Genomic DNA, 115,343 nt, shown 5'->3' with positions numbered 1-115,343 from the left:
CTCGGACTTCACGATGCTGCTGGTGCAGGCGCTGCACGACCAGTTCAGCAAAGTGCGGGCGTTCGCCTTCGTCAACCGGCTCGACGAGGTGACCCGGCTCCTCGAGCACGGTGCGGCCGACCCGGAGGGGCTGGGCGCCCGTATCCGGGCGGAGGCGACGCTCACGGGCTGGCACGGCAGCAGCGACTACGGCGTCGCACTGGGTGAGTTCGCGGAGCGGTACGGCGACGCGGTGGGCCCGCGCACGACGGTGTTCGTGCTGGGCGACGCCCGTACGAACATGAGCGACCCGAACCTGGCGGCGGTGCGGCAGGTGGCCGAACGGGCCCGCCGGGTCTACTGGTTGAACCCCGAGCCGCACACCCAGTGGGGCACGGGCGACTCCGCCGCACCCGAGTACGCCGAGTTGGTGGAGATGCACGAGTGCCGTAACGCCCGGCAGCTGGGCGCGCTCATCGCGCGCCTGCTGCCGGTGTGAAACTCAACCCTTCGACTTGGCGTACTCCGTTGCCATCTGGCCCGCGAAGTCGTACACGACGCACGCCTCGTCGCTGACCACCCAGGCGTCGTGCCCCGGCGATATCACGAACACGTCGCCCGGTCCGACCTCCTGCTCCGCGCCGTCGTCCATGCGTACCCGCATGCGTCCCTGGACGCAGTAGCCGTTGTGATGGACCTGGCAGGTGTCCGTTCCGGCGATCGGTGCCACCGACTCCGACCACTTCCAGCCCGGTTCGAATGTCCCCACGGCGAAGTCGAGTCCGGTCATATGTACGGCTTCGAGGTGTCCGCGCGGGAAATCGCGCCGCTCGTCGGGCTTCTCGACGGCCTTGATCTCAAGCATGACGGCTCCCTTCCTTGCGAGCCCCGCCCACCACACCATCGTCCGCCGGTCCAGCCGGGACCGCCATCCGGGATGCGGAGAAAACATCGATGAGCGGACAACTCGGTCGAACGAGCGGAGAATGGTGCGAGGCCGCTTTCGCCGAACCACCAGAAAGGTGGCGATCACCGTGGCTGAACACCCTCACGCCCAACTTGTCCGCAAGGGCTATGAAGCCTTCTCTCGCGGCGACATGGACACCCTGCGCTCGCTGACGGCGAGCGATGCCACACACCACGTGCCCGGAAACCACCCGCTGTCGGGCGACTTCAAGGGAGTCGACACGATCCTCGACTACTACCGCCGGATGTTCGAGGAGACGAACGGGTCCATGCAGGTCGAACTGCGCAACGTCTTCGTGGACGGCCGGGGCCATGCCATCTCCGTGCATCACTTCACCGCCGAGCGTGGCGGCAAGCGCCTCGAAGAGGACGGGGGCATCGTCTTCCGGATCGTCGGGGACAAGGCCACCGACCTCGACGAGTGCGTCGAGGACATCGACAAGAGCAACGAGTTCTGGTCCTGACGCCGTTCAGCCCTGCTGAACGGCGTCCCTGCCGCACAGCAGGGCGAAGCGGTCTGCGTCCACATTGCCGCCGGAGACGACGACACCGATTCTGCGCGGCAGAGAACCCATCCGCCCGGTGAGCAGCGCGGCCAGCGGAGTGGCCCCGCTCGGCTCGACGACGATCTTCAACCGTTCGAACGCGAACCGCATCGCCTCGCGGATCTCGTCGTCGGACACCAGGACGATCCCGTCGACCAGCCGCTGGTTGACGGAGAACGTCAGCTCGCCGGGCGTCTCCAGTGCCTGCCCGTCGGCGATGGTGTGCGGCACGGGGATGCTGATACGTCGGCCCGCCTCCAGGGACCGCTTGGTGTCGTCCCCGGCCTCCGGTTCGACGCCGAGCACCCGGATCGCGGGGTGCAGGCCCTTGGCCGCGGTGGCGGACCCGGCGATCAGCCCGCCGCCGCCGACGGGCACGATCAGTGCGTCCAACTCCCCTGTTTCCTCCAGGAGTTCGAGCGCGGCGGTGCCCTGCCCGGCCATGACATGCGGGTGCTCGTAGGGCGGGATGAGGGCGAGGCCCCGCTCGACGGCCAGGGACTCGCCGACGGCGACGCGGTCCTCGGTGTAGCGGTCGTACGTCACGATCTCGGCGCCGTAGCCGATGGTCGCGTCCACCTTCGAGCGTGGGGCGTCCTCGGGCATGACGATGACGGCGGTGGTGCCCAGTTCGCGGGCGGCGAGGGCGACGGCCTGGGCGTGGTTGCCGGAGGAGTAGGCGGCGATGCCGCGGGTCAGCTGCTCGGGGGTGAGTCGGGAGGCGGCGTTGTAGGCGCCGCGGAACTTGAAGGCGCCGACGCGCTGGAAGTTCTCGCACTTGAGGAAGACCTCGGCGCCGACGAGTGCGTCGAGCGTGCGTGAGCGCATAACGGGGGTGCGGTGCGCGACGCCCTTGAGCCGGTCGGCGGCGTCGCGGACGGTGTCGATGGTGACCGGCGGGGTGGTGGTCGTCACGCGTGTCCTCCAGCGGGGGTCGGGTCGGTGGCGGCTCGGGCCTGGGCGAGGTAGCTGTAGGCGGAGGCGCGGGAGATGCCGAGCCGGGCGGCGACCTGCTCGATCGCGCGGCGCACGGCGAACACGCCGTGTTCGTCGAGCCTGCGGAACAGGTCGAGGCGCTCGGCCCGGTCGAGTGCGGCCCAGCTCTGGTTCCGCCCGAGCCGGTGGGCGTCGAGGATGGCGTCCACGACGGAGTCGATGTCGTTGCCGAAGGCGGTGACCGGCGGCTCGGCGGGCCCGGAGGCGAGGCCGGCGAGTGCGCCGAGCAGGGCGTGGGCCTCGTTCACCGCGCTGATGTCCACGTTGACGCACAGGGCACCGAACACCGCTCCCGTGGAGTCGCGCAGCACCATGGTGGACGACTTGACCAGCTTTCCGGTCCCGGTGCGGGTGACGTAGTTCAGGTCGTCGGCCGCCTCGTCGCCGCGCGCGAGCACCTTCATGCCGATCTCACTCATCGCGCCGCCCACGGCCCGTCCGGTCACCTCGCCTGCGACGGCGACGACCGACTTCTCCGGCTGCCGGTAGTCGTGCAGGACCACCTCGCACACCGGGCCGAACGTCGCCGCGATCCCGTCGACGACGGGGCACAGGGCCGCGAGGATCGCATCCCGCTCGGCGTCGTGGACGTGCTCATCAGCCATGCCTTTTAGACTACTGGTCCAGCCCCTGGACGGAAAGTCCAGGATGCTGTGTCGTGGGTCGCGGCATGGGTGAGCGCCTCCCGTGCGGCATGCCGGTCGCCTACCGTCTCCCACCAGGGGTGCGTGTGCATTTCCTCGGCGAGGCGTCGGCAGCGCTCCCGCGCGTCCGCGAGGCGCCCCCGCTGCTCTGCGGTGATCTCGGCCCGCCCGGCCGCGATGTCCGTGCCGCTGGGCAGGCGGGCTGCGATGTCCGCACAGTGCTCCAGCGCCCGGGTGAAGGTCCGCCGGGCTGCGACGAGATCGCCGGGTATGACGAATTCGCCCACGGTGAAGGGCCGCGAGAATTCGGACGATCCCGGCTCGGTGTGCCACAGCGAGGCGTCGATGGGCCGTTCGTCGTCACGCGCCCGGGTGAGCTCACTGCGAAGACCCGCCTCCAGGTGGTCGCCGGCCTCCCACGCGCCGGTCCGAGGCGCGGGCACGAGACCCACCCCGCCCGGGCGGGGCACCGCCGACTGGCCGGGCAGGGGTTCGGGGCGGCCTTCGAGGAACTCGTCCTTGTCCGTCGGGGTGACCCACATGTGCCAGCCGCGCCGGCCCGCCGGGTGGGGCAGGTAGAGCGAGACGAGTTCGCCCGCGGCCGTGCGTCGGATGACGTCGTCGTAGTAGAGGCCGCGCACGGGCTCCCAGAGCGCGTGCCGACCGCCGCACCGGCCGGCGCCCTGCTGTGGGCAGGGGACCGGATTGCTCCAGTCGCAGCGGGACATGTGCAGTTGTTTGATGCCGCCGCGCACCGGCAGGGCCGCGCGGTCGGTCACGTCCCGCCAGCTCTGTACGTTCAGCCGGGCCCAGGGCGCACGGTCGATGGGGATCGCGTTCTCGTTGTTGACGAGCCACAGCGGGGTGAGCCCGTCCCGGAATGCGCTGCGGGTGCGCTCGTCGACGGAACCGCCGGCTATGGCCGCCAGCTGTATTTCGTACGCGAGCCGGCGCCTGCCGCCGCCTTCGACGGTCACGTCCGTGCGGTGCTTTCCGCGCTCGGCCCCCTCCGTTCCCGTGACCCGGAATCCCTCCCCCGAGGCGACCTTGACGGTGTATTCCCTGAGCGCCTTGTGGAGATCGCTTTCGGCCTTCGTCTCGGGGCGTTCCCCTTTGGCCACGTGCATGGCGTGCGGCCGGCCGTTGACCTTGCGGATGGCCAGGAAGCCGGGGCAGATGAAGCCCTCGTCCTCATGGGCTTCCAGGCAGTACAGAAGATCCGGCTGGTAATTGCCGTAGATCTCGTCGAGCAGCCGCGGGTATTCGGGGTGCCCGAGGTCCGCCTCGGTCAGGTCGAGCGTGATGCCGAGGCCCCTGTGCCAGACGCTGTAGGTCATATGGCGAGAGTAGGACGCACCACTGACAATCGGCCTAAGTCATGATCGGTAACAGAGGCCGAGCCGCCGGACATGCCGCTGCCGGTGGCATTCACATCTCCCCGTGCACGAAATCTTGCGGCGATCTCGGCGGCACACCTAAGATACTTTCGTTACTCCTCGTGACTGACGAAACATCTCCTGTTCGCGTCTATCGAGAGTAGGTGCCCCCATGACGGTTGCTGCTGCGTCGACGATCCACCCGGGCGAGGTGCACGAAAGACTCGGCCGTCATGTGCTGACCGACGGTTTCAAGCTGGTGCTCGACCCCCTCGCCAGTCGGGGTTCATGGATTGTCGACGCACGCACCAGCGAGAAGTTCCTCGACCTCTACTCGTTCTTCGCGTCCGCTCCGCTGGGGCTCAACGCGCCGGGCATCGTCGACGATCCGGAGTTCATGACCCTGCTTGCGCAGGTGGCGGCCAACAAGCCCGCCAACCCCGACATGTACACCACTCACTACGCCGAGTTCGTCGAGACCTTCGCCCGGGTGCTGGGCGATCCGGAGCTGCCGCGACTGTTCTTCGTCGAGGGCGGGGCACTCGCCGTCGAGAACGCGCTGAAGACGGCGTTCGACTGGAAGAGCCGCCGCAACGAGGCCGCGGGCCGCTCCCCCGAACTCGGCACCAAGGTGCTCCACCTGCGCCACGCCTTCCACGGCCGCAGCGGCTACACCCTTTCGCTGACCAACACCGAGCCCAACAAGACGGCCCGCTTCCCGCAGTTCGACTGGCCCCGCATCGACGTCCCCGCGATGCGGTTCCCCCTCGAGCGCCACCTTGCCGAGGTGGAGGAGGCCGAGCGCGGGGCCCTCGGACAGGCGCGGCGGGCCTTCGAGGCCAACCCGCACGACGTCGCCTGCTTCATCGCCGAGCCGATCCAGGGCGAGGGCGGCGACAACCACATGCGCCCGGAGTTCCTGCAGGCGATGCAGGCGCTCTGCCACGAGTACGACGCGCTGTTCGTGCTCGACGAGGTGCAGACCGGTGTGGGGATCACCGGCACCACCTGGGCCTACCAGCAATTCGGCCTCGAGCCGGACATCGTGGCCTTCGCCAAGAAGGTCCAGCTCGGCGGTATCATGGCCGGCCGCCGGGTGGACCAGGTGCCCGACAACGTCCTTCGGGTCTCCGGGCGGATCAACTCGACCTGGGGCGGCGGGCTGGTCGACATGGTCCGGGCCCGGCGCATCATGGAGATCATCGAACGGGACGACCTGGTGGCCCATGCCGCCGCCGTGGGATCGTGGTTCCTGGCCGAACTGCGTGATCTGGAAGCCCGGCACGCGGCGGTGGCGTCCAACGCGCGGGGGCGCGGGCTGATGAGCGCCGTCGACCTGCCGGACAGCGGCGTCCGTGACGAGGCGGTACGCCGGTTGCGCACCGAGGAGCAGGTGATCGCATTGCCGTGCGGGGAGCGTTCGGTGCGCTTCCGTCCCGCCCTGTCCATCACCCAGGACGAGCTCACAGTCGCCCTGCGGGCTCTCGACCGGGTCCTTGCCGGCCTGCACTGACCCTCCCGGCGGACACCGCCCCCTCCCAGCGGACAAGGAGCAATGTCATGGCCCGTTCCGTCGCCTCGATCGTTGCCGGCCAACCGGTCGCCGGCGCTCCCGGCGGGACTCTTCAGCGCCCCAATCCCGGCCGTACCGCCGAGCTGGTCACCGACATCTCGCTCGGGAACGCCTCGACGTTCGTCCAGGCCGCCCAGGCCGCGAAGGCGGCGCAGCGGTCCTGGGCCGACGTCCCGGCGCCGGTGCGCGGATCCGCGATCGGAAAGATCGGGCGGCTCGTCGAGGCCAACAAGGACCGGCTCGCCCGCATCGTGACCGAAGAGATCGGCAAACCGCTCGCGGAGGCGCTCGGCGAGGTGCAGGAAATCATCGACACCTGCGACTTCTTCCTGGGCGAGGGCCGCCGGCTGCACGGGCAGACGGTGCCCTCGGAGATGCCCGACAAGCAGCTGTTCACCTTCCGCAACCCCGTCGGCGCGGTCGCGGTGATCACCGCGGGCAACTTCCCGGTGGCCGTGCCGGCCTGGTATCTCGTACCGGCGCTCGTCACCGGCAACACCGTGGTGTGGAAACCCGCCGAGTACGCCGCCGCGAGCGCCAAGGCGCTCTTCGAGCTGTTCGTGCACGGCGGCGGCCTGCCCGACGGCGTACTCAACCTCGTACTCGCCGACGGGGAGCAGACATACGCCGGCCTGGAGGCCTCCCTCGACGCCGGCCTGGTCGACAAGGTCGGCTTCACCGGGTCCACGCTCGTCGGCCAGAAGATCGGCGCCCTGTGCGGAAGCCACCTTCAAACCCCCTGCCTGGAACTGGGCGGCAAGAACCCCCAGGTGGTCACACCGAGCGCGAACCTCGATCTGGCGGTGGAGGGGGCGTTGTTCTCCGGATTCGGCACCGCGGGACAGCGCTGCACCTCCCTCGGGACGCTCCTCGTCCACGAGTCCGTGCACGAGGACTTCCTCGCCCGCTTCGACACCGCGAGCCGCGCGGCCCGGATCGGCGACGCGTTCGAGGACGTCCTCTACGGCCCGATGCTCGACGAGCGCTTCGCGCAGCGCTACGAGACCTTCCTCGGCTGGATCAAGGACCACCACCGCACCTACGGCTCCGACGGCATCGGGCGGATCACGGCCGACAACCCGCGCAAGGGCTTCGTCGGCGACCCCGACGCGGGCATGTTCTACCACCCGGTGATCGTCGACGGAGTGCGCCGCGACGACGACCTGTTCCTCAGCGAGACCTTCGGCCCCATCGTCTCAGTGGCCACGTACCGGGACTTCGACGAGGCCCTCGACCTGGCCAACGCTCACGGCTACGGGCTGTCCGCCGCCATCTACACCAGCGATCCGCACGAGGTGTGGACGTTCCGGCGGGGTATCTCCGCGGGCATGGTCAGCGTCAACAACACCACCTCCGGAGCCGAGGCGCACCTGCCGTTCGGCGGCAACGGCAAGTCGGGCAACGGCTCCCGCCAGTCGGGGCAGTGGGTGCTCGACCAGTTCACCCGCTGGCAGTCGATGAACTGGGACCACTCCGGCCGGCTCCAGAAGGCGCAGATGGACGTGGCCACGCTCGAACCCGACATGGCCTTCCGCCTGTGAGCGGCGTCGAGGACCTGGACCGGCACTTCCGCGAGGCGGTGGCCGGTCTCCGGTCTGCCGCCCAGGCTGCGGGCCCACTGGACACCCGTACCGCACTGGACCTGTTCGACGCCCAGCTGGAGAGCCGGCACACCGACGCCGCCGCGCGCTGGATGCAGCAGCAGGGCCGCGGCTACTACACCATCGGATCGAGCGGTCACGAGGGCAACGCCGCACTCGCCCTCGCGCTGCGCCCCACCGACCCGGCGCTGCTGCACTACCGCTCCGGCGCCTTCTACTGCGCCCGCGCCCGGCAGGCCGGCGGCGTCGACGCGGTCAGGGACATGCTGCTGGGGGTGGCCGCCGGGGCCGAGGAGCCGATTGCCGGCGGGCGGCACAAGGTGTACGGGCGCCGCGAACTGGCCGTCGTCCCACAGACGTCGACCATCGCCTCCCATCTGCCGCGGGCGGTCGGGGTGGCGTGGAGCATCGCCCGCGCCAAGCGGCTCGGGACCGACTGCGCCTGGCCCGGGGACGCCGTCGTGTGCTGTTCCTTCGGTGACGCCTCGGTCAATCACTCCACGGCGGCGGGCGCCATCAACAGCGCCTGCCACGCGGCCTACCAGGGGCTGCCGATGCCGATCCTGTTCGTCTGCGAGGACAACGGCCTGGGCATCAGCGTGCCGACCCCGCCCGACTGGGTGCGGCGCGCCTACGGCAACCGGCCCGCTCTCACCTACTTCGCCGCGGACGGCTGTGATCCGCAGGCCGCCTACGACACCGCGCGCGAGGCCGTGGCCCACGTTCGCAAGCACCGCCAGCCTGCGTTCCTGCACCTGTCGATGGTGCGTTTCCTCGGCCATGCGGGCTCGGACGCCGAAGCCGCCTACCGGATGCCCTCCGACGTCGCCGCGGATCTGCGGCGCGACCCGCTGCTGGCCACTGCCCGCCTGCTCACGGCGGCAGGCGTCCTCAGTCCCCAGCAGGTTCTCGACCGCTACGACGAGGTGGGCGCGCGGGTGTTCGGTGTCGCCAAGGAGGCGCTCGAGAGCGAGCCCCTGACCACAGCGACACAGATCGCCACCCCCATCGCACCCCGCCGCACCGACCTCGTGGCGGCTGCAGCACGCCGTACGAGCGAAGCATCCGCGGCGCCCGTGGGCGAGCCCGTCACCGTCGCCCAGGCCATCACCCACACACTCGCCGACCTGCTCGGCAGCCATCCGGAGATGGTGGTGTTCGGCGAGGACGTCGGCCGCAAGGGCGGGGTCTACGGACTGACCAGGGGCCTGCAGCGGCGCTTCGGCACCGCCCGGGTCTTCGACACCCTGCTCGACGAACAGGCCATCCTCGGCCTCGCGCTGGGAGCGGGCCTGTCCGGGCTGCTGCCGGTGGCGGAGATCCAATACCTCGCGTATCTGCACAACGCCGAGGACCAACTGCGCGGCGAGGCCGCCACGCTGCAGTTCTTCTCCCAGGGTCAGTACCGCAACCCCCTCGTGGTGCGCATCGCCGGCTACGGCTACCAGCGCGGCTTCGGCGGTCACTTCCACAACGACAACGCGGTCGGCGTCCTGCGTGACATTCCCGGCCTGGTCATCGCGTCCCCGTCCCGCCCCGACGACGCCGCCGCGATGCTGCGCACGTGCGTGGCGGCGGCGAAGGTGGACGGCACCGTCAGCGCCTTCCTGGAGCCGATCGCGCTCTACCACACCCGAGACCTCCACTCGGACGGGGACAACGCCTGGCTCACCGCCTACTCTCCCGCCGCACAGCACGTACCGATCGGCCGGGCACGCACCTACGGCACCGGCACGGACCTGACCCTCGTGACCTTCGGCAACGGTCTGCGCATCTCGCTTCGGGCCGCACGCCGACTGGAGCAACAGGGCATCGCCTGCCGGGTCGTCGACCTGCGCTGGCTGGCCCCGCTGCCGGTCGACGACCTGCTGCGGGAAGCCCATGCGACGGGCCGCGTCCTGGTGGTCGACGAGACCCGCCGCACGGGAGGCGTCTCGGAGGGAGTCGTCACCGCCCTGATCGACGCCGGATTCACCGGCGCCGTCCGACGGGTCACCAGCGTCGACAGCTTCGTCCCACTGGGACAGGCGGCGCAGTTGGTGCTCGTGTCGGAGGACGACGTGGAACGGGCCGCGGGCGAGCTGCTCTCAGGGGGCCGTTGAGACGCTGCCGATCGAGGTCCAGGTGAACGGTGTCCTGCGCTGATCAGGTGCCGGATCGCGCGGCGTCGCCGATTGATGGTGCTGGTGGAGGGGACGGGCCGTACCGATGCCGTCGGGGTGGCGGTCCGATGCCGGCCGTGCTCGGGGCGATGCGGGAAGGCCCGTCGGCCGTACGGGAGTTGTCCGGACTCCAGTGGGCGGCTGGGGATCGCGGTGGTGGTCGACGGCTTGGACGGCGGCCTGCGGCCACGAGCTGTTCCCGCCGCCCGTGGCATGACGGGTTTCGACCGCGCGGCCACGGCAGAGCCGCCGTCCGCCTCGTCACGTCCTCCGACGGCACCTGCGCCGCGCGGCCGGAACCTGACGGCAGCGCACCTCTTTGCGTGCGCCGATGCGTTTCTTGGGCAGGACCCGGCACGTACGTCCGCTCCCGTAAACGTTGTGCCCTTCCCATGTCGTTGCACGGTTCGCCGCCCCCCGCGCCGTACAACCGAGGAGCACCGTTGTTCCGACGTCCAGTCCGTTCCGCCCGTACCGTCACCGCGGCCGCCGCCGCGCTTGCCGCCGCGGGCGCCCTGACCGCCACGGCCACCGCAGCCGCCGCGCCAAGCGCGCCTGCGCAGGCACACGCTCGCGCCCGGCACGTCCTGCTGCTGTCCGTCGACGGCCTGCACCAGTCCGACCTGGCCTGGTACGTCGACCGCCACCCCGACTCGGCGCTCGCCCGACTCGCCGGCAGCGGTGTGGAGTACACCCACGCGAGAACCACCGTCCCGTCCGACTCGTTCCCCGGCATGGTCGGCCAGCTCACCGGCGGCGACCCGGGCACCACCGGCGTCTACTACGACGACACCTACGACACCGCGCTCCTCCCGGCCGGCACGACCTCCTGCGCGGGCGCCGAGCGGGGTGCCGAAGTCGACCTCACCGAGGACCTCGACAAGAACAAGGACTCCCTCGACGCCGGCCAGGGCCTCGCGGGACTGCCCGGCAGCATTCTCAGGATGACCGGAGACGCCGCGAGCCTCATCGACCCGTCGAAGCTGCCGGTCGACCCGAAGACGTGCACGCCGCTCCACCCACACAGCTACCTGAAGGTGAACACGGTCTTCGACGTGGCCCGCAAGGCCGGGCTGCGCACCGCGTGGTCCGACAAGCACGTCGCGTACGAGATCCTCAACGGCCCGGCCGGCAACGGCATCCAGGACCTGTTCGCCCCCGAGATCAACAGCCAGGCCATCGGCTACCCCGCCGGGAAGGACTGGACGAAGGACAACGCGGCGACCGAACAGTACGACGGCTACAAGGTGCAGGCCGTGCTGAACGAGATCGACGGATACGACCACGGCCGCACCCACCGGGTCGGAACCCCGGCGGTCTTCGGCATGAACTTCCAGTCGGTGTCGACCGCCCAGAAGCTCCCCTCCTCCGACGGGCTGACGGGCGGCTACCAGGCCAAGGGCGTTCCGGGGCCGCTGCTGGCGAAGAACCTCGACTTCGTCGACCAGCAGGTCGGGGCGTTCCTCGCCGAACTCCACAAGCAGCACCTGGACCGCAGCACGACGGTCGTCCTCTCGGCCAAGCACGGCCAGTCGCCGACCGACCCGAAGGCGCTGACCCGCATCGACGACGGTGCCCTCCTGGACGGGCTCAACGCCGCGTGGAAGGCCGCCCACCCGGGCGCAGGCGACCTGGTCGCGCACGCCGTCGACGACGACGCGATGCTCCTCTGGCTCACCGACCGCTCAAAGGCCGCCACCGACTTCACCAAGACGTACCTGCTCGCCCAGTCCGGCACCGGCAACGGCCTCGACGGCACGGCCAAGCCCTTCACGGCCGGCGGCCTCAAGACCCTCTACGCGGGCGCCGAGGCCGCCCGCTACTTCCACGCCCGGCCGGGCGACTCCCGCGTTCCCGACCTGTTCGGCATCACCCAGTACGGCGTCGTCTACACCGGTGGCAAGAGCAAGATCGCCGAACACGGGGGCGCCCACGCCGACGACCTCGACGTGCCGCTGGTCGTCTCCGGCGCCGCCACCCCGCAGGGAGTACGGGTGGGCGAGTCGGTGCGGACCACGCAGATCGCCCCGACGATCCTGCGGCTCCTGGGCCTCAACTCCCAGTCCCTGGACGCCGTACGCATCGAACACACACGGGCGCTCCCCCTGCGCTGACGGGTAGCTGAGCGCCTGGCCCCATGGACGCACGGGGCAGGCGCTCAGCTCAGGAGCCGGCGGTGAAGCGCCGGTTGGGATGGCGCAGGTTCTCGATCTCGTCGTCGGGAGCGGCTGCGTAGTCCCCGTAGGAGATGCAGGCCTGTCCGTCGTTCCCGGCGACGGGAGTGTCCAGTCCGGTGCGACAGCGATCCCGTGCGCTTCGGCGTCCTCGGCCAGCGCGTTCACCGTCTGCGGATCGGTGACGTCACCGGACACCGCCCTTACCCCGCCGGGGAGTTGATCGAGTCGGGTCCTCCCCGGCCGTGAACCGCCAGGCCGGGGGCCGAGATCGTCGATGATCCGGCCTGCGGCGACCCGGCAGGCCCGACGCGGTGAACTCGGACTGACCGGCACCCTCGGACGGGTTCTCACCGCCACAAGACCGCCGTCCCGCTGCCGCGTGAGCCTCCAGTGCCGCTCGGGCAGCGGTCGCCCGAGAAGTGCGCGTATCCGGCGCCTGTGTGCGCCGGATACACGTTTCTTCCGGTCCTCTGTCAGGAGGGGATGATCTGCCACTGCTGCTGGGGGATGGCCGTGTAGGTCCACTGGTTGATGGCGGCTCCGTCGGCGGTGGAGCCGCTGTCGACGTTGAGGGACAGGCCGCTGAGCCGGTTGGTGAGGAGGTAGTGGCCGTCGCCGGTGGGGGTGATGGCCCAGTGCTGCTGGGGCGCGTTGGCGTCGCCCCAGATATCGGCGCCTGCGCCGTCCACGCGGGAGAGTCCGCCGATTTCCATGAGCGTACCGCTGTTGACGTTGCGGATCTTGTAGTAGCCGCTGTCGGCCCGGGCGATGGTCCACTTCTGGTTGGCGTGGTTCTGCCAGGACCACTGCAGAATGGCGGTGTTGTTGGCGGTTTTGGCACCCGAGACGTCGGCGACCTTCCTGCTGTGGCGGGCGACGAGGCGGTACACGGTGCTGTCGCCGGGGAAGAGGGTGGAGACCAGGACGGGTGTCGCGGTGCGGCCGCCGATGCGCAGGTTGCCGATGTTGGCGTAGCCGCCGGTGCCGGCGGTGACCTGGATACGGACGAAGCCGGCGTTGCGGCCCGGCCATTCGACGAGTTTCGGGGTGCGGTCGCCGGCCCAGCGGGCGGTGGCGACCTGGGTGAAGGCGGTGCCGTCGGTGCTGGTGGAGATGGTGCAGGCGGTGATGTCACCGTCGGTGGTGTTGGTGCGGCTCCACTGCTTGGGCAGGTACTCGAGGGTGGAGATGTTGCTCCATACGCCGCCGAGGTCGATGGTGATGGTCTGGGGCAGCGGGAGGTTCCAGGTGGACCAGCAGGTCTCGAAGTTCTTGTCGCTGAGGCCGTCGACGGCGTTCAGCGGGCCTTCGCCCGTGTTGTATGCGGTGGCGTAGGCGGCCACGGGGGTGACCGGGTGTTCGGCGCGGAGCATCTGTGCGGGCAGGGGCGGCCGGGAGGTGTTGGGGCCGCTCCAGGCGGCGCCGGCCTCGGCGAGCCGGTTGACGATGTTGGTGTCCAGCACACCGTTGCGGTTGGGCGGGCAGTTGAGGATGAACGAGGTGTACTTGGGCTCCAGGTCCGTCAGATGGGAGAGGATGGCGTCCCTGCTCATCGGATCGGTCGTGGGCGTCGTCGGATGCCAGAACCACCCGTTGCTGATCGTCTGGCCCTGCAGCGAGGCGTAGGTGTTGCCTGCCGGTGAGGTGATGCCGAGGGGCTCCTCGAAGTAGATCGCGTCGCCGAGGTAGGGCACCGACAGCCCGCCGTGGTCGATCATCACGATGTCGGGCTGCAGGGACTTCACATGTTCCCTGACGCGCTGGTAGGGGACGGCCTGCTGGCCCATCTGCCAGGCGTAGCCGTCGGTGACGAACATGTCGATGTCGCCGTAGTTGGTGAGCAGTTCGGTGATCTGGTTGAGGATGTAGGTGATGTCGCCGGGCTGGACGGCCTGGTCGGAGGCGACTTTGTGGCGGGTGTCGTAGGCCTGCACGTTGTAGGTGCGGTCCCAGATGGAGAAGTACAGGCCGACCTTGAGGCCCTGGGCCCGGAAGGCGGTCACGTACTGCGCGACGACGTCGTGCTGGTAAGAACTGTGGGCGACGTTGTAGGTGTTGTAGGCACTGGGCCACAGGCAGAAGCCGTCGTGGTGCTTCGTGGTCAGGACGCCGTAGCTCATCTTCGCCGCCGCCGCGGCCGCCGCCCACTGGGCGCAGTCGACCGCCGTGGGTGCGAACAGAGCCGGGTTCTGGTTCGGGGCGGCCCACTCCTGGTTGGTGAACGTGCCCATGTTGAAGTGATTGAACATGCCGAACCGCATGTTCACCAGGTTGCTGAGATTGGTCTGCATGTCCGCGGCGGCCGCCTGAGGGAGCAGGCCGGAGAAGCCGGGAACCACGGGCAGCGCGCTCGCGGCCGCAGCAGCGCCCGCGGCGCCCAGCAGGGTACGACGGGACAGTCTTCTATCTGACGGCATAGGTGTACTCCCGGGTGAGTTACGCATGAAGTTCGATGACGTCACTGCTCCGTGTCAACAGGTAAGTGGATGAAAGTACTTGGAGTGAGAGCAGATGAGACCGTTTTATCCAGCTACTCGACGTTACGTTCCGTCGAGACATGCCATGTTTCACGGAGGCGCAGGAGCGTGATAACCCATAGACCCCGCTGAGGTTCAGGCACGGCGTATACGGTCACGACGGCGCTCAGGAGCTTGACGGCGACTTGGACCCCACAAAATGAGTACTACTCATTTCAGGGCTCGGCTATTTCGCTGGAATAGGCCGGGTGGGACGCAGCCGGCGGTCGATTGCCAGTACCAATACTGCTGCCACCTGGGGTTATTACCTACCGTAGATGGCGCGCACTGTGCCGATCCCGATGCCTCCACATGTCATCCGTGTTGCGCCAGTGAAAAAATAGGCATGCCTATCGTCTTGACTGCGCCGCTTCCTTGCATTGATAAATGCAACTCATAGGAGCAGGGGTTCGGAGGAGGGACACCACAGATGAGACCCCCACGCATCGGAGCCGGGACAGTCAAGGCGCTCGCAGCGGCGGCTGTCGTCTTCGCGGCCGTACTGCCCGCTCAACCCGCCTACGCGGCCACGACGAACTTCTACGTCGACCCTGTCAACGGCAGTGACAGCAACTCGGGAACCAGCACCGCCGCAGCCTTCAAGACCATCCAGGCCGCCAAGGCCGCGGTCCGAGCCGTCAACGCGAACATGTCCGACGACATCGCCGTGAACCTGCGCGGAGGCACCTACCCCCTCACCAGCCCGATCACCTTCGGCACCGGCGACTCGGGCACGAACGGCCACACGGTCGTCTATCAGGCGTACAACGGTGAGACGCCCGTCATCACCGGCGGCAAGGCGATCACCGGCTGGACCACGGCTGCGGGCGGCGAGTACAAGGCACCTGTAGGCACCCTCGACTTCCGGCAGTTGTACGTCAACGGGGTCCGCGCCACCCGGGCCCGCTTCCCCGACCTCGGCTCGGACTTCCAGCTGCAGGGCAGCGACAAGACCAACAAGCTGCTGAAGGTGCTCAGTTCACAGGTCTCCAACTGGGGCCACCTCAACCAGGTCGAGATGATGCTGGAAACGCAGTGGGGCGAGAGCTACCTGCGGCTGAAGTCGATCAGTTCCAGCAACGGCACCGCCGACGTGTCGATCCAGGACCGCGAGGCGGGCATCCTCTTCCCGCGCCCCTTCCCGGTCCTCTCCAACGGCTCTCCCCTGCACTTCGAGAACGCCCACGAGTTCCTCAACGAACCGGGCGAGTTCTACGTCGATACGGCCGCCCAGACCGTCTACTACAAGCCCCGCCCCGGCGAGGACATGTCCACGGCCACCGTGCAGGCGCCGACGCTGCAGACCCTCTTCGACATCAAGGGCACGAATCTCGACAGTCCGGCCCACGACCTGCGCTTCTCCGGGCTCACCTTCACCGGGACCACCTGGATGGAAGCGACGAACAACGGCTACCTCAACGGCCAGGGCGGCAACTACAACCTCTCGGCCGACACCTCCAACAACCAGTACGTCGGCCGTCCGCCGGCCGGGGTCCAGGCGTCGAACGCCGACCGCCTCTCCTTCACCGGCAACACCTTCACCCAGATGGGCGCCACCGCCCTCGACCTGCACCACGGCGTGCACGACAGCACCGTGACCGGCAACCTGGTCCACGACATCGCCGGCAACGGAATCATGGTCGGCAAGTTCTCCGACCCGACCGTGGAGTTCCACACCGTCTACAACCCGCCCACCTCACCTGCCGGTGAGGACGCCAGGGAGGTGGTCAAGAACGTCACCGTCAAGAACAACCTGATCACCCGGGTCGGTGAGGACTACCTGGGCACGGCGGGCATCAACGCGGGCTTCGTCAACAGCACCACCATCGACCACAACGACATCTCCGACACTCCGTGGGCCGGCATCTCGCTCGGCTGGGGCTGGCAGTCGGCGGCCAACGCCGAAGGCAACAACAGCGTCAGCTACAACCGGATCGGCAACGTGATGAACCGGCTCTGCGACTCCGCCGGTATCTACCACCTCTCGAACGACCCGGGCACGGTCTTCAACGGCAACTACATCCACGACGTGATACGCATGCCGTCCGCCTGCGGCTCGGCCGTGTCCGGCATGTACCTGGACGAGGGGTCGAACAACATGACCCTTTCGAACAACGTGCTGTCGCACACCGACGGATTCATCAACCAGAACCGCAACGGCTCCAACGTCACGCTCACCAACAACACGACGTCCGGCGACGCGGTGATCAAGGCGTCCGGTCTCGAGTCCGCCTACCGTGGGCTGGCGGCGAAGCTCAACCTCGCCTACAACAAGCCGGCGTCCTCTTCCTCTGTGAACGGCTCCGCCTGGGGCGCGGCCAAGGCCAACGACAACGACGGTGCCACCGGCTGGTCGCCAACCGGGAGCGACACCTCGGCGTGGTGGCAGGTCGACCTGGGGCAGGCCTACCAACTCGGACAGTTCTCCCTGACGACCCGTCAGGACCTGGACCAGTCGGAGACGCGCGGCCACTTCGAAATCCGGGCCTCCAACGACCCGTCGTTCGCCACGTACACCGTCGTGGGACGCCAGACGGACACGCTGCCGCTCGCCTCGACGCTCACGGGCAACATCGACGTCCGCCAGAAGTTCCGCTATGTGCGGGTCGCCAAGACTGACGGCGCGTACTTCTTCATCGCGGACTTCAGTGTGCAGCAGGCCGACGGTGCGCTGGAGGACGCGACCGGTACGCCGAACGTCAACGCGTCGACGTACTACACGTTCAAGAACGTCAACAGCGGCCAACTGATGGACGTGTACCAGAACTCCACCGCCGACGGCGCGAGCGTCATCCAGTGGCCGAGCAATGGTGGGGCCAACCAGCAGTGGAACATCGTTCCGGTCAGCGGTCAGCTTTACAGGATCGTGAACCGGAACAGCGGCAAGGCCCTCGACATCAACGCCTCCAGTCACCGGACGGGGACCGCGCTGCAGCAGTACACCTACAACGGCGGCAACAACCAGTTGTGGTACTTCGAGCCGACCAGCGGTGGATACGTCATCCGCAACTTCGAGAGCAGGCAGGTCCTGGAGGTCGGTGGTGGATCGACGGCCAACGGAGCCGCCGTCAGTCAGTGGATGCCGCTGAACCAGTCCAACCAGGCTTGGACGATCCAGTGACAGGGTGACCAGACGCGGTCGGCGGATTCACCCGCCCGGACGCGTCCGTCCGCCCTCAGCCCCCATCAGCCCGCCCCCACCTCCACGGCAAACCCGGTTGGGGGCGCGGCTTGCTGTCCCCGTAACGATGAACAAGGGAGTACATGGTGCCTGCGCTGCTCATATTCGGAAAACTGGGCCGGGGGGTGGTTGTCTGCCTGACCGCCGTGGCGCTCGCCTTCACCGGCCTCATCGCCTTCAGCGGCGCCTCGCAGGCGGCTGCACAAGGGCCGTGCGACATTTACGCGGCGGGCGGCACGCCGTGCGTCGCGGCGCACAGCACCACCCGCGCGTTGTTCGCCTCCTACAACGGCCCGCTCTACCAGGTGCAGCGGACGTCGGACAGTACGTTGCACGACATCGGCGTACTGTCGGCCGGAGGCGTCGCCAACGCCGCGGCACAGGACTCGTTCTGCGCCGGCACCACCTGCACCATCACCCGCGTCTACGACCAGACCGGCAGCGGCAACACCCTGGTCTATCAGGGACCCGGCGGTACGGGCGGCGCCGACACGGCGGCCAACGCGACCACCGAAGCGCTCAGCGTGGGCGGCCAGAAGGCTTACGCGCTCTACATCAACCCCGGCAACAGCTACTTCGCCTACAACTCCTCCGGGGGTGTGCCGACCGGCAGCTCACCCGAGGGCGAGTACATGGTCACCAGCGGCACCCACGTCAACAACGGCTGCTGCTTCGATTACGGCAACACGGAGATCGACCACAAGGCCGACGGCAACGGCGCCATGGACGCGATCAACTTCGGTACGGAATGCTGGTTCGGCGGCTGCAGCGGAACCGGACCGTGGGTGCAGGCGGACCTGGAGAACGGCCTGTTCTCCGGCGGCAGCAAGACGTGGAACCCCAACCAGGTCTCCCAGACCAGCCGCTTCGTCACGGCAATGCTCAAGAACAACGGCACCACCCAGATGGCGCTCAAGGGCGCAGGCGCCCAGTCCGGGAGCCTGACCCAGCTCTACAGCGGCGCACTGCCCGGCGGATGGAACCCGATGCACAAGCAGGGTGCTGTCATCCTCGGCAGCGGCGGCGACTGCTGCCAGACCAACCGCAACGCGAGCGCGGGCACCTTCTACGAGGGCGCCATGGTCAAGGGCTACCCCTCCGACGCCACCGACGCCGCGGTCCAGGCCAACATCGCCGCGGCCGGCTACAGCACCAACACCGCCAGCCCCTTCACCCCGGGCGCGAAGGTGTCGCTGCAGGCCACCACCTCCTGCTGCACCAGCGACTACCTGCAGCACGACACCGGCGACGACAAGGTCGTGATCGCGCCGGTGACCTCCAGCAGCTCGACCACCGACAAGGGCAACGCCACCTGGGTCGTCCGTGCCGGCCTGGCCGACAGCAGCTGCGTCTCCTTCGAGTCGGCCAACACACCCGGCAGCTACCTCAGGCACTACGCGTTCCAGCTCCACCTCCAGCCCAATGCCGGCACCAGCCAGTTCGCCGCCGACGCCACCTTCTGCTCCAAGCCGGGAAACAGCGGCACGGGCTACTCCCTGCAGTCCTTCAACTACCCGGCCAAGTACATCCGCCACTACCGCTTCACCGGCTACATCGCGAGCAACGGCGGTACCAACGCCTGGGACACCACGTCGTCGTGGGCCCAGGACACCAGCTGGCTCGCCGCCGCCCCCTGGAGCTGACGCTCCCCTCGCAACGCCCTGGAGAACGGCCTGTTCTCCGACGTGAACCGCGGGTTCAACGCGGGCGACCCCAGCGTCAACAACCGGTTCCAGACCGCCATGCTCAAGGGCGGCCCTAACCAGTGGGCCATCCGCGGCGGCGACGCCCAGTCGGGCGGCCTGTCCACCTTCTACAACGGCGTACGCCCCAACGTCTCCGGCTACAACCCGATGAAGAAGCAGGGCGCGATCATCCTCGGCATCGGCGGCGACAACAGCAACACCGGCCAAGGCACCTTCTACGAAGGCGTGATGACCCAGGGCTATCCCTCGGACGCCACCGAGAACGCCGTCCAGGCCAACATCACCGCCGCCGGGTACAACAGCGGCTCGACCAGCACCGGAACCCTCACCCCCGGCTCCCGGATCTCACTGAAGGCCACCACCTCGCCCTGCTGCACTTCGGACTACCTGCGCCACGACGACGCCGACACCAAGGTCGTCATCTCCAGCATCACCTCCGCCAGCTCGGCCACCGACAAGGCCGACGCCACCTGGATCGTCCGGGCCGGACTGGCCAACACCTCCTGCCTGTCCTTCGAGTCGGCCGACAAGCCCGGCCAGTTCCTGCGCCACTCCAACTACCAGCTCTACCTGGACACGGACAACGGCGGCAGCTCGTTCGCGAAGGACGCCACCTTCTGCCCCACCGCGGGCAACAGCGGGATCGGCCACTCCTTCCAGTCCGTCAACTTCCCGACGAAGTACCTCCGCCACTACAACTTCACGGCCTACATAGCCGGCAACGGCGGCTCCAACGCCTGGGACTCCACGTCGTCGTGGGCGCAGGACACCAGTTGGCTCACCGCATCTCCCTGGAGCTGACAACCTGGAGGTCGCGGGCCGGAGCACCTTGGCGCTGACATCGTGCACGGCCCGCGGCTTCCGCCCATGGCGCCAAGGCCGCCGCTGTGCCGTGTCAGGCCAGCGCCGCGGCGGCTGGGCGTGGCAGGACTCCAGCGGTCACTGGAATCACTCCGGTCGTCCTCTTCGTCGCGCATCCGTCGCCGGGCGCCGGGTGGAGCGGCGAGGAGTCAGCACGGGTTGCACGAGCCGACGCCGCCCCACGCCGCTGCGGGCGTTGATGACGGCGATCAGCAGGTCGACAGCTTCGGCGCCTATCCGGTCCGGGCGAAGGCTGAGCGCCGTGACCGGCGGGGTGGTCGTCGCGTAGTCCGGATCCTCGCTGATACACGCCACCAGCAGGTCCCGCGGCACCCGGAGCCCGTGGTGGCGAGCGGCGGCGAGGATGTTGTGACCGGAGTCGGAGTAGACGCCGATGACGGCGTCCGGTCTCGGATCTTGGTCGAGCAGCCGGCCGACCGCGTCCTGTTCGGACGTGAAGTAGTCGGGCAGTGAGGCGTACTCCTCCACGAGGGCGGGCATGCGGTGTTCGTCGCACCAGGACCGGTAGGCGTGTGCGATCAGGCGCGGGTACGCGTCGTCGTGCAGGGGCAGGGAGAGCCCGATCCGCCGGGCGCCGGACTGCGTGAGGTGGTCGAGAAGCAGGCCCAGGCCCACTTCGTGGTCCGTGTCGACCCACGCGTCGCACCAGTGCGGCTGGAGCGGCCGGCCATCGGTGACCATCGGTATGCCACGCTCCCGCAGGATGGCAGCCACCGGGTCGTCCGCGCGCGGGGCGACGTGGATGACGCCGTCCATCGCCGTGTTCAGCCACATCCACGGTGACATCGAACTCGGCATCACCTGGAGCAGAAAGCCGCGCTCATGCGCCGCCGCCATGGCGCCCAGCACCAGTTGTGCGTAGTACGGGATCTCGGTGTACGGGACGGGCAGGTCGCCGTACGTGGTCATGGTCAGGCCGAGCACTCCGGTGCCCCCACGGGCCAGGGCGCGGGCCGTGCTGGCCGGGGCGTAACCGAGTTCGCGTGCCACGGCCAGCACACGCTGCCTGGTCGCCTCGGACAGCCGCCCGGTGCCGTTGAGCGCGTTCGACACCGTGGCCGTGGACACACCAGCACGTGCGGCCACGGCATCCAGCGTGGGCCGCCGCCAGACACGCGAGCTCGTCATGCGTACCCCATGTTTCCCAACAACCCTGCGGCGGCTTGTGGTTAAGACCTTAATCAGCCAGCCTGCCCGGCGAAGGCGGCCGAGGCCGGCCGCCGGGTGAGGAGTTAATCAGATGCCGGACGCCTTCGACGGCACGTCTGCGGCGCCCGCAGGAGGCCCGCCTCACCGCCGGACGTTTCTGGCCGCGGCCGCGGCAGGCGCGCAGGCGCTGGGTGCCGGCCGGACACCGAGTGGTTCCTGCTGCCAACGGCACTGACCCGCGTGGACAGACGCCCCTGCTCAGCCAGGCAGAAGCAGCACTCTCTGTTCCTGCCCCGAACGGGGACGGAACAGGTTCAAGGACGCCCGGGTCTCGCGATCTCGCGGGGGCCGGGCGCGAATGGGTCATGAGACAAGAAGAGGAAGCGGTGGAAGCGACATATACCCAGGTGCGGCAAGGCACCATACCCCCGGTAGTTGCGGCGCGCTGGGCGCTGTGGACGTTTGTCATCGTCAACCTGATGATCGTCGAGGTGCTGTTCCTCAGCGCCGGGACCGGCCAGAACGGGGTGCTCACGGTCGCCAAGTTCTTCGGCCTGCACGCCGCCGTGCTGATGCTGTTCCAGTTGCTGCTGGTGGCCCGGCTGCCGTGGCTCGACCGCCGTATCGGCATGGACAGGTTGACGGTGTGGCACCGGTGGGTCGGCTTCACCCTGCTGTGGACCATCCTCAGCCACGCGGCGCTGGTGGTGCTGGGGTTCGCGCGGCTCGGCCACACGTCGATGACGAAGACGTTCTTCTCACTGGCAGACGTCCCGGCCTCCCTGCTCGGGATGTGCGCCGCGGCGGTCGTGGTCGTGGTCGCAGTGGTGTCCGCCCGGTATGTGAGGCAGCGGCTGCGCTACGAGGTCTGGCATGGCCTGCACCTGCTGCTGTACGTGGCGTTGGGGCTGGCGTTCGTCCACCAGTTGCAGGAGACCACGACCTTCAGTTCCTCCGCGCCCGCGAAAATCTACTGGTGGGCCCTGTGGCTGTTCGCATTCGGTGCCCTGGTCACGGGGCGGTTCGTCATGCCTGTGTGGCGCAACGTCCATCACCGATTCGAGGTCGCGGCGGTGGTACTGGAGTCGGACAACGTGGTGTCGGTGCATGTCACCGGCCGCCACCTCGACAGGCTGCCGGCTCGGGCCGGCCAGTTCTGCATCTGGCGGTTCCCCGGGCACAACCACTGGTGGCTGGCGAATCCGTTCTCGCTGTCGGCGGCACCCGACGGCCGAACGCTGCGCCTGACCGCCAAGGCAGTCGGCAGCACCAGCGCCGGCCTGCGGCACCTCCCCGTCGGGAGCCGCGCGTTCGTCGAGGGTCCGTACGGCGCGTTCACCTCGGTGCACCGAACACGGTCCGGTGCGCTGCTGATCGCCGGAGGCGTCGGCATCACGCCGATTCGAGCCCTGCTGGAGGAGGAATCGGCCGGCGACGTCGTCGTGCTCTACCGGGTGCGCAGTGAGAACGACGCCGTGCTGGTCGACGAGGTACGGGACCTGGTCGCCGACCGCGGCGGGCGGCTGCACCTGCTCACCGGCCCCAGGGGAGAGGGGGCATCGCCGTTCGAGCCGGACAGTCTCCGTGCCCTGGTCCCCGACGTAACCGAACGCGACGTGTACGTCTGCGGCCCGCCCACGATGACCTCTGCCGTGCTCAGCACCCTCCGCAGGCTGGAGGTCCCCCAACGGCAAGTACACGCCGAGCGGTTCGGCCTGGCCTGACCTGCGGGGGCCGACGGGCGCGAGCGGAGCCTCGGCTCCTGCTTGCTGACTTGACTTTCCTGCCGGGAAGGAGGGACGCCTGCTTCCCGGCAGGAAAGTGGTGTCCCGTGGTGGTGGACATCGATACGCCGATGTACTCGGGTACTCAGGTTTCTGCCTCGGAAGGCGGTGGCCGCCCCGGCCCCACGATCGTGTCAGTCACCTAACCGAACAGGCGTCGCTGGATCTCCCGCCGGTAGTCCTCGAGTGTCCTGTCGAGATGTGCCGCCGTGGCCTCGGCCGCCTCGTCGGGCCGGCCGTCGCGAATGGCCCGGTAGATCACCTCGTGCTCCACGACGGCGGACTCGGTGCCTTCACCGAGCGTGTCGTGGATGCCGATCGCGCTGGACTGCCGCTGCAGTCGTCGAGCGTCACGCACCGCGCTGACGAGGAAGGCGTTGTGCGAGGCGACGGCGACGCCCATGTGGAAGTCCTCGTCCGCCTGGTTGAACACGTCGACCTGACCGTGGGCGAACCCGTGCCGGCACTGCTGCACGGCCACCTCGATGGTCCGCAGTTCGGCGGGCGTGGCACGGGTGGCGGCCAGACTGCTCGCCGCCGTCTCCTGAACCCGGCGGAATTCGAACAGCATGAGCACGTGATCGAGGTCGACGGGTCGGAAGAAGCCGCCCCAGCGGCTGGTGAGGAGCATGCCCTCGTCGTCCGCGACGAACAGTCCGCGCCCCTTGTGGGCCCGGACCCGGCCGAGCGCCGAAAGGATCTTCACGGCCTCCCGCACCACCGCCCTGCTGGTGTTCAGCCTCTGCGCCAGATCGTTCTCCGTGGGCAGCCGGTCGCCTGCCACCAGACGGGCCTCGGCGATGAACTCGAGGATCCGCTCCGCCACGACCTCGTAGCCGGGCCGGTAGTCAGGCCGCGCGTCCGCGCCGTTCACCGCTGCCGCCGCAACGGGAGGTGGCTGCGCCGGCAAGGCCGTCTGGGCCGCGGGCGTGTCGTTCATCTGTCCTGCCTCCTGGCTGACGCAACTGGGCGGCTGATCGCTGTGAGCCGCGCTCATCGTATCTCAAGCCTCAATGAGTCGTACTCATCAGGCCAGCAGATCCACATCATGAAGCTGGGTCTCTAATTACCTCATATGCGAACTTCTAGGGTGTTTCTTGCTTCTGCGTTGCTGTGTCACGCACGAATCGCCGAGAAGAAGGCTGCACAAACCCTTGACGGAACCCTGAATAAGGCGGCTAATTTCTTCCGCGGCGGCAAGCGGGACGGCCGTCCGCGGTCCACGACGCCCGACCGGTACGGCCGGCGTCGCCCCATCCCCGCCCCACCTGCTCATCCACTCGGGGCGCCCTGCGAAACCAGTGGAGTCGCACATGACCGTCAACAAGCCTTCGTCCGGCCGGGAGAGGGTGTCCAGCAAGAGTCGTGCGGCGTTGCTGGCCGGCTGCGCGGCCGCCGCGGCGCTGACCCTGACCGCCTGCGGCGGCGGCACCACAGGTACGACGACCAAGGACGGCTTCGCCCAGGTGCCGCAGAAGGACGGTGCGTTGACCGTCTGGGTGGACGCGACCCGTGTGGAGGCCGCGAAGCTGTACCAGCAGCAGCACCCGGACGTGAAGCTGGACATCGTCACCTACGACGGCGACGCCAACGGCTCCAACTACCTCCAGACCAAGGTCCAGCTCTTCAACCGCACCCACAAGGGCTGGCCGGACGTCGTCTTCAGCTCCCAGAACAACGAAGTGACCTGGGCGGTCGACGCGGGCTTCGCCGCGCCCCTCAACAAGGGCCTGATCCCCACCGCGACCCTGACCAATTTCGCCGACGGCGCCAACGACGTCTGCACCGTCAACGGCACGGTCTACTGTCTGCGCAACGACCTCTCCCAGGCAGTGCTCTGGTACAACGCGCCGCTCCTGAAGAAGTTCGGCTACCAGGTTCCGACGACCTGGGAGGAGTACCAGCAGCTCGGCGAGAAGGTGGCCAAGGAGCACCCCGGCTACCTGGTGGGCGACGCGGGCGACTCCTTCACCCCCGAGATCTACCTGTGGGCGAGCAAGTGCGGCGCCAACCACATCACCGGCCCCAAGTCCGTGTCGGTGAACACCTCCAGCGAGGCCTGCACCAAGATGGCCAAGCTCATGGACGTACTGATCAAGAACAAGTCCATGTCCATCAGCGGCGTCTTCAGCACCGACTTCGGCAAGAACCAGGCCGACAAGGTCCTGCTCATGCCGGGTCCGGCCTGGTACGGCGGCGCGCTGTTCGAGGGCACCTTCAAGACGCCGGCCAAGCAGATCGCGGCCGCGCCCATCCCTCAGTGGAAGGGCGAGACCTCGCCGTCCACCGGCAACGTCGGCGGCGGCACCTGGCTGCTGTCCCAGCACTCCGAGCACATCAGGGCCGCCACCGACTTCCTGAAGTGGGTCACCGCCGACAACGCCTACCAGGGCAAGAAGGCACCGGGCTTCCCCGCGTACGCACCGGCCGCCGAGGTCTGGCTGAAGGGACAGAACGCCTCCGGCTACTTCGCCAGTGACCTGAACGCCCTCAAGACCGCGTCCTCCCAGGTCTGGCCGGGCTGGGGCTCGGGCCAGTTCAGCCAGGAGGCGATCTGGGCCGCCACCGTCAAGCCGGCCCTGACCCAGGGCAAGAGCGTCGTCTCAATGCTGCCCGCCTGGCAGGACTCCGTCGTCAAGTACGCCAAGTCCAATGGATACAAGGTCTCACAGTGACCCTCACCCACTCGCGGGCCGGCTCTGCCACCCGGCGCCCTCGCGGCACCGCCCGGCAGAGCCGGGCCGGTATGGCCTTCGTCGCCGCCTACGTGGTCCTGCTGGTCGCCTTCGGCGTGCTCCCCACTGCCTACGCGGTCTACTTCGCCTTCACCGACGCCGGAGGCACGGTCACCGGCTTCGCCAACTTCGTCAGCACGGCGCACGACTTCCGCTTCCTGGACGCCGTGAGCCATGTCGCCGTCTACCTCGCCTTCTGGCTGCTGTCCCTCGTCGTGTTCGTGGTGGCCCTGGCGCTGCTGCTGCACCGCCTGGCCTCCGGGCCGGCCGGCAAGGCCCTGCGTTTCCTCTACTACATCCCCGGAGCGCTCGCCGGCGCCGCGAGCGTGCTGGTGTGGCTGTTCATGCTCGACCCGACGGTGAGCCCGGTCAGATCGCTGCTGGGCGTGCTGGGGTTCCACACCTTCGGCGAGGTGATCGCGCCCGGCAACCTGCCCCTGCTGTTCACGATCATCGCGTTCTGGACCGGCGCGGGCGGCTGGATCGTCGTCATGTACGGCGCGCTCAACAACATCCCCACGGACGTGATGGAAGCCGCGCGCATCGATGGTGCGGGCGCCTGGCAGACCGCCTGGCACGTACAGATTCCGATGCTCCGCAAGTGGATCGTGTACATGGTGATCCTGGCGTTCGCGGGCGGCGCCCAGTTGTTCGTCGAGCCCCAGTTGCTCTCCCTCGCCAGCGTGGGCGTGGCCGGACGCGACTACTCGCTCAACCAGCTGACGTACGACTTCGCCTTCCAGATGAACAACATCAACGGCGCGGCCGCCGTCTCGGTGGAGCTCCTGGTCGTCAGTGTGTCGGCCGCCGCCGTCTTCGTCGCACGCTCGGGGTTCTTCGATGCCGAATAAGTCCTCTGCCCTCTCGATCGCCGCCCCACATACGGAAGGGGAACCGGGCGTCAGGAGCCGAACACATCACCGGGCTCCGGAGCGACGGCCTCCCCGTCCCCTGCGGCGCGTGGCATCACAGCTGCAGACCGGCACCGTACTGGCCGTGTTCGTCGTGTTCTTCGTGCTGCCGGTGCTGTGGCTCGTCCTCGCGGCGACCAAGACCGACCAGCAGCTGGTCCACGACAACCCGCTGTCCTTCGGCTCCTTCCACGCGCTCAAGGCCAACTGGGACGCGCTCACGGCGTTCCAGGACGACGCCGTCATGCAGTGGCTCGGCAACTCCGCGCTCTACGCGGTGATCTCGCTGGTCATCACTCTCGGTGTCGCCATTCCCGCGGGATACGCCCTGGCCATGACCGAGTTCCGCGGCCGGCACACCCTGCTGGTGGCCACCCTGGTCGTGATGCTCATGCCGAACGCCACCCTGGTGGTGCCGTTGTTCCTGGAGATCAACGCGGTGCACCTGATCGGCACGATGTGGTCGATCATCCTGCCGTACTCGTTCTACCCCTTTGGCGTGTACCTGACGTACATCTACTTCACCACCGCCGTACCGAAGGACCTGCTGGCCGCGGCACGGATGGACGGCTGCTCGGAGTTCCGCGTCTTCTGGCACATCGCCCTGCCGCTGGCGACCCCGGTCGTCGCGCTCGTGGGTTTCTTCAGCTTCGTCGCCAACTGGACCAACTACTTCCTGCCGTACGTCATGCTCCCCGAGAGCAGCCAGATGCCCATCCAGGTGGGGGTCGGCACCCTGCTCAGCAACGTCCCGTCCTTCAATCCGACCGTCGGTGACCTGGCGATCCAGCGTCCGCAGCTGGCACTGGCGACGCTCGTCGCCATCACGCCCGTGCTGATCGTCTTCCTCTTCGCCCAGCGCTTCCTGGTCAGCGGGATGCTCGCCGGCGCCACCAAGGAATAGCGGCCCGTCCCGACCGCCCGGCCGTCGTCCCCGGCGTGCGCCGTCCTGCCGCCCACCCGAACGGAGATCTCCCATGGACCACAGCTCTGCCGACCGCACCTCGGCCGAGGACGACCCCTGCGGCCGGCCGGTCCCGCCACCCGACATCAAGGCGGGGGTGCCGCTGCTCGAACCACCCGGCTGGGCCGTGGCCCAGCGGTCCCTGTTCGACCTCCTCGACCACGCCTGGCGACGCTTCGCCCGCGACTTCACCGGCCCGGACGGACGACTGAACTACTCCGGCCCGCTGACCACCCGCGACGGCGTGGACGACTTCTACGAGGTGTTCTTCAACTGGCCCCAGCTCTACCTCCTCGGCGGCGCCGACGATCTGCTGCCCGCCAGTGAGAAGCACTGGAAGGGCGTGACCCGGCAGCTCACCGAACTCGGCATGCTGCACGACGAGTTCGAGCGCGGCTACGACTGGTTCCACCAGGGCGAGAGCCTGCTGTTGCTCTACTTCCTGTGCATGGCCGCCCCTGACCGCTGGTCCGAACGTGCCCTGCGCTTTGCCGAGCTGTACGTCGACCCGGTCAAGGGCAACTACGACCCCGAGCACCGCGTCATCACCCGCCCGCACAACGGCAGCGACCCCGACCGGACGGGTCTGTTCGACGGCGACGTCTACCCGTGGCTGCTCAAGGAAGCGCAGACGTACGGCTTCCCGCTCGACTGGATCCCCGAGGCGGACGGCGGCCCGTACCCACTCTCCGCGGACCCGCGTCTCGGAGCCCAGATGCGGGACCGGATGGGCGTCGGCGACACCGCGGTCAATCTCGCCGCTGCCGGACTGGTCCTCAACGCCTGGATCCTGTCCGGCGAGGACCGCTACCGCGACTGGATCGTCGAGTACGTCGGCGCGTGGCGGGAGCGCACCGAGGCGAACGGCGGTCTCATCCCGGACAACGCCGGTCCGGACGGCGTCGTCGGCAGCCTGCTGGAGGGCCGCTGGTACGGCGGCCACTACGGCTGGTCCTGGCCGCACGGCTGGCACAGCGTGGGCCACGCGGCCTGTGTGGCGGCGCTCGCGGCGGCCACGGTCACCGGTGACGACGACTACCTCTCCATGGTCGCGAGCTCGCTCGACGCCCTCATCGGCCGCGGCAAGGTGATGCCCCACACCGAGGCGGACTCCAGCCTCCCCTCCAAGTGGGCGGTCGAACTCGGTCCCGACATCCACACCCCCACTCCGCACCTGCCTTTCCGCCACAACGACTCGGGCTGGTTCGACTACAACCCGGCCACCCCGCCGGTCCCGGTGGCCCTGTGGCACCACACGGCCTCCGACGCCGACCGCGCCCGGCTGGAGGGGCTGCGTGAGACCGATGGCATCGACTGGCGCACCGTCCGGCCGTTCCGGGCCAAGGAGGAGTCCGGGCACGAGAAGGCCTGGTTCGCCTTTCTCGCCGGCGACGACCCCGGCTACCCCGAGCGGATCCTCGCCACCGCCCAGGCCCAGGTCCGCCACCGCCTGCGGCGTATCGACCGCTACCGCGACCTGGACGTGCCCGAGGCCGACATCCACGTGTGGCAGCTGTGCAACCCCGTGGTCACCGAGGCCCTCGTGCAGTTGACCTGGGGCGGTCCCCAGGTGCTGTACAACGGGGGCCTGCAGCAGGCCCGCCTGCGCTACCACGACGCCGAGGCCCGCCGGGCCGGCCTGCCGCCGGACGTGGCCGCGCTGGTCACGTCCATCGACCCCGAGGCGACCACCCTCGAACTGGTCAACCTCTCCCCCGAGGCGGATCGCACGGTGATCGTCCAGGCGGGCGCCTTCGCCGAGCACACCATCACCGCCGTCCGGTACACGACCTGCGAGGACGACGGCTGGATCGGGGACATGTACGACTACGGCCACACCGAGCCGGTCGTCACCGAGACGGAGCAGGTCTGCGACAGCGACTTCCTGACCGTCCGGCTGCCCGCGTCCACCCGTATCCGGCTCACCCTCCGGCTCGACCTGCGCACCAACACACCCAGCTACCGCACCCCGTTCGACACCCCGGCCGACGATCCCCGCACGGGCACGGAGGAGACCACCGTATGAAGCGCGTCGCCCAGACCATCAGGCTCCGACCCGAGCACCGCGAGAAGTACCTCGAACTCCACTCGGCCGTCTGGCCCGGCGTCCAAGCCGCCCTGCACCGGTCGAACATCCGCAACTACAGCATCTTCCTCCACGGCGATGCGCTGTTCGCCTACTTCGAGTACCACGGCGACGACTTCGAGGCCGACATGGCCGTCCTCGAAGCCGACCCCGAGACCCAGGAATGGTGGAACCTCACCGACCCCTGCCAGGAGCCCTGGCCCGACCGGGGCGACTCCCGCCAGTGGACGGAACTGACCGAGATCTGGCACCTCGACCCGCCCGGCGAAGACGTCACCGCCTGACACGGCCCACGCCAGACCGACCCGACTTGGAACCCGCCATGCCCCCCCGCCCCCGTCCTCATCGATGCCCACCACCATCTGTGGGACCTCGACCGGCGTCCGCAGCCCTGGCTCGACGACCCCGCCCTGGCGTCGATCAGCCGTACCTTCACCTCCGGCGACCTGCGCTCCACCGCGACCCGTCCCATTGCGGGCCGTCACCTGCACGGCACGGTGGCCGTGCAGTGCATGCCGGACGTGCCCGAGACCGAGGACCTGCTCGCCCTCGCGGAGCAGGAGCCGCTGATCGAGGCGGTGGTCGGCTGGGCAGACCTGACGTCCCCGGCGATCGGCGAGGTGCTGGACCGGCTGCTCGCCGGACCGGGCGGCGCGTATCTGCGCTCCCTGCGCCATCTCGTCCAGGGTGAGACGGACCCGGGCTGGCTGCAACGCCCGGATGTCGAGCGGGGGTTGGCGGTGGTCAGGGACCGCGGGCTCTCCTACGACGTACTGGTCCGCAGCCACCAGCTCGACCAGGCGGTCGACCTGGCCGAGCGTTTCCCCGAGCTGCCCCAGGTACTCAACCACGCGGGCAAGCCGAACATCGCCCGGCACGAACTGGCTGACTGGCGACGTCAGGTGCAACGGCTGGCCGCACACGAGCAGGTGGTCTGCAAGCTGTCGGGGCTGATCACCGAGGCCGACCACGACAGCTGGACCACCGCCGACATCCGCCCGGTCTGGGACATCCTGATCACCGCCTTCGGCCCGGACCGGCTGATGTTCGGCTCCGACTGGCCGGTCGCCAACCTCGCCGGCGGCTGGAACCGCTGGGCCGCCACCGTGGACGAACTGCTCACCGACTGTTCCCAGCACGAGATCCACGCGCTCCTCTCCGGCACCGCGACCGCCTTCTACCGCCTTCCGGGCCGCAGCTGACCGTCGGTGCTCCTGCCGAAGGAACTCTGGAGAAGACGATGACACTCACCGTCCGTTACTCGGCCGCGCGCACCCTGAACACGGCTCCCGCACCCGGTTCGCCGCCCGGTCCGGGTGAGGTGGAGCCGACCCCCGCCCGTGTCGGTGTCCACGGCACCGATCTGCACACCGTCCACGGCGACCTGGACGCCCGGGTACGCATGCCCGCCGTGCTGGGGCACTAGATGTCCGGTCGTGTCGTACGCGCCGGCGCGCATGTGGACGGCTGGGCGCCCGGCAACGCGGTGACCGTGCGCCGGACGGTGCCTGCCTCCACCCTGATACGGCTGTCCGACACCCTGGCCCTGGACCGTTCCGCGCTCGTCGAGCGAACGCGGTCGCCGTGCGCGACGTGGGCCGGGCTGCCCTGAAGGACGGCGAGAAGGTGGTCGGCGGCGGCCCCGTCGGCATCCTCGTCGCACTGGTCGCGCGGAGCCACGCGCTCTCCTCCGGCGCCACGACCGCCTGTGTCGCCCGACCGACCCACTACACAGGCCACGCCGCGTCAACCGCACCGACAACCCCCCGGAGCCGCCCACATGATCGCTTTCCCGACCGCCCGAAACAGCAGGAGGGGCAGACGATGAAGCCCGTCACCTCCACCATCCGCACGTTGTCGGCAGTGCTTGCGACGGTGCTCTCCGCGGTGCTGCTGACGTCCCTCACGACGCCGACCCCGGCTTCGGCCGCGTCCCAGGCGACCTACTACGTCGCCCCCGACGGCGACGACGCCAACCCCGGGACGATCACAGCCCCGTTCAAGACCCTGCAGCACGCACGGGACGTCGTGCGCACGGTCAACAGCAACATGACCGGAGACATCAACGTCTATCTCCGCGGCGGGAACTACCCGGTGGGCAACACCGTCAACTTCACGCCGGCCGACTCCGGAACGAACGGCCACCATGTCGTGTACGCCGCCTACCAGAACGAGAAGCCGGTGCTGAACGGAGGCGTTCAGGTCACCGGCTGGACACAGCACAGCGGGAACATCTGGAAGGCGCCGCTGAACCGCGACAACAAGCTCCGCGCGCTCTACGTCAACGGCAAGCGCGCCCAGATGGCCTCGAAGACGATCAACTCGGCCGGCTGCTACGGGACCTACACCGTGACGGCCGGCCAGGCTCCCTGGGCCTGGGAGTCGGGTTCGCAGTGCGACGGAGCCAAGTACAGCCTCTCCGACCTGCCCGCCGTCGCCTCCAACCAGGACGACGTCGAGATCAAATCGGCGACGACCTGGACCACGGCCATCGTGGGAGTCCGCCAGATCACCACGAGCTCCGACGGCGCCAATCGCGTGGCCCTGTTCCAGCAGCCGGGTGCGGCCATCGCCCAGGGACCGCCGAACGGCAACTTCAACGCCGGCGGCGGCAGCCACACATTCATGAACGCGTACGAATTCCTGGACCAGCCGGGCGAGTTCTACTTCGACAAGACGAAGCACACGCTCTACTACTACAAGTCCGGCTCCGAAGACATGACGTCGGCACAGGTGTTCGCGCCGAACAACGTGTCCACCCTCATCAGGATCGCCGGCACGTCCACGGCCGACCACGCCCGGAACATCACGTTCTCCGGGCTCACCGTCGAACACTCCGACTGGAACCTGGTCAATGTCGCGGGCTCCGTCTTCCGGCAGGGCCAGCAGGGCAACGCGAGCTCGACCGTGTACGCGAGGAAGAACTTCCACGCGTACACCTACCGCAACGTCGACCTGCCGCCGGGGATCATCCAGATCGAGAACGCCGACGGGATCGTCCTTTCGCGCAACACGGTGCAGCACACCGGCGCCGACGGGATCAACATGGTCAACGACGTGACGGACACCCAGTTGACCGGCAACTACGTCAACGACATCGCCGGATCCGCCATCACGGTGGGACACCCCCAGCACGTGTACATCGGGGACTACACCTCGACCAACCACGAGAAGTACCCGGTGAACGTCGAGGGAGTCTGCAAGAACATCTCGATCACGGACAACTACCTCTACGACAGCGCGGTGTTGTTCCAGGGGTCCAGCCCCGTGTCGGCGTACTTCGTCGACTCCCTGTCCGTGCAGCACAACCGGATCGAGAAGTCCCCGTGGGCGGGCATCACGCTCGGCTGGGGGTGGTGGAACTTCGACGGTTCAGCGAACTCGATCCAACCGGGTGTGCCGACGACCACGGCGAAGAACAACACCATCAGCCACAACCAGATCGTCGACACGATGCAGGTGCTCGGCGACTCCGCTCCCATCTACACGCTGGGCAGCCAGCCGGGAACCGAGATCAGCGACAACTACATCCAGGGCGTCCCGGCCGGCCACAAGTACGGCATGCATCCCGACGAAGGCTCCGCCTACCTCAACGAGCACGACAACGTGCTCGACGTCGACCCGGGCCTGGCCTACACCATCAACTCCGGCACCTGGGGCCGGCAGCACGACCTGAGCATCACCAACACCTACGGCACCGTCAACAAGATGTCCAACAAGAACGTCCCGAACAGCACCATCCAGGACGTGCACGCGTATCCGGACAACGTGTGGCCGTCGCAGGCGTACGACATCGCCGTGAACTCCGGCCTGGAGAACGCCTACAAGGACATCGTCCCCCGCAGCAACCTGGGCCTGCAGGACCACGTCCTGCCCGCAAGCACATTCACCGGCAAGGGCGTGTCGTCCATCCCGGTCCGCGCCCTCGGTGACGCGACCAGAACTCTCTGGCTGGCTCCCTCCGGTACGACGACGTTCGCCGTCGGCCCCACCATGACGAAGGCGGCCGGATCCGCGACGACCATCGCCGTCCCGCCGAAGCCGGGCGACTACCGCCTCTACGTCGTGGACGCCCAGGGGAACGCGTCCCCCGCGTCGAAGTCGCTCGTACGTCAGCGATATGCCTTCGTCGACGACAAGGACTCCGGTCTCACCTACTCCTCCGGCTGGTCGAACTGGAACGACTCCCGCGACTTCAACGGATCCGAGAAGTACACGAACAGGGCGGGCGACTACGTCCAGTACTCGTTCACCGGCTCAGGCGTGCGGTATCTCGGCATGAAGCAGCCGAACATGGGCAAGGTCGACGTCTACGTCGACGGCACCCTGGCGCAGTCGGGCATCGACGCCTACGCCTCGACGGTGACGAAGCAGATACCCCTGTTCGAGAAGACGGATCTCGCCGCGGGCCCCCACACGATCAAGGTCGTGTGCGCCGGAACGAAGAACACGGCCTCTTCCAACACCGTCTGCGCCCTGGACGCGTTCGCCGCCATCCCCTTCCCCGCCACGAGCGTGCTCTACAAGATCCTCAACAAGAACAGCGGCAAGGCGATCGACGTCTCGGGCGCATCGACCGCCGCCGGGGCGAACGTCCTCCAGTGGAACGACACCGGAGCGCAGAACCAGCGCTGGCTGTGGGTCGCGGCCGGTGGCGGCAACTACGAGATCGTCAACGAGAACAGCGGTCAGCTGCTGGACGTCACCGACGGGTCCACCGCGGACGGCGCGACCGTCGTCCAGCAGCCCGACAACAACGGTGCGAGCCAGCACTGGACCCCGGTAGCCGCCGGCAACGGCTACTACAAGATCAAGAACGTGAACAGCGGGAAGCTGCTCGCAGTGTCCGGCTCGTCGACGGCAGCCGGAGCTCAGCTCGTGCAGACGACGGACACGAACGCCGACAGCCAACTGTGGCAGGCAGTGAACGTGGACTGAGGACCTGGGGAACGGTGCCGGCGAAACACGGGCCGGCACCGTTCCCGGCGAACCTCCACCACCGCGTACCGCGTACTCGCGTCGAAACACCGCCCATCCAAGTGATGACTCCTGACCAAGGACGGACATCGTGGACATCACCAGACGACAGCTCGGCCGACTCGCCGCGGTCGGCACCGGGGCCCTCCTGCTGCCGGGTCTGCTGCCCCCCAGCCCGGCGGCGGCAGCCGTGCCTCCGGCCGGGACGTGGGGCGACCAGGGCGACGGCACCTACGTCAACCCCATCCTCCCGGGCGACTTCAGCGACTGGGACTGCATCCGGGTCGGCGCCGACTACTACGGCATCACCAGCACGTTCGGGTACTCGCCCGGCGTGGCCGTCCTGCACTCGAGGGACCTGGTCAACTGGCGGACACTGGGCGGCGCCGTCGACGATCTCACCAGCATCGGACCGCTGCTGAACTGGGACCGGATGAACCGCTACGGCCGCGGCGTGTGGGCCGGGGCCATCCACTACCACGGGGGACGGTACTGGGTGTACTTCAACACCCCGGACGAAGGCTTCTTCATGACGTCGGCGAGCTCACCGACCGGGCCCTGGGAGCCGTTGACGACGGTGTGGCGGACCTCCGGCTGGGACGACCCGTGCCCGTTCTGGGACGACGACGGCCAAGGCCATCTGGTCACCACGCACTACTCGGACGGCTACAAAATCCACCTGTTCAAGCTGTCCGCGGACGGGAAGTCGCTGGTCGGCCCGTCCACCGTCATCCACCAGTCACCGGGCAGCGAGGCCAACAAGCTCTACAAGATCAACGGCCTCTACTACCACCTGTACAGCGAGGTGAAGCCCGAGGGCCGGGTGCTCATGATGAACCGCGGCTCCAGCCTCTACGGCCCGTTCGAGACCCGGCAGCTGGAGCACGTCAACGTCTCGGTGGACCGCGAGCCCAACCAGGGCGGGCTGGTGCAGACTCCGGACGGCGCCTGGTACTTCGTGACCCATCACGGCCACGGCGACTGGGAGGGGCGTCCCCTGTCCCTGCTGCCGGTGACCTGGGTGGACGGCTGGCCGATCCTGGGTGCGGTGGGCGCGGACGGCATCGGCACCATGGTGTGGACGGGGCAGGTGCCCGTCGGCGGCACACCCGGTGCGCCGGTCGACGCGCTGCCCTCCGTGGTGACCAGTGACCTGTTCACCGACACCCGTCTCAAGCCGCAGTGGGAGTGGTACTACCAGCCGCGCGCGGACCACTGGTCGCTGACCGAACGCCCCGGCTACCTGCGGCTGAAGGCGTTCGCACCGCTCGCAGCCGACAACCTGACCAAGGTGGGCAACATCCTCACCCAACGCACGCTGCGCACGGCGGGCGGCGCGACGGTGACCGTCCGCCTCGAACTGGCCGGCCTCGCCGACGGCCAGCACGCCGGGCTGTGCCACTACGCGGCCACGTACGCCGGGTTGGGTGTGCGGCGTTCGGGGACCACCACGACGATCGCGCACAACGTCGGCGGCAGCCTGACCAACGGCCCGGTGATCACCCAGAACGCCGTGTGGCTGCGTACCTCGTGGGACGTCAACGGGGTCAGCCGGTTCTCCTACAGCCTCGACGGGAGCTCGTTCACGTCGTTCGGTGGCACCTACCAGCTCACGTGGGGCGGTTACCGCGGCGACCGTGTCGGGCTCTACACCTACAACCCCAACGGCACCGGCTACGTCGACGTGGACTGGGTGCAGTACACCATCGCACCCGCCAGGGCCTACAAGTGCGTCAGCGTGCGCAGCGGCAAGGTCACTGACGTCTCCGGCGCCTCCAAGGCGGACGGCGCCGCCGTGCTCCAGTGGACCGACAAGGGCGTACCGAACCAGCAGTGGACCTTCCAGTCCACTGCGGACGGCTACCACACCATCATGTGCGTCAACAGCGGCAAGGTCCTCGACGTGGGAGGGTCCTCGCTGGCGGACGGCGCGCGGGTCGTGCAGTCGACCGCCGACGGCCGGGCGAGCCAGCAGTGGCAGCTGCGCCCGCAAGCCGGTGGAGAGTTCCTGGTGGTCAACCGCAACAGCGGCAAGGTGCTCGACGTCAGCGGAGGCAGTACGGCCGACGGCGCCGCACTGATCCAGTACCGCGACACCGGCGGCTCCAACCAGCGGTGGACCTTCCACCGCACCACTGGCTAGCCTCAATACCGTTGTTCGGCCTGCAAGATCACCGTGCATCCACCGCCCTCCCCCGTGCGCGCCTTGTGCACTCACTCGCGCGGGCATCGCCGACGACGATCTGCAGGCCACCGTTCTCCGGAGAACCCTCGATGGAGAGCCCTCGATGGGGGTGCCCCCAGTTCGAGCGAAATCAGCAGCCGTGCGGCAGGTCAGCAAGTGAAGGGGGCGGGCGGCGGGCACCCCCTGCGGACCAGCCCCGAGCCGGCGAAATCCCAGGTTACGGCCGCTCATCCATGGCTCAGGACGACCGCTTGGCCGCCCGCGGGGGCCATCGCGACGCGCAGCGTGGTCGACGAGGTCACGGTCTGTGTGCTCACTGCGACGGGGGTCTGGTACGGGCTGCTGCCCGGCGTTCCGTCGGCGTAGATCGTCGCGGTGTAGGTGCCGCTACCGAGGAAGGACAGCGGAATCGAGAGGGTTCGGGCGGTCTCGTTGGTCATCGCCCCCAGGTACCAGGTGGTGCCGCTGCGCCGGGCGACGGCGATGTACTCGCCAATCGAACCGGCGAGGGTCCGGCTCTGGTCCCAGACGGTGGGGATGGCGTCGAACCAGGGCAGCCCGGGCCATTTGGAGGGGGTGGAGTACTGCGAGGGGGTGCTGTACCAGTACAGGAAGTCCAGGGGCTGGTAGTAGACGGCGGCCATAGCCATCTGGTGGGCGTTGGTCGTCCGGTCGCGGGACTGGCCGTAGCAGATGGTGTAGTCCATCGGCCCGCCGATGTTGCGGGCGAAGGGCAGGGTGACGTTGTGGGTGGCGGTCGGGAAATGCTCGTTTCCCCGCACGCCCTCCATACTGATCCAGTTGGGGTAGGTCCGCTCGTAGCCGAACGGCCGCACGTCGTCGTGCATGTCGATCAGCAGCTTGTGCGTCGCCGCCGTCCTGGCCCAGGCGATGATCTGGTTCGTCATCGCCTGGGTGCCGTCGTTGATGAAGCCCAGCTTGACACCCGCCACGCCCCAGTTCCGATACAGGGCGAACAGGCTGTCCGGGCTGCTCATGGCCAGGGGGTTGACGTAGAGGATGACGCCGATTCCCTTGCCGGCGGCGTAGGAGATGACCCTGGGCATGTCGATGGCGGAGATCGGCCGCGTGGCGTCGGTCGAGGTGTGCTCCGGGCCGTACCACCCCGAGTCGTACTCGATGTACTGCAGACCGCGGGCAACGGCGAAGTCGATGCCCGCCAGCCCGTCCGCGGTGGTCAGATTGCAGCGGAAGACCTTGCCCGGCTTGATCCACGACGTGTCGGCGAGGGCGCCGGCCGGGGCCAGGTTGAGCACCAGTTCCGCGTTGTCGACCAGTTCGGCGTGGGTGGAGCCGATCACCACCGCGCGCCAGGGCGTGGCGAACGGTGTGGTGACGGTGGAGGTCGTCTGGACCGTTCCGGAGCCGCGGGCCGTGTGCCGCATCAGGTACGTCGCGAGGGTGTTGGGCTGTCCGGCGACCGAACTGAGCATCATCCTCGGGTAGTTGATGCGGGCCGACTCGCAGACGCAGGCGATGAGCCCGCCACTGTACGTCGCGGTGAGGGGGAGGTCGGTCAGGGGACCGGTGTCCGTGGAGGAGGTTCCGGTGGACGGGATGGAGCCGGGCGCGACCGGGATGTAGTCGTCCTCGTCCCGCGCGCTGTAGACGAGCGTGCCGTCGGGGAAGACGAACGTCGTCAGTTCGCCGGCGATGGTGGCGGTGCCCGGGTCCAGCAGGACGTAACGGAACGCGACGCCGGTCGCGTAGGCCCGGATCTGGACACCGAAGTTGATGGAGGTGCGGTTGTCCCGGAGGTTCCAGCGCATCTCCTGGTAGGCGTCGGAGACGGTCGCGTTCCGCCCGTACAACGGGTTCCAGGTGGTGTCGACATGCCAGTGCTGATAGTTCGTCAGAACGGCGTCGGTACCCAGGGCGGTTCCGTCGCTCAGCTGCAGCCCCATGGCCGAACTGGCCACGACTGTCGCGCCGTTACGCCGGGCCGACCACTGGAGGGAGCCGCCCGTCAGCGACATGGTGATGCTGGTCGTGCCGTCGAGCGACGTCGCGGTGACGGAGGCGTCCGCGGCCTCGGCCGGATATGTGCTGCCGATGCCCAGCGCGGCCGTTGCGGCGGTGACGGCCGCGCCCTTGAGCACTCTGCGGCGGGAAGGTTCCTGACGCCCTGGCATGTTCACAGTCGGCCCACCTCGCTTGGATATGGCTTCCAACAAACTCAACCAGCAAGTAACAGATTCTGACCGTCGCGATGTTTCTATGCCTCCCCCGACCCGAAGGTCAACCCCCTCGCACGCACCGCCCACTTGTCCGAAATCCTGGACAGTCCGGGCGACTTGCGACCTCGACAAGCCGCACTGGGCGCCCCCAGAGCCGGTCACGATTAAACAAACTCGAACGCGATTCTTGACGCCACGAGCGTGCCACGACTCTCATGGGTCCCCGCGACATCAAGGGATCGTCGAACCTCGGCAGAGAGGGACGCACATGTTCAAGGGAGTTCCCCGGCCGCCCGCCGGACGATGGCGGCGCGCAGCCGCAGCGTTCCTGACCCTCCTGGGAGGCCTTGCGGCGCTGCTGCTTCCGGCGACCGAGGCGCACGCGGCCACGGTCTCGTTCACCACGGGTGCCGCACGCACCGACCAGAACGGCAACACCCTGCAGCTGCACGGCCTCGGCATCATCAAGGTGGGAAACACCTGGTACGGCTACGGCGAGGACAAGACCGGCGAGACCTCGTCGGACACGTCCTTCCAGGACATCACCTGCTACTCCTCCACCGATCTCGCCGACTGGACCTACCAGGGCCAGGCCCTGAGCCGGCAGAGCAGCGGCGACCTCGGCCCCAGCCGCGTCGTGGAGCGGCCCAAGGTCATCTACAACAAGTCGACCAGCACATACGTGATGTACATGCACATCGACAGCAGGAACTACTCCGAAGCCAAGGTCGGCGTGGCCACCAGCAGCACCCCCTGCGGCCCCTACACCTACCGGGGAAGCTTCCGTCCGCTGGGCAACCTCAGCCGCGACCTCGGCCTGTTCCAGGACACCGACGGCACCGCCTATCTGCTGAGCGAGGACCGCAACAACGGCCTGCGCATCGACAAGCTGTCCGCCGACTACCTGTCCGTGGACAGCGCGGTGACGGTGCTCGGCAGCGGCGGCAGCAGCGGCAGCGTCGAGGCACCCGCCATGATCAAGAAAGACGGCACCTACTACGTCTTCGGCTCCCACCTGACGGGCTGGAGCCTCAACGACAACATCTACGCCACCGCCACGTCACTGGGCGGTCCCTGGTCGTCCTTCCGGAACCTGGCCGCACCCGGCACCCACACCTACGGCAGCCAGACGGCGAACGTCATCACCGTCCAGGGCTCCTCCGGCACCACCTACATCTACGCCGGCGACCGCTGGAACACCTCCGACCTCGGCGCGTCGAAACTGATCTGGCTGCCCCTGACCATCAGGGGCACCACGGTGAACCTCGGCCAGTACCCCACCTGGTCACTCGACAGCTCAGCGGGAACATGGACGGCCGACAGCGGGATCCCCGCTGAGGGCGTCCACACCCTGAAGAACCTCAACAGCTCCCTGCTGATGGACGTGTCGAGCGGTTCCACCGCAAACGGCGCCAAGATCATCCAGTGGCCGGCCACCGGCGGTACCAACCAGCAGTGGGCCCTCACCCGGGTGGCGGACAACATCTACACACTCAAGAGCGTCAAGAGCGGCCTGTGCCTGGACGTACCGAACCAATCGACCGACACCGGCGTCCAGTTGGAGCAGTGGACCTGTAACGGCGGGACCAACCAGCAGTGGTTCCTCGACCTGGTCGGCAGCTACACCGGCAGCACCTACATGCTCGCTGGCGTGGGCAGCGACCTGGAAATCGGTGTCGCGAACGCCTCGACCACGAGCCGGTCGGCCGTGGAGCAAGAAACGGGCACGGGCACGACGAGCCAGCAGTGGAGTCTTTCCTGACGGGTACGCCAGGACCACTGACGCGGACCAACGACCATGCCGGCCACGTGTTCCTCACCCGCAACGCGTCCACGCGGCGCCCCGGCACGGTAAACGGGAGACCACCGCAAGGTCTTGAGTGGATACACCACTTCTGTGCATGGACCGAGGTCGTTCCTGCGCAGCGTCACTGACGTCATCGGGCCCCCGGTTTGTTCCGCCAGGACCAGCACAACGGCGATCCAGGTCACAGGGTCTGGTGATCGGTTCAAAATATGGACCTCCCCGATCCCCTCGCCCACCGGATCCTCGGCCCAGGCTGTGACTCTCGACGCCTGAGCTCGAACCTCCCGCTCCCCTCCTCCCGGGACTGCGCCAGCTGGTCCTCCGCGGTCTGCTGACTCCAGTACGTGGCCACCGCCTGGAACGCCAGTACGCAGCAACGAGCAGCACCCTATCTGCAAGCGGCAGCTTCCACGGCCGGCCTCGGCCTGGCCCGCCGACGCCCTCCCGGCGCAGCTGAGTCACCAACTTGCCGAAGGTACGCGGGCTCAGCCCCGTGAACGGGGCTATCCAGGACGGCTCCGACGCCGTGATCACACCAGGCACGACCAAGATCATGACGCAAGGCAAGATCGCTTACGGGACAAGCCTTACGACCTCGTGCACGGTTGGCGGTGGCACGTCGAGGTATGTGCTGTGGTCGGTGTTCACGCTCGAAGGCCGTGGCCGAGGGTGGCGGTCTGCTGGTGTGAGAGCAGGGCGGCGACGGCTTGGACGATGTCACTCATGTGCTCGCGGCGGCCAAGGTGCCGGGCGAGAGCCCGCCAGTTCTTGAGGTGTGCGATGCCGTGCTCGCCCCGGATGCGCCGTGAGGAGTGTGCCTTGCGTTGCTGCTCGTGCCTTTCCTCGTACCAGGCTGGAGCGTTCTTCTTGAACTTGGGATGAGGTGGTGTCAGCACGCGGCCGCCGGTCTGCGCGCCCATGCCCTGATAGCCGGCGTCCGCGAGGATCTCGAGGAACGGGCCGTCGGCCAGGAACTGGGCCACTCCCAGCTGTCGGGCCTGGGTGATGTCCGCGCAACTGCCGGGCCGGACCGGGCTGCAGAACAGTACGCGCCCCTCAACGTCCGTGAGGACCATGGACTTCACGGCGTTCTGTTTGGTCTTGCCGGAGACGAATTTATCCCGGTCCTTTCGGCCCGCGGCCGGGCGTCGCACGCGGACCTCCGTGCCGTCGATGATGCCGGTCCCGCCGGCGCCCAAGTACTCGATGACCTCGGCGAGAGTGCGTAGCCGGATGCCCCGGGCGACGGTGCAGCCCCGTTGCGCCAGCAGGGGCCGCACCTCGCCGATGGCGCGGGTGATGGTGGAGCGGTGCACGCCGAACCAGCAGGCCAGCACGTCGTGCGTGGTGCCGTGGCGCAGACTCACCAGCGTGGCCAACAGCCGATCGATGAAGACGAACTTGTGCTTCGCCCCGGCTCCCACCGCCCGCTGCCGTGCCCGAGCAGTGAGCCGAGCCTGATGCAGCTCGTGCCACAACGGCCCCACCTCAGCGACGAGTTCAGCGATCACCGTCGGCGACAAGCCGGTGACCCGGTAATCCGCCACGATCAACTCACGCGCCCCAGCCCCCACCATGACCCGCTCAACGAGCTACCCGGGCACCGAGCCACGGCCAACCGCGCACGAGGTCGTCAAACCGCCGACCGCAGGCCGGCGAATCGAGTCCGCCTGACGGTACGGCCGTCCGGCGAGGGGCAGCGGGCGCACCGGGGGCTACGGTCACCAGAGCGGTCGCCCGCACTGTGCGTCCGGGTGTCGGGTCAGGGGCCGCAGACCGCGCTGCCGCCGCTGTAGACGGTCCCGTTCACGTTCAGCTTCGCGTTGACGTAGGCGCACTTGCCGCTGGTCACCCCATACACCGCGACGCCGCCGGCGTAGGTGGTGAACGTACCCGCGTCGTGCCAGACCGTCGCCCAGTCCGACCGCTGGATCGAGACGTCCATGTAGTGCGAGCCCGCCAGGTTGTCGAAGAGCTTGGCACAGACCGTCCCGCTGTTGACGCTCGATCGCCAGATCTGCAGGGTCCCCGGCCCGACCGGGAAGGTGTCCCAGACCGAACCCGGGCAGGTGGCCACGGTCCCGTAGCCGGGAGGGGCCGTCGCGGTGGTGGTCGCAGAGGCCGTGGGGCCACCGATCACCAGCCCGGTGACGGCGAGTCCGGCGACCGCCGCGGTGGCAAACACTCTCTTCATAACCAGTCCTCCGTGTGATGCCGCACTCGACTCAGAGCCCGATCGGGTCCTGGTACTGCGTTGGTGACGAAGTGTACGGTCGCGTCCTCCACCGCCGGAACTACAGCTGCCGTGACTGAAGTTGGACTTGTCCGCTGTCATCCTGGGAGTCGTTTGGCAGCGAACCCGGTCGCTTTGGCTTTCTTGCCAGCGAACCTAGGCGTCCGGGGGGCCGCCGGGGCTGGGTGCCGGTCAGGGTGGATCTTGCGGAGCCGTACGTCGAGCCGTCGTACGTGGACGCCGTACGCGAGTGTCGGTGGCGCCCGCGGTTCGACTACGTGACGGACCGGTTCGAGGATGTGGCGCAGGCTCGGCTGCTTCGCTGGTCGGGGGGTGGGCGTCACTTCCGTCCTGGTCCCCCTCAAGGCAGCCCTCGGCTTCCTGCTGTCGGTGCTCGCCTCACTCGGCGCCGTCGTCGCGGTCTTCCAGTGGGGCTGGGCCGCCGACCTGCTCGGCGTCCACCAGACCAGCCCGATCATGAGCATGACGCCGATCTTCATGGTGGGCGTCGTCTTCGGCCTGGCCATGGACTGCGAGGTCTTCCTGGTCACCCGCATGTGCGAGGCCCACGTCCACGGCGAAAGCCCCCCGAGGCCGTCGTCACCGGCTTCCGGCACGGAGCCCGCGTCGTCACCGCCGCCGCCATCATCATGATCAGCGTCTTCGCCGGCTTCATCGGCTCCAACGAAGCCATGGTCAAGATGATCGGCTTCGGACTCGCCATCGCCGTCTTCTTCGACGCCTCCATCGTCCGCATGACCATCGTCCCCGCCATCCTCGCCCTCCTCGGCAACCGTGCCTGGTGGTTGCCGAAATGGCTCGACAAGGCACTGCCCAACGTGGACGTCGAGGGCGAAGGGCTGGCCAAACACCGCGCCGACTCGCCGGAGGAACCCCAGCTGACCCGCGTCTGAGGCGCTCGGGTCCATCAAGTCCCGGGGGTACCACCCGTCCCGGACCAGGTGATTCCAATGCCCACAGCCAGATTCCGGCGCGCGACCACGCCCGAGTTTCCCCACACGGGCGGCTCAGCCGCCCGTGCCCCACCTCTCGAAGGCCCACTCATGCCCAGCCCGGATCCCTGTGCCCTCGACCCGCATTCGGATGTCCGTCAGACCTGGCTACCTCGCCGGTCCCGGCGACAGGCGCAGCATCTTCAACACCCTTGACTGCGCACCTGGTTGGACCAAGACCGTCGCCTTCGGTACCGACACCTACTACACCAGCCCATGCCAGCGCGTGCGTGTCGCCAACGCCGTGGAGAGTTTTTACGGCGCGTGGACCATCTCCTACGCCGAGGACCCGCTCGGAGTCCCCGACTGGATCACCACGTTCGACCGGAACATACCCAACGAGATCGTGGCCGCGTTCACAAAGCTCCTCGTCGACGGACTACACAACAATTTCGCCGACTACCTCGGAGGCGGCCGGCACTACTCGGGCGTCAGCCCCGCGCCCCTGACCGCGCGGCACCGGTGGGAGCCGGTGCACGGTTCCCGGCCGTTCCGACGATGCCCCAGTCCGGCTGGGCGGCGAGCTTTTCGTGGAGGCCCCGGTTCATGAACGGGGTGTCCCACGAGTTCGTGATGAAGTTGAACGTCGCACCCGGCGTCCAATGGTTTGTCGAGCCGCCGGTGTTGCCGGTGCTGCTGGTGGAGGCGGTGCCGCCGGTGTTGCCGATGGCGCCGAGCACGACCCCGACGACGCCGAGCACCGCGCCGACCACTCCGCCGATGACCGCGCCGATGGCTCCGATGATGTCGTCGTAGGACAGACCGGTGGGGTCGGTGAAGGTCGCCGGGTTGTTGGCAGCGTACGAGTACCCGTTGAGCGACTGCGGTTTCTGTGGTTCGAAAACCGGGTCGGTGCTCAGGAAGCGTGCCGTGACCGGGTCGTACTGGCGGGGCGATGGGCGGTACTGCTCACCAACAAGCTCTACTACACCCGCGACCGCCAGCCCTTGACCGACGTCCGCAACGCCTTCCGCGCTCTCGCCTTCACCTGAGCCACGGTCGGCGAATCCGTTGAGTGAGTCCGGACTCCAGCACATGCCTAGCAGGTCCGAGCAATCCTTGGTCAGGCCCGTCGTGTGCCTTCATCCGGCGGCCTACGCTGTCGCACCCTGTGCGAGGGCAGGAGCCCAACGCCGGTGTCAGTGCCTGCTGTCAGGATCAGCATCGCCCCACATCGTTGTCTGGAGGACACATGAGTGCCGATCTTGGCCCGCTGGCCATCACACGCCGCAGCAGCAGTGAGCTGATACGGGCCAACGGCGAAACGGTAGGCAGACTCGGCGACTTCTGGAGCTGGGCGTGCTCCGACCTCGCCAACAACACCATGCGCGGCGTCCTGGCCGAGTACCTCGTGGCCACGGCGCTGGGCGCCGCGATCGGTACACGCACCGAATGGGACACCGTTGACATCCGTACGCCCGAGAAATGGCGCGTGGAGGTGAAGTCGGCGGCCTACCTGCAATCGTGGGCACAACCCCAGCTGTCGAAGATCGAGTTCGGCATCGCGCCGGCTTCCGGCTGGGATGCCCAGACCGGCGCCACCTCAGCCGAGGTAATGCGCCGCTCGGACGTGTACGTGTTCTGCCTGCTGCACCACCAGGACAAGAAGACCCTCGATCCCCTGGACCTCGACCAGTGGACCTTCTATGTCCTGCCCACCCGTGTGCTGGACGAACGCTGCCCGGCCCAAAGGTCCATCAGGCTGTCCAGCCTCGTCGATCGCCTCAGCCCGCTGAAGACCGACTTCGCCGGCTTGCCGAAAGCGGTCTCCGCGTGCGCCGAAGGCATGTGTTAGCCCGATGACAGCGATCTCATCGCGCGCGGTGAGACCCTGCCGACGGCCTTCTCCAGCAGGCGGCATGTCTGGCCCGGCCTGAGCTGGGCCGCTAGGTCGATCCAGCGGCCGGGTGGGATGTCCTGGACTCGGGGCTTGTCATGTCACACTCTCTGGACACCGATCGCCGCACAGGGGCTCTGCAGAGGCATAGCCAGTCGGTGCCTCTTCCGGAACTCAGGCCGGTAGAGCCGCCCGCCAGTCCCGCGCGATCAGGACACGACGCCCCCATGCGCCGCTTGCGGAGCCCCGCACTGGGTGGGGCTCGACACGGCGGATCTGGGCGAGCAGGGCGACGCAGGACGGCCTTCACTCCACGCGACAGCCGACGTCAGCTGTAGACGGTCAGTTCTGCGATTGACCACCAGTTACTCGCGACATTGCCCGTGTTGACGATCTTGATGTAGCGGGCCGTCTGGGTCGGGAAGGAGATCAGCTCGACTCGCTGACCTTCCTCTATGGAAGAGACCTTGGTCCAGTCGGTACCGTTCGTGGAGACGTGGACGCCCGCGCTTCGCGCATAGTCGCCGGTGCTGCTGCCGGAATCCAGCAGGATCTTGTCGAACGTCTGGGTCTGCTGCATGTCGACCTGGATCCACAGGCCGTCGTACTGGCCCCTTCCGGAGCTGTACCGGGTGCCGGAATCGCCGTCCAGCATGTTCGCGGGACCGTCGTTGTACGGGCTTGTGTCGGATGTCGTGGCGGTCCAGCCCGTGCGCGACAGCGCGGGCCCCAGGTCTATGACGTCGAACGAAGCTGAACCCGCGTCCGCTCCGCCGGCGCCGTTCACCGAGACCTCGTACGTGCCCACTGCAAGACCGCTCGGCACGTACGCGCTGATGCTCGTGTCCGACCAGCTGTCGATTTCGGCGAAGAGCTTCCCGAAGCGCACCGTACCCAGCCCCTGCGCGTCACCGAAGTGAGAACCGCTGATCGTGAACTTGGCGCGCGGTATGCCTTGCTTCGGCTTCAGGCTTCCGAAGACCGGCGCGGGGAAGCTGGACAGCTTCTGCGTGGTGAACATCGCCGACGTTCCGCTCGGCAGGGTGTAGGTGTACGAGCCGTCGGCGGACACCGGGAAGCTCCGGCTGCCGGCGGTGCCGTTGAACACCGCGGTGACCTGTGCCCCTTCCGGGCTGCTCCAGGTCTTCAGCTGGAGGCCCTTGGGGACTGCTGTCGGGGCTGCGATGGAACCGGTGTCGCTCGAGGATCCGTATACGTTGATTTCGGCGATGCTCCACCAGAAACCGGATGCCGCGACGCAGACGATGCGAATGTACCGAGCCGTCTGGGCCGGCAACGTGACGGCTGTCTTCCCTATGTTCCCGCTGCCGTTCGCGACCGCGCTGCCCCAGTCGGCCCCGTCGTCCGAGACGTATATCTGGTACTTGGTGACGTAGTCGAAGGAGTTGCTTTCCCCGGTGGCGAAGACGATCTTGTTGAAGCTTGTCGGGCTTCCCAGATCGATCTGGAACCAGGCGCCGCTGGTGGTCCCCTGGCCGAGATTCCACCGGCTGTTGATGTCGCCGTCGATCGCGTTCGAGGCCGCACCCCAGTCCGGGCTCGACGAGGCCGTGGCGGTCCACTTGCCACGGCTCAGTGACGTTCCGGGTGTCTTGATGGACGCTCCGATCGGCAGGGAGTACGTGAGCAGCTTGCTTCCGGTGCGGACGGCGTTCTGGTACTGCAGGAGTACCGGGTCGTACGTGACCGTCATCGGCCCCAGCGACGACTTGAACGTGAAGTCATGGGTCGGGTCGAAGACATTGGTCGCAGCGGGGGTCCCGCCGCTGCGCCGGCCCGTGTAGGTGAACGTGACGGCGTCGCCGGCGTTCAGGGTGTAGTCGAAGGACTGCGTTCCGTCCGCCACGCTGAAGTTCTTCGCGGCGCTCCCCGAGTTGTAGGCGATCAGGACCTTCGAGCCGTCCGGGTTCTGGAACGCGACGCTCTCGATGCTTCCTTCCCCGAAGGTGTTCGAGTAGATGCGATGCGCTCCGGGCTTCACAAACCGGCTGGCGTGAGCGAGTGCGTAGTAGTCCACGTTGTAGGAAACCTGCCCGCTGTCCGGATCGACCGTGACCAGTCCCCGGCACATGGGGATGCCATTGGTGTCGCTGTTGAGCGGACCCAATTTGGGGTCGAGGGCGGTGTTCCAGAGCATCACGCCGTTGGCCCAGTTGCGCATGCCCTTGATGATCCACGTGCCGAGGGCGTCATTGAACGCTGTCTCGTCGTCGCCCTGCCAGACGCCTCCGCTGGCTTCCGTGATGTAGGTTTCCTTGCCCGGATAGTCGTTGTGGACCAGGGTCTGGTACGTCGGGTTGCCACTGTAGATGTGCCATCCGGTGCCGGCCGTGTACTGGGAGGCGGCGGGGTCGCTGAAGATCGTCTCGGGGTACGAGGGCACATCCCAGTTGTGATCCCAGGCAAGGATCTTCGTGGAGATGCCGTTGGCCGCGAATGCCTGGCCAATCTCCTGGATCAACGCGGATTCCTGGTATGCGGACAGGAACATGCCGGGCCAACTGGGCGTGCCCATGGGCTCGTTCTGCGGCGTGATGTAGGAGATGGGCACACCGGCCTTGTCGTAAGCCTTGATGAACTTCACGAAGTAGCCGGCCAGCGTGGAAGCGTTCTCGCTCTTGAGGGTGCCGCCGATCATGGAGTCCGAGGTCTTCATCCAGCCTGGCGGGCTCCACGGGTTGGCCAGGATCTTGGCCGACGGGTTTTGTGCCAGAGCCTGCCGCAAGACCGGAATGATGTACTTCTCGTCGTGCCGGACCGAGAAGTCGGACAGCGTCGGGTCCGTCTGTCCTGCCGGCATGTCGTCGTAGGAGTAGTTGCCGGACGCGTTGAAGTCCGTGGCGCCCATCGGCGTACGGATCAGGCTTAGACCGATGCCCTTCGAGGGGTCGTACAGCTTCTGCATCAGCTTCGCTCGGTCAGCGGTGGACAGCTTGTTGATGAGCCACGCGGAGGAGTCGGTCATGGCCGCCCCGAAGCCCTGGATCTTCTGGTACTTGACGCTGTCGTCGATCTTGATCGTGAGCGGGTTGTCCGTGTTCTTCGTCCGGAACGGCACATCGCTCTGGCCGACGACCCACTTCTTGGCCGATATGTCGGTCAGCCAGACCTGCACGGACGAACTACTCGACGAGGTGGCAGCAGCAGGGTTGCCGGAAACCTGGGTCCAGGCGGCGACGACGCCGATGGCGGTGGTGAGGAACTGACGTCGTCCAAGACCGTGCGAGCTCATTGAGGATCCTCCTTCAGACCTGTTGGTTCAGTACTGCTCTGCGGCGCTGGCCGTCGGCGTCTTGATCACGAGCGGCTGCAGCTCCCACGCGTCGACCGCATAGCGGAGGCGCGTGCCCGGTGCGGTGCGGGCCTGAAGTCGCCACGCGCCCTGCCCTGTCGGGTAGAACCGCAGCGTGAGGACCTGGCCGGTAGAGGTCAGGAAGACCTCGGCGATGGAATGGTCGACGACCACGCGGAGGTCGACCGGCTGTCCGGTGGGGCAGGGCATCCGGTAGGCGCCGCCGTGAGCCCGCGTGTCCAAGGAGGCGTGGTGGCGGTCGACGACCAGTTCGCCCGCGTCCGGATCGAGGCGGATGTCGAGGTACTCGGATCCGTCCGGGGTGGTGAGCAGCCGCAGGCCGACGCTCCCGGTCGGCTCCAGACGGGCCGTCAGGTCGAAGGCCCGTCCCACGCTGCCCAGTTCCACCGGCTCCGGGCCATGGGTCGCGCCCTCGGCCTGCACGGTGCGCTCGCCGCGTAGCGCGAGCAGCTCGGTGGCGGGCCGCTGACGCAGCGTGCCGTCGCCGCCGACATGGATCTCGCGGGGCACGGTGAGGACGCCGGCCCATCCGCCGGCGACGGCCCAGGCCTGGTCGCGGGCTTCCCAGGACCAGCCCCACAGCAGCCATCTTCCGCCAGGTGCACGCAGCAGGGCAGGTGCGTAGCAGTCCGGGCCGTGGTCCGCCCACACGGGTGCGCCTGCCTTGAAATGGCCGTCGTGCTCTTCGCCGATCAGAGCTGCGACGCGCATCGGGCCAGTGGGTTCGGTCCAGGTACTGAAGATGAGGGCTGCCTGTCCGCCGGCTGCCGGGAGGTACTGGGGGCATTCCCAGCCATCGCCGGTGAGCTCTTCGGTGCCGCCGATGGGCTCCGGATGACGGGCCACGAAGGGGCCTCGGTAGGCCCAGGTCTCCAGATCGGGTGAGTCGTACAGGAGGGTGGCGGCGCGGCCGTCGGCGAGAGCGGCGCCGACCAGCATCCGCCAGCCGTCGCCGTCCCGCCAGACGTACGGGTCGCGGTACATGGTGCAGCCTTCGGGCAGCTCGGGGATGAGCAGTTCGCCTCGCGGGCGGAAGGTCGCGCCGCCGTCGTGGGAGACGGCGCAGGTGACGGGCTGGTGCTGGGGGGAGCGCGCCACGAGGTGCGCGGAGTAGAAGGCGATGAGCCGGTCGCCGTCGGAGACGGCGTTGCCGGAGAAGCAGCCGTCGCCGTCCACTCCGCCGGGCGTAGGGGACAGGGCGATCGGCAGCGGCTCCCAGCTCAGCAGGTCGGGACTGCGGAAGTGGCCCCAGTGCAGGTTCGCGTGTGTCGCGCCGTACGGGTTGTACTGGTAGGAGACGTGGTAGTAACCGTCGTGGAAGACCAGCCCGTTGGGGTCGTTGACCCAGTTGCGGGGCGGGCGCAGATGCGCGACGGGGTAGTACGGATCGAGGGGTGGAGTGGACACACGCGTGCCTTTCGGTATGTCAGGCAGGGCCCGCCGGCTGCCTCTGGGGGCAGCCGGGCGCCGGCCCTCAGGCCCGGATGCGGAATCCCGCGCTGAGCTGGTGCTCCCGTCGTGAGCTGGGGCCGACGCGGAGCATGAACTCGCCTGGTTCGACCACGCGACGGTTGTCGGCGGTGACGAGTGAGCAGTGTCCGGCGGGGACGCTGATGCCGACGGCGAGGGTTTCACCGGGCGGGACTTCGGCCTGGGTGAACGCCTTCAGCTCCTGCTCGGCCCACGTGACGCTGGTGGTCAGGTCACTGACGTACGCCTGGACCGTCTCCAGGGCCGGACGGCTTCCGCTGTTGGTGAGCCGCACCGTGGCGTGGACGGTGCCGTCGGCGGAGACCTCGTCCTCGTGCACGGTGAGGTCGGAGTAGGTGACGGTGGTGTAGCTCAGGCCCTCGCCGAACGCGAACAGGGGGTCCTGGGTGAGGTCCGCGTAGCGGTCACCGTGCTGGCCCCGCACCTGGTTGTAGTAGACCGGCTGCTGCCCGACGTGGCGTGCGAAGGAAACCGGGAGCCGGCCGCTGGGTTCGGTGAGTCCGAGAAGGAGTTCGGCGACGGCGCGGCCGCCGCGCATGCCCGGGTTGAACGCCTCGATGAGCGCTGCCGCGTTCAGTGCCGAGTCGGGGAGGGTGCTCGGCTTGGACTGCAGCAGTACGACGATCATGGGCGTGCCGGTGGCGGCGACGGCGTCCAGCAGCGCGATCTGGCCCCCCTGGAGGTCGAGGGTGGCCGTGGAGCGCACCTCTCCGGTGAGGGCAATGGTGTCCCCCACGACCACGACGGCGTAGTCCGCGGCCTCGGCAGCGGCGGTGGCCTCCCGAAGCTGTGCCTCATCGACCGGGGCGGGAAGGAACACGGGCGGCTGCGGCTGGCCGTCGGGCCCGGCGACCCACCGGTCGGGGTCGAAGGCGGGGCTTTCGATGTCGGCTCCGCGGGCGTGTGTAACGGTCCAGTCGGCGGGGACGACGGCGCGCAGGCCGTCCAGCACCGTCTCCACCAACTCACGTGGATGTCCTTCGGGCATCCACGGCACCTGGCCGGTGGCACCCGCCCAGTCGCCGAGCATGGCCTCCGGGCTGTCGGCGTTGGGGCCGATGACCGCGATGGTGCGTGGCGTGCCCCGGCCTGTGGCACGGCCGGTTCCGTCCGCGGTCAGCCCGCCTTCGAGGGGCAGGATCCCCTCGTTGCGCAGCAGTACGAGGGAACGTCGGGCGGTCTCCAGGTTGAGGTCGGCGTGTTCGCGGCAGCCGATCACCTGCGCCTGCCGCTCGGGGTCGGGGGCACGGGGGTCCTCGAAGAGCCCGAGTTCGAACTTCAGCCGCAACACCCGCCGTACCGCGTCGTCGATCTGCTTCTCCTCGACCAGGCCGCGGGCGACCGCCTCCTGGGCGCCCTCGAAGAACCCCGGCGTGGCCATGATCAGGTCGTTCCCGGAGTTGACCGCGACCGCCGCCGCCTCGGCGTAGTCGGCGCAGGTCCGCTGGTCGTAAACCATCCTGCCGACGTTGTCCCAGTCGGTCACCAGCGTGCCGGTGAAGCCCCACTCACCCTTGAGCACGTCGTTGATCAGCCACTCGTTGGCGGTGATGGGCACCCCGTCGATCGACTGGTATCCCAGCATGAAGGCGCGGCAGCCGGCCCGGGCCGCCCGCTCGAACGGGGGGAGGAACCACGAGCGCAGCTTGCGCGGGCTGAGATCCGCCTCGCTGGCGTCGCGTCCGCCCAGGGTCTCGGAGTAGCCCGCGAAGTGCTTGGCGTATGCCAGCACGGCGGTCGGGTCGCCGAGGCCATCACCCTGGTAGCCGCGCACCATCGCGGCCCCCAACTCGCCTATCAGGTAAGGGTCTTCGCCGAACGTCTCGTTGATCCGGCCCCAGCGCAGGTCCCGGGTGATGCACAGCACTGGGGAGAACGTCCCGTGGATCCCGGTCGTCGAGATCTCGATCGCGGACGCACGGGCGACCCGGTGGATCAGAGCGGGGTCCCAGGTGCAGGCCATGCCGAGCTGTGTGGGGAAGATGGTCGCGCCGGGCCAGAAGGAGTGGCCGTGGATGCAGTCGTCGGCGGTCAGCAGCGGAATGCCGAGCCGTGTCCGCCGGGCCCGTTCCATGGCCTCCGGCATGCGCTCGGGCATCACATGCAGGACCGACCCGGCCAGCTTGGCCGACATGATGTCCTCGAGGTCCCCGTGCTGGGCGTCGAGCATCAGCAACTGCCCGACCTTCTCCGCCAGGGTCATCCGGGACAGCAGGTCCTCGGTTCTCGCTTCCACGGAGGCGTCCGGATCCAGGTATACGGCAGCGCGGACCGGCTGTCCCACTGTGGTCTCCAAGTCATGAGTCATTGCAGGTCAGAGAGTTGATGAGGGCGAGCGACGGAGGTCACTTCAGGCCGGTGGTGGCGATTCCGGCGACGAACTGGCGCTGGAAGCGAAGGAAGACGAGCATCACCGGCAGCAGGACGACCACGGCGCCGGCGAGCAGGATGCCGTAGCGCGTGAAGGACTGGCCGCTGCTGGCCAGGGCCAGGCCGACGGGAAGGGTGTACTGGTCCTGGTTCTGGGCCACGACCAGCGGCCAGAGGAAGCTGTTCCACGAGCCGAGGAAGGCGATGATCCCGAGCGTGGCCAGAGCCGGCTTGGTCAGAGGAAGGATGATCCGCCAGAAGATGGCCAGCTCACCGCAGCCGTCGACGCGGGCGGCGTCGATGAGTTCGTCGGGCAGGGTGGAGATGAACTGCCGCATCAGGAACACCCCGAACGGGCCGGCCAGGAACGGCAGGACCAGCCCGAGCAGCGAGCCGGTCAGCTTCATGTTGGCCACGAGCACGTACAGCGGTACGAAGGTGACCAGGGCGGGGACCATGAGGGTGCCGATGACCAGGCTGAACACGAGGCGCCGGCCGCGGAAGTCCAGCTTGGCCAGGGCGTAGCCGAGCATCGAGCAGAAGAGCAGGTTGCCCGCGGTGATGGCCAGCGACACGATCACGGAGTTCGCGAACATGCTCGTGAAGTCGAGGCTTCGGAACAGCTGGCTGTAGTTGGCGGTCGTCGGTGCGGTGGGGATGAGAACGGGCGGCAGTCTGCGGATGTCGGCCTCGGGCTTGAAGGAGCCCGAAAGCATCCACAGGAACGGCGCGATCATCAGCAGGAGGCAGCCGGTGAGCGGCAGATACAGCCATGGGTTGCCCCAGTTCTGCCGGATGCGGCGGCGCCGCAGGGTCCGGTCGGTGTCCGCGTGTCCGGTGCCGGGGTGCGTGAGGGTGCTCATGGGATCAGTCCTTGTCTCGCAGCACGCGGAACTGCAGAACGGTCAGCGCGACGATGAGGACGAAGACGACGTAGCCGGCGGCCGACGCCATGTCGTAGTTGCCGTTGCCGAACTGGTTGTAGCTGTACAACGTGGCCGACAGGGTCGAGTCCAGCGGCCCGCCGTTGGTCATCACGAACGGCTCGTCGAAGAACTGCAGATAGTTGATGCCGGTGGTGACGGCGGTGAGCAGCAGGGCGGGGCGCAGGAGCGGGAAGGTGACCCGCCAGAACCGCTGCCAGGCTCCGGCTCCGTCGAGTTCGGCCGCTTCCATCAGCGACTGAGGTACGGACTGCAGCCCGGCCAGCATGATGATCATGACGGTCCCGAGGTTGCGCCACACGGCCATCAGGATCATGACGGGAAGCGCGAACCGGGTGTCCGCCAGCCAGGCCGGGCCATTGATCCCGAACCAGGCCAGGACGGTGTTGACCAGCCCCGCGCGCGGATCCAGGAGTGTCTTCCAGATCACGGCGACTGCCACGACGCTGGTGATCACCGGCAGGTAGAAACCGACCCGGAAGACGGCCCGGAAGCGGCGGATGCCGCGGTCGAGGGCGACCGCCGCGGCGAGCCCCGCGGCCAGGGTCAGGGGCAGGCCGACCAGGACGAACACGCCGGTGTTGCGCAGCGCGTGAACGAACTGCTCGTCCTCGAAGAGCCGTACATAGTTGTCGAAGCCGATGAACGACACGTTCAGCGGAGTCCTCAGGTCGGCGCTCTCGGTGTCGGTCATGCTCATCAGCAGCGACCAGACCACCGGCAACACCATGAAGGCCGCGAACAGAGCGAGGAAGGGTACGCCGAGGATCCAGGCGGCCCGGGCCTGCGCCCGCGCCGTGCGGCGGACCGCGAAGTGCCGACGGCCGGCACTCCCGTCCGGCCGCCCGGTGATCGGCTCATGGACGTCGCCCCGCCCGGGGAGCGTTTTCGTGGACATGGATGTCATCCGTCCGTAAGAAAGCCAAGAAGGCTGAGAAGGCTGCTGGAGGGCTGCTCACGCGCCGGCGCTCAGCGGCCGGTGCCGATGCTGGTGGCCTTGGACTGCAGCGTCTGCTGCACCTGGGCGACGGTGGCCTTGCCGAGGGACAGCTTCTCCAGTTCGGAGTCGATGGCGTCGGCGATCTGCTGCCAGGTCGTGATGGCGGGCGGCGCCTTGCTGACCTTCAGCTGCTCCTCGAACGCCTTCTTCGTCTCGTCCTCGGTCAGCTTCCCCTCCGACCAGGCGGCGGGCGTCGGGGGCAGGTTGCCGGTGGCCTTGCTGTAGGCGGCGAGGTTGGCGGGCTCGGTGAGGAACTGGGAGAACTTCCATGCCGCCTTGGAGTTCTTGGCGCCCTTGAACACCGCCAGGTCGCTGCCGCCGGCGAACCCGGCGGGCTGCTTGCTGTACGGCACCGGCATGGTCTTCCACTTGCCGTCCAGCTGCGGGGAGTCCTTGTGGAAGGCGCCGCCGGCCCAGGCAGCCTCCTGGTAGACGGCGAGCAGCCCGTCCTGGAAGCCCTGGACGTTGTCCTCCTTGTCGGTCGGCGCCAGGTGCTGCTGGGGGACGCTCGCGTAGTACTCCAGCGCCTTGGCGACCTCCGGCGTGTCGAAGGTGAACTTCTTGGTCTTGGCGTCGTAGATGTCACCGCCCTGCTGCCAGACCATCGGCACCCAGAAGAGCCAGGAGTTGAAGCCGATCAACCACCCGCTGGCATAGCGCAGCTTGGGGTTCTGCTTGCCGGCGGTGGCCTGGATGGCCTTGAGGTCCTTCAGGTATCCGTCCCGGTCGCCGGCCAGGGGGCCCTTGATGCCGGCCTTCTCGGTGATGTCGGTCCGGTAGTAGACCGCCGAGGTGTCGGCGATGAACGGGACGCCGTAGGAGGTGTTCTTGTACTTGGTGGTGTCCCACTGGCCGGCGTAGAAGTCCGACGACTTGAACGTCGTCGGGGTGGCCTGGAAGGCGTTCATGGAGGCCATCTCGGCCATCCACGTGGAGCCGACCACGGACATGTCCGGTGTGTTGCCGCCGGCGATCGCGGTGGTCAGCTTGTCATGGGCGGAGGCCCAGGGAATCGGGGTGATCTGGACCTTGACGCCGGGGTTCTGCTTCTCGAACTTCTTGGCCAGGCTCAACAGGGCCGGGTCGGTGTCGCCCATGGACCACATGACGACCTTCCCCGTGGCCTTGCCGCTGCCGATCTTCGCGGGTGCGTCCTTGCCGGGCCCGGAGTCGGCACTGCGGCCGCAGCCGGTGGCCACCAGGGCTGCGGTGACGGTGATGCACAGGGCCTGAACGGTTCTGACGGTGTGACGAGTAGAAGTACGCATTGGGCGGCTCCTTGCCGTTGAGCGATTACGGGGCGCAGGGGGCGGCGAAGAGGTGGAAGCGGGCAGGCACCCGGATGGGCCGGCCCAAGGGGTGAGTTCGTCTGCACCGGCATCGGCCGTCAGCCGCGGGTCGCAGCTGGAACGTCCGACCCTGAGTGGGCAGCGTCCGGGCAGGGTGTGGCCGGCGTACCGTCCGTGTGCCGGATCAGGAAGGCACCGAGGGAAAGTGCACCTCGGCCGTGACGCGTGAACACGGTTCCGCGTGGAGGGTGATGAAGTCGGCCGGCAGGCGAGCAGGCCGGTCGGGGCCGCTGCGTGGAGCGGCTTCAGGTGGAGCTGGCCGACCTACCGGCCTGCCCGAGGCCGGGGTAGGTCAGTTCATTGGGCGGATGGGGTCCGTCCCCGCCTGCGGGGCTGGGCAGAAGCGGCGGAGACGGACAGTTGGTGAGACGACGACGCCGGACACATCTGGATGACGCAGCGTCAGTTCAAGCCCGGCTGTAACGTCGAGCCCCGGATCACGAGGCTGGTGGGAACGATGCACGAGGGGGCGGCCTCAGGCGATCCGCGCACATGGTCCAGCAGCAGACGCGCCGCCGCCTCACCCATCTCCCGCATCGGCTGGCGGATGGTCGTCAGTGCCGGGTAGGTGTACGACGCCATCTCAAGGTCGTCGAAGCCCACCACTGCGACATCCTGCGGAACCCACAGACCGGCCTCATGCAGTGCGGCCAGCACGCCGGCCGCCGAGGGATCGTTGTGCGCGAAGACCGAGTCGAACTCCACGCCGTCCGCGCGAGCGCGCGCCACCGCGCTACGGCAGCGTTCGAAGTCGAAGTCGCCGGGGATGATGCTGCGTTGGCCGATCTCGACCCCGGCTTCGGCGTATACCTCGACGAAGCCGTCCAGCCGTTCCCGGGTACAGCCGAACGCCTCGGGACCGGTGATCACCAGGGGACGACGGCGCCCGATCTCCAGCAGGTGCCGCGCCGCCTGCGCACCCCCCTCCCGATTGGTGGTGGCCACGTAGGGGAATCCCGGCCGCTGGAAGCGATCGTCGATCAGCACGACCGGCAGCCCCGCTTCGTGCAGCTCCGTGATGTATCCCATGGCACCCTCGGGCTCTATCACCAGCAGACCGTCGAACGACTTGGCGGCGACCTGCAGACCGAGCCTGCGCAGTGACTCCTCACCGCGGTTCCAGGTCAGCATGCGCAGCCCGAAGCCCTCGGTCTCCAGCGTTTCGACGACCGCCTGCACGATGCCGGCCCAGGCCCAGGCCATGTCCGGGACCAGCATGCCGATCATCTGTGTGGTGCCGCGTGCGAGTCCGACTGCTCCGGCGCTCGGCACATAGCCCAGCTCCGATATCGCCTTGCGGACCTTCAGGACGGTGTTCTCGTTGATCTCGCCTTTGCCGTTCAGCACTCGCGAGACCGTCGTCTTGCTGACGCCGGCCCGTGAGGCCACGTCGGCGATGGTGACTCCCATGCCACCTCCTCTCACTCCACGCAGAGGCGGAAGACGTCCTCCCGCACCGAAGGGCCGATCGTACAGAGATCGGTGGAACCGGTACCGGCAGCGGTTCCGGAACCGGTTTCGGTACCGGTTCCGGCAGTGAAGCACCGAGAGGCTCGCCCCGTCAACACACCGGAAACAACTCGTTCACGGGGAAGGAGGGGAAAGTCGTCAGCGCCCGGGGGCGGGGAGTTCGCCGGAGCCGCGGGCGAGGTAGCAGGTGGGCAGCACGTGGTGACGGGCCGCCCCGCCCCCGCCGTCGAGCCGGTCGAACAGCAGGCTCGCGGCCTCCCGGCCGATGGCGGAGTGATCCTGGGCGATCACCGAGATGCCCGGTTCGAGCAGGTCAGCGAGGGGAAGGTCGTCGAAGCCGACCAGCGCCACGCGGCGCTGCAGCTGACGCTCCTGCAGGGCCATGCGGGCCCCGACGGTCAGGAGGTTCTGGCCGGAGACGAGTGCCGTGGGCGCGTGGGCGAGGGCCAGGAGTTCGCGGGTGGCCTCCTTGGCGGCGTCCGCGCCGTGCAGGCCGCGCCTCACGAGAGAAGGGTGCAGCACACATCCCACCGCGGCGACCCCCTCCACGAACCCGGCGTAGCGCTCTTCGGCGGTCCAGATCGAGCGGAGATCCCCGAGGAAGGCGATGCGCCGGTGACCCGCCTCGTGCAGCCTCTTCACCGCTGCCCCCACGGCCGCCCGGTTGTCCACCGTCACGGTGTCCACCTGCGGCGCTGTCGTGCGGCGGTCCACACAGACGACGGGTGTGCCGGCGCGGCGGACCGCGTCGAGGTCGGTGTCGTTCTGCCCGGTGGGCACCACGATGAGGCCGTCGACCCGGCGGGCGGTGAAGGTCTTCAGCAGGCCGCGCTCCCTGGCCGGGTCCTCGTCGGTGGACCCGGCCAGCAGCAGCATGCCGCGCTCGGCGGCAGCGTCCTCCACCGCGCGGTGCAGCGCGGCGGAGAAGGGGTTGGCCGCGTCCTCCAGGACCAGGCCGAGGGTGTGTGTGCGGCGGTCGGCCCGGCGCAGGCTGCTGGCCGTCAGATCCTGGCGGTAGCCGAGCTGCTCGGCGGCGCGCGTCACCCGTTTCGCCAGGTCAGGGGTAACGGGCTTGCCGTTGATGACCCGCGAGACGGTGGCGATGCCAACCCCGGCCATGGTCGCGACGTCGCGTATGGTCGCCGCTCGCCGACCTGTGTCGTTCTGCTCGCTGGACAACGTTTTCTCCCGGGATCAACGGCACCGTGCAGCCGCCCTCATCCTCGCATTCAGGAGTTTTCCCGCACAGGGTCTGGACTTCGGCGACATGTTGCCCGTACGTTCTGCGAAACGTTTCCAGCCCCTGGCCGGAGCTGCCGGTGCCGTGCTGCCCCCACAGCCGGGCCCGCCCGTGGCCTTGGGCCAGGCCACAGCGGAGCCGCCGCCCGTACCCGCGCCCGACACGCGTCAAGCGCCACTCGTCAGTCCCCCTACGGCTGAGCCGAAGCCCGCATGCTTGCAAGGAGCCGCCATGTCCAGAACTCTTCGTCCGCGCCGCAGACTCCTGGCCGCACTGGCCGTCCTGTCCGGGCTCGGCCTGGTCGCCGCCTCCCCCGCCATGGCCGACACGCTCTACCACGAGCAGTACCGCCCCCAGTTCCACTTCACCCCGGCCCAGAACTGGATGAACGACCCCAACGGCCTGATCTACTACAAGGGCAAGTACCACCTGTTCTTCCAGTACAACCCGTCCGGCAACACCTGGGGCAACATGTCCTGGGGCCACGCGGTCAGCACCGACCTGGTGCACTGGAAGCAGCTCCCGGTAGCCATCCCCCAGGACGACCAGGAGATGATCTTCTCCGGCAGCGTGGTGCTGGACAGGAACAACACCACCGGCTTCGGGACGAAGAAGAGCCCTCCGCTGGTCGCCGTCTACACCAGCGCGCAGAAGGCTTCGGGCAAGCAGCAGCAGGCCCTTGCCTACAGCACCGACGGCGGCACCACCTGGCTCAAGTACGACGACAACCCGGTGCTCGACATCGGCTCGAACAACTTCCGCGACCCCAAGGTCTTCTGGTACGCCCCCACGCAGCGCTGGCTGATGGCGGTCTCCCTCGCCGACCAGCACAAGATCGCCTTCTACAGCTCGGCCGACCTCAAGCACTGGACCCACCAGAGCGACTTCGGCCCGGCCGGCGCCACCGGCGGGGTGTGGGAGTGCCCGGACCTGTTCCCGCTCCCGGTCGACGGCGACGCGAAGAAGACCAAGTGGGTACTGGCCGTCAACCTCAACCCCGGCGGCATAGCGGGCGGTTCCGGCGCCCAGTACTTCGTCGGCGACTTCAACGGCAAGAAGTTCACCTCCGACGACGACGGCAGCTACACCGCGCCGAGCGGCACCGTGATGCAGGACTTCGAGTCCGGCTCGTTCGGCGACTGGAAGGCCACCGGTGACGCCTTCGGCAGCGCGCCGACGACCGGGGCGGTGGACTGGCAGTCACAGGTCACCGGCATCGAGGGCAAGGCGTTCGCCAACAGCTTCCACGGCGGCGACGCCTCCACCGGCACCCTGACCTCGCCCGAGTTCACCGTGACCAGCGACTACATCAACTTCAAGGTCGGCGGCGGCAACCACCCGTACCAACCTGATACCGTCCTGGGCGACCAACCGGCACCCACCGGCGAAACCCTCGCCGACTTCGAAGGCAGCACCTACACCAGCCCCTTCGGCGACTGGACCACCACCGGCGACGCCTTCGGCACCGGACCGGCCCAGGGCGCCCTCCCGGGCCAGCAGCAGGTCTCCGGCTACCTCGGCAACGGCCTGGTCAACACCTTCCTGAACGGGGACGCCTCCACCGGCACCCTCACTTCCCCGACGTTCACCATCGACAAGAAGTACCTGGACTTCCTCATCGGCGGCGGCTACCACCCCGCAAGCTCCGACGCCCCCACCGCGGTCGAGCTCATCGTGGACGGCAAGGTCGTGCGCTCCGCCACCGGATCCAACGGCGAAGCCCTGAACTGGTCTTCGTGGGACCTGTCCGACCTGCAGGGCAAGCAGGCCCAGATCAAGGTCGTGGACGACAACACGGGAGGCTGGGGTCACCTCAACCTCGACCAGGTCGTCCTCTCCGCCACCCAGGCGAAGCCCCCCTCCATCGAGACCGGCGTCAACCTGCTCGTCGACGGCAAGATCGTGCAGAATGCCACCGGCGCCGACTCCGAGAACCTCGACTGGGCCTCCTTCAACACCACCGCCTACAAGGGCAAGAAGGCCCAGATCCAGATCGTGGACGCCAACCCCGGCGGCTGGGGACACGTCCTCGCCGACCAGTTCACCACCGCCGACAAGCCCGCCCTGAACACCACCCAGCGCGCCCACTGGCTCGACTACGGCGCAGACTTCTACGCCGCCAACACGTGGAACGACGCCCCCGGCGGCCGCCGCGTCATGATCGCCTGGATGAACAACTGGAACTACGGGCAAGCCATCCCCACCAGCCCGTGGCGCAGCGCCGACTCCTTCCCCCGCCGGCTCTCCCTGAAGACCGTGAACGGCAAGGTCCAGCTGATCCAGCAGCCGGTCGGTGAACTGACCACGCTGCGCGGGGCCGACACCAAGGTGCCCAGCACGCGCGTCACGAACACCACCACCCCGCTCTCGGTGCACGGCAGCACCCTGGACCTTCAGGCCGACCTCACCCCAGGCACCGCCGACCGCTCCGGCCTGGACGTCCGCACCGGCGCCGGGCAGCGCACCCGCATCGGCTACGACACCGCCACCGGCGAGGTCTACATCGACCGCAGCGCCTCGGGCGCCACCGACTTCGACCCCACCTTCTCCGGCGTCCAGCGCGCCCCCCTCGACCTGCACGGCGGCCAACTGAGCCTGCACGTCCTCGTCGACGCCTCCTCCGTCGAGGTCTACGCCCAGAACAGCCGTGGCGAACAGGTCACCCTCACCGACCAGATCTTCCCGGACCCGTCCAGCACGGGTGTCGGCGCCTTCGCCGAAGGCGGCACCGCCACCATCGACCGCATGCAGGCGTGGCGGCTGAAGTCCATCTGGCCGTGACCAGCCCTTACGTCACCGCGCCGGGCATCATCGGCTTCCGGCGCACGGCTCTCCATCGTCGTACGAGAGCGATGCGTAAGCGGACCGTCTAGCACGAGGCGTAACGAGCTAGATCAAGCAAGAAGCCTCGTGGTGCTCACCACGTGAAACAGCACCACGAGGCAGTGTCGAGCACCCCCAGCGGGGGCGGTCATTCAGCGTGAACAGAGGTACCAACGGCGAACTGCCCTGTCCGCTGCGCCCCTTTGGCCAGCGTTCAACGCATCAACTCAGCCATCCGGCAATGGCGTTGGCGAGGGCGTCACCGCCGTGCTGCACAACGGTTCCCGCCACCAGGGCGGGAAGTGCCTGGGCGATCTGGCGAAGCGTGCCGGCCTGTGCGTCGGGCGCTGCCAGAGAGGTGTCGACGGTGTCCGCCATGGCCCGCAGCACCGCCACGTTGGCCAGGCCCGCCTCGTTGCGCTCCACGTCGGCGCGGAACGAGGTGAGAAGGTCTCGTACGGCCTCGATGTCGATCGTGCCCTGGACCGACGCGGACTGGTACACGTGGGAGATGTTCTGCCCCACGACGTTCTGGTTCGGGGCGTTGTTGTTGCCACCGATACTGATGCCCGAGCCGTGTCCCTGCTCCGATTCGGGGCGACTCCGTCCCACCATCATCACTTGCCTCCCTGGTTGCCATTGCCCTGGCCCACATTGCGGATGTCGCTGCCCGCGACGTTCTGGATGGGCGCGTTGTTGTCCCCGTACACCTGGATGTTGGTGATGACCGCGGCTACCTGGCGCTCGTACTGAGCGGTGTCGACGCCCAGTTCGTCGAGGTACTCGGCGACGGTCCGGAAAATGCAGGTCTGCATCAGCACGACGTGCCGTTTTGCGTCGTCGCTCTGGTGCATGTCGGTGATCTCTTCGGTGGAATACCGATCGCGCAGACTGACCGGATCCTTCTCCTCGGCGCGGCCGTCCTCCGCCGGCTCTCCAAGCCCGAGCCGCGCCACGAAGCGCCACAGCGCGAGAGGGCCCGCAGCAGCATCCAAGAGCGACTGCGTCACGATCCAACCGATCAGCCGTGTCCCTCGCTTGGCGACGGGTGCGTCAGCTACCCGCAGTTCGTTGTACAGCGGCGTCATCACGTGCGGGCGAACGGTCAGCCTTAGTTCGCCCGCCTCCAGCGCGGCGTGCACGAACACGCTCACCACCACTTGGCCGTCCCAACTGACGCACTGCGCCCGCAGATACAGCCGGTCCGGCACACTGGACGGCGACCGGCGCCCCCGGCCGCGCAGGTCTGGCAGTTCCAGCTTCGGCGCACGGGTGCGCCGAAGCCACAGCGCCGACGGCAGACCCTTCACCTCCGTGACGGAGAAGCCGGGCAGGGGATCGGTGATCTCCCGTGCCCCGCGCCCCAGCTCCCGCAGCGCCCCGCCCATCCGCCGCAACAGCTCCGCCTCCCCGAACGACTTGACCGACTCCTCCGGGTCCTTCGGCTTCAGCGGGATGTCAATATCGGCGACGCCCCACACATCACGCCCGGCTCCCACGAAGTACTCGGGCTCGTCGTACGGCAACTCCCGCCTCGCCTGTTCGCTGCCGATATGCGTCATCCGACGCTCGCCTTTCGCCGCGGCCCGGGGCAGCCGGTCGGACGACACCCCCTCCCGGACGAGCCGGGCCAGCGCCGCCCGCGCTGCGAGACGGTCGCCGGCACACATCAGCGCGAGTCCGACCAGCAGCGCGAACGACAACAGCACCAGCCCGATGCGCAGGGCGACGACCTCGCCGCTGACGGGCTGGTACGGCACGACCGCGAGCAGCCATGGCACGCACAGCACGAGATACGCCGCACGAGGCGACCTCGCCAGCCGCGATGTCCTGCCCTTGCGTAACGCCCGGTAGGCGGCCTACCGCATCAACAGAGCCACGAAGACGACCGCTCCCCAGACAACGGCCGCCCTGGGTGCCGCGTACGCCACGAGGGCAGCCACGAGCAGCCCCGCCACACGTCGGGCCCACCGGCGCCGCCGTGCACGCAGGCTGTGCGCCACCACTGGTACGAGGTCGAACGCGTACGACGGCACAGGCAACGGCGGGCCGTGCAGGACGTGATCCACAACCCACTGCGCCATGGGCTCACCCAGGGGCGGACAGTCGTCACTGCCTTCCAGGTAGATACGCCTCCGGGTACTGCGGCGGGGCTTGTCCGCCTTCTTCCCCCTGCCTCTGAACTTGCGCCACCACGCTTTGACGGCTTTCACGCGGTCGGGGCGTGCGTACACGGCTTGGCACAGCAGCCTGGTCACTTCCGAAGAGGTCGGATCAACCTCCCCAGGGCCACGCGCATCGGAGGTCGCGGGACCAAGCTGAATCGGCACCGCCGGCCCCTCGCCCTCAACCTCCCTGGGTGGAACGAGAATTGACCGAATCCCGCTCCCTCAGAAAGGGACTGCGGGTGAACTCGACCGACGAAAGCCTGGGCCATACAGGGTGACAGCGATAGGGACCAATGCTCGGTTGCGGTCTGTCGGATGCGCGCGGCAGACCTGCCTGAATGTGGTCTTGCCAGGCCAACCTCAAGACAGCGTAGATTGGGGCCAGTTGATCATCAGGGGGGAGCCGGTGACAGGGCGAGACCTTCGAACGCTGTTCAGCTCGAACGACCGGAGCATCTCCGCCAGTGAGGCGTTCACGAACCGCCAGGCACAGTGGCAGGCCGTGACGACCCACCTCGCCGAGCACATACGGCACGTGACCCGCGCGGACTTCGACGTGGAGGATCTGGAAGCTCCACGCCGCAACATCCTGGTCTTCCACGGCGTGGGCGGAATCGGCAAGTCCACGCTCTCCCGCAAGATCGAGGCGTCGCTCTCCAGTAGCGAGCACCGTCCCGTGCAATGGGAATCACCATCTCACCCCCAGGAGCGGATACTGCCGGTCCGCATCGACCTCGCACGCGCCGCGGGCATGGACTTCGAGCGCGTCGTCCTCACCATCCGTCTTGCCGTCGCCGCGCTCGGCCGGTCGATGCCCGCCTTCGACCTCGCCCTGCGCCGTTACTGGGAGCACAACCACCCGGGCGAACCGATCGAGGAATACCTGCGCCGGGGCGGGCTGCTGAGCCGCTTCAGCGCCGCTGCCGCGCTGCCCCAGCAGATGCAGTCCGCCCTCAGCGACGTCGCCCAGGCCCTGCTCCTGCCCGGCACCGTCGGAAGTGCGCTCGGCCAGGGGGCCGGGGCACTCGTCAAGGCATTACGCGAGCGGCGCCAGTCCGTACGCGCCCTCGCCGACTGCTCCCGCCTGGCTGACCTCCTGGAGGCCGAGCCCGACCTGGAAGCCCTCAGCTTCTACCCACATCTGCTCGCCTGGGACCTGGCCCAACTCCCGGGCGCCAAGAGCGCGCTGCCCGTGATCCTGCTGGACACCTTCGAGGACACCGGCGACCGCACCCACCGCGATTTCGAGCGCCTGCTCCAGCGCATCGTGTGGCTGATGCCCAACGCGTTCTTCGTCGTCACCGGACGCAATCGCCTCCAGTGGGCGGAGAGCAGCCTGGAAGGGCAACTCGACTGGACCGGTCCGAATGCGTGGCCCGGCCTCGTCTCCGACACGCCCCGTACCGGGTCGGGCGTATCCGGCCGACACATCCTGATCGGCGACTTCTCCCCGGAAGACTGCGAGGACTACCTGTCCCGCAGGCTCAGCCGCAACGGGCACCCACTGATCGACGAACCGGTCCGCCGGATCATCGCCGAGCGCTCCCACGGGCTGCCCTTGTACCTGGACCTGTCGGTCATGCGCTACCTGGAACTGCGGCGCAGCGGCAGACAGCCGCAAGCCACGGACTTCGACCACGACTTCCCCGCCCTGATCGCCCGTACTCTCAGAGACCTGACCGCAGAGGAACGCCACGTACTCCGCTCAGTCAGCCTGCTCAGCGCCTTCTCCGTACCCCTGGCCACCCAGGCCGCAGGCATGCAGCACGACGCGCCAGCCCTACGGCTGACCGAGCGCCCCTTCATTCGGCAGTCCTCCTCCGGCGTGTGGCCCTTCCACGTCCACGACCTGATCCGCGCCGCGATCCGCAACCCGGACGACGCCAGTGACGACCGCTGGTCGGAGCAGGACTGGCAGCGCGCGGCCCAACGCGCCTTCCACACACTGGAATCCCAGTGGCGCCAGGACCTACGGCGCGACCGCGCCATCCTGGTCAGCTGCCTCCAACAAGGGCTGCTCCTCGCACGGGACTTCCACCTCGATCTCGGCTGGCTCGCCAATGCCGCATTCCAGTACGTCGGCGACTCGATCTGGGAACCGCTGGTGCTCCCCGCCACCGATACCGCATCGTCCGGGGGCGTACGGACTGCGGCGGATGCCCTGGTCGAAACGCTCAGTGCCATCGCCCGGCGCCAGCACGAACACCGTGAACGCACAGTCAGTCGGCTCTCCGCCATCCTTGCATCGGGATTGCTCCCCGATGGCCTCGTCGAACTGGCCGCGTATTACCAAGCAAAGGCCCAACGGGACCTCGGGTTAACCGATGACTCTCGCCACGGCATGCAGCGTGTCGCGTCCGCCGGCGGTCGGCTCGCTTCCGCCGCTCGACGGGGCCTGGCGCACCTGAGCCGCGTGTCCGGAGATTTCCCTGCGGCGTTGGAGGCCGCCGGGAGCCTGGGCTGGGCCGGGCGGCACCATCGGGTGCTGGGGGACGTGTGGTGGGTTCAGGGAGACATGGAGCGGGCGGTAGCCGCGTATCTGGCGGGCCGGAGCGATGCCGAAGAACACGGTGTGGTCGGCGAGACCGCCGTGGCCCAGGCACATCTCGCCTTTGCCGTATCCTTCGTCGACCCGCTTCGGGCCGATGACGAACTCGACCTCGCGGACCGGCTGTTGTCGCCCCTGAGCCTGCGCTCCAACGAGATGACCGCTCGCATCGCCGCACTCGTGCGCGACGCAGGATTCGCCGAAGACCTGCCTGACCGAGCGGCCGTCCAGTTGGCAGAAATCGGCGTCTCCGGCATCTCCTACGCCGCGGCCAAACTGCAACTGGCCCTGTGCTTCCACCACGCGGTCCTTGATGCCCAGGACAACCTCGCGGCTGGTATCGCCCGCCTGAGTGAGCTCACACAAAGCGGCTACTATGCCTACTACGTCGAAATCGCGCACTTCATGGGCGACCTCCCACTCCCCCCGAACACCGTACGAGCACGGTGGATCGACGGAGAACGACAGACCCGGGAGCGATGGCGCAACATGGTGCTGGGACGCCGCGATCACGTCGGTACGGTTCGTTGAGCCGCAGCAATGGGTCTGCTGCCAGGAGATTGCCCAGCTCTCCACAAGGCACCCCGCCCCTCGGCACCTCGCTCGTGCTGTCCCTGGCCTTCGCGATTGCCGCCCGCCTGGGCGACCGCTTCGCATCCCCATCGAGGTCCTATTCAATGCACTCGACAATGAGCCTTTTCCAACCTCACGCTGATGCATGGTGAAGGACCAGGACGGCTTTCACGATGTCGGTGATGCGGTTGGTGCTGCAGCGGAGTTTCCGCAGGAGGCGCCAGCCCTTGAGGGTGGCCATCGCCTGCTCGCCGACACAGCGGATCTTGGCGTGGGTGGTGTCGTGGCGGCGCTTCCATCGCTTGAGAGGGCGGCCTCGAAACGGCACCCGGACAAGGTCGCCGGCGCCTTGATACGCCCTATCGGCCCAGCATCTGAGCCCCGCATCGGCGAGGGCTTCGATGATCCCGTGTTGTCGTGCGGCGGTGAGGTCGTGCGTGGAGCCGGGCAGCGCGGGCGAGGCCCAGAGCAGCCGTCCGAACGGATCCGTGAGGACCTGGCATTCATGCCGTGGCGTTTGTGTTTCCCCGAGTAGTACGGAGTGTCGGCGGCGACGCGGTCGATCGGCAGCAGGGTGCCGTCGAGGATGACGAACGCCTTCGCTCGGATCGCTCTCATCGCCTCGGCCAGGGACGGGGCGAGGGTGGACAGGACCTCGACGGCTTCACGTATGTAGCGGTAGACGGTCGCGATCCCGATGCCGAACCCGGCGGCGAGCTGGGCGTAGGTGTCTGCGCACCGCAGACAAGCCAGGGCGAGCAGAGCCTGACGTGCAGCGGAGAGACGTCGCCACCGCGTCCCGATCTCCTCACAACGCACGGTCAGTTGTCCCGTCAGGAACCGCAAAGTGCGGTTGGACAGATCAATCGAGGACGGGTGGACAAGCACGCGAAGCTCCTGGCGGACACGGGTGATCTTGGTGGAGAACTCGTCTACCAGGAGCTTCGTCGTTGCGCAGGACTGTCCAACTCGCGGTCAGAACCGCCAGCTTGGAAACGGCTCAGTCCTCGTCGCTGGCAGGAAGGACACAGTTAAGGGTCACCGCAACGACTGACACATCTTCTTGCTGCCGCTTTGCCTCAGCTTCCCGCTCTTGATGCTTCTGGACTTCGACGAGGCTGTGGTCACGGGCTGGGCACTTGCGTTGTTTTGAGGTATCCCAACGGTCGCAGTGAAAGTAGGCTGTGAGGAAGATCCCAGCAGTCCTGGGGGCCTGGAGGTATCCGGCTACGAGCTGCTTGGCCAGGGCCGTATCGAGGGAGTCGTTCCAGCAACCCTTGCATTCGATGACGACTCTGATGGGGTCGTTCCCCGTTCCTTCGTGAGCGGGTGCTTCGATCTGGGTGTCGGTGCGCAGTCCCGGGAAGCCCGGACGGCGCACTTGGACCTCACGGTTGATGACGACTCGGTGGCCACCGATGTCCTGCAGCAGCAACGTTGCGACGATGTCGCTGAAGTCCTCTTCCCAGCACGGCCACCATTCGGAGTGATTGACGCCGGCTCGCGCCCGGTTCCACAGGGAGACGATCAGCCCGTTGGGCCGGTGAAGGGCCTTCGCAGACCGTCACGCGATCTTGCCGATCAGGGCGTCAAGCGCGTCACCCTGCCGACGGACGCTCGCGTCCCGGTCCGCATAGGTCAGGGGTAGTCGCCAGCCAGCTCGTCGTAGAAATGCGCCACCGATGCCTCGAGCACGGCCCCGGATTACCGCGCCTGCTTTCTCGGAGCTGTCTCTTGATTTTCTCGAATTCCGCAGGGGTTCAGGCACCATCGGGCGTTCCCGGCCTCGACGCCCTCTCTCCTGCGCTCTCTTCGTTCAGGCGGCCGACCGCCCACGGCAAGAGTTCCTTCGCCAGAGCAAGGCTGAACGGCCTGGCCAATGAGCGGAGTTCGGCGCAGGCCGTGGGACCGAGCGTGAGGTACGGCAGGGCGGCCAGCCTGTCGGTGGTTTGCTCGATCTCCGCCCTGCGCCGCGCCCCTTCCTCGGTCAGCGCCAGGTCCGGTCCATCGTCGAGCCATCCACGCTCACGTAGGCTCTGCACGGCCTCGCCCCACTGCTGCGGCGTCCATGCCCTCGAGTCGCGCAGCACCCCTGCATCGACATCGCCTGCGGCGGCATGCGTGACGAGAGCTTCGATCCCGCTCAGTGCGGCGGTCAGCAGTGCCCCCACATGACCGTCGCCACGGAACTCCCTCAGCAGAGTCTGCGCGTGCCAGAGCACGAGGTGGGGCTCGCTCGGCCACGACAGTGCGGCGTGCGCGGCGAAAAGTGGGCGGCCTTGCGGGTGGTGCACAGTCACTTCCGCTGCGGTACGGGCCAGTTCCGCCGCGCGGGCCATCGCCGGTGAGAAGACCTCCGCGCCGAGGATGCGGCGGAGCGTGGCATCGATCCCCGCGAGCCGGGCAGCGGTGAACTGCTGCGGCGTAGCGGCCTCCCATGCCGCGGGTATGGCCCGGCGCACCAGTTGTGGATTGAAGTTGTAGAACGTGGCGATGACCACCTCCGCCGAAGCCGCGCCGAGCGCGGCCGAACGGGACGCGAAGTACCCCGTCCTGGCGTCCACGCCCAACTCGCCGTACCGGCCTGCCGCTTCGGGCGAGAAGTAGACGGCCCCGTGGTAGGGCTCGAGGGTTCTCCAGGTCTCGCGCGCGTAGGCGAGGCTGTCGCGGGTCAGGTTCTGTGCCTGCGCCTGCGCCTGCGTCATGAGCGGCTCTCCGTCCTGTTGCGGATGAAACGTTGGTGTTCATCGAGCACATGAAGGCGGCGGGACACCCCGCGAAACGTACCGCCTGGTCGGTAACCTATCGGAGTGCGGCTCCGGCGACTACTGCCCTGCTGCCAGTTCTCCGCCGCCGGTCCACGAAGACAAGGACGACGTATATCCGCCCTAGAAAGCGGAGTTGGCGAACCAGTGACTCAGCAGGTCGTCGTCTCCGTCACGTGCGAAACTCGCCGCGTCGTGGTGCAGTCGGCCGTAGACGAGCAGCAACAGATCGGCGGCGGTTCCATGAACGGTCGAGTCGGCGGTTTCGGCGGCACCAGGGTTCGTGTCGAGCCCGAAGCCGTCGGGCCGCAGGCGGACAAGCCAGTTTTCCTCACCGTCGGTCGCGCGAAAGCCGATGGCCTTGTCGGGACCGCGCAGGTTGGCGACGTGCGGCGCGAAGGAGGTGGCGAAGGGCAGATTGACGAGGAACTCGTCGACCCCGTCCACGGCCGACGGACGGTCGATCGTGGGCCGGCGGCCCAGGGCCAGTTCGGCGTCGACCCGGTGCAACAGGGTCTCGAAGAGCATCCGGCGTGCCCAGAAGCGGGCGTGCTGATCAACGCCCCATGCCCACATGGGCAGGTCCGGGTCGGTGGCCGCGAAGGCTTGCGCTGCCACGGTCGCACTGTCGGTCAGCCAGTCCGGGTACTCTTCCCGCCGCTCCGGGATCCGCAGGTCCACCTCCCGCGTGCGCGGGGGCTCCTGGATCCGCGCGTGCAGAAGACTCGAGAACCAACGCTGGACGCCACCGGTGTGCTTGACCAGGTCTGCCAGTGTCCAACCGGGACAGCTCGGCACGGCGGTCGTCAGGTCGGCATCCTGGAGGGCTGCGACGAGTCGGGCGGTCTCCACCGCGATCGCGGCGCGGTGGTCGACCGGCGCGGGTCCGTGTGCGGGGCGGTCCAACGAGTTCATCGTGGGAGCCTTTCTCTGGGTGACGGCTTGGGGTGACCCCGGGTCGGCCGCCGGCAGGCGGCAGAACCTGTCGCGCTGCAGGCGCTCAGCGGCGGGTGCCGGCACCCATGGCTTCACGACCCTCTCGATGGTCGCACCCGCACGCGCGCCCCACCCACACGGGGATCCCTCGCCGTCCGTCTGGCCGTGCACTCGTGGTAGCAGTCAGCGGCCTGGGAGGTCTGGCCTACCCAGGCCACCGCCGGAGCAGGGTGCTGCGAACGTCTTGGCAGAGGCCGAGTGCCGGACTGTTGCGATCCGGGGCCAGCGGGCGGCGGCTCCGGTGTGACCCTCTCCGGGGCGGCACGCTGCGCCGACAACCAAGATCCGGACCAGGCGCGGGCCAACTCTCGGCCTATCGTGAAACCAACGCCCATTCTCCCTTGTCACGTCACGATCCAGGATGTACCACCAACAGACGAAGAACCTGCTAGTCACCCTCCGGCGCAGCACCTTTCGGATCGGACGCAAGCGGCGCTACCGAGAGACAGCGGTGACATCGGAATCTTGTGGAACCTCAACAGGGCGCCAGTGTGAGCAGCGCCATCCCTCGGCAACGCCTGACTCGACCGCCAGCCAGGTCAGCATCGGTCCGGGCAGCACCGAACCTGCAAACGCCTACGCAAGCGCCGAAGCTGGGAAAAGAGCCCCTCACCCGAGCCTGACGAGGCGTCAGCAAAGTCAGCATTTGGTCAGCAAGAGTCCTGCCACAGCCGCCCACAGACAGCCACACCGTGGAATCGCCAAACACACCGGCCCGGGCAAGTCGGCTGCTTGGACGCCTTCCGGCAAGCAGGTGGAAGGCAGTGAGAATTACCCGACAACCTTCCGCCCTGCGGCCACCAACGCTGAAGCGTCTTCGCAGGTCAGCGTACTCTCCCCCGCGGTTTCAACGGCACCGACGGCAATTCCGGTGCGGGCAGTGGAGCCCCGTCGTACCCCTTCACTTCTCCGAACCGGGAGCCTTCCATCCAGTCCTGACGGGCCTGTACGATCTCTTCCTGAGATCGCCCGATCCAGTTCCAGAACATAGCTGGCTGTGCACGCGTATTCGCAGGTCAACGACGATCCGGAGCCCTGACGGTCAGCAAACCGTCAGCATCGGTCGCGTGGGGTCAGCAAGTCATGGCTTCGGTTGTGTTGAAGCGTGGGATGGGTTCGTTCTTCAAGGAGTGTGAGCATCCTTGAAGAACGAACCCATCCCACGAGCCAACGAAACCAACGCAAATCCCAGTGATTGAATCAGAATATTCCAGGGCAAGGCATTCCCTCATCAGAGATCCACACGCTGTTGCCTGGCCCACGATTCCGCCTCCGACAGCTTGAATCGAATCTTCGCATTTGATCCCACACCAAATCGGTAAACGGGAATCCCTTGTCGTGCGGCATTCTTATAGAGCCAAGAGGCAGATACACCCAGATACCCGGCAGTTTCTCGCACATTCATAAATTGACTCACTGAAGGCGTGATGCGCATGTCCTCGATCTCGATTCGTCAGCCAGTCCGATACCCCTAGCGACTCCGATGATCCGAAGGATCTGCCGTTTGCCCAGGCCGCGATCGTTGTATATGTTGCGCCCGCAGTGCTGTGGCCCCGCGCTACGCCACCCGCACTGGCGGCGAAAGGGTAATCGTCCAAGGGTTACTCCGCTGCGAGCTACGCAGAAGCCGCTACGTCACCTTGGACAGGCTCCGCCTTCAACACACGCTCACCGCAGCCCAATGCCACGAAGTTAAGGCTCAGTTGATGTTGTCAAGCGCGACCGCGACGTGAGACGGGCCTCTGCTATCCAGGGGATCGACCAAGATCTTCCTGAGAGAGCAGAGGCCCTGTGACACAGTCTGTCACGTACAGAATCGATGACGTGTTCGCGCCCGGACACGTCGGTGAATTGACGCAGGTCATCCCGACCGAGTTGGTGGATGCGGTGCTGGAGGAGACCGGGACGCGCCAGCGCCGGCTGCGCAGTCTCCCCTCGCGCGTCGGGGTGTACTTCGTACTCGCGCTCGGGTTGTTCGAGCACCTGGGTGCCGGGCTGGTGTGGGGAAAACTCGTGGCCGGACTGGCCGCCGCGGTGCCGCAGACGTCGGAGAAAGCCCTTCGCGATCTGCGTCGGAGGATCGGAGTGGTCCAGTTCCAGCGGCTGTTCGAGGTGCTGGCGGGCCCGTTGGCCCAGCCGTCCACCCCCGGAGTGCGCTACCGCCGTTGGCGGACGGTCGTCTTCGACGGCTGTGGGAGCTTGAACGTCCCCGACCACGAGCGCAACCGGTCCTGGCTCGGCCGCACGCCGCGCCGCCATGGCCCTTCCGGCTACCCCCGGTTAATGCTGATGACCTTGTGCGAAACCAGCAACCGGGGCCTGATCACCGCCGCCTTCGGACCCGCCTCGAAGGGCGAAACCGACTACGCCCACGAGCTGGTCAGCCACTTGACCTCGGACATGCTCCTGCTGGCTGACCGCGCCTTCGACAGCAACAAACTGCTCGCAGACGTCGTGGCTCAGGGGCGCAGTTGCTCATCCGGGCCACCAGCACCCGGCGCCCACCGGTGCTTGCGCTGCTGCCCGACGGCTCCTACCTCACCCAGATCGGCGGCGTCCGACTGAGGGTGATCGAGGCCGAGATCCGCTCCCGTACCACCGACGGCGACAACTTTGGCGGAACTTATCGTCTGCTCACCACTCTGAGCGACCACCGCACTGACCCAGCAGACCGCCTGGTCGGTCTCTATCACGAGCGCTGGGAGATCGAGACCGCCTACCTGGCAGTGCGTCACACGCTGCTCAAAGGGCGCGTCCTACGGTCAGGACCCGGTGGGCCTCACCCAGGAGATGTGGGCACTCCTGACCACCTACCAAGCTCTGCGGTCGATGATGGTGACCGCAGTGGAGACAGTGCCTGGCTGCGATCCCGACCGGGCCGGTTTCACCGTGGCCCTGGAGGCCGCGCGCGACACGGTCGTTGGCGTCGCTGGGACGGCTGCGGCCACAACTCCGAGCGGACGCCTTGACCTGGTAGGACACATTGGCACCCGCGTCTTGAAGGCGTTGCTGCCCAAGCGCCGAATGCGGCTGTCCGCTCGCATCGTCAAGTGCGGTACATCCCGCTACAACATCTGGAACCGCGACGGGCGGCCTCGCGACAGTACGCCGATCACCGACATTGTGATCACCGTGCATCCACCGACTATTCCCACCACGCATGCCCCAAACCGGGCCGCTTCCGGCCGCTGGGGACAGGTCTGCCGGATCTTGGCCGAGAACTCCAACCAGGCCATGCACGCCCGCGACATCGCAGGGCATCTCGGCCTCATCGCCACCGGGCGTGTGCTGAGCGGCTTCAACGCGCAGCTCTGCTACTGGGCGCGCAACGGCCGACTTATCCGTACGGCACCGAGTACGCACAAGATCCCCCTTCCCGGGGCCTTGACACCGTCAACTGAGCCTTAACTTCGTGGCATTGATCGAGTATCGCCCGGTGGCAGTACACCTCCGGATGCCCTCCCCGGCCCTGCATCCAGCCCGGCACCGGCAGCAGTGGCCGGACCACGGCCCACTCCGCGTCCGTCATGTCCGAGGGATACCGCCGAACACGTTCCGGGTGATCGGCTGCGTTTCCGAACCGGTGAGCGACACAATCACAGGTCGGTGCAGCCGAGTTGAACTCCACCGGCGCGAGCACGTACAACTGCGGCAACAGGGTCCTGGATCTCGGTCGGCTTCGCAACCCCGAGCTCTCTTGAAAATCACCTGCGGTGATACGCGTCGGCGTGGTTCACGTGGTCTGTTCGCGTGAGGTGATGGTGACGTCCATGCCGAGGGCAGCGAGTTGGGCGATCAGGCGTCGGGTCTGGCGTTCTTTGCCGAGGCGGTTGGTGAAGTGATCGGGGCCGAGATCGCGGTAGGGCACGAGGTCGTGGAGGATGTGCCAGGCGGCGACGAGGATGGAATGTCCGACTGCGAGGGTCGCGCGCTTGGCGCCTCGGTGCGGGACGAGCCGTCGGAATTGCGCTCCCAGGTAGGTCGTCTTGCTGTGGGAGGCGCTGGCGCCGGCGATGAACAGAGCGGTCTTGAGCCAGGTGTCGCCGTGGCGGGTGCGTCCGGACAGCCGTTTGCCGGCTGATTCTTTGTTGCCGGGACACACTCCGGCCCAGGAGGCGAGGTATCCGGCGGTGGCGAAACGGCTCATGTCGATGCCGATCTCGGCGATCAGGACCTGGGCGAGGGTCAGGCTGATCCCGGGAATGGTGATCAGCAGGTCGACCTGCTGCCGCAGGGGCTGCACTGGCGGTTGATCTCCTCGCTCAGGCAGGAGATCCGGTTGTCGGCCTCGTCGATGGCCCGCAGCATCGAAGCGATCATGAACGCATGGTGCTCGTTGAAGTCACCGGTCAGGGCGCGGGTCAGCAAGGGGACCTTGCTCTGCAGACTGCCCAGGGCGAGGGACGCCAGCACCTGCGGGTCCCGTTCGCCCGCCACCAAGGCATCCAGCATGGCCCGCGCCGAGCGGCCGGTGACGTCGGTGACGACCGAGGACAGCTTGATCCCGGTGTCCTCCAGGAACATCGCGAGGCGGTTCACGTCGCGGGCCCGGTCCCGGACCGTCTCGGTGCGATACCGGGTCAGGTCCCGCGGCTGACGGATGTCACGCGGGGGAACGAAAGAGGGGCGGACCAGGCCGTGTTCGACGAGCTTGCAGATCCACTGGCAGTCCTTCACGTCGGTCTTGCGGCCGGGAACGGTCTTGATGTGCCGGGCGTTGAGCAGCCACGGCTCGATACCCTCAGTGGCCTCGAGCAGGTAGAACAGCGGTTTCCAGTACGACGCCGTCGCCTCCATGCCGATCCGGGCCATCCTGTTCTCCACCAGCCAGTCCCGCAGCTCCAGCAGGCCGTCGTTCATCGTGGAGAACGTACGGACCTCATAACGGGCGCGCTTGCCGGTGCCCGGAACCCGGATGCATACCTTGACATCCGCCTTGCCCAAGTCGGCGCCCCCGCACCGCTCCTCGATCACGTCCATGTCCCGCCCCGCCCTGCCTCGCGTGCACCAGTAGCGGTGCCCGCCCATCAGGGACCACAGGATTCAAAGGAGCTCTCTTGCGTGCTCGCGGCAACACCACTGGACTCCTGCGCTCGGCCCCCGCGTCCGACTACCAAACGGGCTCAACGTTCGGCACCAAGCTCTATCGACGTCCTCCGGACGGGCACCAGCCCCGATTTTCCCGGCCACGGGGCGGGACCGACAGGGCCCGGGATGACTACCAAGAGGCCCTGCCTTCATGCCCGCGACCAGCTGCGATCACCCGATCGAGACTCCCGTTCGACGCCCACCCATCAAGATCGGAACGACAACAGCTACTTAGAAGATCACTGAAAATCTTGCCTGGTCAGCTGGGGCTTGAGGGCGGGTTGCGCCCCGGGGCCAGGGAATCGCCACCTTGATCGTCCAGGTATCCGCGGTGCGGGTGAGTCCGAGGTTGATCAGTCAGCGGAGGTTGAGGGCGGCGGCCCCGTAGTGGAGAACAGGTGTCGTTCTTGATCACACCCCGGTAGGGCACTCTGAGGTTGCCGCCCGCGACCAGCCAGGCAATGGCCGCTCGACCGGGGGCCGCCAACGCCGGTACTCGGCCTGCCAGTCCGTATCGGTGGCGGCCTGGCGGCGGGCGGCGGCCAGCTCCGCGTGCCGGGGATGAATGTTGATCAGTCGCCCGGTCCTGCGCCAGTCTGCCCCGGAGTCAGGCCCCCGAGCGATGCCGCCTACATCCTCACTGTCAGACCCCCGGCACAACGGGCACCTTCTGCTTCGAAGTGACGCTCAGCTACCGGCGGTTGGACAAGCTACCGCGTAAGGAGAGTTGGCCTTGTCGTGATGGGTACGTCCGGTCGTGGCCACCGCTGCTCTTGAGGTTTCTACGACCGTGCCGGCCAGATCAGCGCCTGAGCGACGATGACGTTCTCACCGTTGAAGGTGACGGCGGGGCCTTCGTAGAGTTCGTAACCGAGGCCGATCGCCTCGCTCACCCGGTGGCAGAACGTGGCGTCGTCCGGGCCGGTCAGGACTCGGTAGACGGGCAACCCGTCCGGTGGTGTGCTCACGAGTGAAGGATCTCAGGCCGGCTCCGGCTCTCGATGAGCACCCCCAGCTCAATCGCTCCCAAGGACGTAAGGGCGACCATGTGCACAGCCGGTCAGAAGGTCGCGCGTGCGGGCGGTTTCGTGGGCTCGGGCGCGTCGTCCACGGTGCGGTTGGCGTTCAGTCCGATGGCGACGGTGAAGGAGATCCCGCAGCCGATCAGCATGTACATCGCGACCAGGTACCAGCCGCCGTCGGCCCACAGCACGAGGACGCCAGCGATGAGCGGAGTGAAGCCCCCGCCGATGGCGCTGGCGAGTTGATAGCCGACGCCTGCACCGCTGTAGCGGTATTCGGCGCCGAACATGTCGGTGAACAAGGACTGCTGGACCGAGACGGCCATGTCGTGCGCACCGTTGACCAGCAGAATCGAGGCCACCAGGATCAAGACCATGGAGCCGGACTGCAGTGCCACGAAGAAGGGGAGGGAGCCCAGAACACCCAGCCCGGCGCCCCACGCGTATATGGTGCCGCGGCCGTAGCGGTCGGCGAGGTAGGCGAAGACGGGAATGGTGACGATGGCCGCTGCGCCCACCACGAGGTTGATGGTGAGCATGCTGTCGCGGTTCAGACCGAATTCCGCGGTGCCATAGCTCACGCCGAACGTGGTCACACCGTAGAAGGTGAAGAGTTCGACGAACCGCAGGCCGATGATGGCGAGGAATCCGCCGGGGTTGGCCTTGATGGCCGCGAGCAGTGGCAGCCGCAGAGGTTGGTCTTTGGATCGGGCGGCGATCTGCTCGGTGAAGACGGTGGATTCCTCGACCGAGATACGCACGATCAGCCCGACGATGACGAGGGCCGCGCTGAAGACGAACGGGACGCGCCAGCCCCATTGCTGAAAGTCCGCTTCGGGCAGGCGTCCGGAAACGATTTTGATGGCCGCGGTAGCCAGCAGAAGCCCCACCGAGGCACCGACCTGGACGCCGCTGCCGTAGAGGCTGCGCCACTTTCGAGGAGCGCTCTCGACCGCCATCAGAGCTGCGCCGCCCCACTCACCGCCGACGGCGAAGCCCTGGACGGCACGTAGAGCGACGAGCAGGACCGGGGCCCAGATGCCCACTTCACCGTAGGTGGGCAGGACACCGATCAGGGTGGAGGCGAGCCCCATGATCACCATGGTGAGGACGAGCATCTCCTTGCGGCCCACCCGGTCGCCGAAGTGGCCGAAGACAATGCCGCCCAGGGGTCTGAAGAGGAATCCGACACCGAAGGTGGCCCATGCGGCGAGGGTTCCGACGGTGGGACTCACTTCGGGGAAGAAGAGATCGTTGAACAGGAGCCCGGCCACGATGCCGTAAAGGAAGAAGTCGTACCAGTCGACGACCGCCCCCATCAAGCCGGCGGCAGCCGCGCGCTTTGCATGAGGTGATGTCCGGCTCATTTCAACGTCCAGGTGTTGATGAGGAGGGGACGGCCGAAGGCCGTCTGTGGGGTTGATGGTGGGAGTACTCGGGCAGCGCGCTGCCCGGTCTGGGGAACACGCAATGCCCCGAGCACAGGCCGTGAGTCCGTGAGGGATCGTTTTGGCGCTCCGTGAGCGTCCAGCGGTCCGATGAGCCCACTTGGTGACAGGAGTTCCGACAACCACGGGCAATGGTCCGTGTAGCGGACCCGTAGATCCGCTGCGCAGAAGTTACGCCTCTCCAGGGATGCCAGCAAGGGGAGTCGTCGAATTGATCCCCACCGGTTCGTTCGCCACGTCTGCCGCGACGATGCCCGAGGTGGCAACTGCGATCACGGGCCTGCGAGTGGCGTCCCGCGGCGAGGAGTGGTCGACGAGTCCGGGTGTTCGGGTGATGGCTTCACACCGTACGTTCCCCCAACTCCCAGGGGATGTGGCCGAACGCTGGTCGCCGACTGCGGTCTCCGCGCTGGTGCGCGTCGCCGCGCGGATCGCGCTGGTGGACACCCCGAGGTCCGGGGCGCCCGTGTGAAGCGCGTTGGACGGACAGAAGCTGCCCCGGCCTCGACGCGACGGTCTGCAAGGCGTGCCCGTCCCCGCGCTGCTCGCCACGACCGAACAGCGATGCAGGGGCCGTGCCGCCGGCTGTCGACAGGGCTTGAAACACAACTCGGACGAGGGTTGTGCAAAACGTTTTGGATCCTTAGCGTCCGTTTTGAACGGAAGGATTCCAGGATGCGGCGACTGATCGTGACGTCCTGCTCGGTGCTTGTGGTGCCCGAGCAGGGCCCGTGCCGGGTGGAAACGGACCAGGACATCGTGGTCGAGGACGGGGTGATCGTGTGGCTGGGTCCCGCGGGTACCCGGCCGGAGGCCGCCGGGGTCGCGAGCTTCTCCGGAGCTGAGACGGTCGACGGGACCGGGCTGTTGGCCATGCCAGGGTTGGTGAACTCCCATACGCACAGCCCGATGGTGTTGATGCGGGGTGCCGCCGAGGACGTCAGTGTCGAGGCGTGGTTCAACGAGCGGGTGTGGCCGATGGAGGTCAACCTGACACCTGCCGACATCGGCCTCGGTGCCGAACTCGCCTGTGCGGAGATGCTGCTCAGCGGGGTGACCGCGTTCGCCGACCACTACTTCCACGCCGAACGGATCGCCGAGACCGTGGTACGGACCGGGATCCGCGCCGACATCGCGCCCACATACTTCAGCAGCCGTGGCGGCAGGGCGCTGGAGGAGAGCATCGAGACCGCCGGGGCGCTGCACGGCGCGGGCGGCGGGCGGGTCACCGCGTCGCTCGGGCCGCACGCGCCGTACACCGTGGACGACGAGGACCTGGCCCGGATCGCGGAGCGGGCCCGTGCCATGGGCGTACGGATCCACATCCACGCCGCCGAGCACCTGGAGCAGACGGAATCGAGTCTCGCGCGGCGCGGCATCACCCCCATCGGGGTGCTGGAGCGGACCGGCGTTCTGGACGCCGGGGCGCTGATCGCCCACGGATGCGGGATCACGGAACCGGATCTCGAGGTGCTGTCGCGGTACCGCGACCGGACGGCGGTGGCGTGCTGCCCGAAGGTGTACCTGAAGCACGCCCTGCACCCGCTCACCCCGGTACGGGGCCTGCTCGGAGCCGGGGTGACCGTCGCGGCGGGGACGGACGGAGCCGCCGGACACAACACACTCGACGTGTGGGAGGCCATGCGGCTGGTGGCACTGACCCAGAAGCAGGCGGAGCGGGACGCCACATGGATGACTGTCTCCGACACCATTCGGCTGGCCACGCGCAGCGGGGCACTGGCGCTGGGGCTGGGCGACCGGATCGGTGCCCTGGAACCCGGCCGCCGGGCGGACATCGTGCTGGTCGATCTGTCCGGCCTCCACTGCCGGCCTCTGCACGACCCGGTGGCGGCTCTGGTCTACAGCACCCGGGCGAGTGATGTGCGCACGGTGGTCGTGGACGGGCGGGTCGTGGTGCGCGACGGGCGCCTGCTGACCGTGGACGTGCCTGGGCTGCTGGCCGAGATCGAGGCGCGGGTGCCCGCGCTGCTGGACACCTCGCACGGCAGGGCGGTTCAGCGCTATGACCCCTGACACTGACGCCGACGAGGGCAGACGCCGGGTGCGGCGGCCCGCGTCGATCAAGGACGTCGCGGCCGCTGCCCGGGTGAGCCCGACCACGGTCTCGCACGTGCTGAGCGGCAACCGGCCGGTCGCCCAGGAGACCGCGGACCGGGTGCGCGCGGTGGTCGCCAGGCTCGGCTTCGTGCCGGCCTCGACCGCCCGCAACCTGCAGGCGGGTTCCACGAACGTCATCGGCCTACTCGTTCCCGACATCACCAACCAGTTCTTCGCGGAGCTGGCCAAGGGCGTCGAGGACGCCGCCCACGACCTGGGTTACGGGGTCATCCTGTGCAACACCGAGTTCGACCCCGAGCGCGAGGACCGCTACCTGGAGCTGCTGCGGGGCCGGTTCATCGACGGGATGGTCTACGCGTCGGGTTCACCACCCTCCCGCGACCGGCTGGCATCGCTGCTCGGCCGCTTCCCCATAGCCCTGGCCGACGAGGTGGTCCCTGGGCTGCTGGAACAGACGATCCTCGTCACCGCCGACCACCGCGCGGGCGGCCGGCTGGTCGGGCAGCACCTGCGGGAGCTGGGCCACCGCAGGGCGCTGGCGGTGAGCGGCCCGGGAGACCTGGTCAGCAGCGCGGAGCGGATCGCGGGATTCCGGGAGGCGTTCGGCGACGAGGGCGTCACCGAGGTCGAGGGCGCCTTCGTCGAGCGGTCCGGTTACGACATGGTGGCCGCGGCCCTCAACAGGGGCGGCCCGCGCCGCTTCACCGCGGTGTTCGCGGCCAACGACCTCATGGCGCTCGGCGCGGTCGCCGCCCTGGAGGACGCGGGGCTGAGCGTCCCGCACGACGTGTCGGTGGCGGGCTTCGACGACATCATGCTCGCCGCCCGCGTCCACCCGTCGCTCACCACCGTCCATCAGCCTGCGTACGACATCGGCCGCACGGCCGCCGCCCAGTTGCTGCAGTACGTCCACCGGGGCGAGGTACCCCCCGCCTCCCGTCACATCCTCCCGGTCCGGCTGAAAGCCCGCGCCAGCACGGCCGCCCCGCGCTGGCACCGCCCGTAACCCAGAAGTCCCGTAACCCCATAACCCGAACTGAAAGGCACGGCGCAGCGATGACGCATGTCCTCGTCGTGGGTGAGTCCTGGTTCACCCACTCCATCCACCACAAGGGGTTCGACTCCTTCCACACCTCCGAGTACGTCGAGGGGGCGGGCGCCTTCCTGGGCGCGCTGCGCGATCGCGGCCACGAGGTGACGTACGTACCGGCGCACGAGATACCCCACCGGCTGCCCTCCTCGGTCGAGGGATTCGCCGCGTACGACGTGGTGGTGATCAGCGACGTGGGGGCCAACAGCTTCCAGCTCCCGCCGGAGACCTTCGCCCGCTCCGTTCCCGCGCCGGATCGCCCCGAACTGCTGCGGGCGTACGTCGAGGGCGGCGGCGGCCTGCTGATGGTGGGCGGCTACCTCACCTTCACCGGCATCGACGCCAAGGCCCGCTGGGGGCGCACCCCGCTGGCCGCCGCACTGCCGGTCGCTCTGCACGACCGCGACGACCGGGTGGAGCTGCCCGCCGGTGCCTCGCCCCGGGTCGTCGCCCGGCACCGGGTGGTCGACGGGCTGGGCGCGACCTGGCCGTCTCTGCTCGGTCTCAACGAGGTGCGGGTACGGGACGGGGCCGAGCTGCTCGCCGAGTGCGGCGGTCACCCGCTGCTGGTGGTCGGTGGGTACGGCGCCGGGCGGTCGGCGGCCTTCACCTCCGACCTCGCGCCGCACTGGGCGCCGCCGGACTTCCTCGCGTGGAAGGGATACCCGGAGCTCTGGGACCGACTGGTTTGCTGGCTGGCGGCGGCCGACACTGCTGCGGCAACCGACCCGGCGGGGGAGGAAGCCTGATGGTCACTCCGCACATTTCCGCCGCACCCGGCGACTTCGCGCCGGATGTGCTGATGCCCGGCGACCCACGCCGGGCCCGACGGATCGCTGAAACCTTCCTGCAAGACGCCCGCCTGGTCACCGAAGTACGCGGCATCGAGGGCTGGACAGGCACGTACCGGGGCAGACCGCTGTCCGTCCTGGCCTCCGGCATGGGCATGCCGTCCGTGACCATCTACGCCACCGAGCTCTTCCGCTTCTACGGAGTACGCAGCATCGTCCGCGTCGGCACCGCCGGCGGAATACCACAGGCGGTGGGTCTGCGCGACGTCGTGGTGGCCACCGCCGCCCACACCGACTCGGCGATGAGCGACCATCGCGTCGACGGCGTGCATCTGAGTCACGCCGCATCGTTCGACCTGGCCAAAGCTGCCGCGGAGGCAGCGGCAAAGGCGGCGGCAGCGGCCGCCGGAACGGGTGCGCGCGACGGGCCGGGCGTGCACATCGGGCCGGTCTTCACCAGCGACCACTTCTACCTCGCCCGCCCCGGCCTGTTCGAGCAGCTGGAGGCCCACGGCACGCTGGCCGTCGAGATGGAGGCCGCCGGCCTGTACGCCACCGCCGCCGCCGAGGGCGGCCGGGCCCTGGCCGTGCTGACGGTCAGCGACCACATACGCCTGGCCCAGGCGCTCACGCCGGCCGAGCGCGAGGCCGATTTCGAGCGAGCCGTCACCATCGCAGCCACCACACTGGAAACAAGCTCCTAACACAGAGGCGTACGAAGACGTATGGCCAAAACGTTTTGCATTGCATAGCTTTCGGCCAACGCGAAGGAGAAAAGAACGATGAACAAGATCAAGGCCCTCGGGGCCATAACAGCACTCTCCGCACTGCTCGCCGGATGTGGATCAGCGACGGGCTCTTCCGGATCCTCAAGCTCTTCCGGCTCTTCGGCAGGAAAACTGAGAATCAAGTTCGTGGTCAACGGAAACCTCGGCGATCGTTCGTTCTTCGACTCCGCCTACGCGGGCCTGAAGAAGACGGAGAAGGACCTCGGCTACAGCCTCAAGGTCGTCGAGCTGGGCGGCGACCGCACGAAGTGGCAGTCCGGCTTCGAGGACGCGGCCTCGGGCGACGACTACGACGTGCTCGCGGCGGGCACCGTGGACACCGCTGCCTTCATCTCCAAGCTGGCGCCCGAATACCCGAAGAAGAAGTTCTGGCTTTTCGACTCCACCGTCGACTACACGGGCAAGAGCGGCTGTTCCAACAAGTGCGCCAATGTGTACTCCGTCACCTTCAAGCAGAACGAGGCCGCCTATCTGGCAGGATTCCTCGCCGACAAACTGGTCGCCGCCAATTCCCTCCCCGGCGCCTCCGGCAGCAAGAAGGTGGGCCTGATGGGCGGGGTGAAGATCCCGGTGATCGAGGACTTCGTCGTCGGATTCAAGGCCGGATTCAAGGCGGCCGGCGGAAATCCGTCGTCCGGTGTCCTGGTGCAGTACGTGGGCGGCGACAACCCGTTCGGCGACCCCGCGAAGGGCAAGGAGATCGCCTCGTCCATGTACTCGCAGGGGGCGGCCCTGGTGTGGCCGGTGGCGGGCTCCTCCGGCCTCGGCGTGTTCGAGTCGGCCGTCACCGCCAAGCGCTACGCCTTCGGCGTCGACTCCGACCAGTACAAGACCCTGGGCGACCCCGCCCAGCAGCAGACCGTGGTCACCTCCATCCTCAAGAACGCCGGCAACGCCCTCTATCTGGCGGCCGAGGAGAACAAGGCCGGCACCCTGGCTTACGGCAAGTCCTCCGCGGTCGGCCTCGCCGAGGACGGCGTGGGCTACGTCGACAACGCCAACTTCGACAAGCTCGTGCCTGCTGCCGTACGCGCCGAACTCAAGTCACAGGCGGCGAAGATCGCGTCCGGCGCGGTTCAGGTCCCGTCCGCCTTCTGACCTGCGGCCCTGGTACGGAAGGAGCCCCCGTGGACCAGCATCCCCCGCCCCGCCCCGCCCTCGCCCTGCAGGTCACCGGCCTGGGGAAGACGTACCCCAACGGCACCCGCGCCGTCAGCGACGTCGACCTCGAGGTACTCGGCGGCGAGATCCGGGCGATCGTCGGACAGAACGGCGCCGGCAAGTCGACGCTGATGAAGCTGATGTACGGCCTGGAGCAGCCGTCCGCCGGACAGATCCGTGTCCACGGCGAGGCGGTCAGGCTCTCCGGACCCCAGGACGCCATCGCCCTCGGGGTGGGCATGGTCCACCAGAACCTCATGCTGGTGCCGTCCTTCACCATCGCCGAGAACGTCGTCCTCGGCGTGGAACCCGGCCCTGCCGCCCGGGTCGACCGATCCGCAGCCGTCGAGCGCACCGCCGCGCTGGCAAAGGAGGCGGGCCTTGCCGTCGACCCGCAGGCCAGGGTCAGCGACGTCTCCGTGGGGATGCGGCAGCGAGCAGAGATCCTCAAGGCACTGCACCGCGGCGCCCGCATCCTCATCCTGGACGAGCCCACCGCCGTCCTCACCCCACAGGAGACCACCGACCTCTTCGAAGCCGTACGCGGACTCCGCGACCAGGGCATGACCGTGCTCTTCATCTCCCACAAGCTCAAAGAGGTGCGGGAGATCAGCGACCGCGTCACCGTGATGCGTGCCGGGTCCGTGGTCGGCACCGTACGCACCGAGGACGCGTCCCCCGCGCAGCTGGCGTCCATGATGGTCGGGCGGGAGATGTCCCTGGACGTCCCGAGGCCCCCCGCGCACCCCGGTGCGACCGTGCTCAAGGTGCGGAACCTGGCCTCCGGGGCGGATGCGGGACAGCCCCTGCACGGTGTCTCCCTCGACATCGCCGCCGGGGAGATCGTCGGCCTGGCGGGCATCGAAGGAAACGGCCAGACCGAACTGGTGGAGCTCCTCGCCGGGCTGCGCCGCCCGGCCGCCGGCTCCGTCACCGTCGACGGCACCGATGTCACCCACCTGGATGCGGCGGCGCACCGCGCGGCCGGTATCGCCCACGTCCCGGAGGACCGGCTGTCCAACGGGGCGGCCCTGGACCAGTCCATCGCCGACAACCTGATCGTCGACCGCTTCTCCAGGCCTCCGCTCGCCCGGCGCGGCGCGCTGCACATCCGCCGCATACGGGAGCTGGCCGAGGACCTGATCCGCCGTTACGCGATCCGGGCCCCGCACCCCGCCGTACCGGCCGGAGCGCTGTCCGGCGGCAACCTGCAGAAGGTCGTCGTCGCCCGCGAACTGTCCTCCGAGCCGCGCCTGTTGCTGGCCGCCCAGCTCACCCGGGGCGTCGACATCGGCGCCATGCACTTCATGTACGAGCGGCTCGTCGAAGCCCGCGACGCGGGCGCGGCAATCCTCCTGGTCTCCGCGGACCTCGGCGAACTGCTCGCGCTCTCCGACCGGCTTCTGGTGATCAAGGACGGCCGGCTGGTCGGTCGCTTCGACGATCCGGCCGGACTCACGGAGGAAGAGACCGGGCTGTACATGCTCGGCGTCGAACAGCACTCACAACAGCGGATCACGGCAGGTGCACGATGACGACCACCGTCGAGCTGGAAGGCCGCCGCGAGTTCCTCGCCGCCAGGCGCCAGTCCACCGCTGTCGAGCTGACGATGACCGTGCTCACCGTCGCCGTCGCCGTCCTCATCGCCTTCCTGGTGATCCTGGCGACCGGCAAAGACGCCCCCGGCGCCCTGAACGCGCTCCTCACCGGCCCCCTCGACCGCACCCCGCGCATCGGCCGCTGGCTCGCCGACGCCACGACGCTCTCCCTTCTCGGCCTGTCCGTCGCCATCCCCTTCCGGGCCCGGCAGATCAGCCTCGGCGCGGAGGGCCAGGTGTACGCGGGTGCCCTGGCGGGCGCGCTGGTGGCGATCAACGTCCCCCTGCCACCGGTCGCCGCCATGGTCGTACCACTGGGCGCAGCCGCTCTGGCGGGCGGCGCGCTGGGCGCGGTGCCCGGGGTGATGAAGGCCCGCCTCGGGGCCAGCGAGATCGTCGCCACGCTCATGCTCAACGCCATCGTCGTACGGGTCTTCGACTGGCTGCTCACCGACCACCTCAAGGCCCCCGCCAGCGCCGCCGTGCAGTCGGCTCCCATCCGGCCCGACTCGGCGCTCCCGCTGCTCTCGGACTTCTTCGGCGTCCCCCTGGACCAGGCCAACATCGGACTGTTCGGCATGCTCGCGGTGACCGCCGCCGTGTGGTTCCTGCTCGCAAGGACGCCCCTGGGCTACCGCATCCGCATGACCGGCTCCAACCCCGAATTCGCCCGGTACGGCGGCATCGACGTGCCCCGCACCATCGAGTGGAGCTTCGTCATCGGCGGCGCGCTGGCCGGACTGGCCGGCGCTCACCTCGCCCTCGGCGTGTACGGCGGGCTCCAGCCCGACATGGCCGGCGGCCTCGCCTTCGAGGGCATCGTGGTCGCCCTGCTGGCCCGCAACAACCCGGTCGCCGTGGTCGCCGCCGCGCTCCTCTACTCGTACCTGCGCGTCGGCGGTGACGTGATGGAGCAGCAGACGGACGTCGGGTCCGAGGCCGTGACCATCATCCAGGCGGTCATCGTGCTGCTGGTGACGGCCCGGACGCTGCCCGAACTCGTCAAGCGCCAGCTCGCCAGAAGGCTTGCCCGAAGGGAGGCCCGCTGATGGGCCCCGTCCTCGACGTCGTGCTCAGCGCCGGCTTCCTCGCTGCGATCCTGCGGGTGTCGACCCCCTATGTCCTCGCCGCCCTCGGCGGACTGCTCGCCGAACGGGCCGGCGTGCCGAACATCGCCCTGGAGGGCTCGATGCTGGCCGCCGCGTGCACCGGGGCCCTGGTCGCCGGATACAGCGGCTCGGTAGCGGCCGGGGCCGTCTGCGGGATCGCCGCCGGCGCGCTGCTCACCCTGCTGCTGGGCGTACTCCACCTGTACCTGGGCGCCGACGCGATCATCGCGGGCATCGGCCTCAACCTGCTGGCGTCCGGCGTGACCGCGTACGCCGTGTACGCCCTGCTCGGCGACAAGGGTGGCACCAGCCGGCTGCACAGCGGAGCCCTCCCCGAGGTCCGCCTTCCGCTGATCGAGGACATCCCGGGCCTCGGCACAGTGGTGAGCGGGCAGAACCTGATGACCTGGCTCGCCCTCGCCGCGGCCCCGGCGGTCGCCTGGCTGCTGCACCGGACCCGGTTCGGTTTCCACCTGCGCGCCGTTGGCGAGTTCCCCGACGCGGCCCGCTCGGTCGGCATCCCCGTCCGCCGGGTCCAGTTCGCCACCCTGGCACTCAGCGGCGCGCTGGCCGGCGGAGCCGGGGTCTTCCTCAGCATGGGCGCCGTCTCCTTCTTCGTCACCGGTATGACGGCGGGCCGCGGCTACATCGCCCTGGCCGCCGTCTTCCTCGGCGCGCTGCGCCCCTGGGGCGTCTTCCTGGCAGCGCTCGGCTTCGGCGCGGCCGAGGCCCTGGCGGTGCAGCTCGGCAACCTGAGCATCCCGTCACAGCTGGTCTCCGCCATTCCGTACGCCCTCACCCTGCTGGCCCTGGCGTTCTTCGCCTGGCGCCGCCGTCGCCCGGCCCGCCCGACTTCCCCGGTCTCCGGCGTGGCCGCGGATCCGGCGACCAACTGAACCTCGCCCCCTGTTCCTTCGCCGTCCCTCCCTTGTTCCCTCCCGCATGCCCTGTCCCGCATGCCCTGCCAAGGAGCTTCCATGAGCATCCGTGCCACCCGCGCCCGGATCATCGCTTCCGCCATCGCCCTCGCGTCCGTGACGGCCGTCTCCGGCGCCTCACCGGCTGCCGGGCACGACAGCGCCGTACAACTGGACTTCATCGGCGAGCGAGAACTGCCGAACGCCATGGCGTTCCAGGGCACCACCGTCGGCGGGCTCTCCGCCATCAGCTACGACATCCGGACGGGCTTGTACTACCTGATCAGCGACGACCGGTCGCAGACCGGCCCCGCCCGCTTCTACAGCGCCCGTGTCACCTTCGGCGGCGGCCACCTCACCGGCGCCGAACTCATAGGCACCCACTCATGGTTGCGGCCGGACGGCACCACCTACCCGCCCACTTCCACCCCCGCCGGGCAGACCGCCACGGTGGCCCCGGATCCGGAGGGGATCGCCGTCGACCCGTCCGACGGCAGTCTGGTCTGGACGAGCGAGGGCGAGCGCATCGTGCCGTCCGACGGCCCCGCGGTTCTCGGTGACCCTTGGATCCGGCGTGCCACCACCACCGGCGAGTACAGCGGACAGCTCCCGCTGCCCCCGCAGCTGCACATGAACTCCCAGGCCATCGGCCCCCGCCGGAACCAGACCCTGGAAGGCGTCACCTTCACCCCCGACGGCCGCCAACTCGTCACCGCCATGGAGGACCCCCTCTACCAGGACGGCGACGACCCCACCCCCGACCACGGCGCCCTCACCCGCATCACCGTCCACGACGCACGCACCGGTCTGCCCAGGGCGCAGTACGCGTACCTGCTGGAACCGCTGTTCTCCACGCCTCCCGCAGGCAGCACGGACACCAACGGCGTCAGCGACCTGGTCGCCCTCGGCGACGACCGCTTCCTGGTCCTCGAACGCGCCTCCGTCTTCAGCACCAACACCTGGAAGGCCCGCCTCTACCTGGTCGACCTCCACGGCGCCACCAACGTCCTCGGCCGCGACTCCCTGGCCGACGGCCCCGTCCGGCCGGTCCACAAGACACTCGTGTCGGACCTGTCCGACGTTCCCGGGCTGCCCAGGGTGGACAACGTCGAAGGCATCACCCTCGGCCCGCGCCTGCCCGACGGCCGTCGCACGGTCGTACTCGTCTCGGACGACAACTTCGCTTCACGGCAGGTGACCCAGTTCATCGCCTTCGCCGCCGACGGCATCTGAGGTCCGGTCGGCGGGTGGACCGGAGATTGATCGCTCAGCGTGCGCGCCGTTCCGGTCCTGCCCGGCCCCGCCGCGACGTGACCCACATGGAGCCCGGCGCAGAGCAGGTACTGCGAGCCTGCCGACAGCTGCACGGCCGTCCGGGCCGCCCGGCGGCGGTGGATCTCACTGTCCGCCCTGCCGTGGAACCCGACTGCGCCGCCTGCCGGTCCGTAGCGGAACCGCTCGCCCGATTCGCCGACGTCGTCAAGGCCGGCGGCGAGGACCTGGGCGGGCTGTGGCCGGAGCAGGGCCCGGGCAGGTCCGCCCGCGCACTGCCGGCGCCAGGTGGTACTGGAAGCAACGTCGGCCTCGCCCACTCGATCGGGGCCGGGGATGGCCGGTGCCCCGGGTCAGTGGGCCTGGCTGAGGGGGTGGTCGAAGCCCTGGGCCGAGAGGAGGGCGGCAGCTTCGGCGAGGTCGGTGGCGAAGTGCTCGACGGCCTCGTACGGGAAACGGTGGCTGGGCCCGCTCAGGGAGAGGGAGGCGACGGCCTTGCCGGTGCGGCCGATGATGGGTACCGCCACGGCGGTCAGGCCCTCGTCGAACTCGCTGCTGCTGACGGCGTAGCCGCGCTCTGCCGCCTCCGTCGCCCAGGCCCGCAGGCGTTCGACGTGGGCCTCGCCGTGGGGCGAGGCGAGAGCGACTCGGCGAAGGAGCGCGTCGGAGGCGTCGCGCAGAAGGATCTTGGAGGAGGCGCCGGCCCACAGTGGCTGCTCGTCGCCGACATCGACGACGTGGCGCAGTGGGCGGGGGCTTTCTTCGTGGGCGACGCAGATCCGGTGGAGGTCCCGGGCGACGAAGAGGTTGACGGTCTCCCCGAGCCGGTCGGCGAGGTCGCGCATGACCTTGCGGGTCTCCTGCGGCACCTCCCATTGGCTGCGGGCGAGGTAGGCCCAGCGCCACAGGCCGGGTCCAGCGGCGTATCCGGAGGGGTGGGACCGCAGCAGGCCGGTCTCCTCCAGCGTCTGCATCAGGCGCAGCACGGTGGTCTTCGCCAGCCCGGTGCCCTCGGTGATTTCGCGCAGGGTGATGACGGGACGCTCCTCGCTGAGGAGGTTGAGGATGTCGAACGCCCGTCGCACGCTGCGCACGCCGGTGCCGTGCTGCTCCCGCTCGACGTCCGTTTGCGGCTCTCCGTCGCTCACCTGCTACCTCCCCGTCGTGACGGCCATGCCCCGTCCGCCGCGCTTGTCCGTCTGTGGCACCTCGACCATAGTCCGCTAGGCGGACCAAGGGAACTGCAATGTTGAAGCAATCTTGGCGTAACTCTTGATGCGGCTAATCCGCCCCCCTATGGTGCCGCTCATCGGTCCTTTTGATCCGCACTGTGGACCAAGTGATCGAGGGTCGCCGCCCGCACCTCCGTGGCGATGGCCCGGTACGCACGAGACCGTGTGCTCGCACCCCAGGGCTCCTCGCCGTCGCGTCGCGTCTGTCCCCACCGCAGCCATCCCGGCGGTCCCGCCCCGCGTGACTCTCACGTGGCCGGCGGCCACCGGTCCAGCCCATACAACGGAGTGTGTGAGATGAGCAGTACCCAGCAGGCGACCCGGGCCGGCGGCGCCGGCCTGGCGAAGAGGGCCGCGATCGCGAGCTTCATGGGAGCCGTGGTCGACTGGTACGACTTCTTCCTCTACGGCATCGTCGCGGGCCTCCTCTTCCCCGACCTGTTCTTCCCCGGCTCCTCCCCGGCCGTGGGCACCCTGGCTGCCTGGGCCACCTTCGGCGTCGGCTTCCTCTTCCGTCCGCTGGGCGGCATCGTCTTCGGCCACTTCGGGGACCGGCTCGGCCGCAAGCGGATGCTGGTCCTCACCATGCTGATCATGGGTACGGCCAGCACCCTGATCGGCGTCCTGCCCACCTACGCGCAGGCCGGGGTCTGGGCGCCCGCGCTGCTCGTGCTGCTGCGCGCCACGCAGGGCTTCGCGGTCGGCGGCGAGTGGGGCGGCGCCGCGCTCATGGCGGTGGAGAACGCGCCCCGCAAATGGCGCTCGCTCTACAGCAGCGGAGTCCAGGTCGGCGCGTCCGTCGGCCTGCTGCTCGCCACTCTGATCACCAAGGTCATGTCGGGCACTGTCTCGGACGCAGCCTTCCGCTCATGGGGCTGGCGGGTGCCCTTCCTGGTCAGTGCCGCCCTGGTGATCGTCGGCCTGATCGTCCGGGCGAGGGTCGAGGAGTCCCCGGTCTTCACCGAGCGGGTCGCCACGATGGCAAAGACCGCGCGACCGCGCGTCCCGCTGCTCAGCGCGGTCCGCTCCAATCCGACCGGCTTCTTCGCCATCATCGGCCTGCGCCTCGTTGAGCTGTTCACCTTCTACGGCGTGACCACCTTCGGCCTCGCCTACGGCACCGGCGAACTCGGCCTGAACCGGGACAGCCTGCTCAACGTCAACCTGGCCGTCGGCGGTCTGGCCGTCCTGACCATCCCGGCCTTCGCCTACCTCGCCGACCGTTTCGGCCGCCGCCGGGTGTACTGCTGGGGCGCGCTGATCGGCGCGGTGAGCGTGCTGCCGTACTTCTGGGCGATGGAGTCCGGCTCGATCGTGCTGATCATCCCCTGCGCGGTCCTGCTCGTGAACGGCGCACACGACATGGCGGTCTCCGTCCAGCAGTCCCTGTTCACCGACATGTTCGGCCCCGAGTACCGCTACAGCGGCGCCGGCGTCGGCTACCAACTCGCCAGCGCGATCGGCGGCGGCTTCACCCCGCTCATCGCCGCCTCCCTGGTCATCTGGGCGGGCGGCGGCTGGACCCTGGTCGCCGCCTACATGGCGCTGGGCTGCGCCGTCTCCTTCCTCGTCGCGCTCCGCCTGCGCCGCGTGGACGAGGCCAAGGCGCCGGCCGTCGCACCCGAGAGGACGGCCGCGGTGTGACCGCCCAGCGGTCCGGGACCGGGGCAGAGAGACCGGCTCCCGGACCGCCTACAGGCGGATGCGCCCTTGCCCGGTGGTCTCAGGCCTCCTAGGGTGACCGCTTAGCGGACCTAGAAGACCGCTCAATGGTCAGCTTGGAGCTTCAGTGAAAGCAGCAGTCTTCACGGCGACGGACCGGATCGAGACGGTCGACGACTGGCAGGAGCCCGTCTGCGGCCCCGGCGACGTGATCGTGGAGGTGGCCGGTGTCGGCCTCTGCGGTACGGACCTGGCCGTCTTCCATGGCAGGCGCCAACCGCCCACCACCCCATGGATCGTGGGCCACGAGGGATTCGGCCGCGTCATCGCCGTCGGCAGCGTCGTCCCGGACCGCACAGTGGGCCAACGGGTGGTCATCGAGCCCAACTATGCCTGCCTGAAGTGTGCCGACTGCCTCACCGGCCTGACCTCGGCGTGCCCCCACCGTGCCATCGTCGGCCTGAACGCCCCCGGCATCCTGGCCGAACGCGTCGCGGTTCCCGCGCACTTCACCCACCCGGTTCCGGCCGGCCCGACGGACGCGGACCTCGCCTGCGCGGAGCCGTACACCGTCGCGCGAGCCGCGGTGCGCCGCAGCGGCGTGAGCGCGAAGGACCGCTGCCTGGTCGTCGGCGCCGGGGCGCAGGGCCTGCTGCTCTGCCTCATCCTGGCGCGCCTCGGCATCGAACCGGTCGTCACCGAACCGCACCCGCTCCGGCTCGAACGGGCGGTGCGGCTCGGCGCCGTCGCCGACGACGGCCGCAAGGGCTTCACCTACGTCTTCGAGACCTCCGGGTACGCCCCCGCCCTGGGCCCGGCGGTGGACCGTGCCGCCCCCGGCGCCACCGTGGTCCTGGTCGGCCTCAATGCCGCCCCGCTGCCGCTGACCACCGACGCCGTGGTCCGCCGCCAGCTCGTCCTGCGCGGCTCGATGATCTACGACCACCCCGGTGACTTCACCGCCGCCGTGGCTGAACTCCCTGAGGTCCGGCCCGGATCCGTCATCGAGGCACGCTTCCCCCTGACACGGGCACAGGAGGCGTTCGCCGGCGCCGCCCAGCGCGCCGGAAAGACCTGGATCAGCGTCCGCGACCTGGACGAGAGCGCGGATGCGTAGGTCCATCGCCACGGTCTGCCTCAGCGGAACGCTGACTGAGAAACTGACCGCCGTGGCGCGCGCCGGCTTCGACGGGGTCGAGCTCTTCGAGAGCGACCTCGTGGCAAGTCCCCTGTCTCCTGAGGAGATCCGCACCCGCACGGCGGACCTGGGTCTCACCATCGATCATGGACGTTCTTCAGTGGAGCCGTCTATACCGCTGCTTCCTCGGGCAGGGCGGCTTCGACGGCGCCGGGCTCCTCCGGTCACGTCATCCACGCGGGCTACTAGGGGTCGCTCTAGTTGGAGGTCTTCAAGGACATGTTCCGTCAGGCGGACGCGCGTCGCACGGCTGTGGACGGGCTGCGCTCCCTGCTCGCCCTGGAGGAGAGCGTCGGAGTTCTCCCTCCACCGGCACCTGTCGTCCCGACCCGCGTCGCCTTCGCCGAACTCGCCCCCAGCGACCCCCAGCCGGTCAGCGAGCTGCTCGGCGCGCTCGGGTTTAGTAGCTGGTGATGCCCCTATGGACGTCAACTTGCGGTTCGGTCGGGATCTGCGTGGCATACGGCTGTACTGACGGCGGCGATGAATCGATAAATTTCGCGTGCGACGTATCGCTTCAGGCATCTGATGATCTCCCGGCGGGTTTTGCCCTCGGAGAGGCGTCGTCGCAGGTAGTCCTGGGTGCGGTCGTCCCAACGCAGGCCCGCGACGCGTGGCACCGCTTCAAGAAGCCTGAGCTGCCGCCCCCGGCAGAAGATCAGGAGCCGCCCGCCGCCGCATAGGGCCGTGAGGTCACAAGGCGTCGATCACGTGGCGCAGTACCCGGTTCAGGTACCTGCGGTGCGGGAGGTCTTCCATGTCCAGCAGGTCCGGCTTCTTGCCGATCTGCCGGTGTAGAACGTCGTCGCCCAATGCCCGCGCGTCCCTCAGCTTCAGGGCGTACCCACGGTCGGTTGACTTGTTGCTCTTCCCCCACTTGAAGTTGCTCGCCGCCTGGTCAAGGGATGTGGTCGAGAATCGCGCGCAGCAACGCAAGGCAGGAGTAGGGGTTCTCGGCCGCGTAGTTGCTGTTCAGCTCGCGAGTGAGCTGAACCAGCTTGGTCACGTCCCACTCTGAGGTGGCGTTCTTGTGCTCCAACTCCTTGATCAGCGACTCATCGACGTACACCGGTTCCGGGGGCTGTGAAACGGGGGCGGGTGAGACCTCCACGTCGGAGTTGAAGCCCGTGACGGACCTTGGCATGTCACGGATGCCCACGGGCGCCGCTATCTGGAGGTGCTGTTCGCGATCGTCAACCAGCTGTCCGCCGAGATGACTCGCGAGTTCTCCCGGGCCCACGCCGCCTGGGTGACCAGTTCGGCCGCCGTGCGCATGGAGCTGGTGCAGGAGGTCCTCGACGGAAAGCCGGTCGCTGCCGATCATGCGCACCGCGTCCTAGGCTACGACCTCACCCGCCGGCACACCGCATTGGTGGTGTGGGCTGACGACCTCGAACAGGCCGATCCCGGCCGGTTGGCAGGGTGCGCCGAGCAGCTGCTGCGGGCGGGCGGAGCGACGGGCACCTTGATCCTGCCTGTCGGCCGGCAACGGGTATGGGCGTGGGGGTCCAGTGTCCACGGTGCCTCGGTGGCGCCGCCGACGTCGACGGCCACGCCCCGGTCCGGGATTCGGGTAGCGGCCGGGCTGCCCGAGTCCGGCGTCGAGGGGTTCGCGTTCAGTCACCATCAGGCCCTCAATGCCGTCCGGGTCGGGATGCTGTCCCGCACCGACCGGTGGCTGTTCGACTACGCCGAGCTCGACGTGATCGCCATGCTCAGCACGCATCTCGATGAGGCGCGCCGGTTCGTGCGTCGTGAGCTGGGTGGACTCGCCGGATCCGGGGAGCCTGCCACCACCCTGCGCACCACCCTCAAGTGCTATCTGGACGCGGAACGGAGCCTGAACACGACGGCTGAGCTGCTGCACGTCGCGCGTAACACGGTTGCGTACCGCATCCAGCGGGCCGAGCAGCTGCGGGGCCGGGAGATCAAGGTCCGGCGGATGCACCTTCAGGTTGCGCTGGCGCTCGCGGAGGAGTTCGGCGACCTCGTGTTGAGCGAACAGGCCACCCCGCGCTGACGGCGCTGACGGCCCCTTTGGACTTCGGTCCATCGGCGGCAGGCCGGTTTGCACCACGAGCCAAGCGCCGCGAAGGCTGTGTCCGCTGCACTGTCGGCATGTACTTCGGCTACTGGCCGCGATCGCTCGCACCGGCGCCAGTCTCTCTGGTCTCCCGCCGCCCCGCGAAGGAACGCGCATGGTGATCCACCTCGCCCGCTACCGCCTCGACGACGAGATCCGGTGGGCGACCGTCGGCGACGGTGGTCTGTCGCCACTGGCCGGCAGGTACGCCTCGACCGCGGACCTCATCCGTGACGGCGCCGACGACTGGCGGTCGGCCGTTGAGCGACCCGCCCGAGTGCCGACCGAGTCGGTAGAGCTGCTGTCCCCGGTGACCACGCCCTGCCGCGTCCTGTGTCAGGGCGCCAATTACCGGCAGCACGCGATCGAGTCCGGGATGGATCCCGACGCGCGGCCCTTCAACCTGTTCTTCGACAAGACGGACGCCGCGGTCACCGGTCCCGACACACCGTCACCCGGCCGCCCCACGTGCGGCTGCTCGACCACGAGATCGAGCTCGCCCTGGTGCTGCGCAAGCAGGTCACCCAGCCGGAGACCGTCACCGCCGAGAATCTCCACGAGTACGTCTTCGGCATCACCATCGCCAACGACCTCTCCGCCCGCGACGTCCAGCTCCCGCAAGGCCAGTACCTCAAGGGCAAGAGCTACCGCGGATTCTGCCCGGTCGGGCCCTATCTCGCGGTCCCGGAGCCGGGCGAGTTCCCGCTCCTGAACGACCTGGAACTGCGCCTGGAGGTCAACGGCGAGCTCCGCCAGCACGACAGCACCCGCAACCTGCTCTACCGGCCCGCTGAGACTCTCACCGAGCTGACCACGTTCTGCGACCTCAGTCCCGGAGACCTGCTGCTCACCGGCACCCCCCACGGCTGTACCGCGACCACCCCGCCGGCGCTGGTCCGCCGCCTGGCCACGGCACTGCTACCCGAGGACAGGCTCTGGCGGATGTTCATCCGCTCCAACCTCCGCAAGCCCTACCTCCAGCCCGGGGACCTCGTGACCGCGAGCATTCGCAGCCCCGACGGCTCCATCAACCTCGGCCGCCAGCACACCACCATCACCACATCCTGAAAGGACCGATCATGGAAGCCGCCAAAGAAGTCGGCACCCGCAGGCCCGCGTACGACACCGCGCCGGCCTTCGTCGCGCACTGGGTCGTCAAGACCGCCCGCCGCGACGACATGATCACGTGGTATCGCGTGGTCTTCGGCGCCCGCGTGGTTCACGAGGGCCAGCAGGTCACATTCCTCAGCTGGGACCACGAGCATCACCGGCTGGCGCTGGTCACGGTGCCGTCTGTCCTGCGCTACCTCTTCCCGCTGGCACGGCTGCGGCGCAAGGTGTACGGGATCGACCACCTCGCCGTCCAGTTCGCCTCGCTCGAACACCTGCTCACCACCTACGAGCGACTCAAGCAGGCGGGCATCCGCCCGGTCTGGGCCATCAACCACGGGCCGACCACCTCGCTGTACTACGAGGACCCCGACGGCATCCGCCTGGAGTTCCAGGTGGACAACTTCCCCACCACTGAGGCCACTGCCGCCTTCTTCGGCAGCAAGGAGTTCGCCGCCAACCCGATCGGCACTGAGTTCGACCCGGACTACCTGCTCGAGCGGCTGCGCCGCGGCGACGACCCGGCCGAGCTGCTCCGGCCCGGCGCGGGCACCCCGCGCGGCACCACACCACGGGCCAACAGGCGGGCGATCACCTGGAAGACTCTCTAGGCCATGCGCACCGCACCGGTCGTGATCGCGGGCGCAGGCCCGACGGGAAGCACCCTCGCACTACTGCTGGCCCGCCACGGTATTCCCAGCACGGTGCTCGAACGCCGCGAGCAGCCCCTGATGCACCCTGCGGCCCACATCATCAACGCCCGCTCACTCGAGATCTGGCACCACACGTCACCCCGGCTGGCCACGGAGATCACCGCGCTGGCGCCGCCCACAGACACGATCAACATCATCCGCTGGTGCTCACGGCTCACCGAGTCGCTCGGCGAGATCGACCTGCTGTCGGACCCCGACCGTCTTACCGACCTCCGGGCGCACAGCCCTTTCCTGATCGCCCACATCGGACAGCACCAGCTCATGCCCGTGCTCTGGGCGGCGCTGGAGCGCGAGCCGCTCGTCGACTTCCGCCGTGGCACCGCGGTCAGCGCGATCGAGGCGGGCGCCGACCGGATCGCCGTGCACACCGAGCGCGCCACGCAGGCACTCGATGCCGCCTACCTGGTCGCCGCCGACGGCGCCAACAGCGTGGTCCGGGACAGCGCCGGCATTCCGCTGCGGGGCCCGGTCCTGGCGAACATGGGCAGCGTCTTCTTCCACGCCCCCGAACTGCACCCGCCCGGCACGGTCCGCCCGCTGCTCAGCTGGATCTACCAGCCCGACTTCTGCGGCGTCATGATCGCCCACGCGAACGACGACTACATCCTGATGACCGCCTACCTCCACCCGGAACAGGAAATCGCCAGGGACAGCCGGCGCCATTGGGAACGGGCACTCCCGCGGGTGCTGGGCAGCACCGAGGTCACCATCCGGTCCACGGGCACGTGGAAGATGACCTCCCAGACGGCCCGCGCCTTCCGGCAGGGGCGCCTGCTCCTCGCCGGCGACGCGGCGCACCGTTTCCCGCACACGGGCGGTTTCGGCCTCAACAGCGGCGTGCAGGACGCCCACAACCTCGCCTGGAAGATCGCCGCGGTGCTCCGTGGAGGCGCCGACGACGCCCTGCTCGACACATACGAGTCCGAGCGCAGACCCGTCGTCGAACGCTTCGCCGAGCAGAGTGTCGCCAACCACTTCCTCCTCGACGAGGTGACCGCGCCCGTGGGGATCACCAACCGCGCGGTGCGGCAGACCACCGAGGCCCTCGCCCGCCCGCTGTTGTCCCGGGTGCCCCCTCGCGCGCTGGGCTGGGCCTGCGACCGCCTCACCCCGCTCCAGCTCAAGCGCACCGGAGTGCTGCTCGCGAGTACCCCCCGCGGCCGGCGAGTCCGGGCACACATCGCCGCCGCCATCCCGGACCAGCTCGAGCACTTCGTCTCCACCGGGCTCGAGTTCGGCTACACCTACGACGGTCCGCTCATCCACGCCGAAACCCCTCCGCCAGGTGGCGGCGACGTGGTCACCTACCGCCCCACCACCCGACCCGGCGCCCGCCTCCCCCACGCCATCGTCCAGCACGAGGACACCCCGCGCCCGGTCCACGACCTGCTCCCGCACGATGGACTGGCCCTCGTCACACCGGATCCAGGGGCATGGGAGCGCGCACTGCGGGAGCGACCTGCCGACTGCCCGCTCCCGGTGCGCGTCGTCGGCCTGGTCGCGGCGTCCCCGGCCGAGGAGGGGACGCTCGTGGAGCTGTTCGAGGTCGGCCGACACGGCGCGGTTCTGGTGCGGCCGGACGGCCACGTCGCCTGGCGCACCACCGGCACGGCCGGGCAGGCGACGCCGGAGCTGAACCGGTTCCTGCGCGACCATTGGCAGCCGTACTGGAAGCCCGATACGGCGTCTGCTCGCCAACTGGGAGCAGACTCCGTCGTGCCAGCAGTGAGTAGCCCGAACATCGAATAAGACAACGCTGTGAAGGTGCCTCAATGACCGAGGGCCTCCTTGTAAACACACCCTCTGGCACCATTCCCTCCCCCTGGGCACCGCTACCGGCGGCCGCCGTCACACGCTGTAAGAACCCTCGCAAGGTGCGGGCGCACCCTTGCTCACGGCGGTGGGTCCTCGCGCATCGCTCCCGCTCACGGCTCCCAGACCGTCTCGGTCCAGGCAGCCTTCTCGATGGCTTCTCACCCCGCAGATGTGAGTGCGGAAGCGCACTCTCATGGTTCGTGTTTCACACCGAAGTAGAGGACGGCAACAATGACGAGCCCCCCACTCGGCCAGACCACGATCTCCGAGGACCTCGCCGTACTCCGCGAGGTCGAGAACCGGGTTCTGTGGTTGTCGACCGCGATCATCGACCATGCCAATCGCGTCCGCCCCAACACGTCGGGCCTGAAGGTGGGCGGACACCAGGCGTCGTCGGCCTCGATGGTGTCGCTGATGACCGTCTTGTGGTTCAGGCATCTACGCGCCGACGACCGGGTTTCGGTCAAGCCGCACGCCTCGCCCGTCCTGCACGCGATCAACTACCTGCTCGGCAGCCTCGACAGGTCCTACCTCTCTCGGCTGCGCGAGTTCGGCGGGCTGCAGAGCTACCCGAGCCGCGCGAAGGACCCTGACCCGGTGGACTACTCCACCGGCTCCGTGGGCATCGGCGCGACCGCGCCGATATGGGGCGCGGTGACCCGCCGCTATGTGGAGTGTGCCTTCGGCGGAGCCGGCACCGGCCGGCAGTACTCGCTGGTCGGCGACGCCGAACTCGACGAGGGAGCAGTGTGGGAGGCCGTGCTGGACCCTGCCGTCTCTGACCTGGGCGAGATCGTGTGGATCGTCGACCTCAACCGCCAGTCGCTGGACAGGGTCGTCCCGCACCTGGCCGCAGACCGACTCCGTGGTCTCTTCAACGCTGCCGGCTGGCAGGTGATGGAGCTGAAATACGGCAGAGTCCTCGAAGAACTCTTCCGGCAGCCGGGCGGAGACGCCCTTCGCCGACGTATCGACGGTATGAGCAACCCGGAATTCCAGCGCCTGCTGCGCTGCGACGCCGACGAGGTACGCCGTCGGCTGCCCGGCACCGGCCCCGATGCGGCCGGCATCACCAAGCTGATCACCGAACTGGACGACGAGAGCTTGGTCAGGGCCCTGGCCAACCTCGGCGGCCATGATCTTGACGGGCTCGACGCGACATTCGGTTCGATCGACGACACAAGGCCCACCGTGATCCTCGCCTACACCGTCAAAGGCTACGGCCTGCCCATGCAGGGCCACCCCCAGAACCACTCCGCGCTGCTCACCGGGAACCAGATCAGTCAGCTGGCGGACCGGGTCGGGGCTGATGGGGATGATCCGTGGCGGCCGCCACCCGCGGGCAGCCGTGTGGCGGAGCTCTGCCGCAAGACCGCACAGCGCCTGCGACGGGAGGAGGTCTCCCTGGTCCCGCCGCAGACTCTGCCGCTCGACCTCGGCCGCACATCCACGTCCACAAAGGCCACCACCCAGGCCGCGCTCGGTCGGACACTGCTCGACCTCACCCGCCAGGCACCCGAGGTCGCGCGGCGCATAGTCACGGTGAGCCCCGACGTCAGCTCATCGACGAATCTCGGTGGGTGGGTCAACAAGGTCGGTGTCTGGTCGGCCACCGAGCGGACCGACTGGTTCGCCGACGACCGCGAAACGATCCTGCACTGGCGGGAAAAGCCCAGCGGACAGCACATCGAGCTGGGCATCGCCGAGGTCAACCTGGTCGGCCTCATCGGTGAGCTCGGCGCGGCCTGGAGCCGGTGGGGCCAGCCCCTGCTGCCGATCGGCGTGCTCTACGACCCGTTCGTCGAACGCGCCCTGGAGCCGTGGTCGTACGGCATCTACGCCGGGGGACAGTCCATTCTGGTCGGCACCCCTTCCGGGGTGACCCTCGCCCCGGAAGGCGGAGCCCACCAATCGATCAAGACTCCCTCGATCGGCATCGAACAGCCTGGCTGCGTGACCTACGAACCGGCCTTCGTCATCGACACCGAATGGACCCTGCTGGCCAGTCTCGGACGCCTTGGGAAGCCGGATGGCACATCGGCCTATCTGCGACTGTCCACCCGCCCGATCGATCAGGGCCTCGCCGCCGTCCCGGTCGATCCTGCCGCCCGGGAAATCCGCCGACGGCAGGTCGTAGCCGGGGCCTACGCTCTGCGGCGCACAGACGACCCGGCGGTGACCCTCGCCGTCATGGGCGCCCTCGTGCCGGAGGCCCTCGCGGCCGCCGACCGCCTTGACCAGAGCGGCATCCGAGCCGACGTCATCTGCATCACCAGCCCCGACCTCCTCTACCGCGCCGTGCGTGCCCGCCAGGGCCAGGACCCGGCCGACCACTGGATCCTTGACGATGTGTTTCCCGGCGACAGGGCGACACCCCTGGTCACGATCCTGGACGGTCACCCGCACTCGCTGGCCTTCCTCGCCACGATCAACCAGGTCCCGACCACAGCACTTGGCGTCACCCGCTTCGGGCAGTCCGGCTCCTTGGACGAGGTCTACCGGTACCACCACCTTGACACCGAAAGCATCGTCGGGGCCGCACTGGACCTGGTCGATTAGCCCCGCCCCGTTCAACTCAAGCCCGATCGTCGGGGGTGCGGGCGCGGAGCCGGCCGCCGGTGAGGTCGAACTGGTACTTGGCGGCGATGGCGCGTACCGCTTCCACTTGCCGGGGGTGCGAGGGCGGGTAGTCCTGCTCCAGGTCTGCCTCTCGCGGCTCGGTCGTGTTGTCTCGCCGAGTCGACGACGTCGCGAGCGATTGGGTCGGCACCGGCAGCTTCCACCTGACCGGCCTCTCCGACCGCGACCCGCAGCGCAAACTGCCGGTCGTCGAGCAGCTGGAGGCCGCGCTCTGCACCGACGCCCTGGTCACCCTCGCCGCCACGCGCACCTTCCCGGTGAAGTAGCCGCCCTCGGGGACGCTGATGAGCGCCATGCATCACGGCGTCCCCAACCGGCATTGGACCGGCCCGGAGCCGGTCACCAATAGTGCTGGGCATGGGCGCAGACGCCGTGACGGAGGTTCGCCGATGACCATCTCCCCAACACCCGGAACCACCGAGCCGGCCCGTGCCGCCTCGCCGTTGACGATCAGCGAGCAAGGCGCGTTCTGGGTCGGTGTCGGGCGCAAGCCGACCGAGGCTGGGACCGCCGCCGAGGCCGCGATGTACGTCCAGTACCAGATCCCGGCCGATCTCCGGCATCCGCTGCCCGTGGTGATGGTCCACGGGGGCGGCGGACAGGGCACGGACTACCTGTCGACGCCGGACGGGCGCCCCGGCTGGGCCACCCGGTTCCTCCAGGCCGGTTACGCCGTGTACGTGGTCGACCGTCCAGGTCACGGGCGCTCCCCGTACCACCCCGATGTCCTCGGGCCCATCGAGGGCGCGGCGCCGACGTACGAGTTCATCCGCTGGCTGTTCTGCGACGGGGCAGGACGACCTGGCAGCCAGTGGCCCGGCAGCGGCGAGGTCGGCGACGACTCCGCGCTGGACCAGTTGATGGCGAGCCAGGGTCCGACCCTGCCCACCTTCGCCGAGAACGAAGAGCAGATGCGGCGTTGCGGGGCCGAGTTGCTGGACCGTATCGGACCGGCCGTGCTGATCACCCACTCCATGGGGGCGCCGTTCGGCTGGCTGGTCGCCGATGCCCGGCCCGGGCTGGTGAAGGCCGTTGTCTCCATCGAGCCGATCGGGCCGCCGTTCATCGAACTGCCCGGCCTCGGAAAGCTGGAGTGGGGGCTCACCGCGGCCCCGATCACTTACGAGCCGCCGGTACGGACCCCGGAGGAACTGCGCCTCCGGCTGCGCGAGGCCGGGGGCGACGGGCTGCAGGACTGCCTCGTCCAGGACGAACAGGCCGGCCCCGTGCGATCCCTGCCAGGGCTCCAGGGCTTCCCGATCGCCGTGGTCGCGGCCGACACCTCGCCGTTCGCGCCGTTCCAGCACGGTGTCGCCGACTACCTCGCCCAGGCCGGTGCGGACGCCGAGTTGCTGCGCCTGGCGGACCTGGGGCTCACGGGCAACGGTCACCTGCCCATGGGCGAGAAGAACTCCGACGACGTGGCCGAGGCACTGATGACCTGGCTGAACAAGCGACTGGCGGATGTGGAGGAAACGTCCCGATGACAACCGTGCCGACCGTGCCGACCGTCGAGACCGATGTGCTCATCGTGGGAAGCGGGCCCGCGGGAGCGAGCGCCGCACTGGCCCTGAGCACCTATGGCGTGCCGAACGTCATGGTCACCCGCTACTCACGCCTCGCGGACACGCCCCGGGCGCACATCACCAACCAGCGCACCATGGAAGTGCTGCGTGACCTCGGTGTGGAAGAGGACGTGGTCGCCCAGGCCACCCCGCAGCATCTGATGGGCAACACCGTCTTCTGCACCGCCATCGCGGGCGAGGAGCTCGGCCGGCTGAGGTCCTGGGGCAACGAACCGCTCGTGCAGGCCGCGCACGAGCTGGCCAGCCCCACCCGCATGTGCGACATGCCGCAGCACCTCATGGAACCAGTGCTCGTGAACGCGGCCATAGCGCGCGGAAGCCAACTGCGCTTCGACACCGAGTATGTGTCGCACGAGCAGGACGCCGACGGCGTGACCGCCACGGTCCGCGACCGGCTGCGCGGCGACACGTACACCATCCGCGCCAAGTACCTGATCGGCGCGGACGGCGGCCGCAGCAAGGTGGCCGAGGACGCCGGACTGCCGATGGGCGGCCAGATGGGCGTGGCCGGCAGCATCAACATCGTCTTCGACGCGGACCTCAGCAAGTACGTGGCGCACCGACCCGCCACCCTCTACTGGGTGCTGGCTCCCGGCGCGACCGTGGGCGGCATCGGCGCCGGCCTGGTGCGCTGCGTACGGACGTGGAACGAGTGGCTGATCGTGTGGGGCTACGACGTCGACGCCGGGCCCCCGGACCTCACCGAGGAGTACGCCCTGTCCGTCGTCCGCAAGCTGATCGGCGACGACGAGATCCCGGTGACCATCAAGTCGTCCTCCGCGTGGACGGTCAACGAGATGTACGCCGAGACGTACTCCAGCGGCCGGGTGTTCTGCGCGGGCGACGCCTGCCACCGGCACCCACCGTCCAACGGGCTGGGCTCCAACACCTCCATCCAGGACTCCTACAACCTGGCGTGGAAGCTGAAGCTCGTCCTGGACGGCACCGCGTCCCCGTCCCTGCTGGACACCTACAGTGACGAGCGGGCACCGGTCGGCAGGCAGGTCGTCACCCGGGCCAACCAGTCCATCGGTGAGACGGCACCCGTCTTCGAGGCGCTCGGCGGCCTGGCGCCGCAGACTCCCGAGCAGCTGTGGCGGAACATCGCCGCCCGCAAGGACGCCACTGCGGAGGCCGAGGAGCAGCGGGCGCGGCTGCGGGAGGCGATCGCCTTCAAGGCATACGAGTTCAACGCCCACGGCGTGGACCTCAACCAGCGCTACACCTCCGCCGCGATCGTCCCGGACGGCACCGAGGACCCCGGCTTCGCACGCGACCCCGAGCTGCACTTCCAGCCGAGCACCCGCCCCGGCGCCAAGCTCCCGCACGCCTGGCTCGACGCGGGCACCCGCAATCTGTCCACCCTGGACCTGGGCGGGAACGGCCGGTTCACCCTGATCACCGGCATCGGTGGCGAGCCCTGGACGGAGGCCGCCCGCATCCTCGGCAAGGAGTTCGGCCTGGAGATCGCCACGGCGGTCATCGGACCCGGCCAGGAGCACGAGGACCCGTACGGGGACTGGGCCCGGCTGCGGGAGATCGGCGACTCCGGCGCGCTGCTGGTGCGGCCGGACAACCACGTGGCCTTCCGCCGCCAGGACGCCACCGGTGACGTCACGGCCGCACTGCGGGACGCGCTGCGGCAGATCCTCGGGCGGGGCTGAGCGGCCATGGACCTCACCGCGAAGACCGCGAAGACCGCGGAGACCGAGACGACGACGGCGGTGCTGGAAAGCTTCGCCCACACCTCCGATCCCCGACTGCGCGAGGTGCTGGCCTCCCTGACGCGTCACCTGCACGATTTCGTACGGGACATCGAGCCGACCCAGGCCGAGTGGGAGCGGGCGATCGACTTCCTCACCGCGACCGGGCACATGTGCGACGACACCCGGCAGGAGTTCATCCTGCTGTCGGACGTCCTGGGTGTGTCGATGCTCGTCGAGACGATCAACGACCACAAGGCGGCCGCCGCGACCGACTCGACGGTGCTCGGCCCCTTCCACATGACCGAGTCCCCGGTCCGTGAACTCGGGGCGAACATCGATCTGGTCGGCGGCGGCGAGCCGTGTGTGATCAGCGGACGGGTCGTCTCCGTCGACGGCACCCCGCTGCCCGGCGCGACGCTGGACGTGTGGCAGGCCGACGACCAGGGCTTCTACGACGTCCAGCAGCCGGAGAAGCAGCCGCCGGGCAATGGGCGCGGGCTGTTCACGGCGGACGCGGAGGGGCGGTTCTGGTTCCGCTCGTGCGTTCCGAGCCCGTATCCCATTCCGACGGACGGACCGGTCGGCTCGCTGCTGGAGGCGACCGGCCGTCACCCCTACCGTCCGGCCCATGTCCACTTCATCGTGGGCGCCGAGGGGTACAGCCCGGTGACGACGCACATCTTCGTGGCGGGCAGCGACTATCTGGAGTCGGACGCGGTCTTCGCCGTGAAGGAGAGCCTGGTCGAGGAGTTCGTCGAGGTGGACTCCCCCGCGGAGGCCGCGGAGTTGGGCCTGGCCAACCCCTTCCGCCGGGCACGCTTCGACATCGTGCTGCAACCGGTGATCGCATGAGGGAACGCGCCTTGGACTTCACCTACCAGGCACAGCCGATGCGCGTCGTCTTCCGGTCGGGTGCCGTGCCGGACGCGGTGCCCGACGAGGTCACGCTTCTCGGCCTGCGCCGCGTCCTCGTGCTGTGCGACGACCATGGCCTGGACACGGCCCGTGCCGTCGCCGCGTCTCTCGGCGACGCCTGCGCCGGGCTGCACGCAGGGGCGGTGACGCACGTCCCGGCGGAGGTCGCCGACCTGGCCGTCGAGGCGGCTCGCGAAGCCCGGGCCGACGGCTGCGTGGCGGTCGGCGGCGGTTCCGTGACCGGCCTGGCCAAGGCCGTCGCGCTCAGGACCGGCCTGCCGATCGTCGCCGTCCCGACGACGTACGCCGGATCGGAGATGACACCCGTCTGGGGCCTGACCGAGGGCGCGGTCAAACGCACCGGGCGCGACCCGAAGGTGTTGCCGCGCAGCGTCGTGTACGACCCGCTGCTCACGCTCACCATGCCGCCCGTGGGGTCCGCGACGAGCGGCATGAACGCGATCGCGCACGCCGTCGAGGCTCTGTACGCCCCGGACTCCACTCCGATCGTCTCCCTCATGGCGGAGGAGGGTGTGCGGGCGCTGGCCGCGGCCCTTCCCGAGATTGTCGCCGACCCCTCGGGGCATGACGCGCGCAGCCGCGCGCTGTACGGGGCGTGGCTGTGCGGTGCCTGTCTCGGCGCGACCACCATGGGGCTGCACCACAAGCTCTGCCATGTGCTCGGCGGCACCTTCGACCTGCCGCACGCCGAGACACACGCCGTCGTCCTGCCCCATGTGCTGGCCTTCAACGCGCCGGCGGTTCCCGACGCACTGGCGGCGCTGCGCCGGGCGCTCGATGTCCCCGATCCGGTGAGGGAGTTGCACGAGCTGGGCGAGCGGCTGGGCATCCCGCGATCGCTCGCCGACCTCGGCCTGACCGCCGCCGACGTGGACCGTGCGGTCGACGTCGCTCTCGGGGCGCCGTACGCGAATCCCCGCCCGGCCTCCGCCGACGATCTGCGCGCCGTCCTGCACGCGGCCTGGGCGGGCGAGCCGCCGTACGGCGGCTGACCGCTTCTACCGGGCGAGTTCGGCGTACGGAACGCCGCTCGCACGTCGGGCCACCCGGCGTGCGAGCTCGGCGAAGGCCGGGGCGGCGGGCGAGTGGCCCGTCTCCGGATAGGCGACCGCGGCCACCGCGCCGAGGGGCTCTTTCGGAGCGACGGCCTCCACTCCCGGGTGTGGCGGGAACATCCGGGCGCCCGACAAGGGCATCAGTCCCACCATGTGCTGGTAGGCGATCTTCGAGGCCATGTCCAGGGCCGAGCGGGCGTGGGAGCCGACCGTCGGGGCCTCGTGGTCCCCGTGGCGTCCCCCCACCCACAAGTCGTCGCCCGGGTGGGGGGTGACCCAGGGCTGGTCGTAGACCTCGGCCATGTCCACCGCGGCGGCCGAGGCCAGCGGATGCCCCTTCCACAGCGCGAGGGAAACGGGCTCGGTGAAGATCGGTACGCGTGTCAGGCCCGGCATGTCGACGCTCAGACACATCAGCGCCACGTCGCACTCGCCGGCCAGCAGCGGGGCGTGCCCCTGGTGGAAGTCCGCTTCGTGCACCCGGATCGTGACTCTGGGATACCGCTCGCAGAACGCCTCGATGACCGGATGCGTCAGCTCCGCAAGAGCCACCCCGTAGAGCGCGACCCGCACCTCGTCCCGTCGCCTGGCCCTGATGGCGTCTGCGGCGGCGGCGAGCCGGTCGGCATCGGCCAGCACCTCGCCCGCCCGTTCGAGCAGTTCCGCGCCGTCGGCGGTGAGCGCCACATGCCGTTTGTCGCGGTCGAACAGTTGGACGCCCAGCTCACGCTCGAGGGCGGCGATCGATCGCGTCAGCGCGGGCTGGGTGAGGTGCAGACGCTCGGCGGCGACCCGGTAATTCAAGGTCTCGGCGAGCGCCGAGAAATGGCGCAGGCTCCGGAGTTCCACTCAGCCCTCCAGAAAGGCGAGGTCCACGGCGTCGTGGTCCGCGCCAGGTTACAGCGCGCTTCCCCGCACGTCACCAGGCAGAAATGTGCGGCATTCCCGTCCCCCCCTCCGACCTGCCGTGATGCACGGCACTCATCAAGCCCACAGTCACCGGCATTGGACGGTCCTCCGCCGCGCCGCCAACACTCCCTTCAGGCCGACCCAGAACAGCAGCGGATGGGGTGCGAATTGTCCGAGACAACCGAGACAGCCGAGAAAATCATCGAGATTCCGCAGCCGGAGCCGGACCTGACACCGGAGGAACTGGTGCGCCGGGCCGCCGGCATGAGGACCTGGCTACGTGATCATCAGGACGAGACCGAACAGCGAACCGGTATCTCCGAGGACACGCACAAGGCGTTCCTGGAGGCGGGTTTCTACCGGTCCCTCCAGCCACGCCGCTTCGGTGGCTACGAGTTCGACCTGCGGACCTACTCCCGGATGGTCACCGAGGTGGCCCGCGGCTGTCCGTCCAGCGGCTGGAACCTGTGTCTGGCCGCCTCCCACAGCCTGGTGGTGGGCGGCCGCTTCCCCGAGAGCACCCAGCGCGAGGTGTTCGGGCCGGACGGTGACTTCCGGGCTCCGCTGCCGATCGCCCCGAGCGCCACCGCGACGAGGACCCCCGACGGGTACCGGGTCAACGGCCGCTGGGACTACTCCTCCGGAGTCAACGTCTCCACACACTTCCTGGGTGGCGTGCTCATCATCGACGAAGAGGGCGGCATGCCCACGCCGGGCATGGTGCTCGTGCCCTCCGGCTGGCGGATGCTCGACAACTGGGGCGAGATCCTGGGCTTCCGCGGCAGCGGCTCCAACAGCGTCGTGGCCGAGGACGTCCTCGTACCGTACGAGTACGTGTCCAGGACCCACCTCCTGGCGAACGACGCCACCGACGGCCCGGGGGTGGAACTGCACGGCAACCCGATGTACGCGGGCCGGCTGATGTCGTTCTTCAACATCCAGCTGTGTTCGGTCGTGGCGGGCACCGCCTGGGCCGCGGTCGACGAGTACCGGCGGATCATCACCGCCAAGAACAGCCCGATGCCGCCCTTCAAGCCCCGCAGCCACGATCCGGAACACCAGCGCAACCTCGGCCTGGCCACGGCCCTGGCCGACAGCGCGCAGCGGATCATCCTGTCGGTCACCGACGACTACACCGCCTACGCGGCCCGGGGCCTGGCAGGGGGCGAGCCCTTCTCCGAACTGGACGACCAGGCCCTCTCCGTCACGGCCCGGCAGTCCGGTCAACTCGCCTGCCAGGCCGTCGAGATGCTGGCCTCGGCCAGTGGCTCCAGCGCGCTGGCGAACGGCGAGCGCATGCAGCGGTACCTGCGCGACGTCGCCACGTACAAGACGCACATCAACGCCCAGCACGGCTGGTGGGCCACGGGATACGCCCGCTCTCTGCTCGGCGTGGAGAACCCGGCGTGAACCGGTCGACGTCCGCCGCGACGACGCCCGGCGGCGGCCCGGCGGACGACCCCGGCCGGTTCCGGCACGTGCTCGGCCACTACCCGACGGGTGTCACGGTGGTCACCGCGAAGGAACCCGACGGCACCCCGGTCGGCATGGTCATCGGCTCGTTCACCTCGGTGTCCCTCGACCCCCCGCTCGTCGCGTTCTTCCCCGGCCGCTTCTCCACCACCTGGCCAAGGATCATGGCCGCCGGCGCCTTCTGCGTGAACGTGCTGGCCGCCGGCCAGGAGGGCCTCTGCCGGGATGTCAGCGCCAAGGCCCCCGACGTCTTCGACCGCCATCCGTGGCGCGGCGCGCCCTCGGGCAGCCCCGTCCTGGCGGGCGTCGCCGCCTGGATCGACTGCGACATCGCCGACGTGTGGACCCTCGGCGACCACTACTTCGTCCTCGGCCGCGTACGGGAACTCGGGGTGGAGAAGACCGGCGTCTCGCCGCTGGTCTTCTCCCGGGGGCGGCTCGCCCCGTTGCCGCCCCGCCGGGACCACGACGACTCGGCCGACTACACATGGCCCGACTGGCTCTGAGAGATCCGAGAGAAGAGAGACGCACCATGCGCAATCAAGGGCTCGGCTCGTGGCCCACGCGGCGCGCCCGCATGGCACCGGAGGCCACCGCCGTCGTGCACGACGGTGGATCCCTGTCCTACGCAGAGCTGGCCGCGCGCGTGACGCGGCTCGCTCACGCCCTGCGTGCCCTGGGGGTCGGCCACGGCGACCGGGTGGCCTACCTGGGCGCGAACCACCCGGCCCTGGCGGAGACCCTGTTCGCCGCGAACGCGCTGGGCGCCGTCTTCGTACCGCTCAACACCCGCCTCGCGGCACCCGAGTTGGCCTTCATCCTGAGGGACGCGGGGGCGGCGGTACTGCTGTACGCCGCCGAACTCACCGATGTCGTAGACGCGTTGAGGGAGGACGTGGAGGTGAAGCACTACGTCGAGGTGGGCAGCGCGTACGAGGAGCTGCTGGCGGACGCACCCGACGACCCCCTGGACGAGACGGTCGGCCTCGACGAGGTGTGCATGATCCAGTACACCTCCGGCACCAGCGGCCGTCCCAAGGGCGTCATGCTCACCCACTCCAACATCGCCTGGAACTGCTTCAACATGCTGCTGGACGGGGACATCGCCTCCAACGACGTCGCTCTGGTGGTGGCACCGATGTTCCACACCGCCGCCCTCAACACCGTCTTCCTGCCGGGCTTCCTCAAAGGGGGGACGTCGGTGCTGATGCGCGGCTTCGACCCGGACCGAGTGCTCGACGTCATCGCCGAGCACCGGGTGACGAGGATGTTCGGCGTGCCCGCGATGTACCAGGCCATGGCCCGGTCGTCGCGGTGGGCGATGGCCGACCTGTCGTCGATCCGGATCCTGCAGTGCGCGGCGGCACCCGTACCCAAGGCCCTCATCCACACCTACCAGGACCGTGGCCTGACCTTCCTCCAGGCGTACGGCCTGACCGAGACCGCTCCCGCCGCGCTGGGCCTGCGCGCTCGGGACAGCATCCGCAAGGCCGGCTCGGCCGGCACGCCCTGCTTCTTCACCGACGTACGCGTGGTGCGGCCCGACCTCACCGATGTCGCACCGGGCGAGGTCGGCGAGGTGATCATCGAGGGCCCCAACGTGATGAAGGGCTACTGGCAGTGGCCCGAAGCGACCAAGGACGCCTTCGTGGACGGAAGTTGGTTCCGCTCCGGAGATGCGGCCACCGTCGACGAGGAGGGGTACGTCACGATCGTCGACCGGATCAAGGACATGTACATCTCCGGCGGGGAGAACGTCTACCCCGCCGAGGTCGAGCAACTCCTCCACCAGCATCCCGCGGTCGCCGAATGCGCGGTGATCGGCGTACCCGACGAACGATGGGGCGAGGTCGGCAGAGCGCTGGTCGTGCCCCGCGCGGGCGCCAAGGTGTCGCCCGACGACATCATGGACTCCCTGTCCGGCCGACTCGCCAAGTACAAGCTCCCCAAATCGGTCGTCCTCGTCGACACCCTGCCCCGCAACGCCACCGGCAAGATCCTCAAGGCCCGCCTGCGCAGCCAGTACGGCTCAATGCCGGCCCGCGGCGCCGAGGAGGCATGAGGCGCCGACCACACCCCGCATCACAGCATGGACATGCCCAGCAAGTAAGTGGTCGACCTGGCGATCAGTACCACGAGGGAGCGATCACGAACCGAGGAAGATCGGACTTGACGTCCACTCAGCACCACAGCTCCCACGCCACCGACCGCGCCAATCTTCAAACTACAAGCCTCGGAGTCATGCCTCGGCTTCGGTCTCGACGAGATCAGCGGCGACGGCAGCTGGGAGCAGTGAGTACGTCCGATGGATGAGGAAGACTGCCATGGGGAGTTCCGCGAATACCGCCAGGGCCGACGACAGCCAGATATCCGATGTATTGATGGCGAGCGACACATCGAACCAGGCGTCGCAGATCAGCAGGACTCCGGCGGCCATTGCGGAGACGGCGAGGACGCGAGGCCGCTGCCGCCAGCCGAAGTAGGCCGTGGATGCCATGGCCGCGATCAGCAGGACGCCTCCTCCGTCAAGGCTTCCTCACCGAGCCCGGACGAGGCCACTACCAGAAACGGACTTAACTTCCATTCGGAACATTTGTCATTCGTTCGTCAAGAAATCGCCATGGCCCGGCGACGCCGGCGCGCGGACCGCTGCCGAAGCTCCGGAAACCGCAGCTCAGGCATGCCCTCCACGTCCACCCGTTGCAACTCCCGAAGTAAGTCGTCGAACCGAGGGACAATTCCCCAAACCGCAGGTCAGGGGCCTTGGCGGTCGACTCATGGATCGCCACGCACTCCAGGTGACGCGTCATCGGGAAGGTATGCAGTCCGACCCCACCCGGGAAACATGCAGCTCAGAGGCGCTTTCAAGGACGAATCCAGGCCCCTCGGAAGGCTTCGTGCGTCATACGTGCGTCATCACCACAGCCGTGCGTCAGCAACCGCTGGGGCGCGCGGGCCGACTTCATCGACGAAGCAGGCGGTCACCGCATCTACCACACACCGTGTGATTCAACCCGTTGCGGCGTCGCCGTCAATGCGTGTCGGCGGCTGCTGAGCGCCCGGCGCGCCTGCCGAGCACCGAACCGGCGGTGAGGCCGGAGCCTCCCGGGTAGTTGAACCAGAAGAGCCCGCCGACGAGTTCGCCGGCCGCGTACAGCCCAGGGACGGGGCGGCCGCTCAGGTCCAGCACGCGCGCGTCGGCGTCGATCCGCAGCCCGCCGAAGGTGAAGGTGATGCCGCAGGTCACCGGGAAGGCGACGTACGGAGGAGTGGTCAGCGGCTGGGCCCAGTTGGACTTGGGAGGGGTGATGCCCTCGGTCCGGCAGCCGTCCTTGACCGTCGGGTCGAAGCGACCGGAGACAACGGCGGCGTTGAACCGCTCAACCGTCTCCGCCAGCCGGCCCTCGTCCATGCCGAGTTCCTTGGCCAGGCCTTCCACGGTGTCGGACTCCACCCTGGTGATGCCCGCAGAGGCGTACTCCTCGGGGCGCAGCAGCGGCGCGGACGTCGCGTCGAAGAGCTGGTAGGCGACGCCTGCCGGTTGCTTGAGGATCTCGGCACCGTACTTGGCGTAGGTGTAGTTGCGGAAGTCCGCTCCCTCGTCGACGAACCGGCGGCCCTCGGCGTTGACCACGATGCCGAACGGGTAGCCGCCGCGAGTGAGTTGGTTGGTCAGCTCCCGGTCGCCGGTCGCTCGGGCTTGGCTGTCCCAGGCCACCGCGTGGCAGCCGCTCCAGTGGCCGTAGGGTTGCGCGCCGGCCGCCAGGGCCATGCGGATGCCCTCGCCGGTGTTGTACGGGGTTCCGCGCACCAGGGCCAGGTCCCAGCCCGCGCCCAGGTAGCCGGCCCGCATCTGCGGGTTGGCCTCGAAGCCGCCGCTGGTGAGTACCACGCCGTCGGCCTCGATGCGCTGCCCGTCGGCGAGCATCACGCCGCCAACGGAGCCGTCGGCTGCGGTGGCCAGGCCGGTGACGGGGCTGTCGAAGCGGACTTCGATGCCGCTGCGATCGGCGGCGGCAAGGTGCTGGTCGATCATTCCTTTGCCCCCGCCGACCACGCCGACGGCCAGTCCGCCCCAGAACCGGTAGCGCCCGTCCACCTCGTAAGCCTGCCGGTGGAACATGAGCTCGAATCGCAGGCCGAGGCTGCGCAGCCAGGTCATCGTCTCGCGGGATTCACCGACCAGGATCCGGGCTAGTTCGGGGTCGGTCCTTCCCTGGGTTACCTGGGTCAGGTCGGCGAGAAAGTCGTCCTCGGTGTAGGGGGCGAGTTCGACGCGTCCTGCACGGTCCCCGGGAAGTGGCTCGACCAGCGAGGTGAGGTCGGTGAGCCCGCCGTGGCTGGTGCGCATCGCCCCGGCAGTGAAGTAGGAGTTGCCTCCGGCCCACTGGCGGGGGGCCTTCTCCAGCAGCAGCACCCGTGCTCCCTGCTGTCGGGCGGACTGAGCCGCGCTGAAGCCGGCGTTCCCGCCGCCGACCACGACGACGTCCCACTGCTCGTTCATGTGTACTCCCATGGGTTCGGACAGCAGATGCCCGGATCGGAGATCCTTTCGGGGCTGGGGCGTACGGATCAGGGACTGTGTGCGTACGCGACCGCAGCTTGAATCTCTTTCACCAGGGCCCGGCGGGCGGGTTGACGGCTGCGCGGCCCGCCCGCCGGGCAGTACGACGATGCGCCAGCAGCGCCATCAGTACAATCGAAAGAAATTGAAGCTGCTTTCACAAATGCTTAAGGCGGTCGCGATGAGCCTCGATGTACGCCGCATGCTGGTGCTGGCCGAGGTGGCTCGCCGGGGCTCCATCACGGCGGCCTCGATCGCCCTGAGCTATACGCCCTCGGCGGTGTCCCAGCAGATCAGCAGGCTGGAAGCGGAGGCCGGGCAGCCGCTGATCGCGCGGCACCCCCGGGGCGTCACGCTCACCGAGGCCGGCCGCACTCTGGCCGAGCATGCCGCACGGATCGATCGCCAGTTGCGAGCCGCACGCCGATCCCTCGATGACATCGCGGGCCTGCACAGCGGGACCTTGCACATCGGTACCTTCCCCACCATCGCCGCATCCCTGCTGCCCCGCGTCGTGCGCGCCTTTCGCACCCGGTACCCGCAGGTTGAACTGGCCGTGCACAGCGACCGCAACGCCGGCCTGATGGACCTCCTCGAGAGCCGGGAGATCGAGCTTTCCTTGATGTGGGACTACCCGTGGCGGCGCCTGGACGAGACCAACCTCGATGTCACCCATCTGCTGGACGACCACACCTGCCTGGTCGTCGCCACCAGCCACCCGCTCACCGCCCGGCACTCCGCCGGTTTTGAGGAGCTGGCCGAGGAGAACTGGATCGTCCGGGGCGATCACCCGGTCGCCGAGCTGCTCACCCGTAGCTGCCGTGCCGCCGGCTTCGAGCCGAAGATCGCCTACCGGGCACACGACTACCAGGAAGCCCAGGCCATGGCGGCGGTCGGCCTGGGCATCACGCTCGCCCCCAGGTTCGCCCTGGCCAGCCTGCGGGACGACGTCACCACCATCGACCTGGGCCCCACGGCCCCCGTTCGCCGCATCCTGCTCACCCGGCTGCGTGACAATCCACCGACACCGTCAGCCAAGGCCAT

Annotated in this window: 83 protein-coding genes and 9 pseudogenes (2 of these 92 running past the window's edge); 53 read left to right on the top strand and 39 right to left on the bottom strand. The window is 68.5% G+C overall.

Features of this window, described 5'->3' with window-relative positions; translation table 11 throughout:
* Window positions 1–478, top strand: the end of a protein-coding gene (locus EDD92_RS44270; protein WP_260327380.1) for a VWA domain-containing protein. 815 nt of this gene lie to the left of the window's left edge; the window shows 478 of its 1,293 coding nt (coding positions 816–1,293); its start codon lies off the left edge, out of view; it ends in the stop codon at window positions 476–478.
* A gap of 3 nt (window positions 479–481) precedes the next feature.
* Here the strand turns inward: EDD92_RS44270 and EDD92_RS44265 are convergent, their stop codons facing one another.
* Window positions 482–844, bottom strand: a complete 363-nt coding sequence (locus tag EDD92_RS44265; protein ID WP_123969479.1) for a cupin domain-containing protein — start codon at window positions 842–844, stop codon at window positions 482–484.
* Window positions 845–1,013: 169 nt separating this feature from the next.
* Here EDD92_RS44265 and EDD92_RS44260 point away from each other — a divergent pair, with 169 nt between their 5' ends.
* On the top strand, window positions 1,014–1,409 hold the full coding sequence (locus tag EDD92_RS44260) for a nuclear transport factor 2 family protein (RefSeq protein ID WP_123969478.1): 396 nt from the start codon (window positions 1,014–1,016) through the stop codon (window positions 1,407–1,409).
* A 6-nt stretch (window positions 1,410–1,415) separates the two neighbouring features.
* On the opposite strand, the gene EDD92_RS44255 is transcribed toward EDD92_RS44260, so the two are convergent.
* From EDD92_RS44255 to EDD92_RS44245, 3 genes are read right to left on the bottom strand one after another with little or no spacing between them, the layout of a single operon-like run.
* The gene (locus tag EDD92_RS44255) at window positions 1,416–2,405 is read right to left on the bottom strand and encodes a threo-3-hydroxy-L-aspartate ammonia-lyase (RefSeq protein ID WP_123969477.1); all 990 of its coding nucleotides are present in this window, start codon (window positions 2,403–2,405) and stop codon (window positions 1,416–1,418) included.
* Window positions 2,402–3,091: a transcriptional regulator gene (locus tag EDD92_RS44250; RefSeq protein ID WP_123969476.1), complete on the bottom strand. Its 690-nt coding sequence runs from the start codon at window positions 3,089–3,091 to the stop codon at window positions 2,402–2,404. Before EDD92_RS44250 ends, EDD92_RS44255 begins: the two co-directional genes overlap by 4 nt.
* A gap of 5 nt (window positions 3,092–3,096) precedes the next feature.
* A complete protein-coding gene (locus EDD92_RS44245) occupies window positions 3,097–4,467 on the bottom strand; it encodes a hypothetical protein (protein ID WP_123969475.1) in 1,371 nt (456 codons plus the stop codon).
* Between the two features lie 211 nt (window positions 4,468–4,678).
* Between EDD92_RS44245 and lat the strand changes: the two genes are divergently transcribed.
* The 4 genes from lat (at window position 4,679) to EDD92_RS44225 (ending at window position 11,956) form a co-directional block, all read left to right on the top strand.
* Window positions 4,679–6,019 (top strand): L-lysine 6-transaminase, encoded by a 1,341-nt coding sequence (gene lat / locus EDD92_RS44240; protein WP_123969474.1) that lies wholly within the window; start codon window positions 4,679–4,681, stop codon window positions 6,017–6,019.
* 47 nt (window positions 6,020–6,066) lie between these two features.
* A complete protein-coding gene (locus EDD92_RS44235) occupies window positions 6,067–7,620 on the top strand; it encodes an aldehyde dehydrogenase family protein (RefSeq protein ID WP_123969473.1) in 1,554 nt (517 codons plus the stop codon).
* The gene (locus EDD92_RS44230; RefSeq protein WP_123969472.1) at window positions 7,617–9,782 is read left to right on the top strand and encodes a thiamine pyrophosphate-dependent enzyme; all 2,166 of its coding nucleotides are present in this window, start codon (window positions 7,617–7,619) and stop codon (window positions 9,780–9,782) included. The genes EDD92_RS44235 and EDD92_RS44230 overlap by 4 nt, the downstream gene beginning before the upstream one ends.
* A gap of 503 nt (window positions 9,783–10,285) precedes the next feature.
* Window positions 10,286–11,956 (top strand): alkaline phosphatase family protein, encoded by a 1,671-nt coding sequence (locus EDD92_RS44225; protein ID WP_260327182.1) that lies wholly within the window; start codon window positions 10,286–10,288, stop codon window positions 11,954–11,956.
* A gap of 536 nt (window positions 11,957–12,492) precedes the next feature.
* On the opposite strand, the gene EDD92_RS44215 is transcribed toward EDD92_RS44225, so the two are convergent.
* Window positions 12,493–14,436 (bottom strand): RICIN domain-containing protein, encoded by a 1,944-nt coding sequence (locus tag EDD92_RS44215; protein WP_123969470.1) that lies wholly within the window; start codon window positions 14,434–14,436, stop codon window positions 12,493–12,495.
* Between the two features lie 529 nt (window positions 14,437–14,965).
* On the opposite strand from EDD92_RS44215, the gene EDD92_RS44210 reads away from it, so the two are divergent.
* The 3 genes and pseudogenes from EDD92_RS44210 to EDD92_RS44200 form a co-directional block, all read left to right on the top strand.
* Window positions 14,966–17,656, top strand: coding sequence for an RICIN domain-containing protein (locus tag EDD92_RS44210; protein WP_123969469.1), 2,691 nt, complete (start codon window positions 14,966–14,968; stop codon window positions 17,654–17,656).
* 143 nt (window positions 17,657–17,799) lie between these two features.
* Window positions 17,800–19,359 carry an alpha-L-arabinofuranosidase B gene (locus tag EDD92_RS44205; protein WP_185124330.1) on the top strand — a complete coding sequence of 520 codons (1,560 nt, stop codon included), beginning with the start codon at window positions 17,800–17,802 and terminating at the stop codon, window positions 19,357–19,359.
* Window positions 19,360–19,377: 18 nt separating this feature from the next.
* Window positions 19,378–20,223: pseudogene (locus tag EDD92_RS44200) on the top strand (arabinofuranosidase catalytic domain-containing protein); the annotation flags it as partial.
* Between the two features lie 147 nt (window positions 20,224–20,370).
* Here EDD92_RS44200 and EDD92_RS44195 read toward each other — a convergent pair.
* Complete coding sequence (locus EDD92_RS44195) at window positions 20,371–21,432, bottom strand: LacI family DNA-binding transcriptional regulator (RefSeq protein ID WP_123969468.1); 1,062 nt, start codon at window positions 21,430–21,432, stop codon at window positions 20,371–20,373.
* A 407-nt stretch (window positions 21,433–21,839) separates the two neighbouring features.
* Here EDD92_RS44195 and EDD92_RS44190 point away from each other — a divergent pair, with 407 nt between their 5' ends.
* The gene (locus tag EDD92_RS44190; protein WP_399185147.1) at window positions 21,840–23,177 is read left to right on the top strand and encodes a ferric reductase-like transmembrane domain-containing protein; all 1,338 of its coding nucleotides are present in this window, start codon (window positions 21,840–21,842) and stop codon (window positions 23,175–23,177) included.
* 202 nt (window positions 23,178–23,379) lie between these two features.
* On the opposite strand, the gene EDD92_RS44185 is transcribed toward EDD92_RS44190, so the two are convergent.
* Complete coding sequence (locus tag EDD92_RS44185; RefSeq protein WP_123969467.1) at window positions 23,380–24,177, bottom strand: FadR/GntR family transcriptional regulator; 798 nt, start codon at window positions 24,175–24,177, stop codon at window positions 23,380–23,382.
* 373 nt (window positions 24,178–24,550) lie between these two features.
* On the opposite strand from EDD92_RS44185, the gene EDD92_RS44180 reads away from it, so the two are divergent.
* From EDD92_RS44180 to EDD92_RS44140, 9 genes and pseudogenes are all read left to right on the top strand, one after another.
* Window positions 24,551–25,912 carry an ABC transporter substrate-binding protein gene (locus EDD92_RS44180; protein ID WP_123969466.1) on the top strand — a complete coding sequence of 454 codons (1,362 nt, stop codon included), beginning with the start codon at window positions 24,551–24,553 and terminating at the stop codon, window positions 25,910–25,912.
* Window positions 25,909–26,823, top strand: a complete 915-nt coding sequence (locus EDD92_RS44175; protein WP_123969465.1) for a carbohydrate ABC transporter permease — start codon at window positions 25,909–25,911, stop codon at window positions 26,821–26,823. Before EDD92_RS44180 ends, EDD92_RS44175 begins: the two co-directional genes overlap by 4 nt.
* Window positions 26,824–26,932: 109 nt before the next feature.
* Window positions 26,933–27,787 carry a carbohydrate ABC transporter permease gene (locus EDD92_RS44170; protein ID WP_123969464.1) on the top strand — a complete coding sequence of 285 codons (855 nt, stop codon included), beginning with the start codon at window positions 26,933–26,935 and terminating at the stop codon, window positions 27,785–27,787.
* 73 nt (window positions 27,788–27,860) lie between these two features.
* The gene (locus EDD92_RS44165) at window positions 27,861–29,873 is read left to right on the top strand and encodes a hypothetical protein (protein WP_123969463.1); all 2,013 of its coding nucleotides are present in this window, start codon (window positions 27,861–27,863) and stop codon (window positions 29,871–29,873) included.
* A complete protein-coding gene (locus EDD92_RS44160; protein ID WP_123969462.1) occupies window positions 29,870–30,217 on the top strand; it encodes an L-rhamnose mutarotase in 348 nt (115 codons plus the stop codon). Before EDD92_RS44165 ends, EDD92_RS44160 begins: the two co-directional genes overlap by 4 nt.
* Window positions 30,218–30,277: 60 nt before the next feature.
* Window positions 30,278–31,135 (top strand): amidohydrolase, encoded by an 858-nt coding sequence (locus EDD92_RS44155; RefSeq protein ID WP_123969461.1) that lies wholly within the window; start codon window positions 30,278–30,280, stop codon window positions 31,133–31,135.
* A 38-nt stretch (window positions 31,136–31,173) separates the two neighbouring features.
* Window positions 31,174–31,661 (top strand): annotated as a pseudogene (locus tag EDD92_RS44150) (alcohol dehydrogenase catalytic domain-containing protein); the annotation flags it as partial.
* 96 nt (window positions 31,662–31,757) lie between these two features.
* The gene (locus tag EDD92_RS44145) at window positions 31,758–34,871 is read left to right on the top strand and encodes an RICIN domain-containing protein (RefSeq protein ID WP_123970823.1); all 3,114 of its coding nucleotides are present in this window, start codon (window positions 31,758–31,760) and stop codon (window positions 34,869–34,871) included.
* A gap of 130 nt (window positions 34,872–35,001) precedes the next feature.
* On the top strand, window positions 35,002–37,053 hold the full coding sequence (locus tag EDD92_RS44140) for a family 43 glycosylhydrolase (protein ID WP_123969460.1): 2,052 nt from the start codon (window positions 35,002–35,004) through the stop codon (window positions 37,051–37,053).
* Between the two features lie 269 nt (window positions 37,054–37,322).
* Here EDD92_RS44140 and EDD92_RS44135 read toward each other — a convergent pair whose 3' ends face one another.
* A complete protein-coding gene (locus EDD92_RS44135; protein ID WP_123969459.1) occupies window positions 37,323–39,248 on the bottom strand; it encodes a glycoside hydrolase family 97 protein in 1,926 nt (641 codons plus the stop codon).
* Window positions 39,249–39,561: 313 nt separating this feature from the next.
* On the opposite strand from EDD92_RS44135, the gene EDD92_RS44130 reads away from it, so the two are divergent.
* Window positions 39,562–41,055, top strand: a complete 1,494-nt coding sequence (locus EDD92_RS44130) for an RICIN domain-containing protein (protein ID WP_123969458.1) — start codon at window positions 39,562–39,564, stop codon at window positions 41,053–41,055.
* 402 nt (window positions 41,056–41,457) lie between these two features.
* Here the strand turns inward: EDD92_RS44130 and EDD92_RS44125 are convergent.
* The 3 genes and pseudogenes from EDD92_RS44125 to EDD92_RS44115 all read right to left on the bottom strand — a co-directional run.
* Window positions 41,458–41,643, bottom strand: a pseudogene (locus tag EDD92_RS44125) (IS5/IS1182 family transposase); the annotation flags it as partial.
* Window positions 41,644–41,744: 101 nt separating this feature from the next.
* On the bottom strand, window positions 41,745–42,677 hold the full coding sequence (locus EDD92_RS44120) for a transposase family protein (protein WP_123969457.1): 933 nt from the start codon (window positions 42,675–42,677) through the stop codon (window positions 41,745–41,747).
* Window positions 42,678–42,862: 185 nt separating this feature from the next.
* Window positions 42,863–43,294 (bottom strand): hypothetical protein, encoded by a 432-nt coding sequence (locus EDD92_RS44115; protein WP_123969456.1) that lies wholly within the window; start codon window positions 43,292–43,294, stop codon window positions 42,863–42,865.
* A gap of 384 nt (window positions 43,295–43,678) precedes the next feature.
* On the opposite strand from EDD92_RS44115, the pseudogene EDD92_RS44110 reads away from it, so the two are divergent.
* Both EDD92_RS44110 and EDD92_RS52605 read left to right on the top strand, forming a co-directional pair.
* A pseudogene (locus EDD92_RS44110) lies at window positions 43,679–44,247 on the top strand (MMPL family transporter); the annotation flags it as partial.
* A gap of 190 nt (window positions 44,248–44,437) precedes the next feature.
* Window positions 44,438–44,896 carry a DUF317 domain-containing protein gene (locus tag EDD92_RS52605; protein ID WP_123969455.1) on the top strand — a complete coding sequence of 153 codons (459 nt, stop codon included), beginning with the start codon at window positions 44,438–44,440 and terminating at the stop codon, window positions 44,894–44,896.
* Here EDD92_RS52605 and EDD92_RS44100 read toward each other — a convergent pair.
* Window positions 44,778–45,206, bottom strand: a complete 429-nt coding sequence (locus tag EDD92_RS44100) for a hypothetical protein (RefSeq protein WP_260327379.1) — start codon at window positions 45,204–45,206, stop codon at window positions 44,778–44,780. The two genes, EDD92_RS52605 and EDD92_RS44100, sit on opposite strands and share 119 nt — an antisense overlap.
* Window positions 45,207–45,538: 332 nt before the next feature.
* Between EDD92_RS44100 and EDD92_RS44095 the strand changes: the two genes are divergently transcribed.
* Entirely contained in the window at window positions 45,539–46,141 is a 603-nt protein-coding gene (locus tag EDD92_RS44095) for a hypothetical protein (RefSeq protein WP_123969453.1), read from the top strand.
* Between the two features lie 370 nt (window positions 46,142–46,511).
* Here the strand turns inward: EDD92_RS44095 and EDD92_RS44090 are convergent, their stop codons facing one another.
* The 8 genes from EDD92_RS44090 to EDD92_RS44055 form a co-directional block, all read right to left on the bottom strand.
* A complete protein-coding gene (locus EDD92_RS44090; protein WP_123969452.1) occupies window positions 46,512–49,436 on the bottom strand; it encodes a discoidin domain-containing protein in 2,925 nt (974 codons plus the stop codon).
* A gap of 27 nt (window positions 49,437–49,463) precedes the next feature.
* Window positions 49,464–50,924: a glycoside hydrolase family 32 protein gene (locus EDD92_RS44085; RefSeq protein WP_123969451.1), complete on the bottom strand. Its 1,461-nt coding sequence runs from the start codon at window positions 50,922–50,924 to the stop codon at window positions 49,464–49,466.
* A gap of 67 nt (window positions 50,925–50,991) precedes the next feature.
* On the bottom strand, window positions 50,992–53,292 hold the full coding sequence (locus tag EDD92_RS44080) for a glycoside hydrolase family 3 N-terminal domain-containing protein (RefSeq protein ID WP_260327378.1): 2,301 nt from the start codon (window positions 53,290–53,292) through the stop codon (window positions 50,992–50,994).
* 61 nt (window positions 53,293–53,353) lie between these two features.
* Window positions 53,354–54,241: a carbohydrate ABC transporter permease gene (locus EDD92_RS44075; protein ID WP_123969449.1), complete on the bottom strand. Its 888-nt coding sequence runs from the start codon at window positions 54,239–54,241 to the stop codon at window positions 53,354–53,356.
* Window positions 54,242–54,245: 4 nt separating this feature from the next.
* On the bottom strand, window positions 54,246–55,220 hold the full coding sequence (locus EDD92_RS44070) for a carbohydrate ABC transporter permease (RefSeq protein WP_260327179.1): 975 nt from the start codon (window positions 55,218–55,220) through the stop codon (window positions 54,246–54,248).
* A gap of 71 nt (window positions 55,221–55,291) precedes the next feature.
* Window positions 55,292–56,590 (bottom strand): extracellular solute-binding protein, encoded by a 1,299-nt coding sequence (locus tag EDD92_RS44065; RefSeq protein ID WP_123969447.1) that lies wholly within the window; start codon window positions 56,588–56,590, stop codon window positions 55,292–55,294.
* Between the two features lie 483 nt (window positions 56,591–57,073).
* Complete coding sequence (locus EDD92_RS44060) at window positions 57,074–58,081, bottom strand: LacI family DNA-binding transcriptional regulator (RefSeq protein ID WP_123969446.1); 1,008 nt, start codon at window positions 58,079–58,081, stop codon at window positions 57,074–57,076.
* 198 nt (window positions 58,082–58,279) lie between these two features.
* Entirely contained in the window at window positions 58,280–59,320 is a 1,041-nt protein-coding gene (locus EDD92_RS44055; protein WP_260327178.1) for a LacI family DNA-binding transcriptional regulator, read from the bottom strand.
* A gap of 292 nt (window positions 59,321–59,612) precedes the next feature.
* Here EDD92_RS44055 and EDD92_RS44050 point away from each other — a divergent pair, with 292 nt between their 5' ends.
* Complete coding sequence (locus EDD92_RS44050) at window positions 59,613–62,162, top strand: GH32 C-terminal domain-containing protein (protein ID WP_123969445.1); 2,550 nt, start codon at window positions 59,613–59,615, stop codon at window positions 62,160–62,162.
* Between the two features lie 264 nt (window positions 62,163–62,426).
* Here EDD92_RS44050 and EDD92_RS44045 read toward each other — a convergent pair whose 3' ends face one another.
* The 3 genes from EDD92_RS44045 to EDD92_RS50240 all read right to left on the bottom strand — a co-directional run bounded on the left by EDD92_RS44045 (window position 62,427) and on the right by EDD92_RS50240 (window position 64,288).
* Window positions 62,427–62,819, bottom strand: coding sequence for a hypothetical protein (locus EDD92_RS44045; RefSeq protein ID WP_260327177.1), 393 nt, complete (start codon window positions 62,817–62,819; stop codon window positions 62,427–62,429).
* A gap of 2 nt (window positions 62,820–62,821) precedes the next feature.
* Entirely contained in the window at window positions 62,822–63,964 is a 1,143-nt protein-coding gene (locus EDD92_RS50245; RefSeq protein ID WP_260327176.1) for a hypothetical protein, read from the bottom strand.
* A gap of 99 nt (window positions 63,965–64,063) precedes the next feature.
* Window positions 64,064–64,288, bottom strand: coding sequence for a hypothetical protein (locus tag EDD92_RS50240; protein WP_185124328.1), 225 nt, complete (start codon window positions 64,286–64,288; stop codon window positions 64,064–64,066).
* 490 nt (window positions 64,289–64,778) lie between these two features.
* Between EDD92_RS50240 and EDD92_RS44035 the strand changes: the two genes are divergently transcribed.
* On the top strand, window positions 64,779–67,451 hold the full coding sequence (locus EDD92_RS44035) for an ATP/GTP-binding protein (protein ID WP_123969443.1): 2,673 nt from the start codon (window positions 64,779–64,781) through the stop codon (window positions 67,449–67,451).
* 175 nt (window positions 67,452–67,626) lie between these two features.
* On the opposite strand, the pseudogene EDD92_RS44030 reads toward EDD92_RS44035, so the two are convergent.
* The 6 genes and pseudogenes from EDD92_RS44030 to EDD92_RS52600 form a co-directional block, all read right to left on the bottom strand.
* Window positions 67,627–68,381, bottom strand: a pseudogene (locus EDD92_RS44030) (transposase family protein).
* A 112-nt stretch (window positions 68,382–68,493) separates the two neighbouring features.
* Entirely contained in the window at window positions 68,494–68,928 is a 435-nt protein-coding gene (locus EDD92_RS44025; protein ID WP_123969442.1) for a hypothetical protein, read from the bottom strand.
* Window positions 68,929–69,253: 325 nt separating this feature from the next.
* On the bottom strand, window positions 69,254–70,198 hold the full coding sequence (locus EDD92_RS44015) for an SCO6745 family protein (protein WP_123969441.1): 945 nt from the start codon (window positions 70,196–70,198) through the stop codon (window positions 69,254–69,256).
* Window positions 70,199–70,381: 183 nt separating this feature from the next.
* Window positions 70,382–71,173 carry a maleylpyruvate isomerase family mycothiol-dependent enzyme gene (locus tag EDD92_RS44010; protein ID WP_123969440.1) on the bottom strand — a complete coding sequence of 264 codons (792 nt, stop codon included), beginning with the start codon at window positions 71,171–71,173 and terminating at the stop codon, window positions 70,382–70,384.
* 905 nt (window positions 71,174–72,078) lie between these two features.
* Window positions 72,079–72,243 (bottom strand): annotated as a pseudogene (locus EDD92_RS44005) (pirin family protein); the annotation flags it as partial.
* A 242-nt stretch (window positions 72,244–72,485) separates the two neighbouring features.
* Window positions 72,486–72,659, bottom strand: coding sequence for a helix-turn-helix domain-containing protein (locus EDD92_RS52600; RefSeq protein WP_399185546.1), 174 nt, complete (start codon window positions 72,657–72,659; stop codon window positions 72,486–72,488).
* 386 nt (window positions 72,660–73,045) lie between these two features.
* Here EDD92_RS52600 and EDD92_RS52595 point away from each other — a divergent pair.
* A pseudogene (locus EDD92_RS52595) lies at window positions 73,046–74,662 on the top strand (IS4 family transposase).
* Window positions 74,663–74,675: 13 nt separating this feature from the next.
* On the opposite strand, the pseudogene EDD92_RS51740 reads toward EDD92_RS52595, so the two are convergent.
* The 5 genes and pseudogenes from EDD92_RS51740 to shiA (EDD92_RS43975) form a co-directional block, all read right to left on the bottom strand.
* Window positions 74,676–74,882: pseudogene (locus EDD92_RS51740) on the bottom strand (transposase); the annotation flags it as partial.
* 105 nt (window positions 74,883–74,987) lie between these two features.
* Window positions 74,988–75,497, bottom strand: coding sequence for a transposase (locus EDD92_RS51735; RefSeq protein ID WP_260327174.1), 510 nt, complete (start codon window positions 75,495–75,497; stop codon window positions 74,988–74,990).
* Window positions 75,464–76,234, bottom strand: a complete 771-nt coding sequence (locus tag EDD92_RS51730; protein ID WP_260327173.1) for an IS110 family transposase — start codon at window positions 76,232–76,234, stop codon at window positions 75,464–75,466. The genes EDD92_RS51735 and EDD92_RS51730 overlap by 34 nt, the downstream gene beginning before the upstream one ends.
* 890 nt (window positions 76,235–77,124) lie before the next feature.
* On the bottom strand, window positions 77,125–77,310 hold the full coding sequence (locus tag EDD92_RS43980) for a DUF1737 domain-containing protein (RefSeq protein ID WP_123969438.1): 186 nt from the start codon (window positions 77,308–77,310) through the stop codon (window positions 77,125–77,127).
* 92 nt (window positions 77,311–77,402) lie between these two features.
* Window positions 77,403–78,731: a shikimate transporter gene (gene shiA / locus EDD92_RS43975; protein WP_123969437.1), complete on the bottom strand. Its 1,329-nt coding sequence runs from the start codon at window positions 78,729–78,731 to the stop codon at window positions 77,403–77,405.
* 415 nt (window positions 78,732–79,146) lie between these two features.
* Here shiA (EDD92_RS43975) and EDD92_RS50235 point away from each other — a divergent pair, with 415 nt between their 5' ends.
* The 10 genes from EDD92_RS50235 (at window position 79,147) to EDD92_RS43930 (ending at window position 89,578) form a co-directional block, all read left to right on the top strand.
* Window positions 79,147–79,284, top strand: coding sequence for a hypothetical protein (locus EDD92_RS50235; RefSeq protein ID WP_185124326.1), 138 nt, complete (start codon window positions 79,147–79,149; stop codon window positions 79,282–79,284).
* A 203-nt stretch (window positions 79,285–79,487) separates the two neighbouring features.
* Entirely contained in the window at window positions 79,488–80,846 is a 1,359-nt protein-coding gene (locus tag EDD92_RS43970) for an amidohydrolase (RefSeq protein WP_123969436.1), read from the top strand.
* Window positions 80,836–81,897, top strand: coding sequence for a LacI family DNA-binding transcriptional regulator (locus EDD92_RS43965; RefSeq protein ID WP_123969435.1), 1,062 nt, complete (start codon window positions 80,836–80,838; stop codon window positions 81,895–81,897). The genes EDD92_RS43970 and EDD92_RS43965 overlap by 11 nt, the downstream gene beginning before the upstream one ends.
* Window positions 81,898–81,947: 50 nt before the next feature.
* Window positions 81,948–82,730, top strand: a complete 783-nt coding sequence (locus EDD92_RS43960) for a glutamine amidotransferase (protein WP_123969434.1) — start codon at window positions 81,948–81,950, stop codon at window positions 82,728–82,730.
* Window positions 82,730–83,476, top strand: a complete 747-nt coding sequence (gene deoD / locus EDD92_RS43955; protein ID WP_123969433.1) for a purine-nucleoside phosphorylase — start codon at window positions 82,730–82,732, stop codon at window positions 83,474–83,476. The genes EDD92_RS43960 and deoD overlap by 1 nt, the downstream gene beginning before the upstream one ends.
* Window positions 83,477–83,686: 210 nt before the next feature.
* Window positions 83,687–84,658, top strand: coding sequence for a BMP family ABC transporter substrate-binding protein (locus EDD92_RS43950; RefSeq protein ID WP_260327172.1), 972 nt, complete (start codon window positions 83,687–83,689; stop codon window positions 84,656–84,658).
* 29 nt (window positions 84,659–84,687) lie between these two features.
* Window positions 84,688–86,256 (top strand): ABC transporter ATP-binding protein, encoded by a 1,569-nt coding sequence (locus EDD92_RS43945; RefSeq protein ID WP_185124325.1) that lies wholly within the window; start codon window positions 84,688–84,690, stop codon window positions 86,254–86,256.
* Complete coding sequence (locus EDD92_RS43940) at window positions 86,253–87,368, top strand: ABC transporter permease (protein WP_123969431.1); 1,116 nt, start codon at window positions 86,253–86,255, stop codon at window positions 87,366–87,368. The genes EDD92_RS43945 and EDD92_RS43940 overlap by 4 nt, the downstream gene beginning before the upstream one ends.
* Entirely contained in the window at window positions 87,368–88,324 is a 957-nt protein-coding gene (locus EDD92_RS43935) for an ABC transporter permease (RefSeq protein ID WP_123969430.1), read from the top strand. The genes EDD92_RS43940 and EDD92_RS43935 overlap by 1 nt, the downstream gene beginning before the upstream one ends.
* A gap of 81 nt (window positions 88,325–88,405) precedes the next feature.
* On the top strand, window positions 88,406–89,578 hold the full coding sequence (locus tag EDD92_RS43930; protein WP_123969429.1) for an esterase-like activity of phytase family protein: 1,173 nt from the start codon (window positions 88,406–88,408) through the stop codon (window positions 89,576–89,578).
* Window positions 89,579–89,970: 392 nt separating this feature from the next.
* On the opposite strand, the gene EDD92_RS43925 is transcribed toward EDD92_RS43930, so the two are convergent.
* Complete coding sequence (locus tag EDD92_RS43925; RefSeq protein ID WP_123969428.1) at window positions 89,971–90,765, bottom strand: IclR family transcriptional regulator; 795 nt, start codon at window positions 90,763–90,765, stop codon at window positions 89,971–89,973.
* Between the two features lie 381 nt (window positions 90,766–91,146).
* Here EDD92_RS43925 and shiA (EDD92_RS43920) point away from each other — a divergent pair, with 381 nt between their 5' ends.
* The 3 genes and pseudogenes from shiA (EDD92_RS43920) to EDD92_RS43910 all read left to right on the top strand — a co-directional run.
* Window positions 91,147–92,493 carry a shikimate transporter gene (gene shiA / locus EDD92_RS43920; protein ID WP_123969427.1) on the top strand — a complete coding sequence of 449 codons (1,347 nt, stop codon included), beginning with the start codon at window positions 91,147–91,149 and terminating at the stop codon, window positions 92,491–92,493.
* Window positions 92,494–92,638: 145 nt separating this feature from the next.
* On the top strand, window positions 92,639–93,628 hold the full coding sequence (locus tag EDD92_RS43915; protein ID WP_123969426.1) for a zinc-binding dehydrogenase: 990 nt from the start codon (window positions 92,639–92,641) through the stop codon (window positions 93,626–93,628).
* Window positions 93,621–94,114: pseudogene (locus EDD92_RS43910) on the top strand (hypothetical protein); the annotation flags it as partial. The gene EDD92_RS43915 and the pseudogene EDD92_RS43910, both read left to right, overlap by 8 nt.
* A 493-nt stretch (window positions 94,115–94,607) precedes the next feature.
* Here the strand turns inward: EDD92_RS43910 and EDD92_RS43900 are convergent.
* Window positions 94,608–94,853 (bottom strand): hypothetical protein, encoded by a 246-nt coding sequence (locus EDD92_RS43900; protein ID WP_123969425.1) that lies wholly within the window; start codon window positions 94,851–94,853, stop codon window positions 94,608–94,610.
* A 33-nt stretch (window positions 94,854–94,886) separates the two neighbouring features.
* Here EDD92_RS43900 and EDD92_RS43895 point away from each other — a divergent pair, with 33 nt between their 5' ends.
* The 10 genes from EDD92_RS43895 (at window position 94,887) to EDD92_RS43850 (ending at window position 107,290) form a co-directional block, all read left to right on the top strand.
* Entirely contained in the window at window positions 94,887–95,729 is an 843-nt protein-coding gene (locus EDD92_RS43895; RefSeq protein ID WP_123969424.1) for a CdaR family transcriptional regulator, read from the top strand.
* A 396-nt stretch (window positions 95,730–96,125) separates the two neighbouring features.
* Complete coding sequence (locus EDD92_RS50590) at window positions 96,126–96,860, top strand: fumarylacetoacetate hydrolase family protein (protein WP_311736803.1); 735 nt, start codon at window positions 96,126–96,128, stop codon at window positions 96,858–96,860.
* 11 nt (window positions 96,861–96,871) lie between these two features.
* Window positions 96,872–97,513: a VOC family protein gene (locus EDD92_RS43885; protein ID WP_123969423.1), complete on the top strand. Its 642-nt coding sequence runs from the start codon at window positions 96,872–96,874 to the stop codon at window positions 97,511–97,513.
* Window positions 97,514–97,516: 3 nt separating this feature from the next.
* Entirely contained in the window at window positions 97,517–99,364 is a 1,848-nt protein-coding gene (locus tag EDD92_RS43880) for an FAD-dependent monooxygenase (RefSeq protein WP_123969422.1), read from the top strand.
* Between the two features lie 297 nt (window positions 99,365–99,661).
* Window positions 99,662–101,989 (top strand): transketolase-like TK C-terminal-containing protein, encoded by a 2,328-nt coding sequence (locus EDD92_RS43875; RefSeq protein ID WP_123969421.1) that lies wholly within the window; start codon window positions 99,662–99,664, stop codon window positions 101,987–101,989.
* A gap of 164 nt (window positions 101,990–102,153) precedes the next feature.
* Window positions 102,154–102,336 carry a hypothetical protein gene (locus EDD92_RS43870; RefSeq protein WP_123969420.1) on the top strand — a complete coding sequence of 61 codons (183 nt, stop codon included), beginning with the start codon at window positions 102,154–102,156 and terminating at the stop codon, window positions 102,334–102,336.
* 123 nt (window positions 102,337–102,459) lie between these two features.
* A complete protein-coding gene (locus EDD92_RS43865; protein WP_185124324.1) occupies window positions 102,460–103,557 on the top strand; it encodes an alpha/beta hydrolase in 1,098 nt (365 codons plus the stop codon).
* A complete protein-coding gene (locus EDD92_RS43860; RefSeq protein ID WP_123969418.1) occupies window positions 103,554–105,320 on the top strand; it encodes an FAD-dependent monooxygenase in 1,767 nt (588 codons plus the stop codon). Before EDD92_RS43865 ends, EDD92_RS43860 begins: the two co-directional genes overlap by 4 nt.
* A gap of 6 nt (window positions 105,321–105,326) precedes the next feature.
* On the top strand, window positions 105,327–106,214 hold the full coding sequence (locus EDD92_RS43855; RefSeq protein WP_123969417.1) for an intradiol ring-cleavage dioxygenase: 888 nt from the start codon (window positions 105,327–105,329) through the stop codon (window positions 106,212–106,214).
* Entirely contained in the window at window positions 106,211–107,290 is a 1,080-nt protein-coding gene (locus EDD92_RS43850) for a maleylacetate reductase (protein WP_123969416.1), read from the top strand. Before EDD92_RS43855 ends, EDD92_RS43850 begins: the two co-directional genes overlap by 4 nt.
* 6 nt (window positions 107,291–107,296) lie before the next feature.
* Here EDD92_RS43850 and EDD92_RS43845 read toward each other — a convergent pair whose 3' ends face one another.
* The gene (locus tag EDD92_RS43845; protein ID WP_123969415.1) at window positions 107,297–108,202 is read right to left on the bottom strand and encodes a LysR family transcriptional regulator; all 906 of its coding nucleotides are present in this window, start codon (window positions 108,200–108,202) and stop codon (window positions 107,297–107,299) included.
* A 228-nt stretch (window positions 108,203–108,430) separates the two neighbouring features.
* Between EDD92_RS43845 and EDD92_RS43840 the strand changes: the two genes are divergently transcribed.
* Genes EDD92_RS43840 through EDD92_RS43830 form a run of 3 tightly spaced genes read left to right on the top strand, consistent with a single transcriptional unit; the run spans window position 108,431 to window position 111,797 of the window.
* The gene (locus tag EDD92_RS43840; protein ID WP_185124323.1) at window positions 108,431–109,672 is read left to right on the top strand and encodes an acyl-CoA dehydrogenase family protein; all 1,242 of its coding nucleotides are present in this window, start codon (window positions 108,431–108,433) and stop codon (window positions 109,670–109,672) included.
* Window positions 109,669–110,241, top strand: a complete 573-nt coding sequence (locus EDD92_RS43835) for a flavin reductase family protein (RefSeq protein ID WP_123969413.1) — start codon at window positions 109,669–109,671, stop codon at window positions 110,239–110,241. Before EDD92_RS43840 ends, EDD92_RS43835 begins: the two co-directional genes overlap by 4 nt.
* Window positions 110,242–110,267: 26 nt before the next feature.
* Window positions 110,268–111,797, top strand: coding sequence for a long-chain fatty acid--CoA ligase (locus tag EDD92_RS43830; RefSeq protein WP_123969412.1), 1,530 nt, complete (start codon window positions 110,268–110,270; stop codon window positions 111,795–111,797).
* 177 nt (window positions 111,798–111,974) lie between these two features.
* On the opposite strand, the gene EDD92_RS43825 is transcribed toward EDD92_RS43830, so the two are convergent.
* Together EDD92_RS43825 and tcuA are read right to left on the bottom strand one after the other, a co-directional pair.
* On the bottom strand, window positions 111,975–112,232 hold the full coding sequence (locus tag EDD92_RS43825; RefSeq protein ID WP_123969411.1) for a hypothetical protein: 258 nt from the start codon (window positions 112,230–112,232) through the stop codon (window positions 111,975–111,977).
* 534 nt (window positions 112,233–112,766) lie between these two features.
* Window positions 112,767–114,239, bottom strand: coding sequence for an FAD-dependent tricarballylate dehydrogenase TcuA (tcuA, locus tag EDD92_RS43820; RefSeq protein ID WP_123969410.1), 1,473 nt, complete (start codon window positions 114,237–114,239; stop codon window positions 112,767–112,769).
* 169 nt (window positions 114,240–114,408) lie between these two features.
* On the opposite strand from tcuA, the gene EDD92_RS43815 reads away from it, so the two are divergent.
* Window positions 114,409–115,343: the 5' portion of a LysR substrate-binding domain-containing protein gene (locus tag EDD92_RS43815; protein ID WP_311736802.1), read on the top strand. The gene runs 43 nt beyond the window's last position; 935 of the gene's 978 nt are visible here — the first part of the coding sequence; the start codon lies at window positions 114,409–114,411; its stop codon lies off the right edge, out of view.

The organism is Streptomyces sp. TLI_185 (assembly GCF_003814765.1).
Lineage (GTDB): Bacteria > Actinomycetota > Actinomycetes > Streptomycetales > Streptomycetaceae > Streptomyces.
Note: the sequence above shows the minus strand (reverse complement) of the source record. Positions and strands in the feature narration are given on the sequence as shown.

Bases quoted from the DNA above. Each gene is read 5' to 3' on its own strand.
- EDD92_RS44265 (WP_123969479.1), bottom strand. From the start codon at position 844: ATGCTTGAGATCAAGGCCGTCGAGAAGCCCGACGAGCGGCGCGATTTC.
- EDD92_RS44250 (WP_123969476.1), bottom strand. From the start codon at position 3,091: ATGGCTGATGAGCACGTCCACGACGCCGAGCGGGATGCGATCCTCGCG.
- EDD92_RS44245 (WP_123969475.1), bottom strand. From the start codon at position 4,467: ATGACCTACAGCGTCTGGCACAGGGGCCTCGGCATCACGCTCGACCTG.
- lat (WP_123969474.1), top strand. From the start codon at position 4,679: ATGACGGTTGCTGCTGCGTCGACGATCCACCCGGGCGAGGTGCACGAA.
- EDD92_RS44235 (WP_123969473.1), top strand. From the start codon at position 6,067: ATGGCCCGTTCCGTCGCCTCGATCGTTGCCGGCCAACCGGTCGCCGGC.
- EDD92_RS44215 (WP_123969470.1), bottom strand. From the start codon at position 14,436: ATGCCGTCAGATAGAAGACTGTCCCGTCGTACCCTGCTGGGCGCCGCG.
- EDD92_RS44210 (WP_123969469.1), top strand. From the start codon at position 14,966: ATGAGACCCCCACGCATCGGAGCCGGGACAGTCAAGGCGCTCGCAGCG.
- EDD92_RS44205 (WP_185124330.1), top strand. From the start codon at position 17,800: ATGGTGCCTGCGCTGCTCATATTCGGAAAACTGGGCCGGGGGGTGGTT.
- EDD92_RS44195 (WP_123969468.1), bottom strand. From the start codon at position 21,432: ATGACGAGCTCGCGTGTCTGGCGGCGGCCCACGCTGGATGCCGTGGCC.
- EDD92_RS44185 (WP_123969467.1), bottom strand. From the start codon at position 24,177: ATGAACGACACGCCCGCGGCCCAGACGGCCTTGCCGGCGCAGCCACCT.
- EDD92_RS44180 (WP_123969466.1), top strand. From the start codon at position 24,551: ATGACCGTCAACAAGCCTTCGTCCGGCCGGGAGAGGGTGTCCAGCAAG.
- EDD92_RS44165 (WP_123969463.1), top strand. From the start codon at position 27,861: ATGGACCACAGCTCTGCCGACCGCACCTCGGCCGAGGACGACCCCTGC.
- EDD92_RS44160 (WP_123969462.1), top strand. From the start codon at position 29,870: ATGAAGCGCGTCGCCCAGACCATCAGGCTCCGACCCGAGCACCGCGAG.
- EDD92_RS44145 (WP_123970823.1), top strand. From the start codon at position 31,758: ATGAAGCCCGTCACCTCCACCATCCGCACGTTGTCGGCAGTGCTTGCG.
- EDD92_RS44135 (WP_123969459.1), bottom strand. From the start codon at position 39,248: ATGCCAGGGCGTCAGGAACCTTCCCGCCGCAGAGTGCTCAAGGGCGCG.
- EDD92_RS44130 (WP_123969458.1), top strand. From the start codon at position 39,562: ATGTTCAAGGGAGTTCCCCGGCCGCCCGCCGGACGATGGCGGCGCGCA.
- EDD92_RS44120 (WP_123969457.1), bottom strand. From the start codon at position 42,677: ATGGTGGGGGCTGGGGCGCGTGAGTTGATCGTGGCGGATTACCGGGTC.
- EDD92_RS44115 (WP_123969456.1), bottom strand. From the start codon at position 43,294: ATGAAGAGAGTGTTTGCCACCGCGGCGGTCGCCGGACTCGCCGTCACC.
- EDD92_RS52605 (WP_123969455.1), top strand. From the start codon at position 44,438: ATGTCCGTCAGACCTGGCTACCTCGCCGGTCCCGGCGACAGGCGCAGC.
- EDD92_RS44095 (WP_123969453.1), top strand. From the start codon at position 45,539: ATGAGTGCCGATCTTGGCCCGCTGGCCATCACACGCCGCAGCAGCAGT.
- EDD92_RS44090 (WP_123969452.1), bottom strand. From the start codon at position 49,436: ATGAGCTCGCACGGTCTTGGACGACGTCAGTTCCTCACCACCGCCATC.
- EDD92_RS44075 (WP_123969449.1), bottom strand. From the start codon at position 54,241: ATGAGCACCCTCACGCACCCCGGCACCGGACACGCGGACACCGACCGG.
- EDD92_RS44070 (WP_260327179.1), bottom strand. From the start codon at position 55,220: ATGTCCACGAAAACGCTCCCCGGGCGGGGCGACGTCCATGAGCCGATC.
- EDD92_RS44065 (WP_123969447.1), bottom strand. From the start codon at position 56,590: ATGCGTACTTCTACTCGTCACACCGTCAGAACCGTTCAGGCCCTGTGC.
- EDD92_RS44060 (WP_123969446.1), bottom strand. From the start codon at position 58,081: ATGGGAGTCACCATCGCCGACGTGGCCTCACGGGCCGGCGTCAGCAAG.
- EDD92_RS44050 (WP_123969445.1), top strand. From the start codon at position 59,613: ATGTCCAGAACTCTTCGTCCGCGCCGCAGACTCCTGGCCGCACTGGCC.
- EDD92_RS44045 (WP_260327177.1), bottom strand. From the start codon at position 62,819: ATGGTGGGACGGAGTCGCCCCGAATCGGAGCAGGGACACGGCTCGGGC.
- EDD92_RS50240 (WP_185124328.1), bottom strand. From the start codon at position 64,288: ATGGCGCAGTGGGTTGTGGATCACGTCCTGCACGGCCCGCCGTTGCCT.
- EDD92_RS44015 (WP_123969441.1), bottom strand. From the start codon at position 70,198: ATGACGCAGGCGCAGGCGCAGGCACAGAACCTGACCCGCGACAGCCTC.
- EDD92_RS44010 (WP_123969440.1), bottom strand. From the start codon at position 71,173: ATGAACTCGTTGGACCGCCCCGCACACGGACCCGCGCCGGTCGACCAC.
- EDD92_RS52600 (WP_399185546.1), bottom strand. From the start codon at position 72,659: ATGAATGTGCGAGAAACTGCCGGGTATCTGGGTGTATCTGCCTCTTGG.
- EDD92_RS51730 (WP_260327173.1), bottom strand. From the start codon at position 76,234: ATGGACGTGATCGAGGAGCGGTGCGGGGGCGCCGACTTGGGCAAGGCG.
- shiA (WP_123969437.1), bottom strand. From the start codon at position 78,731: ATGAGCCGGACATCACCTCATGCAAAGCGCGCGGCTGCCGCCGGCTTG.
- EDD92_RS50235 (WP_185124326.1), top strand. From the start codon at position 79,147: ATGGCTTCACACCGTACGTTCCCCCAACTCCCAGGGGATGTGGCCGAA.
- EDD92_RS43970 (WP_123969436.1), top strand. From the start codon at position 79,488: ATGCGGCGACTGATCGTGACGTCCTGCTCGGTGCTTGTGGTGCCCGAG.
- EDD92_RS43965 (WP_123969435.1), top strand. From the start codon at position 80,836: ATGACCCCTGACACTGACGCCGACGAGGGCAGACGCCGGGTGCGGCGG.
- EDD92_RS43960 (WP_123969434.1), top strand. From the start codon at position 81,948: ATGACGCATGTCCTCGTCGTGGGTGAGTCCTGGTTCACCCACTCCATC.
- deoD (WP_123969433.1), top strand. From the start codon at position 82,730: ATGGTCACTCCGCACATTTCCGCCGCACCCGGCGACTTCGCGCCGGAT.
- EDD92_RS43940 (WP_123969431.1), top strand. From the start codon at position 86,253: ATGACGACCACCGTCGAGCTGGAAGGCCGCCGCGAGTTCCTCGCCGCC.
- EDD92_RS43935 (WP_123969430.1), top strand. From the start codon at position 87,368: ATGGGCCCCGTCCTCGACGTCGTGCTCAGCGCCGGCTTCCTCGCTGCG.
- EDD92_RS43930 (WP_123969429.1), top strand. From the start codon at position 88,406: ATGAGCATCCGTGCCACCCGCGCCCGGATCATCGCTTCCGCCATCGCC.
- shiA (WP_123969427.1), top strand. From the start codon at position 91,147: ATGAGCAGTACCCAGCAGGCGACCCGGGCCGGCGGCGCCGGCCTGGCG.
- EDD92_RS43900 (WP_123969425.1), bottom strand. From the start codon at position 94,853: ATGCCAAGGTCCGTCACGGGCTTCAACTCCGACGTGGAGGTCTCACCC.
- EDD92_RS43885 (WP_123969423.1), top strand. From the start codon at position 96,872: ATGGAAGCCGCCAAAGAAGTCGGCACCCGCAGGCCCGCGTACGACACC.
- EDD92_RS43880 (WP_123969422.1), top strand. From the start codon at position 97,517: ATGCGCACCGCACCGGTCGTGATCGCGGGCGCAGGCCCGACGGGAAGC.
- EDD92_RS43875 (WP_123969421.1), top strand. From the start codon at position 99,662: ATGACGAGCCCCCCACTCGGCCAGACCACGATCTCCGAGGACCTCGCC.
- EDD92_RS43865 (WP_185124324.1), top strand. From the start codon at position 102,460: ATGACCATCTCCCCAACACCCGGAACCACCGAGCCGGCCCGTGCCGCC.
- EDD92_RS43860 (WP_123969418.1), top strand. From the start codon at position 103,554: ATGACAACCGTGCCGACCGTGCCGACCGTCGAGACCGATGTGCTCATC.
- EDD92_RS43855 (WP_123969417.1), top strand. From the start codon at position 105,327: ATGGACCTCACCGCGAAGACCGCGAAGACCGCGGAGACCGAGACGACG.
- EDD92_RS43850 (WP_123969416.1), top strand. From the start codon at position 106,211: ATGAGGGAACGCGCCTTGGACTTCACCTACCAGGCACAGCCGATGCGC.
- EDD92_RS43830 (WP_123969412.1), top strand. From the start codon at position 110,268: ATGCGCAATCAAGGGCTCGGCTCGTGGCCCACGCGGCGCGCCCGCATG.
- EDD92_RS43825 (WP_123969411.1), bottom strand. From the start codon at position 112,232: ATGGCATCCACGGCCTACTTCGGCTGGCGGCAGCGGCCTCGCGTCCTC.
- tcuA (WP_123969410.1), bottom strand. From the start codon at position 114,239: ATGAACGAGCAGTGGGACGTCGTCGTGGTCGGCGGCGGGAACGCCGGC.